The sequence below is a fragment of the Coprobacter tertius genome (assembly GCF_024330105.1).
GTDB lineage: Bacteria > Bacteroidota > Bacteroidia > Bacteroidales > Coprobacteraceae > Coprobacter > Coprobacter tertius.
Genome location: NZ_JANDHW010000006.1, coordinates 1 through 115,343, shown reverse-complemented (window position 1 = coordinate 115,343; position 115,343 = coordinate 1). Strand labels below are relative to the sequence as shown.

Genomic DNA, 115,343 nt, shown 5'->3' with positions numbered 1-115,343 from the left:
AGGAAAACATAGCAAAAGGAGAACGCATACGTAAATATAAAGTCGAAGTTTTAAAAGATGGAAATTGGCAGTGTGTATGTGTCGGTGAATCTGTAGGACACAAGCGTATTCAGCGTTTCGAACAGGTAAAAACGTCGGCGGTTCGTTTAACGGTTACGAGTTCGGTTGCATTGCCCGATATAAAAAATTTCAGCGTATTTAATGTTGTCGACCGATGAAATGAAAAGTTTTATTTATAGGCAAATATTTCTAATAATATTTTTATTATCAGGTGTTCATGTATTTTTAGCTCAAAACAAATATGTGTATGAAAAAGGAGTTTCATATAAAAATATAGAAGCGCAAAAAATAGATGATGCGATAGATTTATGTAGTGCCGTATCTTCGGTAGTATATGAAAAATCTGTTCCGGTCGACCGACATACTCTATATTATGATGTTAAATTACCGGAATATGCCTGCGGAATTTTTTTTAGTCGTGATTATCGGCCGGGAGACTACCATTGGCCGAATAATACCAATCGGTTGCTCCCATGGAAATTTTCCCGGCTGAATGAAATTACTCGGCCTGATTATGCGGGTATCCCATCTAATTCGGCACCTTCGGTATTGGGAGACGTGGTTTTATTATGGCTGACAGACAATACATATTTGTTTTTAAAATCATTATGTGGCGATAATAGTCTCAGCTGGTTTCAGGTAAATGCCGACGGAACTTTAAGCCTGTATGTTTCTACTCTTGGAGATGATTATTTACAGAGAAAAATACCGTTGTTACTGTCAAGTCGTACCGGTGATATATATAAAACATTAAACGAGGCTTATGATACATTGATTAGAGACAAAAAAATATCGAAATTACGTAAGCGTACCGATAAGCATTATTTCGAGGCTTTTAATTATCTGGGGTGGTGTACATGGGAACATTATCATACGGATATAAATGAAACCCGTATATTGAATGATATCGACATTATCGAAAACTCGGGAATACCGGTTCGTTATGTCTTAATCGATGATGGTCATGTAGCAAATAAACGAAGGCAATTGACGGGATTTATCCCCGATAGCATATGTTTCCCGCATCAATGGGAACGTATTATCGGGCGGAAAACCGAAAACGGTATCCGCTGGATGGGGTTGTGGTTCGCCTTATCGGGTTATTGGCTTGGAATTTCTGAAAAAAATGATTTACCCGATAGAATAAATGATTGTCTTTATCAGTATAACGGAAGTTTGTTGCCGGGCAAAAGTGTGCGGAATATAAAGAATTTTTACAAGAGTTATGTGAAAACGTTGAAAGATTTTGGGTTCGATTTCCTTAAAATAGATAACCAGTCGTTTACGTTACCACTTTATATGGGAGGAAGAGAGGTTATACTCAGGTCTAAGGAATGTAACCTGGCTTTGGAAAAGGAAACTTACAGACAAAAAATAGGTTTGATGAATTGTATGGCGCAGAATACGATCAATACAGATCATACTTTGTACAGTGGCGTTACCCGGGTGAGTATCGATTATAAAAAATACGATAAAGATATGGCAAAATCACATCTTTATCAGTCTTATGCGAATACTTTACTTTTCGGACAAACCGTTTGGCCCGATCATGACATGTTTCATTCTTGTGATACTATTTGTGGTAGTCTCATGGCTCGTTCAAAAGCAATGTCGGGTGCTCCGGTTTATTTGTCAGACGCTCCCGATGAATTCAAGAGTGAGAATATCTTTCCACTGATCGATGAGGAAGGAAGGATATTTCGACCGTTGGCACCTGCCGTACCGACACCCGAATCGGTATTTATAAATCCATTAATAGATGGTAAAGCTTATCGAGTATTTGCTCCGGTAGGAACCGAATCCATGTCGATCATTTGCTATAATCTGAATACTCGGCCGGAATATGAAAAAGTGACCGCTTCGATTTCTAAAGAAGACTACGATTTGCTTAAAACGGTTACACATAACAATTTCCCGGATGTTGACAGTATTCTTTTATATGATTGGAATTTCCGGAAGGCAATCGTGTTGACCGATAATTATTCTGTAGAGTTAACAGGATTTAGCGATCGGTTATTTCACCTGTGCCCTATTCGCAAAGGTTGGGGAATAATCGGAATACAGGAAAAATATTTATCTCCCGCAACGATAAGGATCGTATCTGCTTCTCCCGAACGAATAATTCTTGATGTATTGTGTGCCGGTACGTTGGTAATATGGGCCGAAGCAGATGGTAAGCATGAATTGAGGAACATCCCGATAAATCCCGGAAGAATATCTATCGAAAAGTAATCATTAATTAATAATTTATCGAAATGAAGAAAAGTTTATTAATTCCGTTTGTATTGGCACCTATGGCGATTCCTTCGGTGCAGGGAAAAGAACAAGTGAGAAAAGATCAAACGGAAAAACGGCCGAATATTATTTTCTTTTTGGTCGACGATATGGGTTGGCAAGATACCTCATTGCCCTTTTGGACCCGGAAAACCCATTATAACGAAGAATTTGAAACGCCGAATATGGAGCGGCTTGCCGCTAAAGGTATGATGTTTACGCAAGCTTATGCCAGCAGTATAAGTTCTCCCTCACGCTGCAGTTTGCTTACAGGCGCGAATGCCGCAAGGCATTGCGTAACGAATTGGACTTACCCGAAGAATGAGCAGACAGATAGCCCGAGTAGTGTTTTCAAAGTAGCCGACTGGAATGTAAACGGTATATGTGAGGTTCCCGGTATAAGTCATACTTTTCAGGTAACTGCTCTCCCCGAGCTATTAAAAGAGAACGGTTATCATACCATACATTGTGGAAAGGCTCATTTCGGAGCTGTTGATACCCCGGGGGAAAGCCCGTATCATTTCGGTTTTGAAGTTAATATTGCCGGTCATGCGGGAGGTGGACTGGCCAGTTATTTGGGTGAAGATAATTATGGCAACCGTACCGATGGTAAGCCGAGTCCTGCCTTTGCGGTTCCGGGACTTGAAAAATATTGGGGAACACATACTTTTGTAACGGAAGCTTTGACACTTGAGGCAATAAAAGCGCTCGATCATGCTAAAGAATATAATCAGCCTTTTTTCCTTTATATGGCGCATTATGCCATTCATATACCTATCGACAAAGATGCTCGTTATTACCAAAAATATTTAGATAAGGGATTGTCTCCCAAAGAAGCCGCTTATGCGGGTCTGATTGAGGGAATGGATAAAAGTCTGGGAGATTTGATGGATTGGTTGGATAAAAATGGAGAAACGGAAAATACCATTATCATATTTATGAGCGATAACGGAGGTTTAGCGAGTCAGCCGGACTGGAGAGACGGTACTCCTTATACACAGAATTCACCCCTTAAAAGCGGTAAAGGTTCGGCTTATGAGGGAGGTATACGCGAGCCGATGATCGTTAGTTGGCCGGGTGTCGTGAAGCCCGACACAAAATGTGATAAATATATGATTATCGAAGATTTCTTCCCTACAATACTTGAAATGGCCGGAGTAAAACATTACAGTACAGTGCAGCAAGTCGACGGTAAAAGTATCGTTCCTTTGCTAACACAAGCGGGTGACCCGTCTAATGGCAGGAGTTTATACTGGAATTTTCCGAATAATTGGGGCAATACCGGTCCCGGTATCGGGCCTACATGTACAGTTCGTAAAGGGGATTGGAAGCTCATTTATTATTATGATACCGGAAAAAAGGAATTGTTCGATATTAAAGAAGATATAGGTGAGAAAAATGATTTGTCGTTGCAACACCCCGATATTGTAAAACGATTGTCTAAAGATTTGGGTCGTTATTTGAGAAAAGTAGGAGGACAGCGCCCTACGTTTAAAGCCACAGGCCTACCATGTCCGTGGCCCGATGAAATAGATCGTTGATTGGTGTTTTTATACTCCTGAGATTTATTGTGCTGTTTTCATTTCGATTTTTTAGTACATTTGTTTCACAAAATTTTAAAAAATCGTGGAATGAAGAGTATCATGTTGTTGATAGGGGTGATGTTATGTAATATGACATTATCGATGGAGGTATGTAATGGCAAAGGAAATGTAAGTGAACAAAGAATTTTGGAAACGAAGAATGAGCGAGAAAAAGAAATAGGATTGTATGATTGGGATCGCGCCGCAACGAAAGCCCGGTTGAATTTATCCGACTGGTGGGTTTCCGACCGGAATTATCTGAATCGTTATCGTCTCTCTGAAAATGAGACGAGGCGTACATTCGATTATTGGATAAATGCACAGGCTCTTGATGTCATGATAGATGTTTTCGAACGTGAAAAAACGTCTGAAAATAAAGATTGGATTTTGCGGTTGTATAAAGGAATCGCCGTAAATAATAACAATAGTTATATCAATAATTTTTATGATGATATGGCATGGCTTACTTTAGCATGCTTGAGGGCATATGAGGTTACCGGCGATACCGTATATAAATCTACGGCTGATCGTTTGTGGCGTGAAATAAAAATAGGATGGAACGATCTGAAAGGTGGCGGGATTCGTTGGAATAAAGAAAATCGACATGAGGGATCGAAGAATGCATGTATTAATAGTCCGGCTTGTATAATTGCCGCGCGGTTATACCGGATGTTCGGGAATGAAGATGACTTACGGTGGGCGCATAAAATATATAATTGGGAGAAACCTTTGATGGTGGATGATGCTACAGGACGGGTATGGGATGCAGTAGGTAATCATAACCCGGGGTGGGTATTTACCTATAATCAGGGAACATGGATAGGTGCAGCTCTCGAAATGTATGGAATTACTCACGAAAAGGTGTATCTTGATGATGCTTTGAAAACTATGAATTGGGTAGTAAGTCCTGAATATTCTAAAAATGGAATATTGCCCGGGGGACGTGATTCAGATGGCGGTATGTTCTCGGGAGTGTGTGTGCGTTATATGACAAATCTGATTCTTTTACCAGAACTCGATACTGATTTAAGGAAACGTTATGTGGAATTTTTGCAGGAAAATGCATTGGAACTTCGGAAAAATAGCCCCGATTTTTATTTTAACGGAATTTGGTCGAAAGGACCGGATTTAACTGATATGTTGTTATCATATCAGTTGAGCGGTGTAATGTTGATGAATATGATGTGTGTTATCGAAGACAATTATCCCGAGCTGCTGAAGAAATAATTGTTCCCTAAATAATATTATTCCTGAAAGACGGTGCTTAAAATCGCCTTTCAGGAATTTTTGTTTATAGAACATCAATCGGGCTTGAAATTTAGTTTATTGAAATTTTCTCATGGTGCCGAATTTTATCATCAGTATTTGCCCGTTTCTTGTTTTTATTTTATGTAACCATGTTCCAGTTATTTTTTGCATATATCGCGTCGAAAGCGGGTATTACATTATACAATGTTATCGGGACATGTCTGTTAGCATTTCCTTTTCGGATATTTCTATCTTTTTGATTACCCGTGCCGGATTTCCGGCTACGATTGCCAACGCCGGAACATTCTTAGTTACCACGCTGCCCGCTCCGACAATAGCACCATAGCCGATTTTTATACCCGGCAGTATCGTGGAATTAATGCCTATCCATACTTTGTCCTCGATTACGATCGGGCGTCCATAAGTGGCACTACGGTTCGCTGGGTCTGGGTCGTGGTTAATTGTAATCAGATTTACTTTCGGCCCGATAAATACTTCATTGCCAATTGTGATACCACCTCGTCCGAAAATGGTGCAACATTGTTGAATAAAACACCCTTTGCCTATATGTACGGGTATTCCATAGTCGATATATAGTGGGGGTAAGACAGTTGTAGATGCATCCAATTTTTTTCCGAGTATACGTTCCATATATTCATGTACCTCTTTAGGAGTTCGATACCCAGTGTTCATTTCAGCAGCGGTTTTCATTGTAGCGAAGATATCCGCAATCAGGTCACCGTAACCCGCTTCGTTGGGCGAAACCATTTCGCCGCTCAGATCTTTTCTAAAAATATCATTCATATGTTCTTTATTTTATCATTCTGATGCAAAAGTATACGGAACATAACACAAAAACTTTGCTGTACGGCTCAATAAGCTTTGTTGTGGAGACCATAAATTAAAAAGTCTTGTATCCGGGAAATGTCGCAAGGCTTTTTTGAATTATATTTTTATTTCAACTTTTTATTTTCTCTGTCGGAGTTACTCCGAACATTTCTTTATATATTTTCGAGAAATGAGAAAGGTTCTTGAAACCTACATCATAGCAAATTTCGGAAACTTTGCGGCCACCTTTATTAATTAATTCGTGCGCGGCTTCGAGGCGACGCTGTATCAGCCATTTCTGAGGAGAAAGAGAACTGTATTTTTTGAAATCCCGTTTGAATGTGGAAAGACTGCGGCCAGTGTAGTTGGCAATTTCTTCCATCGAGAGGTCATTCATGTAATTTTGTTCCAAAAATTCAAGAATATCGATCTTCCAAGGATCGGCAAAATCGAAAATAGAGGCATAAAGGCTTTTGCTGGTATGTAGAAGTACATATACGCCCTCGATCATTTTCAGTTGCAGTAATTCGTCAGTTGGTCGAATGTTAGAATCGAAATAAGGCTTCATAGATTCGAACAGACTAAGAATATCGGGACGGTTAGCCGGTAATTTGTAAAGACTTATTTTGTTTCGTTTTGCCTCTTTAGGTAATGTGGTTCGGTTTAATCTATTGTAAAAATCACGCAAAAATTTCGCGGTAAACATCAGGAATATAGCTTTGAACTGTTTCCCGTTGTGTGCCTTTTTGATCATCTGTACTCCGATATCCTTGCGGATAAAAGCACATTCGCCTCGACGCAAGCGGGTGATTTTGCCTCGTTCGTTAATTTCCAGTTCGCCCGAGTAAATATAAACCAATACGTGAGAGTGGTTCCGATGCAGGCAACTCATTTCTTCGTTGAAGTACATCGCCAGAAAGATATCCGAATAACGCAATGTATGGATTTTGTCTGTCATTTATTTTTTTATTTAATCGACTGTAATAATATTCCTATACAAAGGTACTCGATAGTAGGAATATTTGTTTTGTTGAGAAGTTCAAATATTGGGAGACGTAATCAAAGAACCCGACAACATATTATTCATCAGTTTGTTTGTCGTTTATGTATTTATTATATTTATGTAGCTCGACATCGTAGTTGTATGAGTGTCGGTAATATTGTTTTTTCGTTACATCTTATCGATCGTTCGATTTCGGTGTTGTGACTCGATTCACAACTTCATTCGTAACATTTTATATTTAAATAAAAATGATTATGTAATATAATATATGTATCATAATTTGCAATGTGCCGTTAAAATTACTTATCTTTAACCGGAGAAAAAATGAATCATATTCTTTTTTTTCTTTTTCAGAATAATTATTGACACTCTATTGTTTTATTATAACATAGCAAATTTGTATTTTAGAATATGATAAAATTTATTTTCGTATTGTTGTTTATTATATTTCCGGTTTTAACATCCTGTAAATATGAAGTAGATATTAATGATACTTCCCTTGGTGACAGCATACGTAAAGATACATTGGTACTGTTTATGCCGGTTTTTATATCTGATGATAATCCTGTAAGTGAAATTCCTATAGTAAAAGCTCTTTTATATGATCAGCATACGTTACCGGATACTTATACGTATCGTAAAGGAAAACGTGAGTTTCAATGGGAAAAAATGAAAAGGTATTTGGCCGAACTTGAAGAATGGCATCAGCGGAAACCGGTATGGGCTATATTGCAAAATTACAGGAACCGAAACGGTGAGGCTCCTTTGGTCGTTTCTTTTCGGAGGAACGAATATAAACGGGTAGCAGATACGCTGGGAGTAGAGCGTTATCAGTCGGTACCGTTATATATCCCCGGTGATACGGTAACTCCAGTTCGATATGGCAGAGACGGATCGTTAGTTATGTACCTTGGTTATGAAGGCCGATATGCGAAAATTGCTACCCTGAATAGGGACGAAATCAGGCAGGTTCCCTTAAAATATGTCAAAGTATTGCCCGATACATTGGTATTTAATAAAATAATATTTGTTGATGTGACCAACCAGAATGCTGCTGCTTTAGAAAAAGCGGAAAAAAAATGGTTGGTAAGAAGTATGAATCCCGTTACGACAGGTAAACACGGTCCGCCCTATATGCAGGAGACCCCGTTGGGTATTTTTGTGATACAAGAGCACAAACCTAAAATGATTTACCTGAAAGACGGGAAAGACGAACATGGCGGTTTCGCCCCTTTTGCCAGTCGCTTTACTAATGGCGGTTACATTCACGGAATTCCCGTAAATGAGCCGCATACCGATTTGATAGAGTTCAGTCCGTCATTAGGAACGGTTCCCCGTTCCCATATGTGTGTACGAAGCGCTACGTCCCATGCCCGTTTTATCTATGATTGGGCTGTACCGAAAGCAACTCTGGTAATCGTAATCAAATAAATTTAGGTTTAATGAGTCGTATAAAAAATATTTGAAATTAAATTTTCTTCTTTCATTTGCTAAATCGTTTAAATGAACTATATTTGTCTTTGAAAACAAGAATTTAGTTTGTATATAAGTAATACATGACTCGCGTATCTATAAAAAATATAGCCGACCGGTTAGGCGTTTCAAGTGCGACGGTATCTTTAGTCCTCAATGGTAAGGGCGAGAAGCTACGCATCAGTAAGGAAGTTGCCGAGAAAGTGAGGAAAATCGCCGACGAGTTAAATTACCGTCCGAACATGGCGGCCCGCAGTTTGAGAACGGGAAAAACAAGAACGCTGGGGCTGATAGTGGCTGATATTTCGAATCCTTTTTTTGCAAAATTAGCACGCTATATCGAAAATATTGCTGGTGAAAAGGGATATCAGGTCATGTTTGGAAGTTCAGACGAGTCAGCTGAAAAATTCGGACGTTTATTGGATCTTTTCATCGAAAAGAATGTAGATGGTATTATTATGGCTCCCCCTCAGAATAGTGAAGCCGTAGTCAAAGGATTAATGACTGAGAAAATCCCTTTTGTGCAGATAGATAGAGGAATAGAGGGTGTTCCTATTAGTTCGGTTCAAATTAATAATGAGCTGGCATCGTATGCTTTAACTGGATACCTGATAGAACAGGGATGTCGTAAAATTGCTTTTGTCGCATACAATATGGGGTTACCTAATATTTCGAAACGATGTACTGGCTATCGTAAGGCTTTACGCGATTATGGTATTGAGGTAAATGATTCTTTAGTCAGATCGGCGTCTTATGAACGGTTTGAGGAAGGGATAAATGATGCTATCGACGAATTGCTCGATGTTGGAATCGATTCGATCGTTTTTGCGACTAACCGCGTAGGAATACAATCTCTTATTCATTTGAAAGAGAGAAAAAAAATGACCGGATTACAGTTTGTGAGTATCGATTATACCGATGAATATGCACTATCTGATATTCCGATAACCTGTATAGAGCAACCCATTGGAGAATTAGGGGAAAGAGCATTGAATATTCTGTTTAGATATATCGACGATCCTTCTTATAATGTCATCGAACAAGTTATTTTACAAGCTAAAATATGTAAATGAATTTATATTATATAAGTTAATCGTATTAGCAAAAGAGTATTAATTTTTAAATTATCATCCATGAAACTGAAGTGCTTTGTTATTATGTGTGTATTTTTCCCTTTGTTGGTAAACGGGAAAACCCCTGTTAAAGAAAAGGGCGGGATTGTTATATCTAATGTAAAACCGATAGCTCGTCTTACTGGTAAATCTCTTCCTACCGATACGTTTCCGAATCCGAATAATACTGCCGGAGATTTTGATGTTTACGGGACCGATTTGGGTATAATGTGGAAAATGAAAGGGAACCGGATCGGCTTATTTTTTGGGGATACTAACGGAGAAGGTTTTGTTGCTGGTAAAGGCGGTGGAAATGGTTCTAATTGGCGTTCTAATGTACTGGCTTTTTCAAAAGATACACGGCTTGATGACGGTTTAACAATTGATGCTATGTTACTTGATGAAGAGGGTAAAGCCAGGGAAATCTGTGCAGGAGGTAAGTCAAATCCCGAGAAATACCAAACATCGATTCCTACATCAGCGATAAGGGCTGGGGGAATAGATTGTGTTCATTATATGAATATATATGATTGGGGTGCTCCGAACGGAAGATGGTTAACTAATTTTTCATCGGTATATGCTTCATCCGATGATGGGAAGACCTGGAACCGGCGATCGGAGGTAACATTTGGTCCCGACAGCCATTTTTCACAGGTCGCTTATGCTAAAAAAGATGGAATGATATATATGATAGGGACTCAGTCCGGACGGGGTGATGATGCTTATCTGGCTCGTTTTTCCGAAAAAGATATTTTGGATATGAGTAAATACGAGTATTGGAACGGTAAAAGAAAAGAATGGATAAAAGGGGATGAAAAAGCAGCAACACCTGTAATTCCCGGTCCTGTTGGAGAGGCATCTTTGATGTACCATAAAAAGTACGATAAGTGGATTATAACCTATAATTATGATTACGCTTATGATAAAGCGGCAAACCGTAAAGGACATGCAATTATGTACCGGGATGCCGATGATATTACAAAATGGGGGGAAATGAAAGTTTTGCTTTCTGATAAAGATTATAAAGGTTTGTATTGTGCGTTTATGCATCCTTTAAAAGATAAAGGGGATAAATTGTATTTTCTCATGTCATTGTGGGGACCTTATAATGTATTTCTTATGAGTGGCGATTTACATGAAAACCCATAAGGCACTTAAATGTATAAAAATTCTCATATTTAATATCAATGAAATATGTTGTCTTTAAAAAATAAATTATTGTTTTTATCTCTGTTCGTTTCTTTATCGTGTTTTTATGCTCAGGGAAAAGGGAAAAGCCCGGAAAAAAAAGTGGGAATAATTTCCGAGTTGGAACAAATGTATTTGTTAAAACAATTGCCCGCTTATCGTTCGGGGATTATTGAACAGGAGTCGAGTTACGATCGTACAGGAAAAAATGACGACGGTTTTTCGGGAAAATATTCTTATATCCGTAAAGAGGGAGATCAATTAGTACTGGCCGATTGGAAAGGACCGGGTGTTATCAATCGCATTTGGACGCCTACTCCTACGACCGATACGATTAAGTTTTACATAGATGGAGAAAAAAAACCTCGTATAAGTATCCCTTTTATCGATTTATTTTCCGGAAAAGTATATCCGTTTATAAATCCGATATGCGGTAACGAAGTCGGGGGATATTATTGTTATCTGCCTATACCTTACCAAAAATCGTGTAAGGTAGTATATACGGGTAAAAAAATGGAATTTTATCAGATACAAAGCCGTCTGCTACCTGAAAAAACTATAGTGAAGCCTTTTTCAATGATTCTCGATGACTCTGAAAATCGTGTTTTGGATAAAGTCTGTGAATATTGGCAAATACAAACTGATCCTTTACGGCAAACTGAAAAATTTGGGCCTATTGTTCGATCCGAATCGAAACAGTTTTTTATTTCTCCTGGAGAATCGGTACCTTTTTTTATCGATGATCGGGGAGGGCGTATAGTTGGGATAGAGATTGAGGCCGGTACCTCTTTTTATGGAGATAAAAAAGATATTTTGTTTCAGGCTTGTTGGGATGGCGATAACGTGATGGCTATAAATTGTCCGGTAGCCGATTATTTCGGGTATGCTTTCGGCAAACCATCTGTTAGGAGTATTTTGCTGGGAAGTTATAATGATGTAAATTATTCTTATTTGCCTATGCCTTACCGAAAGAAAGCTCAGCTGAAACTTACTTATGAAAAACGTAGTGAGGAACAACCGAAAATCGAGGTGAAGACTAAAGTATATTATTCAGATGATTCCCGTACAGAAGGAGAAGGTGCTCTATATACTATCTGGAGACGTGAAATCGATCCCGAAGAATACAAGCCTTATTTATTATCTCAAATTATGGGTAAAGGGCATCTTGTCGGTGTATTACATCAGGCTCAGGCACTGAAACCGGGAATGACCTTGTTTTTTGAAGGGGATGATATAACGGTTGCGGATAGAAAAATGAGGACTCACGGAACCGGTTCTGAAGATTTCTATAACGGGGGGTGGTATGCCTTGCTCGATCGTTGGGATAGGGGTGTTAGTTTGCCGATACACGGATCGATGGATTATTCGTTACCCATGGCTCGTACGGGAGGGTATCGATTTTTCCTTTCGGATAAGATGTCTTTCGAACAAGATTTTTTACAAACGATCGAGCACGGCCCCGAGGATAATAAATATCCGGTAGATTATACTTCTTTGACTTTTTATTATGGTGATCGGCCTGCGCCCCACTGTACAACCGATCCTGTTGAAGAGCTCCGAACAGTAAATCATCTGAAAGAACATATTTTTTATCCGCAGTTGATGAATATTACATTAGGGGGAAATACGCAAATCGAAAACAGAGGTAGATTTGTCGTTTCTGCTCAGGGGGAAGGAAGTGTACGTATTATGTTGGATGAATTGCCGGAAGGAATTTATAAAATTATGCTCACCTATTATGAAACACCCGAAGGGGGAGAATTTTCTGTATGGAATCGTCAGAAGATGATTTCTGATTGGAAAAGCGCCTATTCTCCTCAAGAAAAAGTATGTTTAAAACAATATATCGGAGAATTTAGCTTAACGAAGCATACCAATTCTGTTACGATAAAAATTCGTAATACGGATAAAGGGAAAAAATTTCATTTCGAAAACTTGTTTCTTGAAAAAATATAATACGATGAAGCGGGGCAGATAAGCCCCGCTTCATCGTATTATATTTCAGTTGTCGATGTCGGTGGTATCTTTATCTGCCATATTTTTATTTACGTCTATTTTAGCAATATAAAATCCACGGTCAGGAGTCCACTCAACACAAAATAAATCTTCGATATTATGATAACCTTTTCTTGACAGATTTTCTCTGAGCCATTTCTCTGATTTTCCAGCATTGTCTAATGATGTCATAATCAGTGAACCATTATTTACAAGAAGGTAAGATTCCGATTTAGAATTACGAGGCGATACGGTTACTTGACCATTCGTTTCAAAGCGTACATTATCGACATCTAACATCGAGAATATTCCTTTTTCACGGAGTAAAGTCCTGAATTGTTCCATTTCCAATCCATTACGTTTAAATTCCTTCATATTGATCTGTCCGTTGCGAACAATCATTACTGTATCTCCTTTAATTAGTCGTCGCATAAATTTAAATCGAAGCAGGTATCGTATACTCATATTAAAACACGTCCATACCGCTAATGAAAATACGAGTAGCCAGGCCGAAATATCCGGGCTGTAGATGACACCACCTACAAGAGCTCCTAAAACAAACGCATTTACCGAATCGAGAGGAGTAAGTTGGGCCATTTGTGTTTTCCCGGATATGCGCAGGAAGAAGAGTACCCCAATCATACCTACAACGATTTTAACGGCAATAGTGAAATAAATCATAGTGAATAAATTGAATTTTTGGACTTATAACGTTTATAAGGAGGTTTTGGTTGTTAATTATCTGGTATTTATTAAATGGTAGATGGTTGTTGTGATTGCAGAATATACTGCTAAATATATATAAATAATATATAACTTTATTAGTTAAATAATATGTGATTATTAAAATGTTTATTTTTATTGCTAAAAATAATTTTTTAAGTAATTCATAGTGCAATTGATAGGCTATTTTAATATTACCAGCAGGGGTAAAAAATGTACGATATTATATTTCAATAGTTTATTTATAATAGAATAAATATTTGTTTATAATGAGGAGTCGGATAAATCAAATTGATTATTTAAAATGTGTCTTTATCATTTTAATGGTAATTTTCCATTTGGTATATATCGGTGATAAATATCCTTATGCAAAACAGATAGTTTACACATTTCATATGCCTGCTTTTTTAGTAATATCGGGTTATTTAGTGAACGTACGTAAAAGTACAACACACTTTTTTAATACTATGTTATGGATATTTATTCCTTACACGGTTATGGAATTGGGGTATGTTTTAATGTCGGCAATACTTCCTGTTCGTGAAAGTGTAAGCGAAATAACTGTATATACTTTATTAAATAAAATCTTTATTTCTCCTTTAGGTCCATACTGGTACTTACATACACTGATCATTTGCAGTACGACTTATTATATTTTATTCCGCTTATTTTCATTTGTCAAACCGGTTTCATTGATCATTCTTTTAGGAATATGTCTATGGGGTATGGATCGGTTTATCGGTGTTTTATCTTTTGAAAATGCCATATATTTTATCATAGGAATTATATTTAGTTTGAGCGGACAGAATTTTCTCTCTTTTTTTAAACCTTCACTTTTTGCGTTGATACCGCTGGCAATCCTTTGTTATTATCCGATAAATTTAGACCGTTTTACTTTGTCTGGAATAATCATTGTTTGGTTGGTTATAAATGTTTTAATTTGGCTATACGATTATTTACCGCAAAAAATAAAGTCATCGAGTGTGTTTATCGGACGTAACACTTTAGTTATTCTACTATTTTCACCGATATTTACAATCTTATCTAAAATATTTTTGCCTTATCTCTCATTTGACAAAACCGGTATAATTTTTATGTGTATATCTTTAATTTTGGTATTCGGTGGTTGCTTTTTTATTGCATGGTGTATGGATAAAATGAATTTATCCCGTTTTTTTTGTGGTAAAACAAATATAATTCAGCTATAATAATTATTTTACCTGATATCGGATATAATACATCTTTTATGATTGTGTTAAATTTAAATGGTTGAAACTATGGAATTTCCTTTGAGATAGTAGTGTTTAAACCAGTGAATATCATTTTGTTAAAATATTAGTAGGTGATGAATTATGAGTAAAATCTCATTTATTTGACCACCAAAAATCCTCTAAAATTGTCTTTTTTGTCTATTTTTCGGACTTAGATTGGTGGTATCTTTTTAATCGAAGAGAAGAAAATTGGATAATATTTTGTGGTTTACAAATTACGTATTGATAATTAATTTATTTTGATTCCCTTTTTGGGGGTATAGTGTATTTCCAAAACTCCTCTTTATTGATTGCTCCAAGTAATATACCTAATTTCCCAACAATTAGTTTTTCATCTGGAAATGAAGCAAAATAATCATTAGCTTCGGGTTTGGCTATTAAAAAGAATCCTCCTTCTTTTAATATTTCAGGTTTAGCATGTAAAGAAGATGAACTAAAATAGTAATCATCACTTAACACGACTATCATATCAGACAAACCAAAAGTTCTGATTATTTTGTATGCATAAAAATCATCTAAATCAATAGGTTGAATTGAGTATACTTTATTATGACCTTTTAATGCATTCTCAATAAATGGTCTAATTGAATAATGTAAATCTTTTCCCATAATTACAATACTTTTTTAATAATATTTTTATCTACGAATGAGTTATACTCGGCGTTGTTTTTTGAATCGAAGAGTGTTACATGTAAATTCAATTTAAATTTAATCTTAAAATCAAATTTAAGCGCATTTACGCTATCAATCGATTTATTATCGTCTTTAGATAATAAGACGATATCAGCGTCTTTTGCCTCTTGTGGGTATAATAAAATAGAACCTATTAAGAATCCATTCTCAATATGTGATGATTTTATTTTTTTTGATAACCACCTTTGTATGTGCTTCAATCTTTTGTTGTCCTTTGCATAATTATAACACGTTCTTGTAATTATCTCTGATATATCTTTAGGAAATTGATGTTGAGTGTAATCGAAGTTAGGGTTTTTAACGTGCATATCAAACGCTTTTATATGCAAAATTAATTTATTAAAAATATCTTGATACTGATTTGGTATTAAATCTTTATTCTGCTCTATTAGGTTTTTAATAGCGTTGTTATTAGGTATGATCGAGTCTTTTTTTAGATTGTTCCAAACGGTTAAATCGGTCCTCAGTTCACCTACCTCTGTCGCATTTGAATTTGGTCCGCAATTTTTAAATATATATTCATTATCCCTTATAATAGGAAGTAGCTGCTGGCATAAAGCTCCAAAGTCATGAATATTATTTTGTTTAATTTTTTTATAAGCTGGTTCGTTAGGAGTTTCATACCTTAAAACTATATATTTGTGGACTGTATTATAAATCAATGCAATTATTATAACAGCGACACCAATTAACGAATCGTATCTCCCAATAATACCTATTTTAATTTCTCCTAAAATTATATTAACAATATCAATCCATAAAGGCGTTGTCAGCAAAGGTACTGCCGCTGTAATCAGAAGCCATGTGATTCGATTATAATATTGGGGCCGAAGTAGTTTAACTATATCGATAAAATTATTCCAATTCATAGGTTATATGCATTATCTTAATCCTTTATATTCATTTTCTTTGAAATAAGTTTCAATAGCTTTACGACTGTAAAAAATTGCTTTTTGACCGGGAATCTTAGTGTGTGAAATTTGTGATAAGTACGCATAAGGTACAACTTAGCTTTTGATTTACCCGTCTAATCAATCGTAAACATCTTTCTCTGTGATCAATCTTTGTCATTCGATACTTTACTAATTTGTCGGAGTATCGAGGTATTTATTTCTTGTTGTACTTCGGAGAGCTTTTCATGAATGACAAGTGTCGCTTTTATTAGTATTTTTGTTTTGAAAAAAGTCGCTTTCATTCATTTGATTCCGTTTGACCTCTATTTTGTTGTGAAGATACAAAAAATACGATTAATGAGTCGCATTATAAAATCTAATATCTACCTCAAAAATTACCTGCGAGGTGTTTTTGCTTTTGAATAGCAGAGATTTTTTTTGTCATTTATTTGTTTTTTGGAATTATTAAAATAGACTATTGAAAAGTTATCTTGAAGGTACTCAAGAGAGTTTTAACAGTTAGAATGTCCGTACCTGCTAAAATTCGAAGCGACCCATTTCCTTTCTACCTTAATCTGTATATAAATCGTTGTTCCATAGGTCGTTAATTGCAAAATTTATGATATTCTTCTATTTGTCTGTCAAAATACAGTTTGTTTAGATTACCTTCTTACCACACATATTTAACACAGTACACGGCTTTTTGCAAATCGAAGGTGTCATTTCCCGAAAGCATATCTTCCAATACGGTCTATAGTAAGTTTCGTTCGATTTTGCATTAGCAATTACTATAAAAAAGATCAGAAAACAAATTTGGATTCTTTTTCTATTGACGGATAAAACATTATTATCATTTGTCCCTATCGTCCTATATATAGTGATTTCCATTTTTATCATTTATTAGAGCCTCTATGTGACCCCATATCCAGAAGCTCCATCTTTTGCAATTAATATAGCCCACATGTCTGCCATCGGGATCAATGAACTTAATGGGATTATTCAAGCAATATACGCACGGCGAAATGGAATAATATTTCTCGCAATGCGGGCCGGGCTGCATCGCCACAATTTCGGGAGACCAATGGGGAGATCAACTTTACTTACGTGGATGAATAATGGAGTGACAAGAATTAGTATTCTGCCGATATATTATAATTAAGGTATAGAACAAAAACGGTGCAGCTCACAGTATGCGTATTGCACTGTGGGTTGCACCGTTGGTCTCTCAATCGGTATCAATCGGGAGACTATGCAAAAGTTATTTGGGTATTTCGTCAAGGCATGAGCATGGCGATTTGTTGGAAAAGACTATTTGCAGACAGGAATATAATTAAGAGGGTGGCTTGTTGGAAAACGCAATGTATCAGAATGCGTCACAGCGTGTTATTGGATTGGTTTCTCCGTTGAGATCCAAAAGAAAAATCCCTTGAAAATCAATTATTTTCAAGGGATTTGAATTGTTTTGGCGGTGCGGACGGAAGATGAACCTAAGTTTTAATCTTCACTGAACCAATATTTTAATAAGCTCGAAATTCTTTCTCCCACTAATAAACCCACGTGTGCAATACTTTGGCTTGCTCGGTGTTGCGATAGTTGTTTGAGTTGGTACAGATATAGTAATATTTAGAATGTATTTCTGTTTTTTAGGCAAACTAATCTTCAATAAGTTGTTCAGTTTCCTTTAACTTATTCTTGGTGATGTCTGCACACATTCTTAATATGCTTTCATTATCTTTCTTAATTTGCTGTTTTTGATGTTCACCAAGGGAATTATCTTCATCTACGCTAATATTAGACTGTTTAATTATACATTCAACAGCTTTATCTACTGTTGTAGATTTTATTTGAGATTTATATCCCATTACGTTAATAATAACAACATTTAAAAATTCAGCGCATTCAGGAATGCGAATGAAAACTTTTAAACAATTTACCATGTTTTGCGATTGTATATCTTTATTTTTAGACAGAATATCTATAAATAAATCTACTATGGTAACATTTTTATTTTCCATTTTATTACTATTATATGATATTTACTTATTGGACAAACCTAACCTTTGAGCAAAATTTACAGCCTCAATCGAATTATTAGCTTTTAGCTTTTGCAATATATTTTGTCTATGAGTATTCACCGTATTGATGCTAACTTTCAAAGTATTTGCTATCTCCTTACTTAACAAACCTTGCTTCATCAACCGCAAAACCTCCAACTCTCTATTTGTTAAAGGTTCATCCAATGTATCAGATAAATCTATAAAAATCTGCTCTCCCGTTTTTAAATTGTATAAATGACTTTTAATAATTTCTGATTCATGTCTTGCATCAACATCAATAACCGACAGCATAAGCCAAATATTGCCTGATTTATCCAACTCAATGACCTGTTCCTGCTCTATTATACGGATATATTCACCTCGTAGATTCCTTACCCGCATTTCATGAATGGCTTTATAGTTCATTTTTTCTTCATTGAAGAACGAACTTAATATCGAATAGATTTTCTTTCTTACAAGTAATCCGTAGTATATATCATCCGGATGTATAACCTCTACTACCGGCTGATGCCCGTCTATAAACAATCTATGGGAATCAAGCCCATATAATTCAGGAATGTTATCAGAAACAAATACAAATTTTTTAGTATAGCAATCAAACGCCAACACAATACTGTGCGTAACTTCCGAGAGTTTTTTCCAGTCCTTTTTCCTTTCTTCGAGAATGGAATAGTCTACCTCATCAAGTAGTATGTTTAATGTCGGGAGTAAGTTTATTATTTGCTTCTCAATTTCCTCAATTATCATATTTTAAAAATATCTGATTATTAGACATTTGCACGTTCTCTCATTATAAATGACTATTGCCTTTAGAGTCTATTGCTTCTATCTTTGCACAAAGATAATGAAATCAGTATAAGTATAAGATAAATAGATGTTTAATATTTTAATTCATGTAGTATGATAAAGAAAATTTGTTTAATGACACGTAGCGGAAAAGAGGTTGTAGGAGGTCGAGTAGTTGTTACTTCTGAGTTTGAAGCTAACAGGGAAAGTATTTGGTGTAAAATTCAGGATATTGATACCTTAAGAAAAATTTGCAAGCCAAAAGCCAGTTTTATATCTTATGATAATATTTCTCCTACTTGGAAAGAAGGGAAAAAATTTTGCTTTAAAATGTTCCTACATGGATTTATTCCTGTAGGAAAACATACAATAAACGTAATCAAAATGGATAAAAGTACAGGAGAGATAGTAACAAATGAGTATAATAAAAAAGTAACTATATGGAATCATTATATCAAAATGGAAGAAATTTCTCCTAATGTAACAAGATATACAGATATGGTCGATTTATATGCAGGTGGTTTAACAGCTCTTGTCGCTTGGTGGACGCTTAAATTTTATAAACATAGGCAGAAAAAATGGCAGAAGATAGCAAAAAACTTATAAAACAATTACACTTTGTCTTCTAAGAAAGATTATGCCAAAATGGGATTTAACAGAAAAACAAATATATAAATTGCTAAAGCATCCTTGCCAAAAGGAAAAATCTGTGATAGAAGAAATAACTTCTGCATATCTTGAATTTGTTGAAGATTTATTCGATTATCTCAATAAAGAGCATGATAATAAAATACTTATCAGGCAATTAAATATGAGTTATATAGATTTCGGAACAATAAAAGCATTAGAAGAAACTTCTCCTACTGAAAATAATAAACTGAAAATTATATATCTTGATAAACTCTTTTCTTTGATAAATATGGAAGAAGAACTAATCTATCGCCAAATGGAATATCCAAAATTTTTCATCAATATAGAATCTGATTGGAAATCTCCATTCTACTTAAACAATGAGGTTATTAAAATCGTAGATATAATGGAATTGGTTTGTGTTATTTTTTATATCAGAGATGGAATAGTTCGGATTGATAACAAAGACATCTTTTTAAGTGATGTTGCCCGGATTTTTGAAAAGATGTTCAACATTAATTTTAGAGATATATACAAAAAAGAAATTGCGGTTATCAAAAGAAAACCTACTAAAATAACAGAATTTTTAGATAGCTTGAAAGTCGCTATTATAAAAAAGAGCAGAGATAATGGTTATAACCATTTGTAAAAATGATTTTTCTTGTTATATTGATATTCAACGTGCTACGAATTATTTATGGGGGATTAGGTGTACCATTCCCCCATTTTCTTTGCTTCCCTTTTCCGAACTTTGCTTCATCAATTGATTGGTAATCATTTATGTATAACCTGAAAAATGAAGTAATATGTATGTAGATAATTACGATTTCAAAGACTGGATGCTAAAGCTACTTGATAAACTGGAAGAAGTAGGTAAAGATGTAAAGAGTTTGCAAACCAATCCCGAAGTAATGCCCGGTGATAAGCTACTGGATAATCAAGACTTATGTCTGTTGTTCAAAGTCAGCACCCGGACATTACAGAGATTGAGAAGCAAGAAACTGCTGCCCTTTATGATGATTAGCGGAAAAGCCTATTACCGGGCTTCCGATGTACGAGAGTTCATAAAGGAACGGTTCGATGTGGGCACGCTTCAAAAGTTCGAAAAAGAACATGGAGCAAATAAGTAAGGCTGAAAAACATCCCGGATCTGTACACGTGGCAGTTCCGGGATGTTTTTTCTTTTGGGCAAGTTTTTGTTGTTCTTCCGCCGATATTTACTTTCTATTTAAAATAAAAGTCTTATTGCCTTTGCTTAGAATAATGAGCTTCAAGGTTATGCAATTGCTGTATAAATAGATTAGTCTGCTTACTGTTTTCTACCTTATCGTATAAACTAACCATTATATATTCTTGCAATAAATCCTTGTTTGTTATGCAGTGACTGAAATCATATACTTTTGTATCGGGATCTAACTTTGTTGTATCTTGAACATTAATATGGTCGGGAATATATCCGTATACATTGGTATAATATGTGGTTTTATTCCATTTCCATGTATAAGTACGAGATCCTCCAAAACTATCAGAATTATATGTTTTAATAAAATATAAAATTCGTAGCTTTTTATATAAATATGATGCAAAAATGATAAATCCAACGACTAAAACTATTATCCACAATGATATTCTATAGTTTAGATATGAAGATGGAATACTAAAAAGTATTTCCAAAATTCCTATTAGAGACAAGATTCCTCCAATAATCGGATTTGTAAAAAATAGTATCAACTTTTTCATATGCTCAATTTTTTGTTTTCACTTGTATACTTAGATTTAAACCAGTTTTTTGCTATCCAAAAATTAGTGAGAGAAAGCTGATTCGCTTTGCGCTTTTGTTCTTCCTCAACTATATAACCTTTTTTTCAAAAAAGGACGAGCGGTTAAACTCACTTCAGATGTGATCCGCATAATCCCAACAGTGTTTGCATATCGTTCTATTTCTTCTAAAAGTATCGTAGCAATACCTTCACCCTGAAAATCTTTATGAATAAACATAGAGTGTAAATAACCTTGAAGAGTGATAGATGAAAAACCTACGATTTCTGACCGTTGATTAATAGCTACAATAAAATAGTGAGTTTTTATCATATCTTCTATTTCAGAGAGATTATCTCCGCACGTTGCCCAGTCTTCAACTTTCTCTTGTGAATAATTGCGCCTGTTTATTGCAAGAACAGTATTTTGAAATAAGTTTTTTAGCTCAATGACATCCGATTGCTGAGCTACTCTGATTATAAAATCTGCTTTCATATTCTGTTTTATATAAAGTATATTTTTTTATGGGGAAATTACCTATTTTTTTATTATTCGTTTAGTAATGTAGTATAATTTAATTTACATGCTAATCCTTTTCTTAAATAATCCCTTTAGGTAGTTCTTTAAATCTATTAGTTTTATGTTATGTTTTAACTCTATTTTCATTGCACTTAGACAAAATAATATTACAAAACTATTAATATCAATATCTTTCAGGTCGAAAATAAAATTACCAAGCAATTTGATATGTAGAAAATCAAGTATACCTCTTTTCCATACTAAAATACCTAAATACGAGCAAATTACAACAGCTGTGAAAAGTATATTGATACATCAAGAATCTTGTTACGAGAATCAAAGCTTTTGAAGAAATTATATCCTATAAATTGAATAAGACAAACTATAGATAATATCATGACGAGAAACTACGCATACGGTACAGTCTGTTATAAACACGTTAAATTTTAAAGGTTAAAACTACGAAGTTACCCAGAATAGAATAGTGTGTAAAGTATTGTAATTCAGTGAATTGTATACCTAAAAGGTGACAAAAATTCGACGACAAAAAATGTCACCTATCGGGACACCGGATACCCCCTAAAACTGCCTTATTTTGCCTGTTTGCTTAAAAACAGAAAACCCTGAAAGTCATTAACTTTCAGGGTTTTGCATCTTTTTTCTTAAGGTTTTGGCGGTGCGGACGGGACTCGAACCCGCGACCCCATGCGTGACAGGCATGTATTCTAACCAGCTGAACTACCGCACCATTTCTGAATAGCGGTTGCAAAGGTAATTGTTTTTTTGATTCCGGCAAGAGTTATCTTAGAATTTTAAAGTAATGCGCATCGATAATAAGAATTCCCAGTACCTAAACTAATTGGGTGTGAACGAAAAACAGGGCGAAAAGAGTAAAATATAAAAAATGTAAAATTATGTACCCGGTGTATTTTTGCGAAAAAAATAAAAATTACGTTCATCCGGATATATATTTAATGAAGCAGTTTTTGGCCTTCGGTTATTTTTTTTATTTTTGTCTCTCTTATTTTAAAAAGGCATTATGCTGAATATATTGATCATATTACTTAATTTGTTTACGGTTTTACCACGGGAAACCGTAATTATTACCCATAACCCGGTTACAATAGAGCAACCTCTTAAAATACCTTTATTATTAAGTGGTAATTTTGGAGAATTGCGTAATAATCATTTTCATTCGGGACTCGATTTTAAAACGCAAGGAAGAACCGGACTACCTGTTTATTGTGCCGACGACGGATATGTTTCGAGAATAAGCGTATCGCCTTATGGATATGGTTATGCATTGTATGTAGACCATCCGAGCGGTATTACGACTGTTTACGGGCATCTCTCTCGGTTTGCTCCGTTTATTGCCGGGATTGTGGAACGTAAGCAATATGAAGCTGAAAGTTTTACGGTAAATCTTTATTTTAAGAAAGATGAAATAAAGGTACACCGGGGACAAATAATTGCATATAGTGGTAATACGGGTAGTTCAGGCGGTCCTCATTTGCATTTTGAAATGCGTGAAACACAATCGGAATTTCCTATAAATCCTGCATTATATTTTAAAGATAAGTTGACGGATACTCGTGCGCCCGAGGTGCGATTGGTATCTGTTTTTCCGGTACCGGGGGAAGGGGTCGTTGCCGGTAAAGGTCGTCGTTTCGACCTAAAACCTGTAACTCAAGGAGGAACGTCTTATACAACGTCGATCGAACCGTCGGTATGGGGGAATATTTATTTCGGAGTGAAAGCTTATGATCGTATGAATAATACGGGAAATATTTATGGAATATATTCGTTGCGTGTATGGGTAGATGAAAAACCTGTTTTTTCTTTTTTTATCGATCGTTTTTCTTTTGATGTAACTCGCTCGGTAAACTCATTGATCGATTATGCCGATTGGCGTAAAAATCGTTCGTTTGTTATGCGTTGTCTGGTAGATCCGGGAAATCCCCTTCCTATTTATTCGGGAGTCGTTAACGGGGGAGTCGTTACAATCGATGAGGAACGGGACTATCATATCCGATATCAACTTTCAGATATTTTCGGTAATACGAGTAATGTTTCATTTACGGTAAAAGGGAGAAAACAACCGATTCCTTCGTTAATTCCTAAACAAGGTGAACGGCTATTCAGATATGATACCGAGTATTTTGTGAAACGGGATGGCTTGGAATGGACATTGCCGAAAGGAACGTTATTCGAAAATTTTATATTCGGGTATTCTTGTGTAAGCAGTCCTGCATATGTATCGGCTATACATAACATCGGTGATGAGTATATTCCTTTGAAGGGATATACGACACTCCGCATTAGAGTCGATAAAGATACTATTGCCGATAAGAGACAGTACTATATGGTGCGAATTACCGGTGCGGGGCAAGAAACTTCGTGCGGAGGGAAATACGAAAACGGTTATCTTACGGCAAAGGTTCGCGATATGGGACGTTATGCAATTAAAATCGATACCGAGGCTCCTGTTTTACTCCCTTTAAAGGAAGCAACGTGGGGAAAAACGGGATTGATTCGTATACGTATAAAAGAACAGGGGAGCGGTTTGTCTTCTTTCAGGGGAGAAATCGATGGAAAATTTATTTTATTCTCTATGGACGGAAAAACAAATATTGCAGAATGCCGTCTTTCAACAAAACATGTTGTGAAAGGGAAAATGCATAAAGTCATATTTTTTGCGACCGATGGTTGCGGTAATACCCGTAAATACGAAACGAAATTTTATTGGTAAATATATAGAAACTAAAACTAAATAACACACGATGAAAAAATTATCATTTTTGTTGACGGCATCGCTGATTTTCAGTTTTGCACAAGTAGAAGCCTGTACCAGTTTGCTGGCGGGCCGTAATGCGACGACCGACGGTTCTACCTTTATAACTTATTCGGCCGATTCTCATACTTTATACGGAGCTTTACCATATTTCCCTGCGGCGACTTATCCGAAAGGGACCTTACTGGATATCACCGATTGGGATACCGGTAAGCCGTTGGGCAGTATTGCTCAGGTAGAACGTACTTATGCTGTGATAGGACATATGAACGAATATCAAGTATCGGTAACAGAGTCGACTTGGGGCGGCCGTCCGGAATTACAGGATACTACAGGTGTTGTCGATTATGGAAGCCTTATGTATATTGCTTTACAGCGTTCCCGTACAGCCAGAGAAGCGATAAAGGTAATGACCGATTTGGTGAAGAAATACGGCTATAACAGTACGGGAGAATCTTTTTCGATTGCCGACCCCAACGAAGTGTGGATAATGGAAATGATAGGGAAAGGACCTCATAATAAGGGGGCGGTATGGGTAGCCGTACGTATTCCTGACGATTGTATTTCGGCCCACGCTAATCATTCACGTATACATACCTTCCCGTTGGATGATAAGGAGAACTGCATGTATTCACCCGACGTTATTTCTTTTGCTCGAGAAAAGGGTTATTTCAACGGTTTAAATAAAGATTTTAGTTTTTCGAATGCATATGCCCCCGCCGATTTCGGTGCATTGCGTGCCTGTGAAGCTCGTGTTTGGTCTTTTTTCCGTAAGTATAATAAGAACATGGACAGTTATTTGTCTTATATAAAAGGTGAATCGAAGACGCCGATACCTTTGTATATAAAGCCCGATAGAAAGTTATCGGTACAGGATATGAAAAACGGTATGCGCGATCATTTCGAAGGGACTCCGTTTGATATGACACAGGATATTGGAGCCGGTCCTTTTAAAAGTCCGTATCGTTTTCGTCCGATGACGTTTAAAGTCGATGGTCAGGAATATGTTATGGAACGGGCTATCGCTACCCAACAAACCGGTTTTACTCTTGTCGCTCAAATGAGATCGTGGTTGCCTGATGCGATCGGAGGAGTACTTTGGTTTGGAGTGGATGATGCAAATACTTGTATATATGTGCCTATCTATTGTTGTACGACTGAGGTTCCCGAATGTTTTAGCCCCGATAACGGCAGCCTTTTGAAATTATCCTGGACTTCTGCATTTTGGGTACACAACTGGGTCGCTAATATGGCTTATGACCGATATAATTTGATGATAGAAGATATAAGGCCTGTACAGGAACAGATCGAAACGGACTTTAATACCATGCAACCTATAATCGATAAAGCGGCGACAGAAATGTATAAAAATGATAAAACGGCTGCTATACGTTTTCTTACGGCATATAGTGTCGCACAGGCTCAACAAACGACAGCCCGCTGGAAAGATTTAGGTGAATATCTGCTTGTAAAGTATCTCGACGGTAATCGAAAAAAAGAGAAAGATGGAAAATTTATGTTGAATCCTTATGGAAAACCCGAATCTCCTGATTTCCCCGGTTATTCCGAAGAATATTATAGGGCAGTGGCAAAAGATGCCGGCGATCGTCTGAAAGTTACGTTCTAAAATATGACTTTTATATTCGGAATTGATAAAATTTTTACGTAAGTTTGTATAATTACAGTAAGTAATTAATCTATAACTTTATAATGATATGGAAAACGAAACCCTTTTGAAAGAAGTGACTGCGAAGGCACAAACCTGGTTAGGCGATGGTTATGATGAAAAGACCAGAGCCGAAGTACGCAGAATGCTCGAGAATGAAGATAAAACTGAATTAATAGAATCGTTTTACAAAGATTTGGAATTCGGTACCGGAGGTTTGCGTGGTATTATGGGAGCCGGAAGTAATCGTATGAATATATATACGGTTGGTGCTGCGACTCAAGGGTTATCTAATTATTTGAAAAAAGAGTTTGCCGATTTGCCTCAGATAAAGGTCGTTGTGGGTCATGATTGCCGTAACAACAGTCGTTTGTTTGCAGAAATTTCGGCCGATATATTTTCTGCAAATGGAATTAAAGTTTATTTGTTCGAATCTTTACGCCCTACTCCTGAAATGTCGTTTGCTATTCGTGAATTAGGTTGTCAGAGTGGTATCATCATTACAGCATCTCATAATCCGAAAGAATATAACGGTTATAAAGCATATTGGAATGATGGGGCTCAAATGATTTCCCCGCACGATAAAAATACAATTGCCGAAGTGAATAAAATACGTTCGGCTAAAGACATTAAGTTTAAAGGGAATCCCGAGTTGATAGAAATAATCGGGGAAGAAATGGATAAATTGTTTATCGAACGCATTAAAACTCTTTCGTTAAGTCCGGAAGCTATCGAACGGAATAAAGATTTGAAGATTGTTTATACTCCCATACATGGGACTGGTGTAAAATTGGTTCCCATGTCATTGCATGCTTTCGGATTTACTAATGTTATACATGTCCCAGAGCAAGATGTGGTAAGTGGTGATTTCCCTACTGTTGTATCACCGAATCCCGAAGAACCTGCAGCTCTCGATTTAGCGATTAAGAAAGGAATAGAGGTGGATGCGGATATCGTTATGGCATCAGATCCCGACGCCGACCGTATCGGTATCGCTATTAAAAACGATAAGGGAGAGTTTATTCTTGTAAACGGAAATCAGATATGTATGATATTCCTTAATTATCTGATTACCCGTTATAAAGAATTAGGATTGCTTACAGGTAATGAGTTTATCGTTAAAACGATTGTAACGACTGAACTTATAAAGGACATTGCCGAAGCGAATAATGTACCTTATTACGATTGTTATACCGGATTTAAATGGATTGCTGCCGTAATTCGTGAAAATGAAGGAAAGAAAAAATATATCGGTGGGGGAGAAGAAAGTTACGGTTTCTTGGTAGAGGATTTCGTACGTGATAAGGATTCGGTTTCAGCGATTTCTATCATGGCCGAGATTGCAGCATGGGCAAAAGATAACGGCAAAACGATGTACGAAATGTTGCAGGATATATACCTGAAATACGGATATTCTAAGCAACAGGGTATTTCGGTTGTACGTAAAGGAAAATCGGGAGCTGAAGAGATCGAAGCCATGATGAAAAATTATCGGGAACATCCGATGAGTGAAATTGCAGGATCTAAAGTAGTACTTATTAAAGATTATGTTTCTCTTGTTGCCAACGATTTGGTGGAAAATGAAAAATATACTCTCGATATGCCTACTACATCTAATGTTCTTCAGTATTTTACCGAAGATGGTACGAAAGTATCGATCAGGCCTTCGGGTACCGAACCGAAGATTAAATTCTATATTGAGGTAAGAGGTGAGCTCAAGTCGAGAGATGATTATGATAGAGCAAATGCCGAAGCCGATAAGAAGATCGAGGCGGTAAAGGCTTCCTTGGGAATCTGACAGAAGTATAAGTTTCTATAAAAAAAGGTGTTGTGGTAACCCTCAACACCTTTTTTATAGTCACATGTTTTTGTTTTATACAAAAAGAAAAAGACGGAAACTCCGTCTTTTTCTTTATAATATTTATTGATAATTTTTATTCGATGGCGGCTTGTGCTGCTGCTACGCGTGCGATGGGAACGCGATAGGGACTGCAACTTACATAGTCCATACCCAAAGATGCGCAGAACTTAACCGATGAGGGTTCTCCGCCGTGTTCCCCACAGATGCCGACTTTTAGTTCGGGTTTGGTCGAACGGCCTTTTTCGGTTCCCATACGAACAAGTTGCCCTACACCCTGTTGATCGAGGATAGCAAATGGATCATTTTTAAGGATACCCTTTTCTTGATATATCTTTAGGAATTTACCTGCATCGTCGCGTGAGTAGCCGAAAGTCATTTGTGTAAGGTCATTTGTTCCGAATGAGAAGAAATCGGCGACTGTGGCGATTTGGTCGGCAGTAACAGCAGCTCTCGGAACTTCGATCATCGTACCTACTTTGTATTCGATAGAGTCGTTTCGTTCTGCAAATACCTGTTTTGCAACATTGTGAATGATCTCTGCCTGCATCTTCAGTTCTTCTACCACCCCTACCAGAGGAACCATAATTTCAGGTGTAACTTTAGCCCCTCGTGCTTTGGCGTTGAGAGCAGCTTCTATAATAGCTCTGGCCTGCATTTCAGTGATTTCGGGATAGGTACATCCCAAGCGGCAACCTCGATGTCCTAACATTGGATTAAACTCCTCCAATGCATCGCAGGCAAGTTTTACTTCTTCTATGGTCATTCCCATTTCTTCAGCCAGTTCTTTTTGTGTAGCTAACTGATGAGGGACGAATTCGTGTAAGGGAGGGTCGAGAAGGCGGATTGTGACACCGAGTCCATCCATTACCATAAATAATTCTTCAAAGTCTTGACGTTGCATCGGGAGTAATTTTTTCAATGCTTCACGACGACCTTCTTCGTCTTTTGAAAGAATCATTTCGCGCATGGCTTTAATTCGATCACCTTCGAAGAACATATGTTCCGTACGGCAGAGGCCAATACCTTTTGCACCAAATTTCCGGGCAACCATCGCATCACGGGGAGTGTCGGCATTGGTACGAACATACATTTTTGAATATTTCTCAGAAAGATCCATAATACTGGCGAAGTCTCCGCTCATTTCAGCATCTACGGTATTTACCTGGCCGTCATATACTTCACCGGTCGATCCGTTTAGAGAAATCCAGTCTCCTTCTTTATAAACTTTACCGCTCATTTCCAAAGTGCGGGCTTTGTAATCGACTTTTATTTCACCGGCACCCGATACACAGCATTTTCCCATACCGCGGGCAACGACTGCAGCATGCGAAGTCATACCACCACGTGCGGTAAGGATTCCTTGCGCCACATTCATTCCTCTTAAATCTTCGGGAGAAGTTTCTATACGTACCAAAATGACTTTTTTCCGTTTTTCAGCCCAAACTTCGGCATCGTCTGCAAAAAATATGATTTGTCCTGTAGCAGCACCGGGAGAGGCAGGTAGCCCCTTTGCCATAACTTTCGCATTTTTCAATACAGCTTTATCGAATACGGGATGCAGCAACTCGTCGAGTTTTTGCGGTTCCATCCGTTTCAAAACGGTTTTTTCATCGATAATTCCGTCTTTTAGCATATCCATGGCGATTTTTACCATGGCAGCACCGGTACGTTTTCCGTTACGTGTTTGCAGTAACCATAATTTGCCGTCTTGAATAGTAAATTCAAGGTCCTGCATATCTTTAAAATAATCTTCGAGCTTCTGTTGAGTTTCGATGAGGTCTTTAGCGCATTTGGGCATTGCTTCTTCGAGAGAAGGATATTTAGAAGCACGAACGCTTTCTTCTATGCCCTGTAATGTTGCCCAACGGCGAGAACCTTCGAGGGTAATTTGTTGAGGAGTACGGATACCGGCTACAACATCTTCTCCCTGTGCGTTGATTAGGTATTCTCCGTTGAAAATATCTTCTCCGGTTGCAGCATCGCGAGTGAAAGCAACACCGGTTGCCGATGTTTCTCCCATATTCCCGAATACCATGGCTTGTACATTTACAGCCGTACCCCATTCTTCAGGAATCTGGTTCATGCGGCGATAGTAAATAGCGCGTTCGTTCATCCAGCTATCGAATACGGCGCATATTGCTCCCCAAAGTTGTTCCCAAGGATCGTCGGGAAAATCTTTCCCGGTACGTTCTTTGACTGCAGCTTTAAAACGTTTTACTAAAAGTTTCAGATCGTCTACTGAGAGTTCGGTATCGAGTTTAACTCCTTTTTGCTCTTTTACTTCTTCCATGACCTCTTCGAAGGGATCGATGTCTTCTTTAGTTTTGGGTTTCATTCCCAAAACTACATCGCCATACATCTGAACAAAACGGCGGTAAGAATCCCATGCAAAACGGGGATTCCCTGATTTTTTGGCGATACCTTCTACTGCTTCATCAGTCATTCCTAAATTTAATACAGTATCCATCATGCCCGGCATCGAAACCCGAGCACCCGAGCGTACAGAAACCAATAACGGATTTTGAGCGTCTCCGAATTTGGTTCCCATCAATTTTTCAACATGTTCGATTGCGCTCTCTACTTCATCTTTTAATAAAGCGACAACTGCATCTTTACCCAATTTGTTATATTCTGTACAAACTTCAGTGGTAATTGTAAAACCGGGAGGTACGGGAACTCCGATGAGATTCATTTCCGCCAAGTTAGCACCTTTACCTCCTAACAGATTTTTCATGTCGGAACGGCCTTCTGCTTTTCCGTTCCCAAAAGTATAAACTCTTTTCATTTTAAAAAAATTATGTTTTTCAGGGTGAAAACATTATCTTCCGGTCATTGCCAGAAAATGACATTTATGTAATAATTCGCAAAAATATGCTTTATGGTTGAACTTGCAAGTATTCTCGCGAATATTTTGCATGTCGATATTTTTTTCTCCGAGGCCTAAGGGTAGTTTAAGAAATATGTTTAACTTTGAACGAATTTGTTTTTATTTTAAAAGTATTGTTTTGGCACGAAAAAAGAAAGAACTACCGGTTGTCGAACAGGTAGAAATAACTGATGTAGCAGCAGAAGGTAAAGCCATAGCTCGTATCGATGAACTGGTCGTATTTGTCCCATTTGTAGCGCCGGGAGATATAGTTGATTTGCAACTGTACCGTAAAAAACATAAATATGCAGAAGGACGAGTGCTGAGAATTCATAAGTATTCAGAAGATCGTGTCGAGCCGTTTTGCTCTCATTTCAGTGTTTGTGGAGGATGCAAATGGCAGCATCTACCTTATGAAAAGCAATTATTTTATAAGCAGAAACAAGTAACCGATAATCTTATCCGTATCGGTAAAATACCTTTACCTGAAATATCGCCTATCAAAGCATCAACTAAAACACGGTTTTACCGGAATAAACTCGAATTTACATTTTCTAATAAATCATGGCTTACCCATGAAGAAATGCAGTCTCGGGATACATTTGAGTGTCGCAATGCGTTGGGTTTTCATATTCCGGGCATGTTCGATAAAGTACTCGACATAAAAAAATGTTGGTTACAGGATGAAATTTCTAATGATATACGACTTTCGATAAGACGTTTTTCTCTCGAAAATGATTATCCTTTTTTTGATTTAAGAGAACAAACAGGTTTAATGCGTAACATTATCATACGTACTTCATCTACAGGTGAGATCATGCTTATTGTTGTTTTTTATGAAAATGACCATGAGAAAATAAATGCATTGATGTCGCATTTAGCTGGAGAATTTCCTCAGATTACTTCTTTATTATATATCGTAAATCAAAAGGCTAACGATACGATTACCGATCAGACCGTACATGTATTCCGAGGCAGAGACCATATATTCGAATCGATGGAAGGGTTAAGGTTTAAGATCGGTCCTAAGTCATTTTATCAAACCAATTCGGAACAGGCGTATGAGTTATATAAAGTTGCCCGTGATTTTGCCGGTTTAACGGGAAATGAACTGGTATATGATCTTTATACGGGTACTGGTACGATTGCAAATTTTGTTTCAGGTAATGCCCGAAAAGTAATAGGAATCGAGTATGTTCCTGAAGCAATCGAGGATGCTAAGGAAAATTCGGCAATTAACGGGATCGATAATACTTTATTTTTTGCTGGAGATATGAAAGATATTCTTACTCAGAAATTTATTAATGAATATGGTCGTCCTGATGTAATTATAACCGATCCTCCTCGCGCCGGTATGCATGACGATGTGATAAAGACCATACTTTTTGCTTCACCCGATCGCATCGTATATGTAAGTTGTAATCCGGCTACACAGGCTCGTGATTTGTCGTTACTCGATGAAAAATATAAGGTTATGAAGGTGCAACCTGTAGATATGTTTCCTCATACTCACCATGTAGAGAATGTGGTTTTGTTAGGGAAAAAAAATTAGCATAATGTGCATTATCCCATACGGATAATGCTTTTTTATTTTATATAGGAATAAAGTTTCCTATTATATTCAGATATCAAAAGCAAATAACGTAAATATGAAAAAACAAGAAAATCTGAGGAATTCGGTGGCTGTCCGTTGGTCTGCTTTAGGGATTGTTTCCTTTACGATGATGGCTGCCTACTTTGTTAATGACATTATGGCTCCGTTGAAGTCGATGCTCGAAGCGAATTTGGGTTGGACCAGTATCGATTTTGGTTTTTTTACCGGGGCATATAGTTTCCTGAATGTATTTTTATTAATGCTTATATGGGGCGGACTTATGCTCGATAAATTCGGGATACGTCTTACCGGAAAGCTTGCGACTATACTTATGGTTGTGGGTGTTAGTTTGCAATATTACGGAATGACAGCCCATTTTTCCGAAGGTGCAATGATAATAGGGCATAAAGCCGGGGTATTTATAGCTGCCGCCGGATATTCTATCTTCGGGGTAGGGGCGGAAGTAGCCGGTATTACTGTTACTAAAATTATTGCAAAATGGTTTCGGGGAAAAGAGTTAGGTACTGCAATGGGGATACAGGTTGCTTTAGCCCGTATCGGTTCTCAAGCTGCTTATTCGGTTGCTATTCCTGTCGCAAAACATTTTTCGGTATCTACACCTGTTGTAATCGGGGGTGGATTGCTTATGGTGGGTATGCTGGCATTTTTTATTTATTCTGTAATGGATAAAAGACTCGACAGGCAGGATGATTATGAAGAAGAAAAAGAAGAGAGCCAGTTTAGTTTTAAAGATGTAAAAGAGATTCTTGTTAACCCGGGGTTTTGGCTGATTGCCTTATTGTGCGTATTGTTCTATTCATGTGTATTCCCGTTCCAGAAATTTGCGTCCGAACTTATGACTAATAAATATGGTATTAGCGACGATCTTGCCGGTACTTTTGTCGGTTTACCGGCTTTAGGGGCTCTTATCCTGACTCCGGTTTTCGGGAATGTTCTCGATCGGAAAGGTAAAGGTGCCAGTATTATGATGTTGGGAGCAGCCATGCTGATATTCGTACATTTCTTATATTCTCTACCGTGGGTAACCCATTGGTTTGTGGCTATTTTCCTTATGTTGGTTCTGGGAATCGCTTTTTCTTTGGTACCTTCTGCTATGTGGCCGAGTGTCGCTAAAATATTTCCTACACGTCAGTTGGGTACAGCTTATGCGTTGATTTTTTTTATTCAGAATATAGGATTGTGGGGAGTACCTAATCTTATCGGCTGGATACTTGATAAATATTGTGTTATAGGACATACCGGTGAAAATAATTTATATGATTATACGGTACCGATGGTCGTATTTACCGGTTTTGCCACGTTATCGTTAATTGTGGCTTATTTATTGAAAGTTGCCGATAAACGTTATGGCTACGGTCTTGAAAAACCGAATATAGTAAAAGTATAATTGAGAAATATATTCATGGAAAACGGGGTTCGATACCGATAGAGTACGAACCCCGTTTTTATTTGTTTTTAAAATATCTGTTTTTAGAAATATAAACCGAATCCAATTTTAAATCCGTATTCGTTAAGTCTGTCGGCAAAACTATGTTTCCAGTAGAGTGCTGGTTCTATTGAGAAATTACGCGTAATAAAAATCGCATATCCCAAATCAGCAGCAAAAAATACGTAATTGTTTTTTCGGGTATAAGATGCGTCATAATCGCGATACCATTTTCTTTCATAGCCGAATTCTCCTCCTAAAAAAAGTCGCGAAAGAATGTAGTATTTCATTCCGGCGCTAAATTGTAAGTTATTATTTTTATAAGAATCTTGCTTATCGACCTGAAATCCTATACCTATATTCAGAAGCAGGTTATCATATACAAAAGAACCGCCGTTAAAGGCCAGCCCCATTTTAAATTTGTTGTTTTTCCCGTGGCCGTTATCGGATCCCCCGACATTGAATGCTGTTATTTGAGGGTCGAATTTCCATCGTCCACGTTCAGTTTGGGGCAATTGGGCCATTATGTACGACGATAGGGCAAGAAACATCAGAATAAATATGTGTTTTTTCATACCTTTTATTGTTTAGATAATTCTTAACTCGATTTATTTGTCCTTATCTTTTTCATTGTCGGAGTAATGTGCGTAATTTTTTATTTCTTCTTGATGTTTTTTACGCAATTTTGATTTTTTAATAAGTACGTACCGTAAAATAAAAATGATAACCAGCGTACCGAAAAGAATTCCGGCATACTCGAGATACCGGCCTTGTCCGATAAAATTAGGCCATCCGATATAGGCCATAACTGCCAGATAAACGAGTAGGCATCCTGTAATGATATTCGCTTTTTTCATAATTATATTATATTTGTTCGGTTTATATCAGAGATATTAGGTACCGGAATAGAGTCTGATTTTAGTTTTTTATAAATCTGTATGCAGGCCCACGCATCGGTCGCTGCGTATTTTTGTTGTCCCGGCGTGAGATTTTCGGCTTCCCAATTAGAAAGCCGCTGTGATTTAGATATTTTTTTCCCGAATATAATGGCATATATTTTTTGTAAGCTCATATCGCAAATATTATATTGTTTCACAAAACTTTGTAATTCGATAAAATTGCGAGGCTCGAAAGAACTTACCCGATTGAGCATTGTGAAATCATCATGAATAGATAAGCCGATTTTTGTTATTTTGTCATTGTTAAGTAACCCTTTTAATGATTCGGTAAATCCTATTATATTTATTCTGAAAAGAAAGCAAGTATCTTCGGTAGAAATCTGTATGAGAGCGACCCGATGGGTATGACCTTTTTTAAATGACGGACGCGTTTCGGTATCGAATCCCAATACCTTGAATCCCGACAGATAATCTACGGCTTTGTCTGCTTCATTGAGAGTTTGAATGACAATAATACGGCCTTGGAACATTTCCTGTTCCATACCTGAAATTTCTTCTTTGGTTATCGATATAGAGTTTGTTTTATTCATTATTCCACTTATCCCATTCATCAAGACCATTTTCTTCTTTCCAGAGCATTTGACGTTGTTCGAAGATAGAGTTATTCTGCATGTAATTTTCATCTTCCGTTTCATCGAAATTTTCTTCGGTGTCGGCTGAGAACCGGAGGTTATGAAGCGCTCTCAGAACGTTGACTAATTTCTGCCCCCAGTATGAAATGAAATTTTCTTTACAAATAGCCAACGCAATTCCCGATGAGTGTTCGTTTCCGAGACTGTAGGTAGAAACAAAATCTTTTATATCCTGATAAATATCGGTCAGTTCTTCAGAAATACTGGCCGCAATTGGTGTGTCGCTATACTGCATATCCGATTGAAATACTTCGAGATAAGAGTCGTGAGTTCTCAATAGGCGTTCTATATTTCCGCGGATATATTCATAGATTTCTTCTGTTACAAAATGCTCAGTTATCTGATCGTTATCGTTTTCTGTTTCAGAAAGTAAAACTGCTTTCAGGTAGAGTAAAGGTAGTATTTTTATCGAAGTGTCGATAAAATCGTTACGGTTTAACTCTGGAGCCCGCTCGATAAATGAACAGAATTCTACGCCTACAGTTACAAATTCTACTGTATTTTTTGAATATATACTTTCATCCATATCAGTTTACTTTTTACAATATAAGTTGTTTCCGACAATGTAATCATATACAGATTCGGGAACAAAATAGTTCATGTTTTTACCCTCCTTTATTCCGTTACGAATAAGAGTAGATGAAATCTCGATTACCGGGGCTTGTGTCAACTTAATATTTTTTTGTAGAATATCTTCTTTTTTAATGACGTGTCCGGGACGGGGATAAATAAGGATGTCGTATTCTTTTTTTATACGTTGATAATCTCTCCATTTGTCGAAAACAAGCCAGTTATCTGAACCGATGATCAGATAAAGATCACGTTCGGGATATTTCTCCTTTAAAAAATCGAGGGTATTTATTGTATATGACGGTTTCGGCAGCGAGAATTCGATATCACTGAATTTAAATTTTTCGTTTCTTACAATAGCTCGTTTTACCATCTCGGCCCGATGAATATCATCGGATAGTTCATTTGAATTTTTCAGTGGATTATGAGGAGATACGATAAACCATATTTCATCAAGTTCTTCATACTCGCATAGATAATCTGCAATTATCAAATGCCCTGTATGTATGGGATCGAAAGAACCTGAAAATATGCCTGTTTTTATTTTCCTCACTGTTTTGTTATTTTTGTCCGATAAAATTCTTTATTGTTTTGTACGCATTTTCCTGGGCGCGCTTAAGATCGTCATTAATTATAACCGTATCGAATTGCGGGGCAAAAGATAGTTCGTATTCGGCTTTTGCCAATCGGCATTCTATTACATCAGGAGCGTCGGTACCGCGGCATATAAGACGATCTTTCAATGCCTCTATTCCAGGAGGCTGTATAAATATAGATAAAGCTCTTTTTCCGTAAAAATTTTTTATGTTGATGGCCCCTTTTACATCTACATCAAAGATAACATTTTTGCCCGAGAGGGTAAGTCTTTCTACTTCTTCTTTTAAAGTACCGTAATATTTATCAGTGTAAACTTCTTCATATTCGAGAAATTCATTGTTCGCTATTTTTTTACGAAACTCGTCGGGTGTAAGAAAGTAATATTCTTTCCCATTCTTTTCGTTTCCTCGGGGAGGTCGTGAAGTTGCTGATATCGAGAATTCGAGGTCGAGATCTTTGTCCAACAAATAATTTATGATAGTAGATTTTCCTGATCCCGAAGGCGCGGAGAATATGATGAGTTTTCCTTCCATATTTTCTTGTTTTTGTACGTGCTGCCGGTATTTTCAGAATAATTACATAACGTTAAGTACCTGTTCTTTTATTTGTTCGAGTTCGTCTTTCATGCGAACGACGATTTTCTGTAATTCGACATGGTTCGATTTCGAACCTAAAGTATTTATTTCTCGGCCGATTTCTTGGCTGATAAATCCCAGTTTTTTACCTTGGCCTTTCCCGTTTTCCATGGTTTCAATAAAATACTTTAAATGATTGTCGAGACGATGTTTTTCCTCATTTATATCCAGTTTTTCGATATAAAAGATCATTTCTTGCTCGAAACGGTTTTTGTCATAATCGAAGTTTTCTATTTTGCTGAGTGCATCATGAATGCGGGCTTTTATTTTTTCGATCCTTTCTTTTTCAAAAGGTGTCGTTTCTTTTAATAAGGCGGCAATGTTCCCGATTTTTTCGTAAAAGAGTTTTTGCAGCATTTCTCCTTCTTGAATGCGGAATTCCTGTAATTGGTCGATTGCTTTTTTTACGGTCTGTAAAAGTGTATCTGTTTCTTCTTTGTCTAATTCTACTATTTCCGTTTTTACGGCATCGGGCATACGCAATAATACCTGAAACCAGTCGGATGGTAAGGCAATACCTAAATTTTCGGATACATCTTTTATTTGTCGATAATATCCTTCTACTACTGGTTTGTTGATTTGTGAATTCGATTCTTTACCGATACTCTCGACATAAATATTGAAATCGATTTTACCCCGTTCGAGCCGACGGGCGATTTCACTTCTTATTTCCATTTCTTTTTCCCGGTAAATCGACGGAATACGGGTCGATAGATCGAGTTGTTTACTGTTGAGAGATTTTATTTCGACAGTAATTTTTCTATTCGGTAATTCGGCAACCGCTTTGCCGAAACCAGTCATCGATTGTATCATTGCATTAAATGTTTTTGCAAAATTAATTTTTATTCCCTTTTTAAAGACAATAAATTCGGAAAAAAACAGCTATTTTTGCCGCTGTTATATTAATTAATTAGAAATTAAAGATGCCCTGTATATTAAATATCGAAACTTCTACATCGGTTTGTTCGGTGGCACTTACTTGTGACGGACAGGTTGCATTCCATAAAGAGGCGTTTGAAGGGCCTTCCCATGCTGTATGTTTGGGAGGTTTTGTACAAGAGGCACTCGATAAGGCTAAAGAGTACGGTATACGTCCCGAAGCTGTTGCCGTTAGTTGTGGGCCGGGTTCATATACTGGTTTGAGAATCGGAGTTTCCGAAGCGAAAGGGCTTTGCTTTGGTCTGGATATCCCTTTAATAGCTGTAAATACTCTCGAGATAATGACATGTGCGGTTATGTTCAAAGGGATAATGCCGGAGGATGCATTATTTTGTCCGATGATAGATGCTCGTAGAATGGAGGTATATTCGGCCATTTATGATTCAGCGCTTACACCGGTAAAACCGATATCGGCCGATATTATCGATGAAACTTCGTATTTTCCTTTTCTGGAAAAACAAAAGGTATATTTTTTCGGAAATGGTGCCGAAAAATGTAAAAATGTAATTACTCATCATCATGCGGTATTTATTGATGATATAGTACCTTTGGCGTCCGATATGCTCGCACTGGCAGAACGTTCGTTCCGTAAGGGCGATTTTAAAGACGTTGCATATTTCGAGCCTTTTTATTTGAAAGAGTTCGTTGCAACAAAACCTCGTAATAAAGTGTTTTAATATTAAAAAAGAAACTATGTTAGATTATAATACCCGGCTCAAAAAACTTGTAATGCCCGAATACGGTCGTAATGTACAGCAAATGGTCGATCATTGTGTTTCTCTCGAAGATAAGACTGAACGTGCGCGTTGTGCAAATACGATCATAAATATTATGGGAAATTTATTTCCTCATTTACGGGATGTAGATGATTTTAAACATAAACTGTGGGATCATTTGGCTATTATGTCTGATTTTAAATTGGATATAGATTATCCTTATGAAATCATCCGGAAGGAAAATTTATTTACCCATCCCGATAGAGTTTCTTACGAACTTACCCCTATTCGTTACCGTCATTATGGGAAAAATCTCGAGAAGATGATTAAAAAAGCTGAAGAGATGCCCGAAGGACCAGAGCGTGATCAATTAGTTTCTTTGTTGGCAAACCATATGAAAAAATCGTTTCTTACTTGGAATAAAGAGGTTGTTGAAGACGATAAAATCTTTCAGGATTTGAGAGAATATACGCATGGGAAAATACATCTCGATCAGGATAATTATAAATTAAAAGAATCGAAAGATTTTTTGCAACAGCCACGAAAAGGAAAAAATAATTCGAGAAAAGCGGGAAGATAACCGCTTTTTTTATATCTTTCTGCCATTCATTAACCAAATCTTGAAATAGTATGGCTTCATTTGTTATCGAAGGTGGGCATTGTCTCCATGGAGAACTTGTCCCACAGGGAGCGAAAAACGAAGCGTTGCAAATTATTTGTGCGACATTATTAACTCCCGAAGAAGTAAAAATATATAATATTCCTGATATTCTGGATGTCAATAACCTTATACAATTACTTCGCGATATGGGAGTAGAAGTAAATCATATCGGAGTAAATGCATACAGTTTTAAGGCTGAGAACGTAAATCTCGATTATTTGCATTCGGAAGATTTTATGAAACGTAGTGCATCGTTGCGCGGATCGGTTATGATTGTGGGGCCACTTGTGGCTCGATACGGTTTTGCGGTGATACCCAAACCTGGGGGGGATAAAATCGGGCGCCGTCGTCTCGATACTCATTTTATCGGTATTCAAAAGTTGGGTGCTGATTTTACCTATTCTTCTTCGCAACATATTTATGAAATAACAGCAAAAGAGTTAAAGGGATCTTATATGTTGCTCGATGAGGCCTCGGTAACAGGAACGGCAAATATACTGATGGCGGCTGTACTAGCTAAAGGATCTACTACTATTTATAATGCGGCTTGTGAACCTTATTTGCAGCAGTTATCGAAAATGCTGAATAAAATGGGGGCGAAAATATCCGGAATAGGATCTAATTTGCTGACGATTGAAGGGGTAGATTCTTTGAAGGGTTGCAAGCATACGATATTACCCGATATGATTGAAGTCGGTTCTTTTATCGGAATGGCTGCGATGACCGGTTCTGATATTACTCTGAAAAATGTATCCTATAAAGATCTCGGCATTATACCCGACAGTTTTAGGAGAATGGGTGTTTGTGTGGAACAAATAGGAGACGATATACATATTCCTCGTCACGATACGTATGAGATAGAAACATTTATAGATGGTTCTATCATGACATTTTCCGATGCTCCCTGGCCGGGACTTACCCCCGACTTGTTGAGTGTTTTTTTGGTAGTGGCGACACAAGCTAAAGGGAGTGTGCTTATTCATCAAAAAATGTTCGAAAGTCGTTTGTTCTTCGTCGATAAACTCATCGACATGGGAGCACAAATTATTTTATGTGATCCGCACCGGGCTGCGGTAATAGGACAAGGTCGTGCGCGTACTTTGAAATCGTCGGTTATGGTTTCTCCCGATATCAGAGCCGGTATCGCATTGCTTATAGCAGCTATGTCGGCAGAGGGTACGAGTACGATCCATAATATCGATCAGATCGACAGAGGATATCAGGAAATAGATAAACGTTTGAATGCTATCGGAGCCCGTATTACCCGTTTATAATTATATAAAATGATTAAAAGAGACGAGCTGATAAAAATAGGAACATTCAATAAACCGCACGGGATACATGGTGAGGTTTCTTTTATTTTTACCGATGATATTTTCGATCGCACCGAATGTCCTTATCTTGTTTGTGAAATAGACGGAATTTTCGTGCCGTTTTTTATCGAAGAATATCGTTTTAAAAGCGATACGTCGGCATTGATAAAGTTCGAAGATATAGATACTGAAGAAGAGGCGCGTCTCTTTACCAATTTAACGGTATATTTCCCGAAAACGTATCTTGGCGATGAGGAAGAGATTGAAGAGGCTCAAGTGGATTATTTTATCGGATATACTATCTCCGATGCAACTCTCGGTTCTTTGGGAAAAATAATTGATATCGACGATGCTACGATAAACATACTTTTTGTTGTAGAACATGAGGGAAAAGAAGTGCTGATTCCGGCCAATGATGATTTTGTTGTATCGGTCGATGAGGAAAATAAAATAATTTACATGTCTATCCCTCCCGAACTTCTTACTTTATAATGATGAAAATAAGATTAAAAAGACGATCCGGAATCACGAAGATCCCGGATCGTCTTTTTATCTTTTTCGATTTGTGAATACGCCGGTATAAACAAATGTAAGAGGCAAGACGTTTAAAGCAAAAATATGATGATATGACTTTTATATCTATTCTTTTGCTTTTAGGTAGTGGAATACTGTGCGGTATTGTAAATGTGATCGGAGGGGGAGGGTCGTTATTGGCACTTCCGGTATTATTGTCGCTGGGTTTACCGGCTGGTGTGGCTAACGGAACAAATCGTATAGCTATTATATTCCAGGATGTAAGTTCCTTACTTATGTTCCGTAAAAAGCGGCAACTCGATCTGAAAGAAGGATTACGATTAACATTACCCGTACTTTTCGGAGCGATCGCAGGAGCTTGGCTTGCTGCTTTTTATCTTACCGAGAATCTGATGAATATTGTTATTCTCGTACTTTCATTATTGATGATTGCTGCCTTGTTTTTTCAACCTGATAAATGGACGCGAGCTATTTCAGGCAATGAAAAACACAAACTTACATTGACGAATGTTTTACTTTTCTTTATTATCGGTTTGTATGGCGGATTTATACAGGCCGGATTTACATACTTGATATTGGCCGTTTTGGTATTGAAGTGTGGATACACTATGGTGAAAGGAGATGCTTTAAAATTATTTCTTAATCTGATGATTTTGCCGGTCGCATTGGTAATTTTTATTTGGCAAGGTCAAGTACAGTGGTTATACGGAATTGTAATGGGTATAGGAAGTGCTTTAGGGGGATATTTAGGAGTCCGGTTTGTAAATGCATGGTCTCCGAAACTTATCCGGAGTATTATGTTGATTTTATTGGTTATGGCGGTTTTATATATCATTTTTGTTAGAATGTAAATTATGGGACAGTTACGAAACAATCGGCAAAATTCTCAGATAAAGCCGTTTATGGTGATGTTATTAATGTATTTTATTGTGGGAGTTTTTACTGTGATCAACCAACAATTCCAGGTACCTTTACAGTCTGCAATGTTGCCAAAGGAAAGCCCTTTTACTAATGCTTTGGTTACGTTACTGAATTTTTCTTGGTTTTTGGCATATCCTTTTTCAGAAGGATATGCGACGCGTATGCTCGAACGTTTGGGTTACCGTAAAACTACTGTTGTTGCATTAGGAGTGTTAGTATCTGGGCTAGCTATATATGAGTTTGCCGTTCTTTTACATCGTTACGATCCTACTTATCTTCATTTGGGTGGAACACCTGTTTCGTTCGGTTTTTTTATTTTTCTACTCGGTTCTTTTGTAATCGGAGTATCGGCTGCAATGTTGCAAGTAGTTCTCAATTTATATCTCGATGTTTGTCAGGTCGGAAATACCACCTCTCTTCAACGGCAGATGATAGGGGGAACCATTAATTCTATAGGAATGGCAATAGCCCCTTTGATAGTCAGTTATTTCATTTTTCACGGAATATCATTACCTCAGGTTCAATCTTCGGAGTTTATAAAGCCGGTAATCGTCATAATTATTATGATGGTGATCGTGACCTGGGGAACTTCACGAGTACGAATGCCGGCTTTGCCTTCTGTGATAAATGAGATTCCTCAAGGTAAACAAAAGAGTATTTGGTCGTTCAGGCAAACTCGTTTAGGTTTATGGGGATTGTTCTTTTATGTAGGTATCGAAGTAGCGGTGGGTGCTAATATAAATATGTATGCCTTACAATTAGGACATGGTTTTGCATCGCAAGCTACCCACATGGCAGCTACTTATTGGACTCTGTTGCTTATAGGACGTCTGGTCGGTTCGTTTTTGAAGAAAATACCTTCAGAAACGCAGTTGTTGGTTTCTACCATTGCTTCTGCTGTTTTGCTTTTATTGGCTATTCTGCTTTCGAATCCTTGGATACTTACGATTATCGGGCTATTTCATTCGGTAATGTGGCCAGCTATTATAACGCTTGCTACCGACGGGCTGGGAGCTTATACAGCAAAAGCTTCCGGTGCATTGATGATAGGAGTTGTCGGCGGAGGTATCATTCCGTTACTCCAGGGAATTGCAGCAGACGCCTTTGGCGGCGATTGGCGTTGGACATGGTTTATCGTACTTATCGGTGAGTTGTATATTTTGTATTATGGCGTCTCAGGATATAAACCGAAGGACTCGGATAAGCTCGAACGGTCTTAAACTTTTCGATTTTGACATTGTTATACATCTTGAAACCAAGTTTGGAGTTAGTTTTACTTATCTTCCGATATATCGGAAGTAAAAAATATAAATATGGGGAAAAAAGTTGCAGAACAATTAGTCGGGATGTTGGCTGATGCTGGAGTAAAGAGAATTTATGCTGTAACGGGCGATAGCCTGAACGAAGTAAACGATGCCGTACGTAAAAATGGGGAAATAGAGTGGGTACACGTACGTCATGAAGAAACCGGGGCTTTTGCTGCCGGAGCAGAAGCTCAGTTAACTGGACGATTGGCTTGTTGTGCGGGAAGCAGCGGTCCGGGACATGTACATCTTATCAATGGTGTGTATGATGCACACCGTTCGGGTGCCCCTGTGTTGGTAATCGCATCAGCATGTCCTTCGACCGAATTCGGGACAGAATATTTTCAGGAAACCGATACGATTAAGTTGTTTGATGATTGTAGCTACTATAATGAAATGGCGGTTACACCCAAACAATTGCCTCGTATGTTACAAGGAGCTATGCAAGCGGCCATTTCTGAAAAAGGAGTGGGTGTGATCGGATTGCCGGGCGATTTAGCCGCCAAGGAGGCAGTAGAGATTGAAACGGCTATGAATCCGTTTAAAACAGCACCTGAAACGAAACCAGATAGACAAGTTCTCGAAAAACTCGCTTCTTTTCTCAATAGGGCACAAAAGGTGACATTATATTGTGGTATAGGCGCAAAAGATGCTCACACCGAGTTGGTTGAACTGTCGAAAAAGCTGAACGCTCCTGTTGCTTACACGTTCAAAAGTAAAATGGAGATACAATATGACAATCCCAATGAAGTGGGACTTACCGGACTGTTGGGAATGCCTTCTGGATATTTCAGTATGCAGGAGGCGGAAATATTGTTATTATTGGGAACCGATTTCCCGTATGCCAATTTTATGCCCGAAAATAATATCATTGTTCAGATAGATACTAAGGCCGAGCGCATAGGGAGACGGGCAAAAGTAGATATGGGTATTTGTGGAGATGTAAAAGATACATTGGAAGCACTTTTGCCTCTTATTGAACAGAAAAAAGACAATTCATTCTTGAAAGAACAACTTTCGAGATATAAAAGCGTGAAAAAAAATCTCGAATCTTATATTAAAGAACAGGGAAGTATTGATAGAATACATCCCGAATATGTTGCGGCTGTAATTGATTCGTTAGCAGCAGATGATGCCATTTTTACTGTCGATACAGGAATGAGTTGTGTATGGGGCGCGCGTTATTTGCATGCCACCGGAAAAAGGAAAATGCTGGGATCGTTTAATCATGGTTCTATGGCAAATGCGATGCCGCAGGCTATAGGAGCTGCATTTGCTTACCCGGGGAGGGAAGTTATCGCGATTTGCGGGGATGGAGGAATTTCTATGCTGTTAGGAGATTTGGCGACTATCGTACAATATAAATTACCTATAAAAATAATTGTTTTCAATAACCGTGCATTAGGTATGGTAAAACTCGAAATGGAAGTTGCCGGATTACCCGATTGGCAAACCGATATGTATAACCCTGATTTTTTTCTGATAGCAAAAGCAATGGGGATGGAGGGTTTTACCATTTCACATCCCGATGAAGTGGTTTCGGTTTTACCTAAAGCCTTGGCATCGGAAGGTCCTGTTTTAGTAAATGTGATGACTGATCCTAACGCGTTGGCGATGCCACCCAAAATAGAACTGGGACAAATGATCGGGTTTGCGCAATCAATGTTTAAACTTATGATAAACGGACGTACAAAAGAGGTAATCGATACTATAAATTCAAACTTCCATCACTGGAAAGAAGTATTGTAATAAACGATATGAAAAGGTCTGTTTTGTATAAATTGTTTCTTTTGGTTGTGACCGACTTATGTTACTGTAGGTTAGAAAACGGTATTATAACTAATCTCAAAACTGTGATATGATAAAGCCAGAGATTACAGGGTTGGTTCTGGCTGGAGGAAAAAGTTCCCGATTCGGGTCTAATAAAGCTTTGGCTACGCTACAAGGAAAAACATTCCTTCATAAGGCCTTTACATTGATCCAGCCGTTTTGTTACGAAGTGTATGTAAGCGGAAACGGAGAATGGTACGACATTTCTAAATATCCGATAATACCTGATATCATTCCCGGTATGGGTCCTTTAGGAGGAATTTGGTCGGTTATGCAGCAAGTAAATGCAAAATATTTATTGGTGCACACCTGTGATATGCCCTTAATGACTCCGTGGATGATACGTCGATTGATCGAGGAAGGGGGAGGATATGAAGCTGTATTTTGGAAACAGGAAGATGGGAAAATACAATTGTTTCCATCTTTATTTTCAATCGATTTTTTCCCTGTTATAAACCGGATGATCTCTCAACACGAATTTTCATTAAATAAATTATTACCGGCTTACGGGGTGAAGATGCTTGAGGCTAAGGATACCGAATGTAAGTCATTTTTTAATATGAATTATTTTTCAGATTATAAATTACTGGAGAATAATATGCCGGTGGATTGGTAATTATTTCTTAGTTCAATTTAGTAGGAATATAGAGTGGTGAGGTGTTGCCTTTGCCGGTAGGAAAAGGATAAACGGATATATTTATATTGGTTTTTATTTTCGAATTGACGAAAATAGATGATTATATATTAGGGCATGAGTGTAAAATCGGATTTGGTAGTTATGTCTCGATGAATGGAACCGGTTTTTATCCTTTGGGAGCTTCCTGCAATTGTCATTGGAAATCACTTCTATCAGGTTGAAAGTCGTTTTAGAATTTTGCTCAGTCGTATCTAATCTTAACACTCATCAGAAAAAAGTAGAAAATAATAATATTTATAGCTTATATATTTTATTTATGTTAAAGTAATGAAATTGAGCATCTTGTAGAAACAATTTTAACTTTAAAAAATTTGATTCGTTGTGTATCTTTGTAAGTGTATTTAAAAAAATATAGTTTCCATGTTTAAAGAACATCTTTACGGAAATTTTGTTTAAAGTGTATGGTTTAAAAATAAGAGATTATGCCTTATATCGATTATTATAAAATATTGGGTGTGAATAAAACGGCAACGACCGAAGAAATAAAAAAAGCTTATAAAAAGCTTGCCCGAAAGTATCATCCTGACGTAAATCCGAATGATGATTCGGCTCATCGCCGTTTTCAAGAAATAAATGAGGCGAACGAAGTATTGAGCGATCCTGAAAAAAGGAAGAAATATGATCAATACGGAGAGAACTGGAAACATGCTGATGAATTTGAGGCTCAGAAACAGCGTTACGGGCAATCATCCGGTGGTTTTGGAGGTGATTTCGGTGGCGGATATTGGTCTTCAGATGAAGGTTTCGGTGGTGGAAGCGGATTTTCTGATTTTTTCGAACAAATGTTTGGTGGAGGACGTCAGCATGGTGGAGGACGTACTGCAGGATATCGCGGACAGGATTATACGGCTGAACTACATCTCTCCTTAAAGGATGCTTCTGTCGCCCATAAACAAGTTCTTACGGTAAATGGTAAAAATATTCGGATAACGGTTCCGGCAGGTGTAGCTGACGGGCAAACGATTAAACTGAAAGGACAGGGAGGACCCGGAGCTAACGGTGGACCTGCAGGTGATTTGTATATAACTTTCGTAATTGCGGAAGATGCCAATTTTAAAAGGCTCGGAGACGATTTATATACAAATGCCGATCTCGACCTATATACAGCAATTTTAGGCGGAGAACAAATCGTAAATACTTTTGATAGCAAAGTTAAGCTGAAGGTAAAACCGGGAACGCAACCGGGATCTAAAGTACGGTTGAAAGGTAAAGGATTTCCGGTATATAAAAAAGAAGGTAGTTTTGGCGACTTGATTGTTACCTGGCAAGTGAAATTACCGGAAAATCTTACAGCTAAGCAGACAGAATTATTTGAAGAATTACGGAAGACGGACACAAAATTTTAAATCATGCAGACAGATCTTATTATAATCAGTGAATATTGCCGCGTGTGCCATGTCGATCCCGACTTTATCGGTATGCTCGAAGAGGAAGGCCTTATAGAATTGCAAGTGATAGGTAAAGACAAGTATATAACCGGTTCGCAACTAAAAGATTTAGAAAAGTTTACGCGTATGTATTATGATTTGTCGATAAATATTGAAGGAATTGATACGATAAATCATCTTCTGAACCGTATAAATTCGTTGCAGCAGGAAATTATGGAACTTCGGTCTCGCTTGCATCTTTATCGTCCACAGTTTTCGATACAGGGAGAAGAACAGCTGTTGAGGCTGAAATAATTTTCTTGCGAAAAGCCCTGAAAACATAGATTTTACATTGTTTTTGTTTTGAAAACCGTGTAACTCGATGTCACCTTCTCACTATTTGTATTAAATTTGCACGAGATTTATAAAGTTGAGGAAAAGAGAAATGAAAAGAGTTCATATTGTTTCTGAGGGTGATTCGTATATGTACCGTTTGGCTGTTGCGTTAAAAGAAAAGGGATATGAAGTAAGCTGTTCGGGTACAACTGGAAGTGATTCCGAAGAATTACTAAAGAAAGATATATTACTCGAAGATCTCTCTCACTTTTCGGATACGTTACGGGACAAGATCGATTATGTGGTGCCGGCGGTACGAATAAAAGCAGACCATCCTGAGATTATCAAGGCCAAGGAATTGGGTTTTCTTGTTATTGCTTTTCCTGATTTTATTCTTCGTATGGCTAAAGATAAGAGTCGGTTGGTAATTAGTGATGCAAAATATCCCACTCGTATTTTGTCGATGGTTTACCAGGCAATACGAAAACAAAATATGCGGTGCGATTATGTCGTAATGAATCAGATGAAGGGGCTGGAAAAGAGAATTACGCTCAGTTATGATGCTCGTATGATCTTGCTTGAAGGGGATGAGTATGATACGTTTATGTTCGAAAAACGTCCTACACATCATCTTTATCGTCCGCATATATTATTAATGCCTGATTTGAAATGGAAGGCTTCCGAATCTTTCCCGACGCTGGAGTCTTATCAGAAACTGTTAAAAGAAATGGTTGTTTCTATAGAACGGGATGGGAAATTTATATACAATGAAAGTATTCCTTATTTGCAGGAACTTGCTCAGTCGGTTCGGGAAGACATTACCGCTATACCGTATAATGTGCATCGTACTGTAACGGATGAAAACGGTGAAGTTTATCTTGATACGCGTTTCGGTAATGTTCCTGTGCTACGTTACGATACCGATTTTTTGAGTGATATTAATGCTGCCCGGCTTGCTTGCCGTCAACTGGGAGTTAACGATAAGGAGTTTTATAATACGGTACCCGAATTCGAATTTAACGATTAAATAGAATAAAATGCTGATTGCAAGCCTGAAAAAAAAAGAAAATATTGCCGAGTATTTGCTTTATATGTGGCAAATAGAAGATCTGATACGGGCTTATAATTTAAATATCGATCTGATTCGAGGGGAGATTATCGATCGCTATGATCTTCCTGAAGAACAAAAAAAACAGATGCAGGAATGGTATGAGAGTTTGATCGATATGATGCGTAGTGAAGGAGTTGTAGAGAAAGGGCATTTGCAATTAAATAAAAATATAATTATCGATCTTACCGATTTACATCAAGCTTTATTGAAATCGTCGAAACAGCCCCAGTATGGAGCCGCTTTTTTTAAAACACTTCCTTATATTGTAGAATTGAGGGGAAAATCGGGCGAAAATCAGGTGGGAGAGATTGAAACCTGTTTTAATGCATTGTATGGTGTATTATTGTTGAAACTACAGAAAAAAGAAATTTCGGAAGACACAGAGAAAGCGATAAAACAAATTACATCATTTTTAGCATTACTTTCCGAGAAGTATAAACAGGAGAAAGATGGAGTGTTAAAACTCTGATACGGATATTGATAAATTAATAAAGGTCTTATCGACCTGAAAACAAGAAAGAAATGAGTACAATATTAATTACGGGGGCTAACGGTCAGTTAGGATACGAAATACGTTTACAGTCTGTAAATAAAACTTCTCATAAATTTATATTTACGGATATCGAAGATCTCGATATTACCGATGCTATTGCCGTTTCTCGTTTTGTTACCGATAAAAGTATCGATTTTATTGTAAATTGTGCTGCTTATACTGCTGTTGATAAAGCTGAAGATGATCTTGAACTTTGTCATAGGATAAATGCTTTTGCCGTAAAAAATTTAGCTCAGGCAGCACGGCAGATCGGAGCGAAAATGATACATATTTCTACCGATTATGTATATAGTGGAACAAATTATAAACCTTATTTGGAAGAGGATCTTACAGGTCCCCGTTCGGTATATGGAAAAACAAAACTTGAAGGGGAGAAACTCTTGTTTGAAACATGTGAAGATTCTCTTGTTCTGCGTACCTCTTGGTTATATTCTCCTTATGGTAATAATTTTGTAAAAACGATGATGAGGCTTGGAGCGGAACGAAATGAACTGTCTGTTGTAGCAGACCAGATCGGTTCTCCTACTTATGCAGCTGATCTTGCCGGTGTTATTCTGAGCATCATTGATAGTCGAAAATTTGTACCCGGTATTTATAATTATTCCAATGAAGGAATATGCAGTTGGTATGATTTTGCTAAGACGATTCATCGTATGTCAGGTATCGATACGTGTAATGTTGTGCCTATTGCGGGGGCTGATTATAAAGCTAAAGCGGAGCGCCCGTTTTACAGTGTAATGAATAAGAAAAAAATAAAAAATATTTATGGAGTGGAGATTCCCTGGTGGGAAGATAGTCTCTTAAAATGTATCCGAATTTTAATGAAATAACCCTATATATACAGTGAGTACTTTAACTGAAGAAATTAACAAAAGAAGAACATTTGCGATTATCAGTCATCCTGATGCGGGAAAAACGACCTTGACGGAAAAATTGTTGCTTTTCGGAGGAGCTATACATGTTGCTGGAGCTGTAAAGTCGAATAAGATTAAAAAAACGGCTACATCTGACTGGATGGAAATCGAAAAACAAAGAGGAATTTCGGTTGCTACATCAGTCATGGGATTTAATTATGGCGATTATAAGATAAATATCTTGGATACCCCCGGGCATCAGGATTTTGCCGAAGATACTTACCGTACTCTTACAGCGGTAGATAGTGTTATCATTGTTATAGATGCGGCGAAAGGCGTAGAGATGCAAACCCGAAAACTCATGGAAGTTTGTCGTATGCGGAAAACTCCCGTTATTGTGTTTATCAATAAGATGGACCGTGAAGGAAAAGATCCGTTCGATCTTCTCGATGAGGTAGAGGCCGAGCTTCAGATATCTGTGCGTCCTTTAAGTTGGCCTATAAATATAGGACAACGATTTAAAGGGGTATATAATATTTTTGAGGAAAATCTTAATTTATACACTCCCAGTAAACAGGTTGTAACCGAATCGGTAGAATTTAAGGATATAAATAATCCAGAACTCGAACGTTATATAGGAGAAGATGATGCTAAGAAATTAAGGAACGATTTGGAATTGATCGAAGGAGTTTATTCCGATTTTAGTGTCGATGATTATTTACAGGGTAATTTAGCTCCGGTATTTTTCGGATCGGCGTTAAATAATTTCGGGGTAAAAGAATTACTCGATTGTTTTGTGCAGATTGCACCTGTTCCACGCCCGGTACAAGCTTTGGAAAGGGTTGTTAAGCCCGAAGAAGAGAACTTTTCGGGATTTGTATTCAAGATACATGCCAATATGGATCCTAACCATCGTAGTTGTATCGCATTTGTTAAGATATGTTCGGGGAAATTCGAACGGAATGCCAATTATAAACACGTGCGGAATGGTAAAATGATGCGATTTTCCAGTCCGACGGCTTTTATGGCACAAAAAAAATCGACGGTGGACGAAGCATATCCCGGAGATATCGTCGGATTACCTGATACGGGTAATTTTAAAATTGGAGATACGCTAACGGGTGGGGAAGAATTGCATTTTAAAGGATTACCGAGTTTTTCTCCCGAGATGTTTAAATATATTGAGAATACCGATCCTATGAAAACAAAACAGTTGAATAAGGGCCTCGACCAGTTGATGGATGAGGGGGTAGCCCAATTGTTTTCGCATCAGTTTAACGGTCGCAAGATCGTTGGTACGGTAGGCCAGTTACAGTTCGAAGTAATACAATACAGACTATTGCATGAATATGGTGCTCAGTGTCGATGGGAACCGATAAGTCTTTATAAGGCCTGTTGGATTGAAAGTGACGATACAGAAGCGCTGGAGAATTTCAAACGGAGGAAATTTCAGTTTATGGCTAAAGATAAAGAAAATCGGGATGTATTTTTAGCTGATTCTAATTATGTATTGCAAATGGCGCAAAGTGATTTCCCCAAAATAAAATTCCATTTTACGTCGGAATTCTAAACTAATGTATATATCACGGTCGGAAACTCCGGCCGTATGTTTTTTCAATATTGGCAGATGATATGGAGAATCTTAATCCCCTGATATCGGATCTGGCGTTAATTTTAATCTTAGCCGGAATAATTTCTTTACTATTTAAGTGGTTAAAACAACCAGTAGTTTTGGGGTATATAGTCGCCGGATTTTTAGCAGGTCCCCATTTCGTTTTTTTTCCTACGATAACCGATGCTGCCGATATCGATATATGGGCGAATATCGGGATAATCATTTTGCTTTTTTCATTGGGTTTGGAATTTAGTTTCCGTAAATTGTTGAATGTGGGAGGTTCGGCTTTTATAACGGCTTCAGTAATTGTGTGCGGAATGATGATGTTAGGATATGCGACAGGACGTTTGTTGCATTTTTCATATCTCGATAGTTTATTTTTAGGAGGTATGCTTTCGATGTCATCGACGACCATTATTATAAAGGCATTTACCGATCTGAATATGAGAAAACAGAAATTTACTTCTCTTGTATTCGGAGTACTTATCGTAGAAGATATGTTTGCCGTTTTGATGATGGTATTGTTATCATCTATAGCCGTAAATCATGATCTTGAAGGAAAGGAATTGATATACAGTGTTTTTAAATTGGCTTTTTTTCTTATTATGTGGTTTCTTATCGGAATATTTATGTTACCGACAATTTTGAAAAAAGCCAGGAAATTTCTGAATTCCGAAACATTGCTTATCGTATCTATGGGACTATGTTTAGGAATGGTCGTTTTAGCTTCTTATGTGGGGTTCTCAGCTGCTTTAGGAGCCTTTGTCATGGGATCGATATTAGCGGGTACGAATGAGGCGGAACGCATTTCTAAAGTCGTTCAACCGGTTAAGGATTTATTTGGTGCAGTGTTTTTTATATCAGTGGGAATGCTGGTTAGCCCTGAAGCATTGGTAGAGTATGCAGTTCCTATTGTCATTTTGTCGGCAGTCGTAATAGTCGGCCAGATATTTTTCGGAACAAGCGGTATGCTTATTTCAGGACAATCGTTGCAAGTAGCTGTTAAATCAGGTTTTAGCCTTGCACAAATCGGGGAATTTGCTTTTATTATCGCCACCTTGGGGATGACACTGAAGGTGATCGATAGTTTTTTATATCCGATTGTCGTTGCGGTTTCGGTTGTAACGACTTTTACAACTCCGTATTTTATAAAAATGGCCGACCCTGTATATCGTTGGCTCGAGAGACATTTACCCGAACGGATGAATTTGATACTTTCGCGCTATAGTGCGAATGCTATGGCTATACAGCCCGAAAATACATGGAAAAAGGTATTGGGTATGTATGTGGGTAAGATTGCCTTGTATTCTACGATTCTGATCGCATTGATAATATTGTCAAAAAAATGGTTTATTCCTATGGTAAATGATCATTTACCGACTTTTTGGGGAACTCTTTTAGCTACTGTTATATCTTTAATGACGATGTCGCCGTTTTTATGGGGCCTTTCGATGAAAAGGGTAAAACGAGACCTGTTGGATCAATTAAAAAGAGAAGACAGGGGAAATCAGATGCCATTGATAATTATGATTATCTTCCGTATTATATTGGGAGTCGGATTTGTTGCCTATTTCCTGAGTGGTATATATTCTCAGCGATTGGGTATTATAATCGTCGTATCGGTGTTTATATTGTTGTTTATTATATTTTCCAAAAAAGTGCAGAGACAGGTGTCGCGTATGGAAGATATGTTTATGAATAACTTGAACGAACGTGAATTGAGGCGTACGGGTAAAAAAAATAGTCTGATACGGAATATGCATCTGGCTCATATGGAAGTATCCGGAGATTGCAAATTTGTAGGAAAACGGCTTCGGGATGCCAATATTAGAAAAGAATACGGGGTGAATGTCGTAAGTATCAAACGGGGAAATAAACGGATGAATATACCCGATGGTGAAAGTCGTATTTTCCCGGGGGATGTGGTAAGTGTCATTGGAACTGACGACCAGATACAAAAGTTCCTTACGGTTGTAGAACCTCCTGTTCCTGAAGATGAACCGGAAGCAGAATCGGTAAAAGTATCTTTTGAAAGTTTTGCAATAGCTTCTGATTCTTATCTGATCGGTAAAACAGTAAGTGAGTCTGGAATTCGAGATAAGGAATCTTGTCTTTTAGTAGGGATAGAACGTAAAGACGGAACTTTTATTCAACCTACCGGACAAACGGTTTTTGAAGCAGGAGATCTTTTATGGATTGTCGGAGAGGATGCTAAAATTGATAAGATAATGAATGGTCCTGACTTGGCAGATTGATTCATTATGATTATTTTTGTCCAAAATAAAAACCAATAAACATATATAACCTGATGCAGGAAAAGATTATCATTCTTGATTTCGGTTCACAATATACGCAGTTGATTGCTCGTAGAGTACGAGAGTTGAACACGTATTGTGAAATAGTTCCTTTTAATAAGTTTCCTGAGGATAGAGATGGCATTAAAGGCGTGATTTTGTCCGGAAGCCCTTTCTCGGTGAATGATCCGAACGCTCTTTATACCGATCTTTCGGGTATAAGAGGAAAATATCCGGTACTGGGAGTTTGTTATGGTGCTCAATTTCTGGCACATACTTCCGGGGGTAAAGTCGAATCGGCCGATAGCCGGGAGTATGGTCGTGCCCAACTTAAATGGCATGACGAGGACGACACTCTTTTTAAAGGAGTAAGGAACAACTCTACCGTATGGATGTCGCACGGCGATACGATTACTTCAGTACCCGATTCTTTTAAATTGGTTGCCAGTACCGATGAGGTACGTGTCGCGGGTTTTAAGATAGAAGGGGAAAAAACTTGGGGAGTGCAATTTCATCCGGAAGTATATCACAGCGAAGACGGGAAGATATTACTTAATAATTTTGTTAAAGATGTATGTGGTTGTGCACAGGATTGGACTCCGGCTTCTTTTATCGAAAGTACCGTAGCTATGTTGAAAGAAAAAATAGGTAATGATAAAGTCGTACTTGCATTATCGGGTGGAGTAGATTCTACGGTAGCTGCCGTTTTGTTGAATAAAGCGATCGGTCGTAACCTTGTTTGTATATTTGTAGATAATGGCCTTTTACGTAAAAATGAATTTGAAAATGTGCTGAAAAATTATGAGCACATGGGATTAAACGTACTAGGAATAGATGCTAAGGATAAATTTTATAAAGCTCTTGCCGGAGTTACCGAACCTGAGAAAAAACGTAAGATCATAGGAAAAGGATTTATTGAGGTTTTCGATGAGGAAGCGCGTAAACTCAAAGATATAAAATGGCTGGCTCAGGGTACGATATACCCTGATGTAATAGAGTCTCTGTCGATTACCGGTATGGTGATAAAATCGCATCACAATGTCGGTGGTTTACCGCAGAAGATGAATTTGAAACTGGTAGAACCTTTGCGACTGTTATTTAAAGATGAGGTACGTCGTGTAGGTAGAGAATTGAAAATTACTGAAGACCTTATCGGACGACATCCCTTCCCGGGACCTGGTTTGGGTGTACGTATTTTAGGCGATATTACTCCCGAAAAAGTGCGTGTTTTGCAAGAAGCCGACCATATTTTTATACAAGGGCTTATAGATACGGGTCTTTACAAGGAGGTATGGCAGGCGGGTGCTATCTTACTTCCGGTACAATCGGTTGGAGTGATGGGGGATGAGCGTACTTATGAAAATGCAGTCGCATTGCGAGCTGTCCTTTCTACCGATGGTATGACGGCCGACTGGGCCAAATTACCTTATGATTTTTTGGGTAAGGTTTCTAACGATATAATCAACAAAGTGCGGGGGGTAAATCGCGTTGTGTATGATATCAGTTCTAAACCCCCTGCCACGATCGAGTGGGAATAATGTCGATACGTAAATATGACGGCTGCTTTTTATGAGGCAGCCGTTTTTATGTATAAATAGGAAAATACTGATAAATAAAAGGCACGGGAGTGTCTTTTTTTGTGAAAGCATTAAACTATTCTTCTTTTTGGGATGTTATTTCGAAACTATAATAAGTTATAGTTCGAGATGTATGTTTAACCGAAAAGATGAAAAGATGAAAAAACGTGTTTTGATATTAATGCTTCTTATGGGAAGTTTGTATCCTGGTTTTACAAAAGCACAAGAGGATACGACGGTTGAAAAAGGAGCATTTATTTGTATTCTGGGAAAAGACCATAAAGGAAATGATGAAATTATCGGCTTGTTTAAAGAAACGCAGCTTCCTCATTTTCAGGATCCTCGTGCTCCCCGTTTTTTATTAATAGACCAGAAAAGAAAAGTGGCTCTCGGTATTGGAGGATATGTGAAAATGACGGTTTCTTCTGATTTTAAAGGCATCTCTGACGATCTTGACTTTATTCCTTACGATATTTCGGTTCCCAATAATCACCGAGATAACGGACAATATCAGATGGACGTATTTACTTCTCGTTTATTTTTAAAATTGGTAGGGAATAATCATGCATTAGGTAAATACACGGCTTACTTAGAAACTGATTTCCGCGGTCCTCATCATACCCTCCGTCTCAGGCAGGCATATGTTTCGATGAAGGGATTTTTGTTGGGAATGTCGTGGAGTACTTTTTCCGATCTGGCAGCTTTGCCTCCTACGATAGACTTTAATGGGCCGAATGGCAATACGGATCTTAGGAATGTACAGCTCAGATATGAATTTTCGATGGGAAAACATTGGAAAGCGGCTGTTGCAGCTGAAGCTCCTGATGTAACCGGTACATTTTCTGATGAAACGTCTCAAATACATCAACGTATGCCTGATATACCTATGTGGATTCAATTTAATTGGGGGAAAAACAGTCATATAAGAGCTTCAGGGTTATTACGTGGATTGTCGTATCGGAATGATCTGTTGGAGAAAAATAAGATGAAAATGGGTTGGGGTGTGCAATTAAGTGGATTAGCCGGCTTAGGACCTTTGACATTTTTTTATCAGGGAACCTATGGAAAGGGAATCGCACAATATATAAGCGATGTTTCCGGAAATAATTTAGATCTTGTTCCTAATACTGAAAGGCCCGGGCAATTACAGCCGATGCCTGTTTTGGGTGTGGTAGGGGGGCTTCAGTGGACTATTTCTCCCAAATTCTTTGTTTCTGCAAACTATAGCCTTGCTCACGCCTATTATGAAAAAGGGTTTACCGTACCCGATGGCTATAGGCAAGGACAGTACATATGTACGAATGCTTTTATGAACTTGACTAAAGAATGTATGCTGGGAGTCGAATATCTGCATGGTATTCGTGAAGATTTAAATAAAGAAAAAGGTCATGCTAATCGTATACAGGCTATGATACAGTATAACTTTTAAATAAAGGTTATTTTATCCCTGGTTCTTGTTATTAACTTATAACCCCGATTGTCTTATTTCAACTTTTTGTGATCGGTGGTGTTATATAGAATAAAGCTTATTATAAAACTTAATTAATGAGAGAATCTATGAAACGTAAATTTTTATTATTGTTTGCTGTCCTCTTTTTGAGTGCAGCGGCTGTATCGGCTCAAGAAAACAGAATGTACTGGGGGCCGAAAATAGGGTTGAATATTGCTTCGATCACAAAATCGAGTTTTTCATCTTGGAGAGGCGGTGCTAATGTCGGGCTTTTTGCGATGTACCGTTATAACGATTTCTGGGGAGCAGAAGTAGATTTGATGTTTTCGCAGATGGGTGCGAATTACGCTGATGGAAATATGAGGGTAAACTACCTTACGTTGCCCATCATGGGTAAAGTATATTTGTACCGTAATCTCAATTTGCAGTTAGGGCCGCAAATAGGGGTGAAAGTGTATGATAATGTACATGTATATGGAGAAGGAAATAATCGGGATACAAAAGCCTTCAATAGTTTCGAAGTTGGTTTTGTGGTCGGTTTGGGTTATGAATTTAATTTTGGTCTTGTAACCGATATCCGATATGGAATAGGATTTACGAATTCTCTGAAAAACAGTTATGCGATGGGAGATAATTGTAAGAACCAGATGTTCCAACTTTCGGTGGGGTGGAAATTCTGATATGGGATTTAGGATTGTCGGCCACAGGATATATATTCTGTGGCCGACAATTTTTTTATATAGGTACAACATAATCTTTTTGCTTCTCCGATTATCGGTTTTCTTCACTATATTTTGTAACTTTGCGACAGTAAAAAATAAAACCTATGCCAGATACCGTTACACAATTCGAGCATGTTATAGGCCTTTGTCGCGACTTGTATGCTAAAAAATTGCAAGATTATGGGCCTTCGTGGCGTATTATGCGTCCGAGATCGGTTACAGATCAGATATTTATAAAAACTAATCGGATAAGATGTCTTGAGACCAAAGGTGAATCGAAAATAGATGAAGGAATACGTTCCGAATTTATTGCTATCGTTAATTATGGCATTATAGGTCTTATACAGCTTGAAAAAGGATATTCCGATTGTGAGGATATTACGATAGAAGAAGCTCTCGATCTGTATGATAAATATATGACGATTACAAAAGAATTGATGTATGCCAAAAACCATGATTATGACGAGGCATGGCGCAGTATGCGTATCAGTTCTTATACCGATCTCATTTTAATGAAAATTTACCGGACCAAACAAATTGAGAATAATCAAGGTAAAACCATTGTTTCAGAGGGCATCGATGCCAATTATATGGATATGATAAACTATTCGCTTTTCGGATTGATTAAAATCGAATATGGAGAATAAAACCGAACAGACCGTTAAAACGACGGATAAAAATAATAAATGGTGGCTTACGTTACTTATTGTCTTGGCAAGGATGACGGTAGGTGCTACGTTTGTCTTTTCCGGGTTTGTGAAGGCCATCGATCCGATGGGAACGGTTTATAAATTCGAGGATTATTTTTCGGCTTTCGGATGGGAGTTTTTGGCTCCACTCGCACTTTTATTCGCTGTCGTACTGGCTGCTTTCGAATTTTTGCTTGGAGTAAATATGTTCCTGGGTTCTTATCGTAAACTTACCTCGTGGTTGATATTACTTGTTATGTCATTTATGACACCGTTTACCCTTTATCTTGCCATAAAGAATCCGGTAAGCGATTGCGGATGTTTCGGAGATGCTTTAGTGATAACGAACTGGGAGACTTTTTTTAAAAATATCGTTCTACTCTTGTTATCGGTATTTTTATTCCGTTTCAATGAGCGGGTACGTGGTATATACAATAAACCGGTACAATGGGTAACCGTTATATTCATTCTTGCATTTGTTTTGTCGGTAACTTGGGTCGGTTATAATCGGTTGCCGTTACTCGATTTCAGGCCTTATAAAAATGGTGTGAATATTCCGAAAGAAATGGTGACGGCAGGTAAGTCTCATACAGGTGAAGATAATTTCGTTTTTATATATGAGAAAGATGGAATAAAAAAAGAATTTTCGATTGATGATTATCCTTCCGATGACTCGACTTGGACATTTGTTGACCGTGTGGAAAAAGTATCGGTTGAAAATTTAGAACCGAAAATTAAAGATTTTAATATATCGTCGCCCGAAGGAGATATGACAACCGATATTCTGGCCGATACGAATTATGTTTTTCTAATGTTTTCTGCTGATATTAATAAGGCGGATGATAGTGAAATAGATCGAATTAACGATATATATGATTATGCGCAGGCTCATGGATACGGTTTTTATTGTGTAACTTCATCTTCGATGAAAGATATAAAACGCTGGCAAGATGATACCGGAGCCGAATATCCGTTCCTTTATATGGATGAAATCGCTATAAAAACCATTATAAGGGCAAATCCCGGAATGCTGTTGTTGAAGGACGGTACTATATATTGGAAACTTAGTGAAACGGAATTACCGGATGAGTCGGATCTTACTGCACCGTTAAATGAATTGGTGTGGGGAAAACAGAGAACTTATAATGCCGAATTACGTATTTGGTATATTTCATTGGCTTTTTTGGTTCCTATGTTATTGTTATTGCTGACTGAAAAAACGGTTGCGGCGATTATTATTAATTTAAAAAATTGGCGGGCACGAAGACGGGCACGGAGAGAAGCCAAGAAAGCATTCCGGAAATTAGAATCTGAGGATGACAGCTTGCGTACGGGTGAACAAAACGATAAATAACTATTTTTATAACACATATAATATTAATTATGAGAAAGAACATTGTTGCAGGAAACTGGAAAATGAACAAGACACTTCAGGAAGGTCTTGAATTGGCAAAAGGAATCGATAAAGCTTTGGCCGGGAAAAATCCCAATTGTGATGTGATTATCGGTACTCCGTTTATTCATCTTGCCAGTGTCGTAGAAGCTATAGATACGAAAAAAATAGGTGTAGCCGCTGAAAACTGTGCCGATAAGGCATCAGGGGCTTATACCGGAGAAGTTTCTGCCGAAATGGTTGCTTCTACAGGTGCAAAATATGTGATATTAGGTCATTCGGAACGTCGGGCTTATTATCATGAAACTCCCGAAATACTGAAAGAGAAAGTAAAATTGGCTTTAGCAAATGGTCTTACTCCTATTTTTTGTATTGGTGAGGTTTTGGAAGAAAGAGAATCCGGAAAACATTTTGAGGTTGTAAAATCACAAATCGAGCATTCTTTATTCGATCTTTCAGCTGAAGATTTCGGTAAAATTATTCTTGCATACGAGCCTGTTTGGGCAATCGGTACCGGCAAAACAGCTACGGCCGAACAAGCTCAGGAAATGCATGCGTTTATTCGTAAAACACTTGCTGATAAATACGGTAAAGAAGTTGCGGATAACTGCTCTATACTTTATGGTGGAAGTTGCAATCCTTCAAATGCTAAAGAATTATTCTCGAATACCGATGTTGACGGCGGTCTCATTGGCGGTGCATCACTGAAAGTAGATACTTTCACTGCTATCATCGATGCATTTTAATGAATTAAAATAAAGATAAAAGGCTGCAAAAGTAAGAGAGTTTTCTTATTTTTGCAGCCTTACTGATTAATATGAGCGAATAATGAAAAAGGCCGTATTTTTAATTCCGATATTTTGCGGATTATTTATCCCATCCGTATTTTCGATGCAAACAGCAGTTGCCGATACGTCTATCGTGCAACATCTTACCCGAATAGGAGAAGAGGGGAGGGTACGCATTTTTCAGGATGCGCGTCTGGCAAGTAAACTCAGCCGTAACGCTACTGCGTTTAAGTCTTCGGGAACATTTGTGGGGGAGAATGGTTTACCTTCGTCTTATGTAACAGTAAGTGGTTATCGTATTCAAGTATTTTCAGATAACAACCAGCGTAAATCAAAAGATGAAGCAACTCGTAAAGCAAGTCTTATTCGTAGTTCGGTTCCTGATATAGAGACATATGTGACTTATACTTCTCCTTTTTGGCGTTTGCGGGTTGGAGATTTCAGAACATTTGAAGAAGCGAATGCGAGGATGCGGGATCTAAAAACTGCATTTCCTGAGTTTGCAAAAGAGATGCGTATTGTACGAGAAACTGTACGTATTCCACAGTATGAACCTCTTGATTAAAATATAACGTTATGGAAGAAAGCAATGATAGTCTCACTCCCGAGAAATTGAAAATACGGGAACAATTGGCTTATCATTATAAATGTATATTATCGCTTTTGGGAGAAGATGTCGATCGTGAAGGGCTGATTAAAACTCCCGAACGAGTAGCGAAAGCGATGCAGTTTTTGACTAAAGGGTATGAGCAATCTCCTCAGCAGATTATTTCTTCGGCAATGTTTCGCGAAGATTACCGTCAGATGGTTATTGTGAAAGATATCGATTTTTATTCTTTGTGTGAACATCATATGTTGCCTTTTTTCGGGAAAGCTCATGTTGCCTATATTCCCGATAAATATATTACAGGATTAAGTAAGATTGCACGTATTGTCGAAGTTTATGCCCGTCGTCTTCAGGTGCAGGAACGTATGACGTTGCAAATTAAAGAATGTTTACAGCAAACCTTAAATCCGCTTGGAGTTATGGTTGTAATCGAAGCTCAACATATGTGTATGCAGATGCGTGGTGTCGAAAAACAGCATTCTACAACTACGACGTCTGATTTTACCGGAGCATTTAGGGATCTTAAAACGCGGGAAGAATTTATTTCTCTGATAAAAAAAGGTTCTTTATAAGGGGGCTGTAAAAATTTTGTTCTGTTAAATTATTAACAGCCAAAACATAAGAAAACAATGGTTTGCAAAGGTGAAAAAAATTAGGTAAAGCATTTGCACAACTCAAAATATCGGTTTATATTTGCACTCGCAAATGCGAAAGTAGCTCAGTTGGTAGAGCATAACCTTGCCAAGGTTAGGGTCGCGGGTTCGAGTCCCGTCTTTCGCTCAAAACTTTTTCAGAGGAGGGGTTTTATTTTGTAACGTACTGTGAAATGCGAAAGTAGCTCAGTTGGTAGAGCATAACCTTGCCAAGGTTAGGGTCGCGGGTTCGAGTCCCGTCTTTCGCTCTACGATATCTATTTTGGATAGATGGGCCCAAATGGCGGAATTGGTAGACGCGCTAGTTTCAGGGACTAGTGTTCATTACGAACGTGCAGGTTCGAGTCCTGTTTTGGGCACGCTTCAAAAACAAAGATGTCCGGGTGGTGAAATTGGTAGACACGCTACTTTGAGGGGGTAGTGATCATTACGATCGTGTGAGTTCGAATCTCATCCCGGACACAACTAAAAGGGGACTGTAAGATATTACAGTCCCCTTTTTAATATAATTTTGTTAAAGAAACACCTGTTTTATAATAGTAACAGGTGTTTTTTTATAAGATCATCGGGTTATTTTTTATTGGTAGATTCTGGTTTTAGCCAATGATCGAGCCAACGGAAAAATACACGTTGCCATAAAACTGCATTTTGAGGTTGGGCGACCCAATGGTTTTCGTCTGGGAAGATGAGCAGCTCGGCCGGAATACCGCGTAGCATAGCGGCATCATACGCAGCCATACCTTGAGATGCGAGTATACGGTAATCGCGTTCGCCATGGCTAACCAGAATAGGAGTATCCCATTTATCGACGAATTTATGTGGCGAATTGGCATATGAGCGTTGAGCGACGGGATTATTTTTGTCCCAAAACGGACCTCCTAAATCCCAGTTGGCAAACCACATTTCTTCCGTTTCTACGTATTGTTGTTCGGTATTGAAAATTCCGGCGTGGGCGATAAAAGCTTTAAATCTTTTATTATGATGTCCTGCCAGCCAGTAAACCGAATATCCGCCGAAACTGGCTCCGACGGCTCCCAGGTGGTCGGCATCTACGTAACGTTCTTGTTTTACGGTATCTATGGCCGAGAAATAATCGAGCATGCATTGTCCTCCGTAATCACCGCTGATTTGTTCGAGCCATTCCTGTCCGAATCCATATAATCCTCTACGATTGGGAGCTACTACGATATATCCGTTAGCTGCCATAATTTGCAGGTTCCATCGGTACGACCAAAATTGAGTTACGGGACTTTGAGGTCCTCCTTGGCAATAAAGCAAAGTAGGATATTTTTTATTAGGATCGAAATGAGGTGGGTAAACGATCCAGGTAAGCATTTTTTTGTTATCGGTTGTTCCTATCCATCTTCCTTCTACTTTACCCATATTCAGCTTTTCAAGAATCTCTTTATTCTCGAATGATAATTCACTGACTTTTTTTTCGGGAATATTTATCGAATAAATTTCGTCAGGCATCGATAAAGAGTGGCGCTGGGTAATCAGGAGATCATTTGAAACCGGACAAATAGAGGCATAGTCATAATCACCCTCGGTAACAAGGGTAATTTGTTTTGTTATACGGTCGATACGGAAGATTTGTTCGGTTCCTTTATAAGCACAGATAAAAAACAGGGTATTATTATCTGTTCCCCATTGTAATACATCGAGACTATAATCGAATTTATCGGTGAGATATTGTTTTTCTCCCGTAGTAAGATTCATTACAAACAGCCGGTTTTTATCTGATTCGTATCCATCGCGTTCCATACTCATCCATGCCATATAGCGGCCATCGGGAGATATCCTCGGATTAGTATCGTATCCCATCATTCCTTCGGTAAGATTTTTATCGGTTTTAGATTCGATGTCGTATAAATAAATATCGGAATTTGTAGATAATGCATAAGCTTTTCCGGTTTTTTTACGACAAGTATATGCTATTTTTTTGCTATCGCTTGTCCAGGCGAAATCTTCTATTCCTCCGAAAGGTTTCATCGGGGCTTCATAAGGTTGTCCCTCGAGAATATCCGAAATATTCATAATTTCTTTTCCATTGAAATCGGCTATGAAAGGATGTGGAATTTCTTCTACCCATTCATCCCAGTGTTTATACATCAGATCGTCGATGATACGTCCTGTTGCTTTGGGAAGATCGGGATAAACATCTACAGATCTTTTGCCATATTTGACATTTTGTATAAATACGATCTTTTTGCCATCTGGAGATACAGAGAACCCGTCGATCCCTTTTCCCATATCGGTTATTTGTTTGCGATTACTTCCATCGGCGTTCATAATCCAGATTTGAGAGCTTCCGCTTTCCGATGTCAGAAATGCAATTTGTTCTCCTCCATTCAACCATACGGCATTTTGTTCCGATTTTGATGTGTGCGTGATTTGTTGTTTGTCGCTTCCATCGACATTCATAACAAATAATTCACGATTGCTTTTGTTTTCGGGAACACTTACGTACGTAACACCGAAAAGTATTTTCTGCTTGTCGGGAGATAATTCTGCACCGCTCACTCGTCCGAAGCTCATTAAGACTTCGGGAGTCATGAGTCCGTTTATAATTTCGGGATTATTTTTCCCGATTATCTCATCGGTTCCTTTTCCGGGTGTCTGGCAGGCAGACAATGCAATAACTCCGGCCATAATACATTTGTTTATTAATTGTTTCATTCTGGTATGATAAATTATGATTTATGTGTCCTTTTTTTCTTGCTTTTAGGATTATCAGGTACAAAATCTTTTATCGGATGAGCATTCCCGTACAGACATTGAAGTAAGTCTCGTCGACCCATATTCGACAAGATTTTCTGTATTTCTTTTCTTGATTCGGGTTTGTACCAAAAGAAAAATTGTCTTTGTTTCAGTTTTTCATCACGCGTATGGGCTGTGTATAGTTTTTCTCCGGTATAAGGGTGATATCCGCTATAATAAATTTCGGTTGCCAGTGTCATGGGAGTCGGTGTGAAATCTTGAACTTGTTCGAGGTGAAAATTCATATTTTTAGTAATGGCCGCCAGCTCAGCCATATCTTCTTCTTGGCAGCCGGGGTGACTCGAAATAAAATAGGGAATCAGTTGTTGGCGTAGTCCATTTTCGTTATTTATTCGGTCAAAAGTCTTTTTAAACGATTCGAATTGTTTGAAAGAGGGTTTCCGCATTACCGATAAAACATTATCTGATGTATGTTCTGGAGCTACTTTAAGTCGTCCCGAAACATGGTTGCATATCAATTCTCGTGTATATTGGCTACTGGCATTGTTTATATTTTCATCTTTATTCCGATGTTGTAGTAAGTCATACCGTACACCACTGCCGATAAATGATTTTTTAATGCCTTTTATCGAATCAACCGATCGGTATATATCGAGTAAGGGACGGTGGTCGTTATCGAGATTGGAACAGATTGCGGGATGAATGCAGGACGGCCGTTTGCATTTACGGCAAATATCAGTGTTATGTCCTTTCATTTTGTACATGTTGGCCGATGGTCCACCTAAATCGCTTAGATAGCCTTTAAAGTCGGGCATTTCGATAATTTGTTTTACCTCGTTAAGAATCGACCTTTTCGAACGTGAAGCAATAAATTTCCCTTGATGTGCGGAAATTGTACAAAATGCACATCCCCCGAAACAACCTCGGTGTAAATTTACCGAAAATTTAATCATTTCGTAAGCCGGGATAGTTTTGCCTTTATATCTGGGATGAGGTAAGCGAGTGTACGGTAAATCGAATGAGGCATCGATTTCCGTTTCGTCCATAGGTGGAAAAGGTGGATTAACCAGTAATACTTTATTTCCGCATACTTGCCAAAGTCGGCGTGCTTCGTATTTATTAGATTCTTCCTCAATATATTTGAAATTTTCCGATTGCAGACGTTTATTTTTTAGGCATTCTTCGTGTGAAGCCAGTAATACGTCCGTGTCCGATTCTTTTTCTTTCGGTATTCGGTCTTTTTCTGTTAATACGACAGTCTGTTTTACATCTGTAATTGAGTGGAATTGATCTCCTTTTTGTAATCGGTTTATCAGTTCTTTTATCGGTTTTTCTCCCATGCCGTAAATTAGCATGTCCGCTCCGCTTTCTGTGAGTATGCCTGGCCGCAGACGGTCTTCCCAATAATCATAATGGGTAAGTCTTCGTAATGAGGCCTCTATACCACCGATAACAACAGGTATATGAGGATATATTTTTTTCAGAATCTGGCTATAAACGATAGTCGGGTAATCGGGTCGCATGCCGGGGCGACCATCTGGGGTATAAGCATCGTCGGAACGTAGTCTTTTGTTCGCAGTATAATGGTTGACCATGGAATCCATAGCGCCGGCTGAAATTCCAAAAAAAAGACGGGGTTCTCCCAACTTTCGGAAGTCACGTAAATCATCGCGCCAATTAGGTTGTGGCACGATTGCGACGCGTAACCCTTGGGCTTCGAGTACACGCCCGATAACCGCAGATCCGAAAGAAGGGTGGTCGATGTAAGCGTCTCCTGAAAACAGAATTACATCGGGTCGGTCCCACCCGCGTAGTTCGATCTCTTTTTTAGTTGTTGGTAGCCAATCCTGTAATTTGTATTCTCTCATTTGTCGTTTATTAGCTCAGACCGGTAATTTCGCCGTTTACCACATCGATGTGGTTTGCCGAAGGATTTTTGGGTAATCCCGGCATTCTCATGATATCACCTCCCATTGCGACAAGAAATTCGGCTCCGTTATTAATGATAATGTCATTGATAACAAAGTCGAAATTTTCTTCTAAACCTGTTTTTTTAGGGTCGTTGGTAAATGAAAATTGTGTTTTTGCGATACAAATAGGATAGTGAGTCAGTCCGAGTTTCTCGACAAGTGCCAGCTTTTTCTTGGCCTTATCACTAAAGATGACTTCACCCGCTCCGTATATGTTACGAGCGATTTTTTCTATTTTTATTTTTGGAGCATCTTCGTTAGTATAGGTAAACTGCAGTATCTCCGAGGGATTGTTTTCGATGCATTTCACAGCTTCTTCTGCCAGTTTACGGGCTCCTTCACCGCCTTTGGCAAAAGCGTTGTTCACAGCAAAATGCACATTTTCTTTTCGACAAAAATCTTTTATTATTTCGAGTTCTTCTTCGGTATCATTTGCAAAACGATTTATAGCCACTAATAAAGTTTGCCCGAAAGATTGAAGATTTTTCAGGTGTTTTTTCAAGTTACCTAATCCTCGTTTTACACCTTCGGTGTTAGGCATTTCAATTTCTTTGTCGGGAACTTCTCCGTGGAGTTTTAATCCTTGTAGGGTTGCTACAACTACTGTAAGATCGGGATTTAGGCCTGATTGACGGCATTTTATATTAAAGAATTTTTCGGCTCCGAGGTCAGCTCCAAAACCGGCTTCAGTAATAACATATTCACCGAATGTAAGAGCCATTTTCGTAGCATTTATCGAATTACAGCCATGAGCGATGTTAGCGAATGGACCTCCATGCACAAAAGCAGCTGTATTTTCGGTTGTTTGTACCAGATTGGGGTTTATTGCGTTCTTTAATAGTGCGACAATAGAACCGCCTGTTCCCAGCTCTTTAACAGTGAAAGGGGTATCATCGAAACGATATCCTAATATTATATTGTCGATTCTGCGACGTAGATCATTCAGATCTTTTGCTAAACAAAGGATGGCCATTAGTTCAGAGGCTGGTGTAATATCGAAACCGGCCTCGGCAGGAATCCCGTTTGAATTACCTCCCAATCCGGTTATGATTTGACGAAGGGAACGATCGTTTACATCGAGCACACGTCTCCAGACAATGTTTTTAAGAATATGACCTTGTTCCCGGTTTTGATAAAGGTAATTGTCGAGTAAAGCTGCTATCATATTATGTGCAGAAGTAATCGCATGAAAATCTCCTGTAAAATGCAGGTTGATATCTTCCATGGGAAGTACTTGTGCATACCCTCCTCCTGCAGCCCCCCCCTTTACACCGAAACAGGGACCTAAAGAAGGCTCTCGTAATGCTACAATCGCTTTTTTACCGATTTTATTCAACCCAAGAGCTAAGCCGATACTTACAGTTGTTTTCCCAATTCCTTTCCGTGTAGGAGAAATTGACGTAACCAGTATGAGATGATTTTTTTTTACTTTATTTTCATCGATTAGCTCGGTAGGGACTTTTGCAATATATTTTCCGTAATTGATTACGTCGTCTTCTGAGATTCCTACAGATAAAGCGACCTTTTTAATTTTGCTGAGCTTAGTCTCGCGGGCGATTTCAATGTCAGTTTTCATAATTTTACTTTAATTTTTTGCGGCAAATCTTTCTTCGAGAATGACCAGTTCGTCACGAAGGCGAGCAGCTTCGATAAATTCCATTTTTTTTGCTGCATCAACCATCGCTTTTCGGGTTTTCTCAATCGTTTTCCTCAATTGTTCTTGTGTCATATACTGAATCACGGGATCAGCAGCAATGCTGATGTCGGGATTGAAATCATCGGTGTATAGAGCTTTGTTTTCGGAAATCGATTCACCTGTTTCCCGGTTTAAAACCGAGGTTTTGGCTTTTTGTATTGCCTGTGGTATAATATGATGAGTTTCGTTATAGGCTAATTGTTTTTCTCTTCTGCGATTTGTTTCGTCGATTGTTTTCTGCATGCTTTCTGTTATTTTATCGGCATACATGATAACCATTCCATTAAGGTTACGGGCGGCACGTCCCGCTGTTTGGGTAAGGGACCTGTGCGAACGCAAAAATCCCTCTTTATCAGCATCGAGAATGGCAACGAGGGAAACTTCGGGAAGATCGAGCCCTTCGCGTAATAGGTTTACCCCCACTAAAACGTCATAAAATCCGTTTCGTAATTCGTCTATTATCTTTATTCGTTCGAGAGTATCTACATCAGAATGGATGTAGTTGCAACGTATATCGAGACGCAAAAGATAGGTGTTTAATTCTTCTGCCATTCGTTTGGTGAGAGTGGTGACCAATACTCTTTCGTCTTTTTCGATACGTAATTGTATTTCCTCCAGTAAATCGTCAATCTGATTTAAGCTGGGGCGAACTTCTATTACCGGATCGAGTAATCCGGTGGGGCGTATCACCTGTTCTACGATAATCCCTTCGCTCTTTTCGAGTTCATAATCAGCTGGTGTTGCGCTTACGTAAATGACTTGTCGGGCCATTTCTTCGAATTCGGGAAACTTCAGAGGTCGATTATCTATTGCTGCCGGCAACCTGAAACCATATTCTACGAGATTCGATTTTCGGGAGAAATCCCCTCCGTACATAGCTCGTATCTGAGGAATCGTTACATGGCTTTCGTCAATGATGACAAGAAAATCTTTCGGAAAATAATCCATTAGGCAAAAGGGGCGTGTGCCGGCTAATCTTCCGTCGAAATAGCGGGAATAATTTTCTATTCCCGAGCAATGCCCTACTTCCCGTATCATTTCGAGGTCATAAGTGACTCTTTCCTGTAACCGTTTTGCTTCGAGTTGTTTACCGATAGAATTAAAATATTCTACCTGTTTCCCCAAATCGATCTCGATTTCACCGATAGCTCTGTCGATACGTTCTTTAGTCGTTACGAAAAGATTTGCCGGATATATTTTATATTCGTTAAATATCGAAAGAGTATGACCGCTTATCGGGTCTACACTTTCGATCGATTCGATTTCTTCTCCCCAGAATATGACCCGGATAATCGTATCGGCATAGGCGAGAAATATATCTACCGTATCGCCTTTTACTCTAAAATTACCCCGGTCGAGTTGTATTTCATTGCGAGAGTAGAGACTATCTACCAACATCCTGAGAAACCGATTACGTTCTATGCTCATGCCTGTTTTCAATTCTATGACGTTGCTGTGAAAATCTTCTGGATTTCCGATACCGTACAGACACGATACTGAAGATACTACAACGACATCTTTTCTTCCCGAAAGTAACGAAGACGTAGTGGAAAGACGTAGTTTTTCTATTTCGTCATTAATAGCAAGGTCTTTTTCGATATAAGTATCGGTCGTAGGAATGTATGCCTCAGGCTGATAATAATCGTAATACGAGACGAAATACTCGACAGCATTATCTGGAAAGAAATTTTTAAATTCTCCGTAAAGTTGTGCTGCTAAGGTTTTGTTGTGGCTTAATATCAAGGTCGGTTTTTGTACTTTCTCGATCACATTGGCCATCGTAAATGTCTTCCCCGAACCCGTAACACCGAGTAGGGTTTGGTACGGAATACCGTCATTTATGCCCCGGCTGAGTTCTTCTATGGCTTCAGGCTGGTCTCCGGTAGGTTTGTATGGTGATACGATCTTAAATTCCATTCGTGACAATCAGCGTTTGGAGTCGGGAATAATAAAAATGGAGATGATGTAAGTTAATGTTAACGGAATGATACCGGTAATAAAAGCAATCAGTATAGTAACCAACCGTACTACAGTCGGGTCTACATTGAGGTATTCGGCAATGCCGCCGCAAATACCGGCTATCATCCTATTCGACGATCGGGTTAATTTTTTTTCGCTCATAATTTTTCTATTTATTTAAATGCGAATATACTAAAAAAAGAAGATACCGGAGTTCTTTTTTAAGTGATTTAAGAAGAAAGGGAAAAAGATAAAAATCAGATTTTGTAGATTAGTATTTTTTATATCATTTTCCTTATATATTATAACTTTTTGATGGCTAAATGCCGGTAATACGGCCTTTTTTTATTTCCTTTGTGCAAAATAGGAATTTAAATCATAAAATAAACAGGAATAGAGAATACCATGATCTGGAATGAAACGATGGAGTGCATGAAGCGTGACGACATGCGTAAATTGCAAGGAATAAGACTGAAAAAGACCGTTGAACGTGTATATCATAATACTCCTTTTTATCGAAAAAAAATGCAGGAAGTCGGATTGACTCCCAACGACATAAATAGTATCGACGATATCGTTAAACTCCCATTTACTACAAAACAGGATTTACGGGATAATTATCCTTTTGGGTTATTTGCAGTCCCTATGTCAGAAATCGTTCGTTTGCATGCATCTTCTGGGACGACAGGAAGACCGACAGTAGTCGGTTATACTCGGCAAGATCTTGTAACTTGGGCCGAAGCAGTGGCAAGGTGTCTTTCGGCTTATGGTACCGATAAGAATGATATATTTCATGTTTCGTATGGATATGGTTTATTTACAGGCGGTTTGGGACTTCATTATGGAGTTGAGAATCTGGGAGCGACTGTGATTCCGATGTCGAGTGGTAATACGGCGAAGCAGATACAATTGATGCATGATTTTGGCCCTACAGCTATAGCCTGTACCCCTTCGTATGCTTTATATTTGGCTGATGCAATACGGGATTCGGGTATACCGAGAGAAGAGTTTAAGCTGCGTGTAGGTATGTTCGGTGCAGAACCCTGGACCGAAAATATGCGAAAAGAAATAGAGACAAAACTCGGAATTAAAGCATACGATATATATGGCTTAAGTGAAGTGATGGGGCCTGGAGTTTCACATGAATGTGAATGCCAGAATGGTGCCCATATCAGTGAAGACCATTTTTATCCCGAGATAATCGATCCTGATACTTTCGATCCTGTAGCCCCCGGTCAACAGGGAGAATTGGTTTTTACAACGATTACAAAGGAAGGTTTGCCTTTATTGAGATATCGAACAAAAGATCTTTGTTCTTTGATCTATGATAAATGCGAATGCGGTCGGACAACTGTGCGAATGACTCGTATCAAAGGTCGAAGTGACGACATGCTAATAATACGCGGTGTGAATGTATTCCCTTCTCAAGTTGAAAGTGTAATTCTCGAATTAGAGGAATTCGAGCCTCATTATATGTTAGTCGTAGACCGTAAAAATAACCTCGATACGTTAGAGGTGCAGGTAGAAGTACGGGAAAATTATTATTCTGATGAGATAAGCCAAATGATGGAATTAAAAAAGAAAATCGGCCACCGTTTACAAAGCGTATTGGGTTTGGCTGCTACGATAAAGCTGGTAGAACCGCGTAGTTTGGCTCGGAGTGAGGGTAAGTCGAAACGGGTTATCGACAATCGTAAGATGGAATAAAGCGTTCTTCCGGTTGATGAGCCATGATATAAATATGTCTTATTAAAAATATACAGATATGATTATAAAACAGTTATCGGTATTCCTCGAAAATAAGGCGGGGCGTATAAATGAAGTGACTACGGTGCTTGGTGAGGCGGGTATAAATTTATCGGCGTTCAGTATGGCTGAAAATGCTGAATTCGGTATTTTGAGGGTTATCGTATCCGATCCTGATAAAGCGTATAAGATATTAAAGGAAAATCATTTTGCCGTAACCCTTACCGATGTGGTTTGCCTGAATTGTCCGAATACTCCGGGTGCCCTTTCTAAAGCATTGGGATACCTTTCTGAGGCAGGTGTTTTTATCGAGTATATGTACGCATTTGCGTCGGGAGATGTGGCACACATCGTTATACGGCCTAATAATATTGAAAATTGTATAGAAGTGTTGCATAGCCATAGTCTCGAATTAATGGCTGCACATCAATTATATCGGTTATGAAAAGCGACGGTGAAAAACCGTATTGTTAATGTTGTGCAAGGTGAGAGCCGTAATTCCGTTAAAATTCATTTTTTTGTTTTTGTTATTCAAACGTATTTCCTACATTTGCACAATTATTAAAGCATATGATGAAAAAAACTCTGTATTTACTGGTTCTGGTTCTGTGCATTACATCGTGCGGAGAGTATAATAAAATACTCAAAAGTACAGATAATGATCTGAAATACGAATACGCAAAAAAATATTTCGACCAGAAAAAGTATTCGAGAGCATATACCTTATTATCTGATTTGGTTACACCTTTTAAAGGAACCGATAAAGCAGAAGAATCGTTGTATCTTTTGGCACGCAGTTATTTCTTAGCTAAAGATTATGTTACTTCTGGAGAATATTTTACTACATACTATAAAAGTTATCCGAGAGGGCAATATGCCGAGTTGGCTCGTTTTTATGCCGGCTACGGTTATTATCTCGATTCTCCCGAGGCTCGTCTCGATCAATCGGGGACTTATAAAGCGATCGATGAATTACAGATGTTTCTCGAATACTATCCCAATAGTGAAAAAGCAAAAGAAGCACAGGATATAATCATAGAACTTCAGGAGAAACTGGCCGAAAAAGAACTTTATAGTGTACAGCTATATTATAATTTGGGATTCCTGATGGGGAAAAACAATTATGAGGCTGCCGTTATAACGGCTCAGAATGCTCTCAAGGATTATCCGTACTCGAAATATAGTCAGGATTTCTCTTTTCTGATTTTAAAATCGAAATACGAAGAGGCCCTGCATAGTATCGATGCAAAGAAGGAAGATCGTTTTAGAGAAGTAATAGATGAATATTACGGTTTTGTAAATGATTATCCCGACTCTCCCAATATGAAGGAGGCGAAGAAGATATTCAGTGTAGCGAATAAATATGTTAAAGATTAATCGAATATAATAATGGATTACAAAAAGACCAATGCGCCAACTAACACCGTAACACGTGATATGATGGCTTTGTCCAGTGATACGGGCAATGTATACGAAACGGTGGCAATTATCGGTAAGAGAGCTAATCAAATAGCTGTCGAAATGAAAGCTGATCTCGAGAAAAAATTACAGGAGTTCGCTTCTTTTAATGATAACCTCGAAGAGGTATTTGAAAATCGTGAGCAGATCGAAATTTCGAGGTATTATGAAAAACTTCCTAAACCGACGTTGATCGCAACTCAAGAGTACATAGAGGGACGGGTATATCATAAGAATCCTGCAAAAGAAAAGGAAAATCTTTAATTATAGTCTGTTTTCTCGTAATGATATTTTCAAAGGCTGCATTTTTATGCGGCCTTTGTTTTTTCCAGAAGGTAGAATCGGTTTTGTAAAAAGGCATATTTGAAAATCTCGTTTAGAAATTGTAGATTTGTATAATCGTATTAAAATGCATATATAAATATTTAACCATGTCCGATTTCAGACTGAAGGTTTTTATCAGTGTAGCGAAAAATTTGAGCTTTACAAAAGCTTCGAAAGAACTTTTTGTTAGTCAACCTGCGATAACGAAACATATACAGGAATTGGAAACCCAATATCAGGTTTCTTTATTCGAAAGATTAGGGAATCGGATAAAATTGACTAAAGCGGGGGAAATATTGCTCGAACATAGTGAGCGTATTATTGATGATTACAAACGACTCGAATATGAGTTGAATTTGTTGCATAACACTCATTCGGGAGAGTTGCGTTTAGGAGCAAGTACTACAATTTCACAATATGTAATTCCGGCATTATTAGCATGTTTTCTTGAAAAATTTCCAAATGTCAGACTTTCTTTATTGAGTGGTAATACCCGAGAAATAGAGTCCGCTCTTGCCGAACATCGTATCGATTTGGGAGTAGTTGAGGGAATTCAGCGTACAACCGGAATGAAATATATGCCCTTTATGGAAGACGAACTGGTACTCATAACCAGTACTCGAAGCCGATTATCACGGTTCGATGAAATTAGTTTGTATGATTTGCCCGGAATTCCATTGGTTCTTCGGGAGAGAGGTTCGGGAACGCTCGATGTTTTTGAATCTGTTTTACAGCAATATGCGATAAAGCTTTCCTCATTAAACGTACAAATGTTTTTGGGAAGTACCGAAAGTATAAAGAATTATCTCGAATATTCAGACTGTATGGGTGTTGTTTCGATCAGGGCATTGCAGCAAGAACTTACAGCTGGAAAATTTAAAATTATCGAACTGAAAGAGGCACGTATCAATAGACAATTTTGTTTTGTACAACATTATGGGCAGGAGGCCGGACTTGCTTCTGCATTTATGCAGTTTGCATCTCATAATAAAAAGTTGTAAATTTATTCATATTTGAATTTCAATAGAGGTTCAGAAACCGTTTCTTTGAGTGTTGTACCTTGCATATTGGCTACAAGTTGCGATATGTTGATAATAGGGAGAGGATGATTTTCGTAGTAGCTACCTTGCGTACGTAAAGCGAGCATGCCTCTTAACGATCCGATCGAAACTCCGGCCATAATGGTAAGCAGTTCGGGGCTTATAACCAGCCATTCGTGTTTTACGCGGGTAAGTTCGTCGAGATTGGCGACATCGAACAAAGTCGCGATCTTATAATCCAATACAGGATGAGGATTTCTTTTATTGCCTGTATAATAGAAGAGGCCCAGTTCGAGGGTAATGGTGTGATTGTCGAGCTCGGGGATCGGTTTTATCGAAAGCCTTACATTTATTTCTCCTACGGGTTTTTCATTTTTTTCTTTAAGAAAATCGATAAATGATATTTCTCTGATATTCAATATTCTTATGTGCATTGCTATCCTGTCCATACGATAATATGTTTATTTAAGAGAAACAACTGAATTGGAAATATGTTTGTTCGGTTTTTATATATATAAATTGAATTTTGCAAAGTATTTCATTGATGAAAGCGATAATTAAGATATAAGTATGTTAAAAATCTGCGGTAAATTTGGCAAAATGGCCTGTCATACAAAAGTGGAATAAATAAAGGCTATATAGTGGATGTTTTGGAGTATAAACTTATTTTCTCCTCATTTTAATTTCATTACAAAATCTAATGTATAAATTTGTTACATGAAAATTCTTATTGTAGAAGACGAGCCCTCTTTAAGAGAGATAATGCAACGGGCTCTTATTCAGGAACGGTATGTAGTAGAAGCTGTCGGCACATTTTCCGAAGCTGATGCTAAAATTGCGGGATACAGCTATGATTGCATCTTGCTCGATATAATGTTGCCCGATGGCAATGGTCTTAAATTACTCGAACGTATAAAGGAATTACGTAAACGTGAAAATGTAATTATAATTTCGGCTCGCGATTCTCTTGAAGATAAAGTTTTGGGATTGGAGCAAGGGGCCGACGATTATCTTCCCAAGCCATTTCATACAGCTGAACTCAAAGCTCGTATTAAAAGTGTTTTACGTCGTGGACGAAGTGGGGGAGAACTTGTACTTTCGCAAGGAAATGTTTCTCTCGAACCGGAAAGTCGGCGGGTGACGATAGACGGGAAAGATCTTCCTTTACTTAAAAAAGAATTCGATATTCTTTTTTATTTCATGCAACGTCCCAATCATTTGGTAGATAAGTCGGTGTTAGCAGAAGCTGTATGGGGAGATCATGCCGACCAGGCAGACAGTTTTCATTTTGTGTATTCCCAAATGAAAAACTTACGACATAAACTTATCGAAGCCCGGGCAACGGTTGAAATAAAAGCTATATACGGATTTGGGTACAAACTTGTTTCTTCGGAATCTTAAATAATTCTATGTCTTTATGAAACTAATCTATCGTGTCGCTTTACGTCTTTCGGTAGTCTTGTTGCCTCTTATCGCATTATGGGCTGTATTATTTTATTTTACAATGATAGAGGAAATTAACGACGAAGCCGATGATTCTCTCGAAGATTATTCGGAACTGATTATTATACGAATGCTTGCCGGACGAGAATTACCCTCACTTAATAATGGTTCGAACAATAGCTATTCGATTACTCCGGTAAATAAAGCATATGCCGATTCCCATCCTCATATCGATTATTATGATGCTGAAGTATATATCCCTGAGAAAGAAGAAACAGAGCCGGCTCGTATTCTTACTACTATTTTTATGGATAATCAGGGAGTTTATTATGAATTGAAAGTAGCGACCCCTACTTTCGAAAAAGATGATCTTCTCCGGGCAATTCTGTATTGGATAGTAATTCTTTATTTTTTGCTACTGATAGTGATAATCGGAGTAACCTTATGGGTATTCCACAGGAGTATGCGTCCGTTATATGATTTGTTGCATTGGCTCGATAGTTATATGCCGGGAAAGAAAAATACACTCATACCCGATAATACACGTATACCCGAATTTCGAAAGTTGAATGCAGCCGCTCAACAGGCGGTCGACCGTTCTGAAGAACTTTTTGAACAGCAGAAACAATTTATCGGGAATGCATCTCATGAATTGCAGACTCCGTTGGCTGTTTTAGGTAATCGTCTCGAGTGGTTATTGGATAATACAGAGCTTACCGAGGAGCAAATGAATGAACTTTTTAAAATGCAACGCACATTATCTCATATTATAAAGCTTAATAAAACTTTATTGTTTCTTTCGAAGATAGAGAATGGCCAATTTCCTGAAAATGATGATATCGATATTGCTTCGATGATAGGTAACCAGATTGAAGTGTATGATGAGATTTATGCATCGCGTAAAATTGTATGTGAAACCGATATTTCGGGATCTTTTATAGTAAAGATGAATGAATCTCTGGGAACTACTCTGGTTACGAATTTGATAAAAAATGCATATGTACATACACCGGAAGGCGGTAATATAAAAATAACTGTAAACAACAGGACATTAAGTATCGAAAATGATGGAAATTATGCACTCGATGCTGAACGTATTTTCGATCGTTTTTATCAGGGAAATAAAAAAGAAGGTTCTACCGGGTTAGGTTTATCTCTGGTCAACTCGGTCGTCAGGTATTACGGGCTACATATCGAATATCGTTTTTCTCGGGGGCGACATTGTTTCACTGTAGTTTGGCCATGATTTAAATATAAAAAAAGTTAATTTATTGAGGCGATCCGAAAATTACAAATTCATTTTAAAATCATGTTTCAATTTTGTTCCAGTAATTAAAAACAGAGTTTAATAAATAAAATTTGAAATGTTATGAAAAAGATCATGTTTATTTCAGTTGTCTTATTGATGTTCGGTATTACATTCGCTCATGCAGATAATGACAAACCCATAACTGTAGATCAGTTACCTCAGAAGTCCCAACAATTTATAAAACAACATTTCCCGAAAGAAAAGGTGGCTTTTGCGAAATTGGAACGCGATTTTCTCGAAACGAAATATGAAGTGGTATTCACTAATAGTTCCAAAGTGGAATTCCTGAAAAATGGCGATTGGAAAGAAGTCGACTGTAAATATTCTACAGTACCTGTTGCGATTATACCTTCTCAAATAATGAAATATATCAAGCAAAATTATCCGGATGTATCTGTTGTTCAAATCGACCGCGATAAACGGGATTATGAAGTAAAACTTACAAACGGACTCGAATTGACCTTCGATCTTAAATTCAATCTGATTGATATCGACGATTAATTGCTTAAAATTATAAAAACATCCCGTGGAATATTTCCACGGGATGTTTTTATTTAGACATAGTCTTGTGTATATATAAATAGGTCGGATTTTATGGGGAAAAATAAGATAATTTTTTGTCTTTGGATATCGGTCTTATTTTTCGGTTTTTATATTTATCTTTGGTTGTAAATAAGAAGATTATTTTATGCGGTTAGATTGTAATATTTGGAAAGTCTCGACATTGGTATTGCTTTTCTTTTTTATATTGGTAGGAGGCTTGTATATATATAAATATAATGTATGGAGTACCCCTTTTGAAATTGTCGATGAATTGGGTGGAAATATTTTTCCGTCGGCGGTTTTATCGGTAGCCGTTACCGATACGGTGATCGTAATGCCTGCAGATACTCCATATCTGGGAAATCCGAAATCTTGCATAGCGATAAAAGTAAAATCGGGGAAAGTGAATAGTAAATTACGTATTAAGGTATCTGAAACGCCTTTTTTTAGCGAATCGGTGTCGGAGTTTATTTTACCGAAGTCGAAAACCGAATATTTGGTTTATCCCGATATCGTGTGGAAGTATCAGGCTTTAAAAGATAATATACAACCGACTCCGGTAAGTGTGGCGATAGGAGCCGAACTGAATTCTGAGAATTTAGGTCAGAAAGTACGCACGTTTTCGGTGAGGAGTATTAATGAGTGTCTTTTAGGGTATAACGATTCGAAACAGCATTTTCACGAAACCGGTATATTTTTTGCAGCATATGTAAATGAAGATCATCCGATGATCGATGTCATATTGAGAGAGGCTCTGAATACCCGTATTGTAAATCGCTTTTTAGGTTATCAACTCGGAAAAGACAGTTCGGTCGATCGGCAGGTTTATGCAATTTGGAATGCGTTGCAAAAAAGAAATTTTAAATATAGTTCGGTATCGATTTCGAGTCTCTCTTCAAATGTGATTTATTCGCAGAGGGTACGTTTATTCGATGATGCGATAAAGTCTTCCCAAATAAATTGTGTCGATGGCAGTGTGTTATTCGCTTCTTTATTGAGAGCGATAAATATAGATCCTATATTAGTGCGCATGCCTGGGCATATGTTTGTAGGGTATTATCTTGATAAAAAACATACTCGTAAAAATTTTCTCGAAACGACTATGATCGGGGATGTAAATCTCGATGAATTTTTTCCCGATGAACAAATCGATTCTACAATGGTCGGTAAATCTCAGAATCAGATATCCCGGCTTACTTTCGATAAATCGAAGGAGTATGCCAACCAAAAATATGAACAAAACAAGAAAAATATAGAAGCTCGTAAAAAATTTTATATGTATCTCGAAATATCAAAGGCGGTGAGACGAGATATTCAACCTATAGCCAGATGATATTCGAGTATGTTTTTAACTGTTTATTTATTTCGTGCCGGTTAGTGTTTTGCATTTATCAGAATCCGAGTTCTATTTGGAAACGCAGCATCCAGCGGCTATATTGGGGGTCGATGGCCTGTTTCTTATAGTTAAAGGAGGCGTCGGCTTGTATTTTTAGGCTGTGACCGATCAGATAGCGGGTAACACCGAATGTACTTTGATTATAAAAATTATATCCCACTAAGTTTTTTACATCGTCGTCGGGTAACAATGTAGAATTTCGCAATGCGATTTCCCAGTTTTTTGGGAAGAGATAACTGGTTTGTATGTTTACCCCTTTACCGGCATAAATATATTGATTTTCTACATTATGTAATACGGGGCTTTTGCATAATCGACCCATTAGGTCGGTATAAAAGGCAAAGCCGTTGTATTTAAAAATGAAATCGAAAAAGTAAGAAGAAATATTGCGTGACATGTTGTTTTCGATCAGTGCCCCGTTTTGACCTTGAACCCGTTTTGCACGATCGTTATAGCTAAAGGCTCCGGCAAGAAGTATCTTAGGAGTCTGTTCTCGTTCGAAATCACCTTCAGCGATATCACCCATCGATTTGAATCGGCCAAGAGGGAATAGCTCGAGACGCCCCGTATAGGCAAGACCGCTTTTTGAAGAAGATACCCAATTACGGCCTTCACCTAAAGTAACCGAGCCTCTTATGCCGATATTAAAATCGGAAAAGAGCCGTTTGTTATATTCTCCGAAGATACCGAAATCCCGGTCGAGATTAAACTCGGAATTGACGATAGACCGATCAACGAATTGCAATGCGCTCGATGAGTTGATTCGGGCTCTGTTTGCTTTTATTTTTGTTTGTCCGAAACCTATGTTCCATGTAGGTGACGGTATATAATAAATCATGGCGTCACGTACGAAATTCATATTTCCGTTGGGGAGAGATTTCGTGTCGTAAGGAGTAAAACCTAATTGTATCGAGTAGGTTAGTTTAGGAGAATATACATACCCATCGAATCTCAATCTGAGTCGTTTTACTTGTGCTTCGATATCGGTGTTGGAAAATTTTTTGTCGAAAGTAGCGCTTACCATATTTTGCATTCGGATACGCATGGTTATCTTGTAACTTTCGTTTTTAGGCTGAAAGGTAATCCCTTTACCGACTTCGATATTAGGCATATTTCTGATTTTATCTACCAACGACTCTTTCTCTTTCGGGTCGATAAGAAGACTGTCATTGTCGTAATTAACAGAAGCTGTCGCATTTATACTACAGATTAAATAAAATAAGAGAAGGAGATTGCATTTTGAATGTGCCTGCATGTAAAACTGTTTTAAAGGTTTTTATCTGTTGCGCAAAATTATGTCTTAGGTATTATAAAGATGTTTAATATATATTACATTTATGTTACGGTATATTTTAGGTAAACCTATTTGCAAGGTTATTGTTTATTTTGTAAAAGAAATAAATATATTTGGCATTTAAAAATATTTTGTAATGGATAATAAAAAAATAAAGATCGTTATTTCTGGAATAGGTGCGGTAGGTGGTTATTACGGAGGAATGCTGGCTGCATTTTATAAAAATTCGGAAGATGTGGAAATTATATTTATTTCGAGAGGAGCCAATCTTGATAAAATACGGAAAGAGGGATTGATGATTGAAATGTCCGATAAAAAGATTGTTGCTGTTCCTATGTTAGTAACCGATAAACCGGAGTCTGCCGGTGTTGCCGATTATTTGATTTGTTGTACGAAATCGTATGATCTCGATGATAATCTGAAAGAACTCGAGCCGGTTATAGGTCAACAGACAATTATATTGCCTTTATTGAACGGAGTGAATATCTCAGAGCATATACGGACTCTTCTCCCTGGAAATGATGTTTGGGAAGGTTGTGTCTACATTGGTGCACGATTAAGAGAGCCGGGTGTCGTTTCATTATTTTCAAATAAAGAAATGTTGTTTTTCGGAGGAAAAGAGGATCATGATCGACAAAAACAGTTCGTAAAGATATTGACAGATGCCGGTATAAATGCGGTAAATCCCGAGGATATTACAGTACGTATCTGGAAGAAATTTTTTATGATATCGATAGCGGCTACTATAACCGCTTATTATGATGATAATATTGGGAATGTGTTAAAGAATCATTCCGATGATTTCGATTCTTTGGGCAGAGAATTGTTGAATGTTGCCCGGGCAAAAGGGATAGATCTGCCGGCTGATATCATAGATAAATCTGTAAAAGCACAATCGATGATGCCGGTGGGGGCTACGACATCGATGCATACCGATTTTAAGAAAGGGGGGCGTAACGAATTGGAAACCTTAACCGGGTATGTCGTGCATTCTGCTGCCGATATGGGAATTTCTGCCCCGTTATATACTGCTATGTATCAGGCCCTGAAAAAGAAATTGTAATTATTTGTTTGTTTCCTGTGAAATAATCTCTCGGTGGCTTAGTATTTTATAAATTTCTTGTTGTGCCCGTATGCGTTTGGGATTATCGTTTTGAACATATATATTATTCAAGTGTTCGTCTATATGACAGGCTTGAACATTGTCTTGTAATTGAATAGACAGGATTTCGATAATTTCTTTTTTCCAACGGGAAGAAAGTATGGGAAATGCTGTCTCGATACGTCTCGATAAATTCCTTTTCATCCAGTCGGCTGAGGTAAGATATATTTCTTCTTTACCTCCGGCATAAAAATACCAGACGCGTGCGTGTTCGAGGAACTCGTCGATAATACGTGTTATCGTAATGTTTCGGCTATATGGCTGATTAGGGATGAGACAGCAAATACCTCTTACAATGAGGTCTATTTTCACACCTGCTTCACTGGCATCATATAATTTATTAATCATCTCCTGATCTTGTAAGGCATTCATTTTAAGTATAATGTATGCTTTTTTCCCTTCCTTTGCAGCCTTAATTTCCCGGTCTATTTTGGCATTCAGTTCAGGTAACATATTATATTGGGCTACTAATAGCGTTGAAAATTCGGCCGGTACATTTTTCCCTTCGAGAATTTCAAACAAGCGGTTTAGTTCACGAATGATATTCGTATCGTAAGTAAAAAGCCCCATGTCGGAATAAATTTTGGCCGTTTTTTCATTGAAATTTCCGGTACTTAAGAAAGCAAAACTTTTTTCTATATTGTTTCCGCCGTCTGTTCTCCGAAGGACGAGTGCTACTTTGGCATGTACTTTTAATCCGGTCATGCCGTAAATGATATTTATGCCGGCCTGTTTCATCAGTTCGGCAGTAGCAATATTGTTTTCTTCATCGAAACGGGCTTTCAGCTCTACATAAACAGTTACTTTTTTCCCGTTTCTCGCCGCTGTGATAAGAGAATTTATAACGTCGGAGTTTTCGGCGACCCGGTACTGAGTAAGTTTTATTTCTTCTACTTTGGGATCATAGGCCGATTCCATAAGAAAACGTATCAGGTAATCGAACGATTGATATGGGAAATGCAATAGCATATCATGATTTTTGATGACCTTGAATATAGAACCTGACCGATCGAATTCAGGAACACGCAGTGGAGTGGGAGATTTACGAGTAAGTTCTTTTTCGGTCGGATTGGGTAGTTTTATCAAGTCTTCGAGTGTCAGATATCTTCCTGCGGGGATGCATTGTTCCATGGGTATGTTATAAGCCTCACAAAGATACCTGAGCATATCTTCCGGCATCATGGCGTTATAAACCATACGGTTGGTACTTCCTGTTTTTCTTTTTTTTACCCTTTTCTTTATTTCTTCTACGACTTGTTCTTTTTTGACGGATTCGATCGAGAAATCGGCATCTCTCGACACGCGGATACTGAAATACGAGTCGACCTTGAATCCTGGAAAAATAATATCTAAATGCATTCCGATAGCATCGTCGATAAATATCAGATAATGATTTGCATTATAAGGAGGAAGAGTAATAAATCTGGGAACCTTAGAAAATGGAATCTTAATAAGGGCGTATTGTGGATCTTTTTCGACAGAACCATTTTTTTTGCGCTTAAAAAGTTTTATGGCGAGATAAAGCCGATTGTCTCTAAGAAACGATCTGATATCGTCTTTTTCAATTAAGACCGGCTGTAAAAAAGGGAAGATTTCATCCAAAAAATATTGCTGTATAGCGTTTTTATGATTTTCTATAACCGGTTGTCCCTGATATAATATGATATTGTTATGTTCGAGATCGGGAAGTATTTCTTCTGCAAATATTTTTGAGAATTCTGCAACCTGGCGGCTTACTTCCGAATTTATTTCATTCAGTGTTTGACGGGCTTTTTTTCGGTCTTCTTCACATATTTCCTGGTCATATGCGTTGAGGCGATGCTCTGAAATACGGATACGATAGAATTCTTCGAGATTCGACGAATAGATAGATAAGAATTTAATACGCTCGAATAACGGTATCTCCTTATTTCGAGATTCTAGCAAGACTCTTCTGTTAAAAGAAAGCCAACTGATATCACGTTTAAAGTATCTACGCAATGTTTCCATGATCCGAAGGGGTTTATCATCGTAACGTAAATATAGCCATTTTTTATTTTTTTAGTATCAAAAAGATAAATATTTCTCGGTATTATAATGTAAAGTTCTCTTTTTTAACGTTTCACGAACCTTTATTTTGAATATTCGGAAAAAAATCGTAATATAGCATCGTTTATTAAAAGAAACGAAGGTGGAACACAAACAATTTATCGAAGAGTTACAAAAGCGTCTGGGGATGTCTCGAAAAGATGTCGATGGCCTTTTATCCGATACATTACAAATTATAAAAGAACGTAGTGTAGTAATGGACTCTTTTGCGATTCAGGGTTTCGGTACTTTTGAACCTCGCAAACGGGCCGAACGGGTATCCGTAAATCCTGCTACCGGGAAAAGAATGCTTATTCCCCCTAAAATCGTGCTTACGTTTAAGCCGGGCACATTGATTAAAAACAAATTAAAAGAAAGTACAGATAATGAACAGTAAAATATCCTTACCGGAGTTGGTCGATTTGTTATCGCAAAAGTCGGGCCGTACTAAAAAAGATTCGGAATCGTTTCTGAGGGAACTGTTCGGATTGGCATTGGATGTGTTGTTGTCTGAAGATTTTTTGAAAATAAATGGCTTGGGTATATTTAAGCGGGTGTGGGTGGAAAAACGCAGTAGCATAAATGTGCAGACAGGTTTGCCTTATGAAATTCCGGGACATTATAAATTGTCTTTTGTTCCTGATAAGAGTATGCGTGATGCTGTAAATGCACCGTTTGCTTTTTTTGAGTCGGAAATATTACCGGATGATTCACCTTTGAATGTGACCGGAACGGTACAGGAAGAAGCTGAAGTTTCAGCAGAAAACGATTCTCCTGTTGAAGTACGAATAACTGAGAATGAAAAGGAGGTTATTGAAGAAGAATTTAAGTTTGAGACCGTTAAAAATATAGAGCCGGAAAAGATCGAAAGTTCAAATATGGAAGTTCCTGAAGAAGATCTGGAAATAAAGGAAGATGAAGTTGTGAAATCGGTGGAAGGGAGAGAAGCTGTCTTTACCGAAAGAGAAGACGAAATTTCTGAAGATGAAAAAGAAATGGAAGAAGAATATTCTGCCGTTTCTTCGCGATATAAAGGCCGGGTTAATTTTTGGGCCGGATTTCTTACGGCCTCTGTTATAATTATTGCCTGTATTTTGTTGTTTATATATTTTCAGGGATATGAAAATGAGCGAAAAGTAAATGTTGCTATTGATCCTGTAACGGTGACTATTAAAAAACAAAATGAAGATGCCGACAAAAACAAAGATACCGTTTCACTTGTTGGTACTTTAGTAACAGATTCGATAAAAACAACAGCGGTTGTAAAAGATAGGAATGTGGTAGTTGCCGGTAAAGGGCAAGATATTGGTGCAACGGCAATACAGGAAAGTGAGACTGAAAAAGCCGGACTAATGAATGTTGATAAACGGCAGACGACTGAAAGTAAAATTAGACAAGATGTAGTTACCGAGGTTGTGCGTCCTGGAGTATTCCTGACGACGATTGCATTAAAACATTATGGGAATAAGGCTTTTTGGGTATATATTTATCGTGAAAATAAGTCGGTTATACCCAACCCCAATCACGTTCCGGTGGGAACAAAGTTGATAATTCCCGAAAAATCGAAATACGGGATAAATGCTGATGATAAAAATGCGATAGAAAAAGCGAAAGCATTAGCTACGGAAATACTGTCGGAATATGAGTAGAATTGCAATAAATAAGTCGTCTAACCATTTTAAGGCGGCTTATTTTTTAATAATAACTTAGCCTTTTTTAACTCTTGAAGTGTTAAAAGTAAAGACTTCGTGGCTAATTTTGCATTCTATCTTCAAGGTCTGAATTAAATACGATAATAACTTATTTTTAAAACTAAAATAATATGGGTCAAACAGTAGATATTCGGGAACTTAATGAGTTGATTGCTAGTAAGAGTTCTTTTGTGAATATGATTACACAAGGTATGGATCAGGTAATCGTTGGTCAGAAACATTTGGTAGATTCTCTGATGATAGGCCTTCTTTCTAATGGACATATCTTGCTCGAAGGGGTTCCGGGTCTGGCAAAGACTCTCGCTATTAAAACATTGGCGTCTTTAGTCGATGCAAAATATAACCGAATACAATTTACCCCCGACTTGCTTCCTGCCGATGTGGTAGGTACGATGGTGTACAGTCAGGCGAAAGAAGAATTTGTGGTAAAAAAAGGACCTATTTTTGCTAACTTCGTATTGGCGGATGAAATAAACCGTGCACCGGCAAAAGTACAAAGTGCTTTACTCGAAGCAATGCAGGAACGTCAGGTGACGATCGGCGAAACTACATACAAGTTAGATGATCCTTTTCTCGTGATGGCGACGCAGAACCCGATCGAGCAGGAAGGTACTTATCCGTTACCTGAAGCTCAGGTCGATCGTTTTATGCTGAAGGTCGTAATCGGGTATCCGAAGAAAGAGGAAGAAAAAATGATCATAAGACAGAATATTTCGGGAGATCGTCCTTCGATACAGCCGGTTATAAAATCTGAAGAAATTATTGAAACACGAGATATCGTGCGTAAGGTTTATATCGATGAAAAGATAGAAAAATATATTGTAGATATAGTTTTTGCTACTCGTTTCCCACAGGATCATGGGTTAAATGAGCTGAAAGAAATGATCTCATTCGGAGCATCTCCTCGTGCTTCTATTAATTTGGCTTTAGCTTCGCGTTCGTATGCATTCCTCAAACAAAGAGGTTATGTTATTCCCGAAGATGTTCGTGCCGTATGTTACGACGTTATGCGCCATCGTATCGGACTGAGTTATGAGGCTGAAGCGAATAATATGACCGCTGAAGAAATTATCAGCGAAATCTTGAATAAAGTTGAAGTACCTTGATGCTTTACACTGTATAAAACGAGTGTATGGAAACAAGTGAGTTATTAAAGAAAGTACGTCACATCGAGATAAAAACCCGGGGGCTTTCCCGTAATATTTTTGCGGGGCAATATCATTCGGCTTTTAAGGGTCGGGGTATGGCTTTTTCTGAAGTAAGAGAATATCAGTACGGGGACGATGTGAGGGATATCGACTGGAATGTAACGGCCCGGCACAATAAACCGTATATTAAGGTTTTTGAAGAGGAACGTGAACTGACAGTCATGCTGCTTGTCGATGTATCGGCCAGTCGTAATTTTGGTGCGGTAGGTGAAATGAAAAAGTCTATCATGACCGAAATTGCCGCTACTTTAGCTTTTTCAGCGATACAGAATAACGATAAAATCGGCGTTATTTTCTTTTCAGACCGGATTGAAAAGTTTATTCCTCCTAAAAAAGGAAGAAAGCATATACTATATATTATTCGTGAATTAATCGATTTCCAACCGGAAAGCAAGGGTACCGATCTTAGTCTCGTACTGGAGTATATGACCAATGCGATAAAGAAACGGTGTACGGCTTTTTTGATCTCTGATTTTATTACGAATGATAATTTTAAAAATGCGTTATCGATTGCCAATCGTAAACATGATATGGTGGGTATTCAGGTATATGATAAAAGAGAAACAGTGTTGCCCGATGTCGGTTTAATAAAAATGTGCGATGCCGAGCGAAATGTAGAGAATTGGGTCGATTCTTCTTCTCAAAAAGTGCGTAAGGCATATTCGGCCTGGTGGAATGACCGTCAGGGGAGAATGCTCGATTATATGCGTAAGAGCCGGGTAGATGTCGCTTCTGTTTCTACCGATGAAGACTATGTAATCGCATTAATGAATTTGTTTAAACGTCGTAGCTGAATGACACATGCTTTTCGATAAATTGTGAAAAAATTAATTATGGATGTGAAACATAACAAATCGATATTGAAAACGGCTTTATTGGGAATTTGCGTTTGTATTGCTCTTCCGACATTTGCCGACAATGTTGTCGTTAGTGCGAAGATGGATTCTACTGCGATTTGGATGGGTGAGCAAACTTTTATACATCTTGAAGTTGCTCAGGATAAAGGAAAGATCGTACAATTTCCACTATTTTCCGACTCGTTGGTTACCGGTGTCGAAATACTGAATATATCTAAACCTGATACTACCGAGTTATCTGATTCCCGTATTCAGATAAATCAGAATATTCTGGTGACTTCATTCGATTCGGGATTTTATTATATTCCGCCATTTAAATATGTATTGAATAAAGATACTTTCAGTACCGGTACATTAAGTCTCAAAGTTGTTCCGCTCGAAGTAGATACGACAGCCGCTCCTTTCGATATAAAAGGAGTACAGGCTCCTCCGTTCGTATTGAGAGATTTTATCTCAGATGCGGCACTAATTATTATCGGTCTGATATTGTTTTTGGGAGCAGCAGGTTTACTTTTCTGGTTTTGGTGGAGTAAACGAAAACGAACCGAAGAAGAAGAGTCTTCCGAATCTAAATTGCCACCGTATGAAAAGGCTTTGCAGGCTCTTGATAAACTGAAAGAAAGCAAGTTGTGGCAAAATGGGCAGGAAAAAGAATATTATACACAAGTGACCGATATTCTTAGAACTTATATCGACGACCGTTTTCAAATAAATGCGATGGAAATGACTTCGTCTCAGATTATGTCTGTTTTGCATCGTAACGAAGAAACACGTCTTGTTAATAAACATCTGAAGAGTATTCTTGAAGTAGCAGATTTCGTGAAATTTGCAAAAATGAGACCATTACCCGAAGATAATGAGGCGGTTATGCGTAATGCGATTCGTTTTATCGAAGAAACAAAACCGCAGGAAGTAGCACAGGAAGGTACGACCGGGAAAGAAGAGAATGATTCGGACTCTGTTGTGAATTAAAAATTTAAAAAGATACGTAATAGTCTGCGATCGGGCGGACTGTTTGTTCTTACAAAGAAAAAATATAAAAAGATGGTATTTGCTAATCCTCTATATCTGTTTTTGTTACTTTTGCTTATACCGGCAATCGCATGGTATATTTTTAAGCAAAAGAAGGCTCAGGCAGCATTGCAGGTTTCTACTACGCAGCCGTTTGACAAATTGCCGCGTTCTTGGAAATTTTATTTGCGTCACTTTCTTTTTTTTCTGCGTATGGTGGTTATTGCCAGTATTATTATTGTACTTGCGCGTCCGCAATCGACCGACAGTTGGGAAAATCAGACAAGAGAAGGTGTCGATATCGTTGTTACACTCGATATTTCTACCAGTATGTTAGCCCGGGATTTCAAGCCCGACCGTATACAGGCTGCTAAAGATGTGGCTGCACAGTTTATTACGGGACGTCCCAATGATAATATCGGGTTGGTGATATTTGCCGGAGAAAGTTTTACTATGTGTCCTATGACTACCGATCATGCAGCTTTACTTAATCTACTGAGGGAAGTAAATCCCGGAATGATCGAGGATATGACTGCAATCGGAGACGGCTTGGCTACGGCTATTAACCGTATAAAAGACGGACCCGCAAAATCGAAAACGATTATATTGTTGACCGATGGAACGAATAACGCGGGAGATATCTCTCCTTTAACAGCAGCGGAAATAGCAAAACAATTCGGTATTAGAGTATATACTATCGGGGTAGGAACGCAGGGCATGGCAGAATATCCGGTGCAGACACCTTATGGAGTGATGTACGAAAAAGCTGAAGTGAAAATAGATGAAACGACATTGAGGCAGATTGCTGCCGAAACAGACGGAAAATATTTTAGAGCAACGAATAAGAGCGTGCTGAAAGATATTTTTCAGGAAATAGATAAATTGGAAAAGACCAAACTTTCAGTAAAAGAGTATAGTCGCAGAGAAGAAAATTATATGCCTTGGGCTTTATTGGCATTCATATTATTGGGTGCTGAAATCCTTTTGCGAAATACGGTTTTGAGGAATATCCCATAAAAATTGTTGATTATGTTTCGATTTGCACAACCCGAATATTTATATCTGTTGTTCATCGTACCTCTTTTATGGGCGGTGTATATTTATAGCGTGTACCGTAATAAGAAAAATCTTAAAAAATACGGAAATCCTTCGATTTTGGACGATTTATCCCCCGATGTATCGAAATATAAACCGGGAGCAAAATTTTTTCTTCAACAACTGGCGTTTATTGTATTGATTTTTATCCTTGCACGGCCTCAGATGGGAGCAAAAGTGGAAACTGTAAAGAAACAGGGTGTTGAGATAGTTGTGGCGCTCGATGTATCTAATTCGATGTTGGCCCGTGATATACAGCCGAGCCGACTCGAAAAAGCAAAACAAATGCTTTCGAAGTTGGTAGATGGGTTGGATAACGATAAAGTCGGGTTGATCGTATTTGCCGGAGATGCTTATACACAGCTTCCTATTACCTCCGATTTCGTATCGGCGAAAATGTTTCTTTCGAGTATAAGCCCTGAGATGGTTCCCACTCAGGGGACGGCTATAGGAAAAGCAATAGATGTGGCAATGAGCTCATTTACAACAGATAAGAGTGCGGATAAAGCGATTATTGTAATTACCGATGCCGAAAATCATGAAGACGATGCGGTGCAAGCAGCCAAGGAGGCAGCCAAGAAAGGTATTATGGTCGACGTTATCGGAATCGGTTCTACGCAGGGTGCTCCTATACCGATGGGTAAAAATAGTAATACACTACGAAAAGACGATCAGGGTAATGTCGTGATTACAAAATTAAATGAGACTTTGGGCCGTGAAATAGCACAGGCCGGAGGAGGAATATACATTGGAGCCGATAATACAGGTAGTGCCTTGAGAGCTTTGATGTCGGAAGTAAAGAAAATGAAGAAATCGGATATCGAAAGTAAAGTGTATTCGGAATATGACGAACAATTTCAGGGACTTGCCTGGATCGCACTTTTATTATTGTTAGCCGATGTATTTATTCTCGATCGAAAGAATAAATTGATGAAGAAAATTAATTTTTTCTCTTGAAGAATGTTTTATTATGTAAAAATAATAACGTTTTGAATTATGTTTAAGAGTTATGATTGGTAACCTGAAAATGAAAGATAAAATAATTATATTACTGGCATGCGTCTCATCGGTGACTTTTGCTCAGGAAAATGCTGCACCGGTGGATAAAAAGGCAAATCCGAAATTAGAACGGAATAGTATAAGAAGCGGAAACAATTTATATAAAGATAAAAAATATACCGAAGCAGAAATCGATTATAGAAAATCGCTCGATGCTAATCCCGATTCATGGATGGGAACATATAATTTGGGAAATGCTTTATATAAACAGGAAAAATTCGATGCGGCACTCGAGGAGTATAAAAAAGTGGTCGTTAATGAGAAAGATTCTCGGAAACTTGCTGAAACATGGCATAATATCGGAAATATATTTATGCATAACAAGCAATATGCCGAGAGTATCGAGGCTTATAAAAATTCTTTAAGATTGAATCCTTCCGATAATGAGACGCGTTATAATTTAAGAATGGCTCAATTATTGTTGAAGCAACAGCAGCAACAGCAAGATAAGGACAAACAGCAAGATAAGGATAAAGATAAAAATAATAAAGATCAGCAGGAAAAAGATAAGAAAAACGATCAGGGAAAGCAAAATCCTCAAGATAACAAAAATAATAAAGACCAAGAAGATAAGAAAGATCAACAGCAGCAACAGTCGTCTTCCCAAATGTCGAAAGAGAATGCGCAGCAAATACTAGATGCTATACAACAGGATGAGCGTAATACTCAAGAAAAGGTGAAAAAAGCATTGATGCAGCAACAAAAGAAAAAGAAAACCGATAAAGAATGGTAAAATAATTTATAATGAAACGGTTTCTTATATTAGTATTATTAATAACCGGATTGATGCCGGTTTTTGCAGGAGGATCTGATATTGGGTTCGAGGTGGAGGTACCAGCCAGAGTTCTTCCCGGGAGCCGGTTTCGGGTAAATTATATTTTGTCTAATGCCCGTGGGTATGATTTTAAATTATCGGGTATAAAAAATGCCGAGGTCGTATATAATTATTCCGATTATGTAGTGAAATCGGGAATATTTTCCAGTATATATACAATTATATTACAGGCAGGAAACGAAGGTACGATAAAGATACCGTCGGCTACGGTTTATGCCGATGGTAAAGTTTGGAAAAGTGCCTCGAAAAAAGTAAAAATAAAGACAAATAGAAAAGATAATCCCTCGGTTAAAGTTGCCCTTACGGTACCCGATAATGTAGAACCCGGTGAGGTATTCAAGATTGTGTATGTTCAGTATAATGGATATGAAGCGGATATTGAACTGCCTGAAATAAAAAATGCCGAAATCATATCTAAATATCAACCTTATCATACGCGTCAGTTAGTAAAAGATAAAAATGGCGTCCAAAAAGTTGAGGAAGTATGGAGTTATGTTTATGTTCTGAAAGCTGGGGATAAAGGTCGTATAAAAATATCGGCAACCAGTTTGAAAACAGGAAATAAGAAATATAAAGTAAAAGGGACAGAAATAAATGTGGAGCCTGACATGCAAAAAATTCGAAAGAGAATGCCCTTTTATGAAGTGTAAGATGATAAAATAAAATATATAATGATGGTGAAAAAGCTGTTTTTCATATTTTCGATTTTATTGTTCTTTGTTTCGGGAGTATGGGCCGACGAAACGAAGTTCGAAGCTTCTATCCCGAAACAGGTTATTAAAGGACAGTCTTTTCAAGTAACTTATACCGTGATAAACGGTTCGGGACAGGATCTTAGAGTGCCTGATTTTCAGGGTTGTAAGCTATTGTACGGGCCTGGAGTGACTCAGGGCAGTCAGATTGTGTCTGTGAATGGACGAACGACATCTCAAACCGAAGAATCTTACACTTATACATTAAGGGCGATTCAGGAAGGTACGTTTCGTATAGGCGCAGCTACGATAAAAATTAATGGAAAGCAATATTCGACATCTCCGGTTTCTTTACAGATATTACCTCCCGATAAGCAAGCAGGAAATACCGGCAATAATCCCGACGTAGCTGCGACATCATCTTCGGATCCGGAAGTTTTTGCGCGTCTTATTTTATCAAATACTCATGTTTACGAACAACAGGCAATCGTTGCATCGATAAAACTGTATTCACGCACTCAGATTTCAGGATCCGGCAACTATCAGGATCCTACTTTCGAGGGATTTGCAGTACAAGAGATAGATTTAAAAAATATTTCGGTAGACCTGGAAAACTATCAGGGTAAAAATTATCAGGTGGCTGTAGTTAGAAAATACCTGTTATTTCCACAACATGCTGGAAACTTAAAGATTACTTCAGGAAAATACGACCTTATTATACCGGTTCCCAGAAAAGTACAAGGAATTTTTGGTCCTACAGTTATTTACTCCGATGTGACAAAAACGGTGTCTACACAAGCCGCAACTATTAATGTAATGCCATTACCGGCTGGAAAGCCTGCTACTTATATGGGGGCTGTAGGAGAATTTTCTCTTACTTCGACAATTAACCGGGAAAAATTGAAAACGAATGACGCTGTCACAATAAAATTGGTTTTGAAAGGAAAAGGAAATGTAAAATTTACGAAGACTCCTGAAGTTAAATTCCCGGAAGATTTTGAAGTTTATGATCCTAAAATAGATGTACAAATTAGTGGATTGGAGGGTACGAAAACAATAGAATATACGGCTATAGCACGGCATGCCGGGGATTTTACAATCGCACCGGTCGAGTTTTCTTATTTCGATCCTGAAAGTAAATCATATAAAACAACGTCTACTCCGGTTTACCATTTGAAAGTCGAAAAAGGTACCGGTGGCGGAAATGCCGCTATTTCGGATTATACCGATAAGGAGGCCCTGAAGCTACTCAACCAAGATATACATTTTATAAAACTCGGTAAACAGAATCTGAAAAAAGATCAGTCTGCGTTTTATGGTGGTATTGGATATTGGTTATGGTATATTGTACCGGCATTATTGTTTATTATATTTATTATAGTGAACAGGAAACAAGCCCGTGAAAATGCCAATATTGCGTTGATGAAGACCAAAAAAGCAAATAAGGTGGCTTCGAGACGACTTAAGCAAGCCGGTAAATATTTAAAAGAACACAATACGGGAATGTTCTATGAAGAAGTCTTGAAGGCAGTATGGGGATATCTTAGCGATAAACTGAGTTTGCCTTTATCGGAACTTACCAGAGAAAACGTGGCTTCAGAACTGAATAAATACGGAGCAGGGGACGAGTTAACGGATCGTTTCATGAATATTCTCGATACATGTGAATTTGCCCGTTATGCACCTTCTCAGTCGGATGAGGCTATGGATAAACTATATGAAGAAACGATCGATGCGATAGGTAAAATGGAAAATACCGTAAAAAAGAGATAAAGCTATGAAGATAAAAGTAATATATATATATCTAATTTTGTGTTTATCGAGCTTCCAGGCTGTATTTTCACAAGATATTTTGCAGGAAGCCAATGATGCTTATAGCAAGCAGGAGTATCAGAAAGCGATAATGTTATACGAAAAAGTATTGAAAGAGAAAGGTAGTTCACCCGATTTGTACTATAATCTCGGAAATGCATATTATAAAAATAAAGAATATCCCCGGGCGATACTTAATTATGAGAGATCATTATTACTTTCTCCCGGTGATGCTGACACTCGTTTCAATCTTGAATTGGCAAAAACAAAGATTACCGATAAGATCGAGCCTGTGGGGAAATTTTTTCTTACGATATGGATAGAAACCGTGCGTGATGGATTGTCTTCCAATAGCTGGGCCGTAATCGGTATTATAAGTTTTATTCTTTTTATTGCTGGAGCTTATCTTTATTTCTTTACCCGTCGTGTCGTGATTAAAAAACTCGGATTTTTTCTGGGATTATTTTTATTATTCGTATCGGCAGTTTCTAATTGTTTTGCTTTCGAACAAAAAGATAAAATGATCGATAGGAATAAAGCAATTGTTTTTGCACCTACTATAACTGTTAAAAGTTCTCCGGCAGAAAGCGGGACCAACCTATTTGTCCTTCATGAAGGAACTAAGGTTTCGGTACTTAGTAAAGTTGCAGGTTGGTCTGAGATTTTACTGGAAGATGGAAATCGAGGATGGATGCCTTCGGATAAACTGGAAATAATATAAGCGAAAATTTTGATTTCACGGAATAAAGGAATTGTAGATACGAAGATATATATATTTATGATAAAAATCTTTATATTTACAGCCGTTATTCCGTGAAATTTTTTTTGCAGAAATGCAAATCATTAAATATTTAGGCATGTTTGAAAACCTGATTTCTCTCGATCGCTCTGTTTTTTTGTTCTTTAACCGTCATCATAGTCTTTATTGGGATCAGGTAATGTGGGTTTATACCGGTCGTATCATATGGATACCATTGGTATTGATGTTGGCATATGTTCTTTTTAAAAAGAATTGGAAAGAAGGCTTATTTGCCGCTGTGATGATCGGGTTGGCGGTAACACTGAGCGACCAAACTGCTTCGGCCGTATTTAAGCCGTTGTTCGAACGTTTGAGACCGGCTTGGGATCCTGATTTTTCGCCTTATGTAACGATTGTGAATGGTTATACGGGAGGACGTTACGGATTTGCTTCGAGCCATGCGGCTAATGGAATCGCTTTAGCTTTATTTACCTCGTTGTTGTTTCGTAGAAAATGGTATACGTTTACTGCTTTTTTGTGGGCTGCGATTTCGTGCTATTCACGTATGTATGTAGGCGTACATTATCCTGGAGACATCCTTGGCGGCCTTATCATCGGCACTGTAATGGCGCTTTTCGTATATTATTGTCTATATTTACCGTTACACCGGATATTTTTTGTCAAAGGTATTTTTCCCTCTGCACGACCTGTATATGAAAGATCTAATGATTCTATTTATGTAATGGGTATGATCTACTTTATATTTATTTTCATTTTAATTGCGTCACCTCTTATAAATTTTGCGATTAAGTAATTAGTTGTCAAATTAAGATAAAAGACGAACGTTTCGCCTCCTTTTATTGTTTTATAAAGAAATAATAAAAGGTTTTATCTATGAAAGCTAAACAGATAATATTGCGATCTCGTCCGCAGGGAATGCCCGTAAAAGATAATTTCGCATTTGAGGATATACATTTAAGAGAGATAAAAGACGGTGAGGTTCTACTGAAAGCAAAGTTTATATCGGTCGATGCTTATATGAGAGGGCGTATGAATGAATCGAATACGTTTATATGGCCGTATGAAGTAGGAAAACCCATTGATGGTGGTATGGTAGCTACAGTGGTAGAAAGCAAAAGCGATGCTTTAATTAAAGGAGACCGCGTGGTGGGAATGTTACCTTGGGCAACCTATTCTATTGATTCGGTAGAGCGTTTAAGAAAAATATATACCGATGAATTTCCCGATGGCTATTATCTTGGTGTTTTAGGTATGCCGGGTTTAACGGCTTATTTCGGAATGGTTGAAATTTGTCGCCCTAAACCTCGTGAAGCGGTTCTTGTTTCTGCCGCTGCCGGATCTGTCGGATTAGTTGCCGGACAGATTGCCCGTATAATGAACTGTCGGGTAATAGGTATTACAGGCTCTGATGAAAAAGTCGATATTTTGAGGAAAGAGTTTGGATTCGATGATGTAATTAATTATAAAACGACAAAAGATCTATCGGGTGCTATTTCGGAATTATGCCCGAAAGGAGTCGATTGTTATTTCGATAATGTTGGAGGTGAGATATCCGAAGCTGTAATTGCACATCTTAATTATCATGGGAGGGTAGCGTTCAGCGGTAGTATTGCTTATTATAATGAAACCGGTGATAAGGAAAAACCTGGGCTTACGGCGATGGTGCTGGAAAAAGGAGGACATTTTAAAGAGTTTATCGTCGGAGATTACCAGCGTCGGTATCTTGAAGGATTGTCTCATTTGATGACCTGGTTAAAAGAAGGAAAGATGCATTATACCGAAACGATTATAGATGGTTTCGAAGAATTGCCCCGGGCTTTTTTAGATCTTTTCGAAGGGCGTAATATCGGAAAAATGCTTGTGCGTGTAAATGAATAAAAACGTATCTTTATCCCGGCCAAACGGTCGGGATATTTTAAAATGTAATGAAGGAATGAAAATAACATATATATATCATAGCGGTTTTACGATAGAAACAGAAACAGTGCTGGTTGTCATCGATTTTTATAAAGATCCTGCCAGTATCGTGCCGGGCTTATTGAGCAGTGCCTTTAAACCGGTATATGTTTTGTCTACTCATTTTCACTCAGATCATTTCAATCCTGAGATATTCGAATGGAAAGAATTGCGGCCCGATATTCATTATATTTTATCCCATGATATCAAAAAACATCGCAGGATTGTTTCCGATGGAATTACATTTTTGAAAAAAGGAGATATTTATTCCGATGATTTAATCGATATAAAGGCTTTTGGCTCTACCGATTCGGGAGATTCTTTTTGGATTCGGAACGGTCAACAGTCTGTTTTTCATGCAGGCGATCTTAACGATTGGCACTGGAATGAAGAATCTTCTCTTCAGGAGGTAAAGGAAGCTCGTAATGCATTTAAGGCGGAGTTGGCAGATATTGTTAAAGATGTTCAGGCTTTTGATGTCGCTTTTTTTCCGGTCGATCCGAGAATGGGGAAAGATTATGCACTTGGTGCTGAGGAATTTTTGGATACAATAAAAGTAGGTGTTTTCATTCCGATGCATTTCTGGGATGATTATGATGCAGCAGCTGCTTTTCAGCTGATTGCTGAAAAACATGGATCGCAATTCGTCAAATGGGAGAAACCGGGCCAGATTTATTATCTATAAAATTTATTAACGTTTTTAATAGCAATCCCAACTATATAAAACATTGTCAAAGTCGAGGCGCTTAAAATCATCAGGAGTAATAAAAAAATTAGCGATACCGCAATCACCCCACATCAATCCCGATGATTCTTCAGAGACCAATTGTAAAAGTAAGATAGAGTAGTCTTTGTATTCATAACGGGGGTCTTCTTGGGTAAATGAAGGGTATCCACCGATTTTGCTTTCTACAGTCGGGTGAAGATTTTCTTCTATAAATTCTATAACTTTTTCGGGAACCGTATCTACATTGGACCCGGTTACCTGCTGGTAAACCGGCAAGAGTTTTTCTCTAAAGTTCCATATCCAATGGCTGATATAGTCGGTGGTAATACGGCCTTCTATTTTACAAGTTTTGTGTACCGGAAACATTTCTTTGTCATAAGTCTTTACAGGTGATGAATAGGTCGTTTCATTTCCAGTTATTCCCGGGTGGAAACAGACACGAAAAGAATTTTGATTTATTCTGTTATCAAAATCCATCCCGTAAAACATTTTGTCTTTTATATAGAATTGCAGGATACCGTTTGCCGGGAATCCTTCGATACGAGGAAGTTCCGAGAAATTTATCTGGGCCAGAAATACGAGTGGTTCTCCCGATGATTTATCGACAGGATAAATAAATCCTTCCGGTAAAAATGGTTCTCCGGCAATTTTGCTATTAAATACAGAGGTTTCTTCATCCTTGAAAATTAGTGATATACAGGGTTTCGATATTTGATGCTTTATTTCGATTAATACTTTTTCAGCAACATTCTCCGGCAATTTTTTTGTATTCTTTTTATCGGATAGGAAGTCGAATAATCCCATGGTTTTTATAATATTTATAGTGTAAATTTGTTATTTAATAGTTAGAGAGTTTTTGTGGGGAGCCACTCCAGGAACATCCCATACAATAAACAGTATCGGTGTCCGATCCTTCGGGTAATACATTTCCATTACGCGATATGACTTTACCTTCTGCGGTAACATATACCGGGATGCGTTCACCTGCAGTATTTTTAATATACAGTGAAGGAATTTTACACTGCGGACAAATTTTTTTTCTCATTATATCGAGTTTATATGCAAATATACCTTTTTATAGGGTAATGTACTATCTTTTATGTAACTTATCTTTATTTTTGCAACAAATTAATTCGACGACATAGATGAAAAAAACTATCATAGATTTATTTGAAGAATCGGTAAATAAATATGCGAATAATATATTTTTACTCGAAAAAACAGCTGATCGGTTCGAACCTACTACTTACTCTCAGGTAAAGGAAAAAGTTTATGTCTTAGGGGCGGGTCTTCAGGCACTCGGTGTAAAAAAAGGAGATAATATGGCATTATTATCCGAGGGTCGCAATATGTGGATTATCGGAGAATTGGCTATGTTTTATGCTGGAGCGGTAAATGTCCCTCTTTCGGTAAAGCTCGAAGAAAATAATGATTTATTGTTTAGATTGAAACATTCGGATACAAAGTTTATCATGACATCCGGAACACAAATAAAGAAAATAAGGGCGATTGTGAAAGATTTACCGGATGTTGAAAAAGTAATTATATTTGATGAAATTGATCATTATGAAGAAAAAGAGGTTTCACTTTCTGAAATAATGTGTATGGGAAACGAATTTCTGAGTGCGCATACGCAGGATGAATTTCTAAGCATAAGCAAAAGTATTAAGAATGAAGATTACGCGACAATTACTTATACCTCGGGAACGACTGCCGATCCGAAAGGTGTTATACTCACACATCGTAATTATACTGCAAATGTAGAACAAGCCTTGACCTTAGTCGATATAGATGAGAATTGGCGTACGTTAATTATTTTACCACTCGACCATTGTTTTGCACATGTCGTCGGTTTTTATATTTTTATGTCTCAGGGAGCGTCTGTAGCAACTGTACAGAATGGACGTACACCTCTCGATACATTAAAAAATATACCGGTAAATATTAAAGAAGTAAAACCTTATTTGATACTGAGCGTGCCGGCTTTAGCTAAAAATTTCAAAAAAAATATCGAGAATGGTATCCGTTCTCAGGGGAAATTTGCATATAAATTATTTAAGGCGGGGATAAAGGTTTCCGAAGTATATAATGCCGAAGGGGATAATAAAGGGAAGGGTGCCCGTATATTTTTAAAACCATTGGTTTCACTTTTCGATAAAATATTATTTTCTAAAATTCGTGAAAATTTCGGAGGAGAATTACGTTTTTTTATAGGGGGTGGGGCGTTACTCGATAGAGATCTCCAAAAGTTTTATTATGCGATAGGTATTCCTATGTATCAGGGATATGGGTTGAGTGAGGCGACACCTATTATTTCTTCTAACGGGCCTCGTCGTCATACATTTGGTTCCAGTGGTGTGTTAGTGAAACCATTAGATATTAAAATATGTGATTCTGACGGAAAAATGCTGCCTCCGGGAGAAAAAGGAGAAATTGTAGTAAAAGGTGAAAATGTTATGGCCGGATACTGGAAAAATGCGGAGGCCACGGCTTCTACTGTAAAAAACGGTTGGTTATATACTGGTGATTTGGGTTATATAGGTACCGACGGATTATTATATGTTTTAGGCCGTTTCAAAAGTTTGCTTATTGGAAATGATGGAGAAAAGTATAGTCCTGAAGGTATCGAGGAAGCCATTGTAGAACATTCATCCTGTATTAGTCAGGTTATGTTGTATAATAATCAGAATGCTTATACAGTGGCTCTTATCGTGCCGAACCGGGAAATGTTAAGAAAAAAATGGGTAACACACAAAGTTAAACAGGGTACTCCTGAAGCTGCTTCAGAAGCGATACGTATTATCGAAACTCAGATAAATCGTTTTAAAGCGGGAGGCCCTTACAGTGCGTTATTCCCGGGAAGATGGCTACCAGCTGCTTTTGCCGTATTACCAGAACCATTTAGTGAACAAAACCAAATGATTAACAGCACGATGAAAATGGTACGGGGAAAGATAGAGAAGTCATATCGTGATCGAATTGATTTTTTGTATACGGCAGAAGGTAAAAATCCTCGCAATGAAGCTAATTACAGGTCGTTATATAATTATTGAAGAAGCAGCTCTGTGGTATTAAACCAATAGATGCCTGTATTTGTTAAAATAAGGATTATAATCGATTGTAATAATGGATATAGTATTGTTGATTGCAGGTTTAGGCCTGGTTCTTTTAGGGGCAAATATGCTTACAGACTGGTCGGCTGCATTGGCCAAACGTTTCGGTTTATCTGAATTTGTTATTGGTCTTACTATCGTAGCAATAGGTACATCTGCTCCCGAACTGGTTGTAAGTGTTATATCTGCAGTGCAGGGAAACGGAGATGTAGCCGTGGGGAATATCTTAGGCTCTAATATGTTCAATACTCTTGTTATTATAGGCATTACGGCAATAATTATCCCGGTTCCTTTTACTGCTGACAATATTCGAAAAGATATTCCTTTTGCTTTATTGGCTTCGTTTATTCTATTGGTTGTGGTTTCTGATGTTTATTTAAAAGATAGTACTGAAGGTGTGATTAGCCGGGGAGAAGGAATATTGATGCTTTTTTTCTGGATTGTATTTATGGTTTATACTTTGTTTTCAGCCAAGAATGGAGTTTCTCCCGAAACCTCTAAAGAAAATACGGTTTCTAAAAGTATATGGTTGATGCTATTAATGATCGGGTTGGGTTTAGTCGGTTTGATTTATGGTGGAAAATTGTTTCTTGATAGCGGGATATCTCTTGCTCGTTCTATAGGAATCAGCGAATCTGTTATTGCTATTACTCTTATGGCCGGAGGGACATCCTTGCCCGAATTAGCGGCATGTGTAGTATCTGCTTTAAAAGGTAAGCCTCAGATGGCGCTGGGCAATGTAATCGGATCTAATATCTCTAATATTTTTCTAATACTTGGTTTAAGTGCATCTATTCATCCTTTGAAATTAGGGAATATACTCCCTGCCGATATGGTAGTACTTACAATAAGTTCGTTGTTGATTTTTTTAACGGCTTACACATTTAAAAAGCGGGCGGCTGACCGTATAGAAGGAATTGTTTTTTTACTTTTGTATGTAGCTTATATAATATGGCTGATAATGCGTTAGTTTTTTTGTAAAAATATAATTATGGAATATCTTTTTTTGCAGTATCCCACATGTGATACCTGTCGTAAAGCTGGTAAATGGCTCGATGAACGAAATGTACTTTATAAGAAACGTCATATAACCGAACAAAATCCGACGTATGAGGAACTTAAAAAATGGATTAAAAGCAGTGGCTTACCGGTTAAGAGTTTTTTTAATACGAGCGGTCAGGTATATAAAGAACTAAATTTGAAAGATAAATTATCTTCGATGTCCGAAGAGGAACAAATACGTTTACTATCTTCAAATGGGAAACTAATTAAAAGACCGTTAATTGTGGGGGATAACAAAGTATTGGTCGGCTTTAAACCGACAGACTGGGAATGTTTGAAATAAGAATGTTTGATATCATAAAGTACAAGAATTTTATAAAACACTGAACAAGATCGATAATAAGGGTAATATTTACTTTTATTTTGTTATATTTGCTTCGCAAAAACAGGAAGATACAGTCGTTCCGAAAGTCTTTTTATAAAAATGGTATTCGGAGTTTTTATCGGCAGTAATCGTCACAATGGATTTTTTTAGATGAAAATGGTAAAAAAATCTTGTATTTATTTAATTATTTGCCATTCTTTATTAAAGTAATAACTAACAAAATGCAGGTTGCGATAATAAAATATAATGCCGGAAATATCTATTCGGTAGATTGTGCGCTAAAACGAGTCGGAGTAGAAGCTGTAATTACCGATGATGAGAAAATATTGCGTTCGGCCGATAAAATAATTTTTCCCGGTGTAGGTGAGGCTGCCTCGACTATGGCCTATTTGAGAGAAACAGGGTTAGATCGGTTGATAAAATCGTTAAAACAACCGGTTTTGGGTATTTGCATCGGTTTGCAACTTATGTGCAGGCATTCTGAAGAAGGGGATGTCGATGGACTCGGAATTTTCGATATTGATGTAAAACGGTTTAAACCTGTATCGGGAGAAAAAATTCCACATATGGGATGGAATACGATAACCAGAGTCGATACAAGGATGTTTCCGTCTGGTCTTGAAAATGAATTTGTATATTTTGTGCATAGTTATTATGTCCCTTTATGTGAATATACGTCGGCGAAAACTGAGTATATTTTGCCTTTCAGTGCGGCATTGCACAAAGATAATTTCTATGCGACTCAATTTCATATCGAAAAGAGCGGTAGTGCGGGAGAAAAAATATTTACTCATTTTTTAAATTTATAATTTATGATAGAGATCGTACCGGCTATAGATATTATCGGCGGTAAATGTGTACGGCTCGTACAAGGAGATTATGACCGTAAAACGATCTATAATGAAGATCCGTTAGAGGTTGCCAAAACATTTGAAGATAATGGGATAACTCGTTTGCATGTTGTCGATCTTGATGGTGCTAAAGCCAGTCATATTGTAAATTATAAAGTTTTGGAACGTATTGCTGCAAAAACGTCGCTTACGATCGATTTTGGCGGAGGACTTAAAACCGATGAGGATGTAAAAATTGCATTCGAAAGTGGGGCCACAATGGTAACAGGAGGCAGTATTGCTGTTAAAAGCAGGGAGATATTTATGTCGTGGATCGATAAATATGGCCCTGACCGTATAATATTAGGGGCCGATGTAAAAGATAAAAAAATTGCGGTTTCGGGGTGGCAGGAATCGTCTGAATATGAATTATTCCCTTTTGTATCCGAATACCTTAAGGCCGGAATTACAAAGGTAATTACTACCGATATAAGTAGAGACGGTATGTTACAAGGGCCTTCACTCGATCTTTATCGAGAAATGCTTGTATCGTTAGAGGGCTTATATCTTATTGCCAGTGGAGGCGTGAGTTCTGTGTCTGATATAGAAATATTACAGGAGAACGGCATACAATCGGTAATCTTTGGTAGAGCTATTTATGAAGGATGTATCGATTTAAAAGATTTACGCCGTTTTTTATAAAAAGAGAATTATATGTTAGCTAAAAGAATTATACCTTGCCTCGATGTAAAAGATGGTAAAACAGTAAAAGGAGTGAACTTTGTCAATTTCAGGGATGCCGGAGATCCGGTAGAACTGGGGCGTGCATATAGTGAGCAAGGTGCCGACGAACTGGTTTATCTCGATATAACAGCGTCTTTTGAAGGACGAAAAACATTTACGGAGTTAGTGAGAAAAGTCGCCGCAAAAGTAAGTATACCGTTTACTGTTGGTGGTGGAATAAATGAATTATCGGATGTCGATCGTTTATTAAATGCCGGAGCCGATAAAGTTTCGGTTAATTCTTCCGTTTTAAGACGTCCGGAGTTGATTGACGAAATTGCGAAAAATTTTGGGAATCAGGTTTGTGTTGTCGCTATTGATGCTAACTTTGAAAGCGGATTATGGAAATGTTATCTCAATGGTGGCAGGGTACCTACTGGCAAGGATATGTTCGAATGGGCATTGGAAGCTCAGAATAGGGGAGCCGGTGAGATACTCTTTACCAGTATGACACATGACGGGGTAAAAGAAGGCTATGCAAATGAGGCGTTGGCCCGATTGAACGAATTATTACAAATACCTGTTATCGCATCGGGAGGTGCTGGTAAAAAAGAACATTTCAGAGATGCTTTTATTATTGGAAAAGCCGATGCTGCTTTGGCCGCCAGTGTTTTTCATTTTGGAGAAATACCTATCGGAGAATTAAAAGATTATTTGGATAAAGAAAATATTTGTGTACGAAAATAAAAGGATAAAATGAATATAGATTTTGAAAAGATGGGCGGTTTGGTGCCGGCTATTATACAGGACAGTTTTACTTCTAAAGTACTTATGTTAGGTTTTATGAATGCTGAAGCCTTGCAAAAAACAAAAGAATTGGGGAAAGTTACTTTCTTTAGCCGCACGAAAAATCGCTTGTGGACAAAAGGTGAGGTAAGCGGTAATTTTCTTATGGTAGATTCTATAACCGAAGATTGCGATAAGGATACGCTTCTGATTAAAGTGCGTCCGGTCGGTCCGGTATGTCACACCGGCAGCGATACTTGTTTCGGAGAATCTAATACAGAAGATATAATGTTCCTTAAGTATTTACAGGATTTTATCGACCGGCGTAAAAAAGAAATGCCGGAAGGATCTTATACGACATCTCTTTTTAAAAAAGGTATTAACCGTATGGCACAAAAGGTAGGCGAAGAAGCTGTAGAAACGGTTATTGAAGCTACAAACGGGACCGATGACCGGTTGATATACGAGGCATCCGATCTTATTTATCATCTTATCGTATTGCTTACTTCTAAAGGTTACCGGCTCGAAGATCTTGCCTGTGAACTGAAAAAAAGACATAAAGAATAAAAAACTTCAGATGGAACAGAAACTATTGGTGCAGTATGATAAAGTAGAAATTTGCCGGCAGGAACTTATTATCCTTAAAGATGTGGATTTTAAATTATATACCGGTGAGTTTGTCTATTTTATAGGTCGTGTGGGGACTGGGAAAAGTAGCCTTCTGAAGACGATGTATGCCGAGATACCGGTTTCGGGTGGGGAGGCATCGGTATTAGGATACGATATGAACGCTTTACGCCGTAAAGATGTTCCCATGCTTCGCCGTCAGATAGGCATCGTATTTCAGGATTTCCAATTACTTACCGACCGCTCCGTGAATGATAATTTGTCGTTTGTTCTAAAAGCTACCGGTTGGAAAAATAAAGCAGAGATAGCAGAGCGCGTCGAAGAAGTACTGGTGCAAGTCGGTATGCAGAATAAGGCGTATAAAATGCCTCACGAACTGTCGGGTGGTGAGCAGCAACGCATTGTAATCGCCAGAGCACTATTAAATTCTCCTAAAATAATTATGGCCGATGAGCCTACCGGAAATCTTGATCCGCAAACTGGGAAACAGATTGTTTCGCTTTTGCATGATATATGTCGTAAGGATACGGCTGTAATTATGACGACTCATAATCATCACTTGGTAGAGGAGTTTCCCGGACGTATTCTTAAATGTGAGAATAAGCGTTTCGTTGAGGTTAGCGATGTAAAAGAGTAAAAACAAGATTGGTTATTCGGTAGAAAAAATGTAACTTTGTGCCCATTATGGGCAATTGCCTTTTGTAATTTAGAACGTAACAACAACAGTAATAATTAATTAAAACGGAAATGAAAGTTTTAAAATTTGGTGGAACGTCTGTAGGTTCGGCTCAACGAATTAAAGATGTTGCTAAACTGATCTGCGATGGTGAGCGTAAAATCGTAGTGCTTTCTGCAATGTCGGGTACGACCAACACACTCGTTGAGATATCGGATTATTTATACAAAAAAAATCCGGTAGGTGCCAATGAAGTAATCAATGCCCTCGAGAAAAAATATATGGGGGTAATTGACGAACTGTATACGGCCGACAGTTATAAAAAGCAAGCTGCTGAAATTATAAAGTCTCATTTCGATTATATACGTACGTTTACAAAAGACCTTTTCACGATGTTTGAGGAAAAGGTGGTTCTTGCGCAGGGAGAACTTATGTCTACTGCTATGATGGATCTCTATTTGAAAGAGCAAGGGGTGAAATCGGTGTTGTTACCGGCCCTCGAATATATGCGAACCGATAAAAACGCGGAACCTGATCCTGTTTATGTAAAAAATAAACTGAGTGATATGCTGGAAGCGAATAAGAACGTAGATATTTATATCACACAAGGTTATATTTGCCGCAATGCATACGGAGAAGTGGATAATTTACAGCGTGGCGGAAGCGATTATTCTGCATCTCTCGTAGGAGCGGCTATAAATGCTGAAGAAATACAGATATGGACAGATATCGATGGTATGCACAATAACGATCCCCGCTATGTTGAACATACATCACCTATACGGCAATTGCATTTCGAAGAAGCTGCTGAACTGGCTTATTTCGGTGCGAAAATATTGCATCCTACTTGTATATTGCCGGCTAAACTGGGAAATATACCTGTAAGATTACTGAATACAATGGAGCCCGACGCTCCCGGAACACTGATTTATAATAATTCAGAAAGGGGAAAAATAAAAGCGGTTGCTGCCAAAGACGGTATTACGGCTATAAAAATAAAATCGAGCCGGATGTTGCTGGCATACGGTTTCCTCCGTAAGGTATTCGAAATATTTGAAAGTTATCAGACAGCCATCGATATGGTGACGACATCTGAAGTAGGAGTATCGGTAACTATCGATAATACGAAGCATTTGACTGAAATTCTCGATGATTTGAAAAAATTCGGGACCGTTACGGTGGATAAAGATATGGTAATTATCTGCGTTGTCGGCGATCTTGAGTGGAATAACATCGGGTTTGAATCGAATGCGATGGAGGCGATGAGAAAAATTCCGGTACGAATGGTTTCTTATGGTGGAAGCAATTATAATATATCGTTCCTTATAAAGGCGGAAGATAAGAAAGCTGCCCTACAATCATTGAGCGATTCGCTTTTTAATAATAAATGATAATAATGAGAAGACACGGGCTGAATTTTCAGTTCGTGTTTTTTTCTAATATATGATCGAATAAACCCAAAAAATTGAAGCGATGAAAGGAAATTTCCCTGTAACTGCATTAGAGAATATCGAGACTCCGTTTTATTATTATAATATACCCTTATTGAGGGAAACTCTCGGTGTTGTGACTCATGAGGCGGGAAAATATAATTATCATGTGCATTATGCTGTAAAAGCCAATGCTAATTCACGTATTTTATCGGTGATTTGTGAGAATGGTATAGGGGCCGATTGTGTAAGCGGAGGAGAAATAAAAGCTGCGTTGAAAGCGGGTTTCTCAGCCGACAAAATTGTTTATGCCGGGGTCGGAAAATCGGATTGGGAAATTGATTTAGGACTTGATACCGATATTTTTTGCTTTAATGTTGAATCGATTCCTGAATTGAACGTAATTAATGAGAGAGCTTCTATAAAGAATAAAATTGCACCGGTTGCGCTTCGACTCAATCCGAATGTAGATGCTCATACTCACCATTATATTACTACGGGATTAAATGAAAATAAATTCGGCATTAATCTGATTCATCTCGAAGGTGTTCTCGATCATTTATCCGGATTGAAAAATGTAAAATTGGTGGGATTGCATTTTCATATAGGTTCGCAAATTACCGATATGGATGCTTTTAAAAGCCTTTGTGTGCGTATAAACGAAATACAAGAGACACTATATCGTCGCCATATTATCGTAGATATAATCAATGTAGGAGGTGGTTTAGGAGTTGATTACGAAAACCCTGATCGCCAACCGATTCCAGAATTTAAAAGCTATTTCGAAGTATTTTATCGTCATCTTAAGTTAAGACCTAAACAGCAGCTTCATTTTGAATTGGGCCGTTCTTTGGTATGTCAATGCGGGAGTCTTATGACCAAGGTGTTGTATGTAAAAGAAGGAGTAAATAAAAAATTTGTTATTGTTGATGCGGGGATGACCGATCTTATACGCCCGGCTTTATATCAGGCTTATCATAAAATTGAAAATCTTTCTTCTGAAGGTCCGGTTAGGGAATATGATGTAGTAGGCCCTATTTGCGAGTCGAGCGATTGTTTCGGCAAATGTGTTTCTTTGAATGAAACAAAGCGAGGTGATCTTATAGCTTTACGTTCGGCTGGTGCTTATGGTGAAATTATGGCATCGAGATATAATTGTCGTGAATTGCCGAAAGTAAGGTATTCCGATGATATTTAAAATATAGAATTGTATAATAAATCAGGCGTTTTCAGTATTGAAAACGCTTTTTTTTAATTTTATGTTTTTGATATATAGAAATTTTATGAATATCTACAACTTAATATTATCTTAAAATATGTGTTAAATTTACAATGTTTTTTTGCTCGATAATTCGAAAATTATTATTTTTGTATCAAATTTAAAATTGTAATAATTACAATTATGTATCAAAGACAAGTTGCAGAACATTTAATACATCATCAGATAAAACCATCGTTACAGAGAATAGCCATTATGGAATATTTGATGAACCATGCGACGCATCCTTCTGTTGATACGATTTTTAACGATTTATATTCTGCTATCCCGACTTTATCGAAAACGACTGTTTATAATACACTAAAATTATTTGTAGAAAATGGTGCAGCTCAAATGCTTACTATTGATGAGAGAAATATACGCTATGATGCGGATATAACACCTCATGCGCATTTTAGATGTATTACTTGTGGAGAAATCTACGATATACTTCTTAATAAGGGAGCTTTGGTAGATTTAATGCATCCGATCGATTTTAAAATAGAGGATATTCAAATTTATTATAAAGGATATTGTAAAAAATGTTTGGGGCTTGCCCCGGATAATATATCAAAAACTTAATTAGAAGTATTATTATGAAAAAGAAGTTTATTTGTACCGTATGTGGTTATGTTCATGAAGGAGAAGAAGCTCCTGATTTTTGTCCTCAGTGTAAACAGCCTAAAAGTAAATTTAAGGAAGTTGTTGAGACGGAAGGTGCATTGACTTTTGCAGACGAACATCGCATAGGCGTTGCTAAGGGAGTGGATGCTGAAGTTTTGGAAGGACTAAAAGCTCATTTTAACGGGGAGTGTACCGAAGTTGGAATGTATCTTGCTATGAGTCGTCAGGCCGATCGTGAAGGGTATCCTGAAGTGGCAGAAGCATATAAACGTATTGCTTGGGAGGAAGCCGAACATGCCGCTAAATTTGCTGAATTGCTGGGTGAAGTAGTATGGGATACCAAAACGAATTTGAAGGCACGTATGGATGCTGAAAGTGGGGCTTGTGAAGATAAGAAACGCATTGCAACTCGTGCAAAAGAATTGGGCCTCGATGCTATCCATGATACAGTACACGAAATGTGTAAAGACGAAGCTCGTCATGGAAAAGCTTTCGAGGGACTCTATAATCGCTTTTTCAAGAAATAATTTTTTAAGGTAATAGGTTAAATATGCTTTATGTCCGATATGTAATTACATATCGGACATCTTTTTTTATATGTGGTTTCGGACGTTATTTTTTCCTTTTGGAATCGAACGTTCGTTTAAAGATTTTTTTAGATCGAGTCGTATATAATGAATTTTACTCTTTACGTTCCTATAGGAATATTCATTTCTTCTGCGATTTCTTCGTATTTATACTGGGAAATATACATGCCAAAAAGTAATCGGCTTTGTTTATCTAGTTTCGAGATCATGGTATTCATCAGTTTATAATCGTATAGTTCATCAAAGGTACCTTCTGAAATAAAGTCTGTTGCTTCTTCGTTTATTTCTATTGTTATTCTGTTTTTATGTTTTCGATAGTCGTTTATAAAGATATTTTTCATAATAGTGAAAATCCAAGCTTTGAAATTTGTGTTTTCTCTGAACTTTTCTTTGTTCTCAATTGTTTTAACTATTGTATCTTGAAATAAATCTTCTGCATCTTCTTTATTTGAAGTTAGAAAATAAGCAAAATGCATTAGCGGTTTATGTAAATCGACCAGATTGCTATTGATATTAAGAAGGTTCATTTTATTTTTGCAAATTATATAATAAAAAAAGCCTCCGCTGAATAAAGTCGTCTCACTTACTTTTTAAAACACACAATCGTTGTGTGCACAGCGGAGGCTTATAATACCTCTTGCTCGCATACAGCGATTAATATGCTTCTTAAGTAAGTGAGACATTACAAATGTAGTATAAATATCGCATCCCTCACAATAAATTTTCCCATATTTAAAGGTTAATGATAAAATGTCCGAATCAGACTAAAATACAGGTAAAATAGTCGAATTTTGTCCTATTTTTTTAATATGTATTGTTGATTTCGACTACTTTTTTCATGAATGTTTTTTTATATCATAATATTATATTGGCTTATTCTTATTAATGTATTAACTTTGACAACCAGTTTACATGATAAAGAAATAGATGCGATCTGCCGTATCTGATTAATTTGATTAGAATCTAAGAATATTTTAAAGTGTGATAAAATGAATATGAAAAAAATTATTTTTTTGTCCTGTGTACTTATCCCCGGCTTGGGATGGGCGCAGCAAATAAAAACTGAAACTCCTTTGATCGATGGGGCTTTTGCTGTAGCTGTGAAAACGATTGACGATAATACCGAATCGAATTTGATAGAGGCGGGGGCTGATTATGGTGGAGAGTGGACTCGGGATATATCTATCAATTCATGGAATGCCTGTAGTCTTTTACGGCCGGTAGCAGCCGAATATTCAATGTGGAGCGTTACTCGTGATAATCGTTCGAAGATAGGTCATCAGTATTGGGATCAGATTATTTGGGTGCCGGCAGCATATAATCATTATTTGATTAATGGAGACAAAGAATTTCTGAAAGAGGCTTTTATATGTTCCGCTAATACGATGGATGAGCTTGAAAACAAGGCTTTCGATTCGATTTATGGCCTATTTACAGGACCGTCGGTTTTTAATGATGGGATTGCCGGTTATGAAGAGCCTATTTTCGATCCGAAAAATAACTCTTCTTATGTACTCGATTTTCCTGCGGCTAAAAAGATAAAATGTTTGAGTACGAATTGTATATATTATGAAGCTTACTTGAGGTTGGCCGATATGGCTGAATTATTGGGGAATGAATCTGCAGAAAAAATTTATAAAAAGAAAGCGGCAGCATTGAAAGATAATATACGCAAATATTTGTATGACAAAAAGAATAATAAACTGAATTATTTGATAGATGCCGATGGAAATGTACATCATTTTCAGGAAGGACTTGGGCTGTCTTTTGCTATATTGTCGGGAGTCGTTTCAAAAAAGGAAGCCAGATCGATTATCGAAAAGGCTCATATAAGCAATTACGGTATACCTTCTGTATATCCCGATTTCAAAAGATATTCGACAGAGAAACCGGGACGGCATAATAATTTAGTATGGCCTTTTGTAAACGCATTTTGGGCGGATGCTTGTTTTAAGAGCGGAAAGTCGGAAGGTTTTATGAAAGAATTTGTTAGCCTCACCGAATTAGCTATGATAAAAAGTAAACATTCATTTTGGGAAATATACAATCCTGTGACGGGTAACCCGGATGGCGGTTGGCAGGTAGGCAGACATTGGCCTTCGTGTCGTGAGCAGACCTGGTCGGCTACCGGATATCTTCGTATGGTTTTCAACGATTTGCTGGGGATGAGTTTTTCCGAAGAAGGATTAGGTATTTCTCCTGCATTCGATTTGCTAAATCAGATAGGATTTAAAGAGCTTACAGGGATTCCTTATCGTAACAATACTATTTCTGTTATTTTTAATGGTTGTGGCGATAAACCTAAGGGTGTTTATGTAAACGGTAAAAAAATGAAAAAGGCATTTATTCCTGCAGATATATCAAAGCCGGTTACAGTGACTTATGAGTTCTGATAAATAATATTATATTTTTATATTTATTAAAGGCTTTATTCCCAATGCGGGGAATAAAGCCTTTAATGGTAATGTATGGATATGTCAGGGGTTTTTAAACGGATATTTTAACCTATGGGATTTTTTGATTATGTTTGTACACATATCCTAAACAAGATAGATAAATATGAAGTACATCACTTTGGGCGCTATGACATTTTCGATTCTCATAGCTTGTAATCCATTAAAAAAATCAGAAAATAGTAATAACTTTGTCCAGTATGTGAATCCCATGATAGGTACCGATTTTACGGGCAATACTTATCCGGGAGCCCAGGCTCCATTCGGAATGGTCCAGTTGAGCCCCGATAACGGTCTTCCCGGTTGGGATCGTATATCCGGGTATTTTTATCCCGATTCTACAATAGCGGGATTCAGTCATACTCATTTATCGGGAACCGGTGCCGGAGATTTATATGATATATCTTTTATGCCTGTGACCAAGCCTTATAAAGAAGCGCCCGCTCCTTTGGGTATTTATTCATCTTTTTCCCATGAAGATGAAAAAGCTTCGGCCGGCTATTATCGTGTCTTTCTCAAAGATTATGGTATAAATGTTGAACTTACCGCAACCGAACGTTGCGGTATACAACGATATACTTTTCCTGAAGCGGAAGCTGTGGTATTTCTGAATCTGAAAAAAGCAATGAACTGGGATTTTACACTCGATTCATATGTCGAGGTAATCGATTCGGTTACTATCCGGGGATATCGTTTTTCACGAGGATGGTCTCCAGACCAGAGAGTATATTTTGAGACCCGTTTTTCAAAACCGTTTGTCGATTATAGTTTGGATACTACAAGTATAGTGGAAAATGGTAAACATATCGGTACAGCGTATATTGCCCGTTTTGATTTCGATACGAAGGATCGGGAACAAATTGTCGTGTTTACCGGGATTTCGGGGGTAAGTATAGAAGGTGCTTCAAAAAATCTGAATGTTGAAGCTCCAAAGAACGATTTCGACTTATATCATGACCAGGTTGTTACAGATTGGAATAAGCAATTGTCTGTTATCGAAGTTAAAGGAGGAAGTGTCGATGATAGGACGAAATTTTATACTGCTTTATATCATACGATGATAGCTCCTACGATATACAGTGATGTAGACGGTTCTTATTTCGGACCCGACAAACAAATTCATAAAACCGACGGATGGGTGAATTATTCGACATTCTCTTTATGGGATACATATCGGGCATCGCACCCGTTGTTTACCTATACCGAACCAGAAAAGACCAACGATATGGTAAAATCCTTTCTTGCATTTTACGATCAGTACGGTAGTTTACCTCTTTGGAATTTATATGGAAATGAGACCGACATGATGATCGGTTATCATGCAGTACCTGTTATTGTGGATGCATATCTTAAAGGCATTGGAGATTTCGATTCTGAAAAGGCATTACAAGCCTGTATCGCTTCTTCTGATCGCAACGATTACCGAGGAATAGGTTTGTATAAAAAATACGGATATATCCCTTATAATCTCGAAAGCGAATCGCTCTCTAAGACACTTGAATATGCTTATGATGATTACTGTATCGCCAAAATGGCTGAAAAGATGGGCAAGAAAGAAATTGCCGATAGATATTATAAGAGATCCCAGTCATACCGTAATTTATATAATCCGGCTACATCATTTATACAACCTAAAGATGACAAAGGGAAATTTATCCCGGAATTCGACGCGAAAGATTATTCTGCACATATTACTGAAAGTAACGGATGGCAGTACTTCTGGTATGTACCTCAGGATATAGACGGGCTTATCGGTTTATTAGGAAGCAAGGATCGGTTTGCCCAAAAGCTCGACAGTATGTTTACTTATGCTCCCGATGCAAAAGACGACCTGCCTATTTTCAGTACAGGAATGATAGGACAATATGCACATGGAAACGAGCCGAGTCACCATGTTATATATTTATATAATAAGATTGGGCAACCCTGGAAAACTCAAAAATATGTAGCTGAAGTTTTACACCAACTTTACTTAAATACGCCTGCAGGTCTTTGCGGGAATGAAGATTGTGGACAGATGTCGGCATGGTTCGTATTCAGTGCGATGGGCTTTTATCCTGTTGATCCTGTTAGTGGACAATATGAGATCGGTACACCTCTTTTCCCAGAAATTAAAATGAGAGTGGCAAATGGAAAAGTATTTACGGTTTTAGCACCTAAAGTTGATGCAAAAAATATATATATCCAATCTGTTAAATTAAATGGTAAACCGTATGATAAGAGTTATATTACGCATGAGCAGATTATGCACGGAGATACCATTGAATTTGAAATGGGGGATCATCCCGGTCCTGTGTGGTATAAAAGTTAATATAAAATATAAAAAACGGAAGAATTTAAATTCTTCCGTTTTTTATATTT

The 115,343-nt window shown here is 37.8% G+C and carries 106 protein-coding genes, 5 tRNA genes and 1 pseudogene (1 of these 112 running past the window's edge); 82 read left to right on the top strand and 30 right to left on the bottom strand.

The window, feature by feature from the left end:
• From NMU02_RS07665 to NMU02_RS07650, 4 genes are all read left to right on the top strand, one after another.
• Positions 1-218, top strand: the 3' end of a protein-coding gene (locus tag NMU02_RS07665) for an alpha-L-fucosidase (RefSeq protein WP_255027131.1). Its footprint begins 1,171 nt before the window's first position; only the last 218 of its 1,389 coding nucleotides appear in the window; its start codon lies beyond the left edge, outside the window; its stop codon occupies positions 216-218.
• A gap of 1 nt (position 219) precedes the next feature.
• Positions 220-2,292, top strand: coding sequence for a Sip1-related alpha-galactosidase (locus NMU02_RS07660; RefSeq protein WP_255027129.1), 2,073 nt, complete (start codon positions 220-222; stop codon positions 2,290-2,292).
• A 23-nt stretch (positions 2,293-2,315) separates the two neighbouring features.
• Positions 2,316-3,875: a sulfatase gene (locus NMU02_RS07655; RefSeq protein ID WP_255027127.1), complete on the top strand. Its 1,560-nt coding sequence runs from the start codon at positions 2,316-2,318 to the stop codon at positions 3,873-3,875.
• A gap of 90 nt (positions 3,876-3,965) precedes the next feature.
• Entirely contained in the window at positions 3,966-5,144 is a 1,179-nt protein-coding gene (locus NMU02_RS07650) for a glycoside hydrolase family 76 protein (RefSeq protein WP_255027125.1), read from the top strand.
• A 228-nt stretch (positions 5,145-5,372) separates the two neighbouring features.
• On the opposite strand, the gene NMU02_RS07645 is transcribed toward NMU02_RS07650, so the two are convergent.
• On the bottom strand, positions 5,373-5,969 hold the full coding sequence (locus tag NMU02_RS07645; protein WP_255027124.1) for a DapH/DapD/GlmU-related protein: 597 nt from the start codon (positions 5,967-5,969) through the stop codon (positions 5,373-5,375).
• A 154-nt stretch (positions 5,970-6,123) separates the two neighbouring features.
• On the bottom strand, positions 6,124-6,951 hold the full coding sequence (locus NMU02_RS07640; protein WP_255027122.1) for an AraC family transcriptional regulator: 828 nt from the start codon (positions 6,949-6,951) through the stop codon (positions 6,124-6,126).
• Positions 6,952-7,407: 456 nt separating this feature from the next.
• Between NMU02_RS07640 and NMU02_RS07635 the strand changes: the two genes are divergently transcribed.
• From NMU02_RS07635 to NMU02_RS07620, 4 genes are all read left to right on the top strand, one after another.
• Positions 7,408-8,427: a L,D-transpeptidase gene (locus tag NMU02_RS07635; RefSeq protein ID WP_255027120.1), complete on the top strand. Its 1,020-nt coding sequence runs from the start codon at positions 7,408-7,410 to the stop codon at positions 8,425-8,427.
• 125 nt (positions 8,428-8,552) lie between these two features.
• Positions 8,553-9,542 carry a LacI family DNA-binding transcriptional regulator gene (locus NMU02_RS07630; protein ID WP_255027118.1) on the top strand — a complete coding sequence of 330 codons (990 nt, stop codon included), beginning with the start codon at positions 8,553-8,555 and terminating at the stop codon, positions 9,540-9,542.
• A gap of 60 nt (positions 9,543-9,602) precedes the next feature.
• Positions 9,603-10,730, top strand: a complete 1,128-nt coding sequence (locus tag NMU02_RS07625) for a glycoside hydrolase family 183 protein (RefSeq protein WP_255027116.1) — start codon at positions 9,603-9,605, stop codon at positions 10,728-10,730.
• A 45-nt stretch (positions 10,731-10,775) separates the two neighbouring features.
• Entirely contained in the window at positions 10,776-12,725 is a 1,950-nt protein-coding gene (locus tag NMU02_RS07620) for a DUF2961 domain-containing protein (protein ID WP_255027115.1), read from the top strand.
• A 45-nt stretch (positions 12,726-12,770) separates the two neighbouring features.
• Here the strand turns inward: NMU02_RS07620 and NMU02_RS07615 are convergent, their stop codons facing one another.
• On the bottom strand, positions 12,771-13,445 hold the full coding sequence (locus NMU02_RS07615; RefSeq protein WP_255027113.1) for a DUF421 domain-containing protein: 675 nt from the start codon (positions 13,443-13,445) through the stop codon (positions 12,771-12,773).
• A 311-nt stretch (positions 13,446-13,756) separates the two neighbouring features.
• Here NMU02_RS07615 and NMU02_RS07610 point away from each other — a divergent pair, with 311 nt between their 5' ends.
• On the top strand, positions 13,757-14,695 hold the full coding sequence (locus NMU02_RS07610) for an acyltransferase family protein (RefSeq protein WP_255027112.1): 939 nt from the start codon (positions 13,757-13,759) through the stop codon (positions 14,693-14,695).
• 297 nt (positions 14,696-14,992) lie between these two features.
• Here the strand turns inward: NMU02_RS07610 and NMU02_RS07605 are convergent, their stop codons facing one another.
• From NMU02_RS07605 to NMU02_RS07585, 5 genes are all read right to left on the bottom strand, one after another.
• Positions 14,993-15,367, bottom strand: a complete 375-nt coding sequence (locus NMU02_RS07605) for a hypothetical protein (RefSeq protein ID WP_255027111.1) — start codon at positions 15,365-15,367, stop codon at positions 14,993-14,995.
• A gap of 2 nt (positions 15,368-15,369) precedes the next feature.
• Positions 15,370-16,320 carry a hypothetical protein gene (locus NMU02_RS07600; RefSeq protein ID WP_255027109.1) on the bottom strand — a complete coding sequence of 317 codons (951 nt, stop codon included), beginning with the start codon at positions 16,318-16,320 and terminating at the stop codon, positions 15,370-15,372.
• A gap of 188 nt (positions 16,321-16,508) precedes the next feature.
• Positions 16,509-16,646 carry a hypothetical protein gene (locus tag NMU02_RS07595; protein ID WP_255027107.1) on the bottom strand — a complete coding sequence of 46 codons (138 nt, stop codon included), beginning with the start codon at positions 16,644-16,646 and terminating at the stop codon, positions 16,509-16,511.
• A gap of 1,350 nt (positions 16,647-17,996) precedes the next feature.
• A complete protein-coding gene (locus tag NMU02_RS07590) occupies positions 17,997-18,359 on the bottom strand; it encodes a hypothetical protein (protein ID WP_255027106.1) in 363 nt (120 codons plus the stop codon).
• A 21-nt stretch (positions 18,360-18,380) separates the two neighbouring features.
• Positions 18,381-19,148, bottom strand: a complete 768-nt coding sequence (locus NMU02_RS07585; protein ID WP_255027103.1) for a LuxR C-terminal-related transcriptional regulator — start codon at positions 19,146-19,148, stop codon at positions 18,381-18,383.
• A 153-nt stretch (positions 19,149-19,301) separates the two neighbouring features.
• On the opposite strand from NMU02_RS07585, the gene NMU02_RS07580 reads away from it, so the two are divergent.
• The 3 genes from NMU02_RS07580 to NMU02_RS07570 all read left to right on the top strand — a co-directional run bounded on the left by NMU02_RS07580 (position 19,302) and on the right by NMU02_RS07570 (position 20,947).
• Positions 19,302-19,793, top strand: coding sequence for a hypothetical protein (locus NMU02_RS07580; protein ID WP_255027101.1), 492 nt, complete (start codon positions 19,302-19,304; stop codon positions 19,791-19,793).
• Between the two features lie 31 nt (positions 19,794-19,824).
• Positions 19,825-20,466 (top strand): RteC domain-containing protein, encoded by a 642-nt coding sequence (locus tag NMU02_RS07575; protein ID WP_255027099.1) that lies wholly within the window; start codon positions 19,825-19,827, stop codon positions 20,464-20,466.
• A 157-nt stretch (positions 20,467-20,623) separates the two neighbouring features.
• Positions 20,624-20,947: a helix-turn-helix domain-containing protein gene (locus NMU02_RS07570; RefSeq protein ID WP_255027097.1), complete on the top strand. Its 324-nt coding sequence runs from the start codon at positions 20,624-20,626 to the stop codon at positions 20,945-20,947.
• A gap of 112 nt (positions 20,948-21,059) precedes the next feature.
• On the opposite strand, the gene NMU02_RS07565 is transcribed toward NMU02_RS07570, so the two are convergent.
• From NMU02_RS07565 to NMU02_RS07555, 3 genes and pseudogenes are all read right to left on the bottom strand, one after another.
• Positions 21,060-21,557 (bottom strand): hypothetical protein, encoded by a 498-nt coding sequence (locus NMU02_RS07565; protein WP_255027096.1) that lies wholly within the window; start codon positions 21,555-21,557, stop codon positions 21,060-21,062.
• A pseudogene (locus tag NMU02_RS07560) lies at positions 21,554-22,070 on the bottom strand (GNAT family N-acetyltransferase). The gene NMU02_RS07565 and the pseudogene NMU02_RS07560 overlap by 4 nt, the downstream one beginning before the upstream one ends.
• Positions 22,071-22,765: 695 nt before the next feature.
• Positions 22,766-22,842, bottom strand: a tRNA-Asp gene (locus tag NMU02_RS07555).
• Between the two features lie 291 nt (positions 22,843-23,133).
• Between NMU02_RS07555 and NMU02_RS07550 the strand changes: the two genes are divergently transcribed.
• The 3 genes from NMU02_RS07550 to NMU02_RS07540 all read left to right on the top strand — a co-directional run bounded on the left by NMU02_RS07550 (position 23,134) and on the right by NMU02_RS07540 (position 28,349).
• Complete coding sequence (locus NMU02_RS07550; RefSeq protein ID WP_255027095.1) at positions 23,134-24,843, top strand: M23 family metallopeptidase; 1,710 nt, start codon at positions 23,134-23,136, stop codon at positions 24,841-24,843.
• A 31-nt stretch (positions 24,844-24,874) separates the two neighbouring features.
• Entirely contained in the window at positions 24,875-26,512 is a 1,638-nt protein-coding gene (locus tag NMU02_RS07545; protein WP_255027093.1) for a C69 family dipeptidase, read from the top strand.
• Between the two features lie 88 nt (positions 26,513-26,600).
• Positions 26,601-28,349 (top strand): phospho-sugar mutase, encoded by a 1,749-nt coding sequence (locus tag NMU02_RS07540; RefSeq protein ID WP_255027092.1) that lies wholly within the window; start codon positions 26,601-26,603, stop codon positions 28,347-28,349.
• 136 nt (positions 28,350-28,485) lie between these two features.
• On the opposite strand, the gene ppdK is transcribed toward NMU02_RS07540, so the two are convergent.
• Entirely contained in the window at positions 28,486-31,197 is a 2,712-nt protein-coding gene (gene ppdK / locus NMU02_RS07535) for a pyruvate, phosphate dikinase (protein WP_255027090.1), read from the bottom strand.
• Positions 31,198-31,417: 220 nt separating this feature from the next.
• Between ppdK and rlmD the strand changes: the two genes are divergently transcribed.
• Positions 31,418-32,830, top strand: a complete 1,413-nt coding sequence (rlmD, locus tag NMU02_RS07530; protein ID WP_255027085.1) for a 23S rRNA (uracil(1939)-C(5))-methyltransferase RlmD — start codon at positions 31,418-31,420, stop codon at positions 32,828-32,830.
• A 97-nt stretch (positions 32,831-32,927) separates the two neighbouring features.
• Complete coding sequence (locus tag NMU02_RS07525; protein WP_255027084.1) at positions 32,928-34,280, top strand: MFS transporter; 1,353 nt, start codon at positions 32,928-32,930, stop codon at positions 34,278-34,280.
• Positions 34,281-34,363: 83 nt separating this feature from the next.
• Here NMU02_RS07525 and NMU02_RS07520 read toward each other — a convergent pair whose 3' ends face one another.
• From NMU02_RS07520 to NMU02_RS07490, 7 genes are read right to left on the bottom strand one after another with little or no spacing between them, the layout of a single operon-like run.
• Positions 34,364-34,894 carry an outer membrane beta-barrel protein gene (locus NMU02_RS07520; RefSeq protein WP_255027082.1) on the bottom strand — a complete coding sequence of 177 codons (531 nt, stop codon included), beginning with the start codon at positions 34,892-34,894 and terminating at the stop codon, positions 34,364-34,366.
• Between the two features lie 33 nt (positions 34,895-34,927).
• Positions 34,928-35,176, bottom strand: coding sequence for a hypothetical protein (locus NMU02_RS07515; protein WP_255027072.1), 249 nt, complete (start codon positions 35,174-35,176; stop codon positions 34,928-34,930).
• A 2-nt stretch (positions 35,177-35,178) separates the two neighbouring features.
• The gene (locus NMU02_RS07510; RefSeq protein WP_255027296.1) at positions 35,179-35,808 is read right to left on the bottom strand and encodes a 3'-5' exonuclease; all 630 of its coding nucleotides are present in this window, start codon (positions 35,806-35,808) and stop codon (positions 35,179-35,181) included.
• Positions 35,801-36,436: a DUF5063 domain-containing protein gene (locus NMU02_RS07505; protein WP_255027071.1), complete on the bottom strand. Its 636-nt coding sequence runs from the start codon at positions 36,434-36,436 to the stop codon at positions 35,801-35,803. The genes NMU02_RS07510 and NMU02_RS07505 overlap by 8 nt, the downstream gene beginning before the upstream one ends.
• 6 nt (positions 36,437-36,442) lie before the next feature.
• A complete protein-coding gene (gene nadD / locus NMU02_RS07500) occupies positions 36,443-37,033 on the bottom strand; it encodes a nicotinate (nicotinamide) nucleotide adenylyltransferase (RefSeq protein WP_354003110.1) in 591 nt (196 codons plus the stop codon).
• A 7-nt stretch (positions 37,034-37,040) separates the two neighbouring features.
• Positions 37,041-37,610 (bottom strand): guanylate kinase, encoded by a 570-nt coding sequence (gene gmk, locus NMU02_RS07495; RefSeq protein ID WP_255027069.1) that lies wholly within the window; start codon positions 37,608-37,610, stop codon positions 37,041-37,043.
• A 42-nt stretch (positions 37,611-37,652) separates the two neighbouring features.
• Positions 37,653-38,525, bottom strand: coding sequence for a YicC/YloC family endoribonuclease (locus tag NMU02_RS07490; RefSeq protein WP_255027068.1), 873 nt, complete (start codon positions 38,523-38,525; stop codon positions 37,653-37,655).
• Between the two features lie 110 nt (positions 38,526-38,635).
• Here NMU02_RS07490 and tsaB point away from each other — a divergent pair, with 110 nt between their 5' ends.
• The 27 genes from tsaB (at position 38,636) to NMU02_RS07355 (ending at position 63,098) form a co-directional block, all read left to right on the top strand.
• Positions 38,636-39,328, top strand: coding sequence for a tRNA (adenosine(37)-N6)-threonylcarbamoyltransferase complex dimerization subunit type 1 TsaB (tsaB, locus tag NMU02_RS07485; protein WP_255027067.1), 693 nt, complete (start codon positions 38,636-38,638; stop codon positions 39,326-39,328).
• Positions 39,329-39,344: 16 nt separating this feature from the next.
• Positions 39,345-39,947, top strand: coding sequence for a DUF4290 domain-containing protein (locus NMU02_RS07480; RefSeq protein ID WP_255027066.1), 603 nt, complete (start codon positions 39,345-39,347; stop codon positions 39,945-39,947).
• A gap of 50 nt (positions 39,948-39,997) precedes the next feature.
• Positions 39,998-41,302: a UDP-N-acetylglucosamine 1-carboxyvinyltransferase gene (gene murA, locus NMU02_RS07475; protein ID WP_255027064.1), complete on the top strand. Its 1,305-nt coding sequence runs from the start codon at positions 39,998-40,000 to the stop codon at positions 41,300-41,302.
• A gap of 9 nt (positions 41,303-41,311) precedes the next feature.
• Complete coding sequence (gene rimM, locus NMU02_RS07470; RefSeq protein ID WP_255027054.1) at positions 41,312-41,833, top strand: ribosome maturation factor RimM; 522 nt, start codon at positions 41,312-41,314, stop codon at positions 41,831-41,833.
• Positions 41,834-41,967: 134 nt separating this feature from the next.
• A complete protein-coding gene (locus NMU02_RS07465) occupies positions 41,968-42,726 on the top strand; it encodes a sulfite exporter TauE/SafE family protein (RefSeq protein WP_255027052.1) in 759 nt (252 codons plus the stop codon).
• Between the two features lie 3 nt (positions 42,727-42,729).
• On the top strand, positions 42,730-44,016 hold the full coding sequence (locus NMU02_RS07460; RefSeq protein WP_255027051.1) for an MFS transporter: 1,287 nt from the start codon (positions 42,730-42,732) through the stop codon (positions 44,014-44,016).
• Positions 44,017-44,109: 93 nt separating this feature from the next.
• On the top strand, positions 44,110-45,849 hold the full coding sequence (locus NMU02_RS07455; protein WP_255027050.1) for a thiamine pyrophosphate-dependent enzyme: 1,740 nt from the start codon (positions 44,110-44,112) through the stop codon (positions 45,847-45,849).
• Between the two features lie 109 nt (positions 45,850-45,958).
• Positions 45,959-46,546 carry a molybdenum cofactor guanylyltransferase gene (locus NMU02_RS07450; protein WP_255027049.1) on the top strand — a complete coding sequence of 196 codons (588 nt, stop codon included), beginning with the start codon at positions 45,959-45,961 and terminating at the stop codon, positions 46,544-46,546.
• 503 nt (positions 46,547-47,049) lie between these two features.
• Positions 47,050-47,973, top strand: a complete 924-nt coding sequence (locus NMU02_RS07445) for a DnaJ C-terminal domain-containing protein (RefSeq protein WP_255027048.1) — start codon at positions 47,050-47,052, stop codon at positions 47,971-47,973.
• A 3-nt stretch (positions 47,974-47,976) separates the two neighbouring features.
• Positions 47,977-48,309 (top strand): chaperone modulator CbpM, encoded by a 333-nt coding sequence (locus tag NMU02_RS07440; RefSeq protein WP_255027047.1) that lies wholly within the window; start codon positions 47,977-47,979, stop codon positions 48,307-48,309.
• A gap of 130 nt (positions 48,310-48,439) precedes the next feature.
• Positions 48,440-49,357 (top strand): Mur ligase domain-containing protein, encoded by a 918-nt coding sequence (locus NMU02_RS07435; protein ID WP_255027044.1) that lies wholly within the window; start codon positions 48,440-48,442, stop codon positions 49,355-49,357.
• A 10-nt stretch (positions 49,358-49,367) separates the two neighbouring features.
• A complete protein-coding gene (locus NMU02_RS07430) occupies positions 49,368-49,910 on the top strand; it encodes a DUF4924 family protein (protein ID WP_255027043.1) in 543 nt (180 codons plus the stop codon).
• A gap of 53 nt (positions 49,911-49,963) precedes the next feature.
• Entirely contained in the window at positions 49,964-50,824 is an 861-nt protein-coding gene (rfbD, locus tag NMU02_RS07425) for a dTDP-4-dehydrorhamnose reductase (RefSeq protein ID WP_255027042.1), read from the top strand.
• A 13-nt stretch (positions 50,825-50,837) separates the two neighbouring features.
• Positions 50,838-52,418, top strand: coding sequence for a peptide chain release factor 3 (locus tag NMU02_RS07420; RefSeq protein WP_255027041.1), 1,581 nt, complete (start codon positions 50,838-50,840; stop codon positions 52,416-52,418).
• Positions 52,419-52,480: 62 nt separating this feature from the next.
• Positions 52,481-54,718 (top strand): monovalent cation:proton antiporter family protein, encoded by a 2,238-nt coding sequence (locus NMU02_RS07415; protein WP_255027040.1) that lies wholly within the window; start codon positions 52,481-52,483, stop codon positions 54,716-54,718.
• Between the two features lie 53 nt (positions 54,719-54,771).
• Entirely contained in the window at positions 54,772-56,295 is a 1,524-nt protein-coding gene (gene guaA / locus NMU02_RS07410) for a glutamine-hydrolyzing GMP synthase (protein ID WP_255027039.1), read from the top strand.
• Positions 56,296-56,491: 196 nt separating this feature from the next.
• Positions 56,492-57,763, top strand: a complete 1,272-nt coding sequence (locus NMU02_RS07405) for a DcaP family trimeric outer membrane transporter (RefSeq protein WP_255027033.1) — start codon at positions 56,492-56,494, stop codon at positions 57,761-57,763.
• Between the two features lie 128 nt (positions 57,764-57,891).
• Positions 57,892-58,464, top strand: a complete 573-nt coding sequence (locus tag NMU02_RS07400) for a porin family protein (RefSeq protein WP_255027031.1) — start codon at positions 57,892-57,894, stop codon at positions 58,462-58,464.
• Between the two features lie 146 nt (positions 58,465-58,610).
• On the top strand, positions 58,611-59,153 hold the full coding sequence (locus tag NMU02_RS07395) for a DUF1599 domain-containing protein (RefSeq protein WP_255027030.1): 543 nt from the start codon (positions 58,611-58,613) through the stop codon (positions 59,151-59,153).
• Positions 59,143-60,549 carry a BT_3928 family protein gene (locus NMU02_RS07390; RefSeq protein ID WP_255027028.1) on the top strand — a complete coding sequence of 469 codons (1,407 nt, stop codon included), beginning with the start codon at positions 59,143-59,145 and terminating at the stop codon, positions 60,547-60,549. The genes NMU02_RS07395 and NMU02_RS07390 overlap by 11 nt, the downstream gene beginning before the upstream one ends.
• A gap of 29 nt (positions 60,550-60,578) precedes the next feature.
• On the top strand, positions 60,579-61,334 hold the full coding sequence (gene tpiA, locus NMU02_RS07385) for a triose-phosphate isomerase (RefSeq protein ID WP_255027025.1): 756 nt from the start codon (positions 60,579-60,581) through the stop codon (positions 61,332-61,334).
• An 82-nt stretch (positions 61,335-61,416) separates the two neighbouring features.
• Positions 61,417-61,941 (top strand): SPOR domain-containing protein, encoded by a 525-nt coding sequence (locus NMU02_RS07380; RefSeq protein WP_255027024.1) that lies wholly within the window; start codon positions 61,417-61,419, stop codon positions 61,939-61,941.
• A gap of 11 nt (positions 61,942-61,952) precedes the next feature.
• The gene (folE, locus tag NMU02_RS07375) at positions 61,953-62,555 is read left to right on the top strand and encodes a GTP cyclohydrolase I FolE (RefSeq protein ID WP_255027023.1); all 603 of its coding nucleotides are present in this window, start codon (positions 61,953-61,955) and stop codon (positions 62,553-62,555) included.
• A 135-nt stretch (positions 62,556-62,690) separates the two neighbouring features.
• Positions 62,691-62,763 (top strand) — tRNA-Gly (locus NMU02_RS07370).
• A gap of 48 nt (positions 62,764-62,811) precedes the next feature.
• A tRNA-Gly gene (locus NMU02_RS07365) sits at positions 62,812-62,884 on the top strand.
• A gap of 26 nt (positions 62,885-62,910) precedes the next feature.
• Positions 62,911-62,995, top strand: a tRNA-Leu gene (locus NMU02_RS07360).
• A gap of 18 nt (positions 62,996-63,013) precedes the next feature.
• Positions 63,014-63,098 (top strand) — tRNA-Leu (locus NMU02_RS07355).
• A 108-nt stretch (positions 63,099-63,206) separates the two neighbouring features.
• On the opposite strand, the gene dpp5 is transcribed toward NMU02_RS07355, so the two are convergent.
• From dpp5 to NMU02_RS07330, 5 genes are read right to left on the bottom strand one after another with little or no spacing between them, the layout of a single operon-like run.
• Positions 63,207-65,315, bottom strand: coding sequence for a dipeptidyl-peptidase Dpp5 (gene dpp5, locus NMU02_RS07350; RefSeq protein ID WP_435522026.1), 2,109 nt, complete (start codon positions 65,313-65,315; stop codon positions 63,207-63,209).
• A 14-nt stretch (positions 65,316-65,329) separates the two neighbouring features.
• Complete coding sequence (locus tag NMU02_RS07345; protein ID WP_255027022.1) at positions 65,330-67,225, bottom strand: YgiQ family radical SAM protein; 1,896 nt, start codon at positions 67,223-67,225, stop codon at positions 65,330-65,332.
• A gap of 10 nt (positions 67,226-67,235) precedes the next feature.
• The gene (locus tag NMU02_RS07340) at positions 67,236-68,903 is read right to left on the bottom strand and encodes a formate--tetrahydrofolate ligase (protein WP_255027021.1); all 1,668 of its coding nucleotides are present in this window, start codon (positions 68,901-68,903) and stop codon (positions 67,236-67,238) included.
• A gap of 9 nt (positions 68,904-68,912) precedes the next feature.
• Positions 68,913-70,940 carry an excinuclease ABC subunit UvrB gene (uvrB, locus tag NMU02_RS07335; RefSeq protein ID WP_255027019.1) on the bottom strand — a complete coding sequence of 676 codons (2,028 nt, stop codon included), beginning with the start codon at positions 70,938-70,940 and terminating at the stop codon, positions 68,913-68,915.
• Between the two features lie 9 nt (positions 70,941-70,949).
• Positions 70,950-71,144 (bottom strand): PspC domain-containing protein, encoded by a 195-nt coding sequence (locus NMU02_RS07330; protein ID WP_255027018.1) that lies wholly within the window; start codon positions 71,142-71,144, stop codon positions 70,950-70,952.
• 243 nt (positions 71,145-71,387) lie between these two features.
• Between NMU02_RS07330 and NMU02_RS07325 the strand changes: the two genes are divergently transcribed.
• From NMU02_RS07325 to NMU02_RS07305, 5 genes are all read left to right on the top strand, one after another.
• Positions 71,388-72,689: a phenylacetate--CoA ligase family protein gene (locus NMU02_RS07325; protein ID WP_255027017.1), complete on the top strand. Its 1,302-nt coding sequence runs from the start codon at positions 71,388-71,390 to the stop codon at positions 72,687-72,689.
• Positions 72,690-72,747: 58 nt separating this feature from the next.
• Positions 72,748-73,173, top strand: a complete 426-nt coding sequence (locus NMU02_RS07320; RefSeq protein ID WP_255027015.1) for an ACT domain-containing protein — start codon at positions 72,748-72,750, stop codon at positions 73,171-73,173.
• A gap of 125 nt (positions 73,174-73,298) precedes the next feature.
• Positions 73,299-74,105, top strand: coding sequence for an outer membrane protein assembly factor BamD (locus NMU02_RS07315; RefSeq protein ID WP_435522025.1), 807 nt, complete (start codon positions 73,299-73,301; stop codon positions 74,103-74,105).
• Positions 74,106-74,117: 12 nt separating this feature from the next.
• Entirely contained in the window at positions 74,118-74,450 is a 333-nt protein-coding gene (locus NMU02_RS07310; RefSeq protein WP_255027014.1) for a DNA-directed RNA polymerase subunit omega, read from the top strand.
• Positions 74,451-74,617: 167 nt separating this feature from the next.
• Positions 74,618-75,511 carry a LysR family transcriptional regulator gene (locus tag NMU02_RS07305; protein WP_255027013.1) on the top strand — a complete coding sequence of 298 codons (894 nt, stop codon included), beginning with the start codon at positions 74,618-74,620 and terminating at the stop codon, positions 75,509-75,511.
• A 2-nt stretch (positions 75,512-75,513) separates the two neighbouring features.
• Here NMU02_RS07305 and NMU02_RS07300 read toward each other — a convergent pair whose 3' ends face one another.
• Entirely contained in the window at positions 75,514-75,999 is a 486-nt protein-coding gene (locus NMU02_RS07300; protein WP_255027011.1) for a hypothetical protein, read from the bottom strand.
• A gap of 268 nt (positions 76,000-76,267) precedes the next feature.
• On the opposite strand from NMU02_RS07300, the gene NMU02_RS07295 reads away from it, so the two are divergent.
• From NMU02_RS07295 to NMU02_RS07280, 4 genes are all read left to right on the top strand, one after another.
• Complete coding sequence (locus NMU02_RS07295) at positions 76,268-76,951, top strand: response regulator transcription factor (protein ID WP_255027010.1); 684 nt, start codon at positions 76,268-76,270, stop codon at positions 76,949-76,951.
• A gap of 16 nt (positions 76,952-76,967) precedes the next feature.
• Positions 76,968-78,239 (top strand): sensor histidine kinase, encoded by a 1,272-nt coding sequence (locus tag NMU02_RS07290; protein WP_255027008.1) that lies wholly within the window; start codon positions 76,968-76,970, stop codon positions 78,237-78,239.
• A 123-nt stretch (positions 78,240-78,362) separates the two neighbouring features.
• Positions 78,363-78,803, top strand: a complete 441-nt coding sequence (locus tag NMU02_RS07285; protein ID WP_255027006.1) for a PepSY-like domain-containing protein — start codon at positions 78,363-78,365, stop codon at positions 78,801-78,803.
• 187 nt (positions 78,804-78,990) lie between these two features.
• Complete coding sequence (locus NMU02_RS07280) at positions 78,991-80,178, top strand: hypothetical protein (RefSeq protein ID WP_255027005.1); 1,188 nt, start codon at positions 78,991-78,993, stop codon at positions 80,176-80,178.
• A 58-nt stretch (positions 80,179-80,236) separates the two neighbouring features.
• Here the strand turns inward: NMU02_RS07280 and NMU02_RS07275 are convergent, their stop codons facing one another.
• A complete protein-coding gene (locus NMU02_RS07275) occupies positions 80,237-81,496 on the bottom strand; it encodes a porin (protein ID WP_255027003.1) in 1,260 nt (419 codons plus the stop codon).
• Between the two features lie 175 nt (positions 81,497-81,671).
• Between NMU02_RS07275 and NMU02_RS07270 the strand changes: the two genes are divergently transcribed.
• On the top strand, positions 81,672-82,598 hold the full coding sequence (locus NMU02_RS07270) for a ketopantoate reductase family protein (protein WP_255027002.1): 927 nt from the start codon (positions 81,672-81,674) through the stop codon (positions 82,596-82,598).
• Here the strand turns inward: NMU02_RS07270 and ppk1 are convergent, their stop codons facing one another.
• A complete protein-coding gene (ppk1, locus tag NMU02_RS07265) occupies positions 82,599-84,686 on the bottom strand; it encodes a polyphosphate kinase 1 (RefSeq protein ID WP_255027000.1) in 2,088 nt (695 codons plus the stop codon).
• Between the two features lie 181 nt (positions 84,687-84,867).
• Here ppk1 and NMU02_RS07260 point away from each other — a divergent pair, with 181 nt between their 5' ends.
• The 14 genes from NMU02_RS07260 to NMU02_RS07195 all read left to right on the top strand — a co-directional run bounded on the left by NMU02_RS07260 (position 84,868) and on the right by NMU02_RS07195 (position 98,446).
• Positions 84,868-85,161 carry an HU family DNA-binding protein gene (locus NMU02_RS07260; protein ID WP_255026999.1) on the top strand — a complete coding sequence of 98 codons (294 nt, stop codon included), beginning with the start codon at positions 84,868-84,870 and terminating at the stop codon, positions 85,159-85,161.
• A complete protein-coding gene (locus NMU02_RS07255; RefSeq protein WP_255026998.1) occupies positions 85,151-86,413 on the top strand; it encodes an HU family DNA-binding protein in 1,263 nt (420 codons plus the stop codon). The genes NMU02_RS07260 and NMU02_RS07255 overlap by 11 nt, the downstream gene beginning before the upstream one ends.
• A 173-nt stretch (positions 86,414-86,586) precedes the next feature.
• Entirely contained in the window at positions 86,587-87,582 is a 996-nt protein-coding gene (locus NMU02_RS07250; protein WP_255026997.1) for an AAA family ATPase, read from the top strand.
• Between the two features lie 26 nt (positions 87,583-87,608).
• Entirely contained in the window at positions 87,609-88,478 is an 870-nt protein-coding gene (locus NMU02_RS07245) for a DUF58 domain-containing protein (protein WP_255026996.1), read from the top strand.
• A 39-nt stretch (positions 88,479-88,517) separates the two neighbouring features.
• Positions 88,518-89,513: a cell wall anchor protein gene (locus tag NMU02_RS07240; RefSeq protein WP_255026994.1), complete on the top strand. Its 996-nt coding sequence runs from the start codon at positions 88,518-88,520 to the stop codon at positions 89,511-89,513.
• Positions 89,514-89,585: 72 nt separating this feature from the next.
• Complete coding sequence (locus tag NMU02_RS07235; protein WP_255026992.1) at positions 89,586-90,569, top strand: vWA domain-containing protein; 984 nt, start codon at positions 89,586-89,588, stop codon at positions 90,567-90,569.
• A gap of 12 nt (positions 90,570-90,581) precedes the next feature.
• Positions 90,582-91,604 (top strand): vWA domain-containing protein, encoded by a 1,023-nt coding sequence (locus NMU02_RS07230; RefSeq protein ID WP_255026991.1) that lies wholly within the window; start codon positions 90,582-90,584, stop codon positions 91,602-91,604.
• Positions 91,605-91,674: 70 nt separating this feature from the next.
• On the top strand, positions 91,675-92,439 hold the full coding sequence (locus NMU02_RS07225) for a tetratricopeptide repeat protein (protein WP_255026986.1): 765 nt from the start codon (positions 91,675-91,677) through the stop codon (positions 92,437-92,439).
• An 11-nt stretch (positions 92,440-92,450) separates the two neighbouring features.
• Positions 92,451-93,191, top strand: coding sequence for a BatD family protein (locus NMU02_RS07220; protein WP_255026985.1), 741 nt, complete (start codon positions 92,451-92,453; stop codon positions 93,189-93,191).
• A gap of 21 nt (positions 93,192-93,212) precedes the next feature.
• Complete coding sequence (locus NMU02_RS07215) at positions 93,213-95,006, top strand: BatD family protein (protein ID WP_255026983.1); 1,794 nt, start codon at positions 93,213-93,215, stop codon at positions 95,004-95,006.
• Between the two features lie 4 nt (positions 95,007-95,010).
• The gene (locus tag NMU02_RS07210) at positions 95,011-95,766 is read left to right on the top strand and encodes a tetratricopeptide repeat protein (protein WP_255026982.1); all 756 of its coding nucleotides are present in this window, start codon (positions 95,011-95,013) and stop codon (positions 95,764-95,766) included.
• A 136-nt stretch (positions 95,767-95,902) separates the two neighbouring features.
• Positions 95,903-96,598 (top strand): phosphatase PAP2 family protein, encoded by a 696-nt coding sequence (locus NMU02_RS07205; RefSeq protein WP_255026981.1) that lies wholly within the window; start codon positions 95,903-95,905, stop codon positions 96,596-96,598.
• Between the two features lie 80 nt (positions 96,599-96,678).
• Positions 96,679-97,683, top strand: coding sequence for an NADP-dependent oxidoreductase (locus NMU02_RS07200; RefSeq protein ID WP_255026979.1), 1,005 nt, complete (start codon positions 96,679-96,681; stop codon positions 97,681-97,683).
• Positions 97,684-97,738: 55 nt separating this feature from the next.
• Entirely contained in the window at positions 97,739-98,446 is a 708-nt protein-coding gene (locus NMU02_RS07195) for an MBL fold metallo-hydrolase (RefSeq protein WP_255026978.1), read from the top strand.
• Between the two features lie 15 nt (positions 98,447-98,461).
• On the opposite strand, the gene NMU02_RS07190 is transcribed toward NMU02_RS07195, so the two are convergent.
• Positions 98,462-99,292 carry a YwqG family protein gene (locus tag NMU02_RS07190; RefSeq protein WP_255026976.1) on the bottom strand — a complete coding sequence of 277 codons (831 nt, stop codon included), beginning with the start codon at positions 99,290-99,292 and terminating at the stop codon, positions 98,462-98,464.
• A 34-nt stretch (positions 99,293-99,326) separates the two neighbouring features.
• Entirely contained in the window at positions 99,327-99,533 is a 207-nt protein-coding gene (locus NMU02_RS07185) for a hypothetical protein (RefSeq protein ID WP_255026975.1), read from the bottom strand.
• 100 nt (positions 99,534-99,633) lie between these two features.
• Here NMU02_RS07185 and NMU02_RS07180 point away from each other — a divergent pair, with 100 nt between their 5' ends.
• The 12 genes from NMU02_RS07180 to NMU02_RS07125 all read left to right on the top strand — a co-directional run bounded on the left by NMU02_RS07180 (position 99,634) and on the right by NMU02_RS07125 (position 110,469).
• Entirely contained in the window at positions 99,634-101,541 is a 1,908-nt protein-coding gene (locus NMU02_RS07180; RefSeq protein WP_255026973.1) for an AMP-dependent synthetase/ligase, read from the top strand.
• Positions 101,542-101,614: 73 nt separating this feature from the next.
• Positions 101,615-102,571: a calcium/sodium antiporter gene (locus tag NMU02_RS07175; protein ID WP_255026972.1), complete on the top strand. Its 957-nt coding sequence runs from the start codon at positions 101,615-101,617 to the stop codon at positions 102,569-102,571.
• 21 nt (positions 102,572-102,592) lie between these two features.
• Entirely contained in the window at positions 102,593-102,946 is a 354-nt protein-coding gene (locus NMU02_RS07170; RefSeq protein ID WP_255026970.1) for an arsenate reductase family protein, read from the top strand.
• 263 nt (positions 102,947-103,209) lie between these two features.
• The gene (gene hisH / locus NMU02_RS07165) at positions 103,210-103,797 is read left to right on the top strand and encodes an imidazole glycerol phosphate synthase subunit HisH (RefSeq protein ID WP_255026968.1); all 588 of its coding nucleotides are present in this window, start codon (positions 103,210-103,212) and stop codon (positions 103,795-103,797) included.
• Positions 103,798-103,800: 3 nt separating this feature from the next.
• Positions 103,801-104,520 (top strand): 1-(5-phosphoribosyl)-5-[(5-phosphoribosylamino)methylideneamino]imidazole-4-carboxamide isomerase, encoded by a 720-nt coding sequence (gene hisA / locus NMU02_RS07160; protein WP_255026967.1) that lies wholly within the window; start codon positions 103,801-103,803, stop codon positions 104,518-104,520.
• A gap of 12 nt (positions 104,521-104,532) precedes the next feature.
• The gene (hisF, locus tag NMU02_RS07155) at positions 104,533-105,288 is read left to right on the top strand and encodes an imidazole glycerol phosphate synthase subunit HisF (RefSeq protein WP_255026966.1); all 756 of its coding nucleotides are present in this window, start codon (positions 104,533-104,535) and stop codon (positions 105,286-105,288) included.
• Between the two features lie 9 nt (positions 105,289-105,297).
• On the top strand, positions 105,298-105,894 hold the full coding sequence (hisIE, locus tag NMU02_RS07150) for a bifunctional phosphoribosyl-AMP cyclohydrolase/phosphoribosyl-ATP diphosphatase HisIE (protein ID WP_255026959.1): 597 nt from the start codon (positions 105,298-105,300) through the stop codon (positions 105,892-105,894).
• Positions 105,895-105,904: 10 nt separating this feature from the next.
• Entirely contained in the window at positions 105,905-106,591 is a 687-nt protein-coding gene (locus NMU02_RS07145) for a cell division ATP-binding protein FtsE (RefSeq protein WP_255026957.1), read from the top strand.
• Between the two features lie 110 nt (positions 106,592-106,701).
• Positions 106,702-108,021 carry an aspartate kinase gene (locus NMU02_RS07140; protein WP_255026956.1) on the top strand — a complete coding sequence of 440 codons (1,320 nt, stop codon included), beginning with the start codon at positions 106,702-106,704 and terminating at the stop codon, positions 108,019-108,021.
• A gap of 82 nt (positions 108,022-108,103) precedes the next feature.
• Positions 108,104-109,258 carry a diaminopimelate decarboxylase gene (lysA, locus tag NMU02_RS07135; RefSeq protein ID WP_255026954.1) on the top strand — a complete coding sequence of 385 codons (1,155 nt, stop codon included), beginning with the start codon at positions 108,104-108,106 and terminating at the stop codon, positions 109,256-109,258.
• 204 nt (positions 109,259-109,462) lie between these two features.
• Positions 109,463-109,900, top strand: coding sequence for a Fur family transcriptional regulator (locus NMU02_RS07130; RefSeq protein WP_255026953.1), 438 nt, complete (start codon positions 109,463-109,465; stop codon positions 109,898-109,900).
• Positions 109,901-109,914: 14 nt separating this feature from the next.
• Complete coding sequence (locus tag NMU02_RS07125) at positions 109,915-110,469, top strand: NADH peroxidase (protein WP_255026952.1); 555 nt, start codon at positions 109,915-109,917, stop codon at positions 110,467-110,469.
• Between the two features lie 161 nt (positions 110,470-110,630).
• Here NMU02_RS07125 and NMU02_RS07120 read toward each other — a convergent pair whose 3' ends face one another.
• A complete protein-coding gene (locus NMU02_RS07120) occupies positions 110,631-111,056 on the bottom strand; it encodes an RNA polymerase sigma factor (RefSeq protein WP_255026950.1) in 426 nt (141 codons plus the stop codon).
• A gap of 468 nt (positions 111,057-111,524) precedes the next feature.
• On the opposite strand from NMU02_RS07120, the gene NMU02_RS07115 reads away from it, so the two are divergent.
• Together NMU02_RS07115 and NMU02_RS07110 are read left to right on the top strand one after the other, a co-directional pair.
• Complete coding sequence (locus NMU02_RS07115) at positions 111,525-112,922, top strand: MGH1-like glycoside hydrolase domain-containing protein (RefSeq protein ID WP_255026948.1); 1,398 nt, start codon at positions 111,525-111,527, stop codon at positions 112,920-112,922.
• Positions 112,923-113,088: 166 nt separating this feature from the next.
• Positions 113,089-115,293, top strand: a complete 2,205-nt coding sequence (locus NMU02_RS07110; protein ID WP_255026945.1) for a GH92 family glycosyl hydrolase — start codon at positions 113,089-113,091, stop codon at positions 115,291-115,293.
• The last annotated feature ends 50 nt before the right edge of the window (positions 115,294-115,343 follow it).

Excerpts from the sequence above, each read along its gene's own strand:
- NMU02_RS07275 (WP_255027003.1), bottom strand. The coding sequence starts at position 81,496 with ATGCAGGCACATTCAAAATGCAATCTCCTTCTCTTATTTTATTTAATC.
- NMU02_RS07315 (WP_435522025.1), top strand. The coding sequence starts at position 73,299 with ATGATGAAAAAAACTCTGTATTTACTGGTTCTGGTTCTGTGCATTACA.
- NMU02_RS07595 (WP_255027107.1), bottom strand. The coding sequence starts at position 16,646 with ATGAAAGCGACTTTTTTCAAAACAAAAATACTAATAAAAGCGACACTT.
- NMU02_RS07345 (WP_255027022.1), bottom strand. The coding sequence starts at position 67,225 with ATGAGAGAATACAAATTACAGGATTGGCTACCAACAACTAAAAAAGAG.
- NMU02_RS07215 (WP_255026983.1), top strand. The coding sequence starts at position 93,213 with ATGATGGTGAAAAAGCTGTTTTTCATATTTTCGATTTTATTGTTCTTT.
- lysA (WP_255026954.1), top strand. The coding sequence starts at position 108,104 with ATGAAAGGAAATTTCCCTGTAACTGCATTAGAGAATATCGAGACTCCG.
- NMU02_RS07210 (WP_255026982.1), top strand. The coding sequence starts at position 95,011 with ATGAAGATAAAAGTAATATATATATATCTAATTTTGTGTTTATCGAGC.
- tpiA (WP_255027025.1), top strand. The coding sequence starts at position 60,579 with ATGAGAAAGAACATTGTTGCAGGAAACTGGAAAATGAACAAGACACTT.
- NMU02_RS07395 (WP_255027030.1), top strand. The coding sequence starts at position 58,611 with ATGCCAGATACCGTTACACAATTCGAGCATGTTATAGGCCTTTGTCGC.
- ppk1 (WP_255027000.1), bottom strand. The coding sequence starts at position 84,686 with ATGGAAACATTGCGTAGATACTTTAAACGTGATATCAGTTGGCTTTCT.
- NMU02_RS07605 (WP_255027111.1), bottom strand. The coding sequence starts at position 15,367 with ATGGGAAAAGATTTACATTATTCAATTAGACCATTTATTGAGAATGCA.
- NMU02_RS07400 (WP_255027031.1), top strand. The coding sequence starts at position 57,892 with ATGAAACGTAAATTTTTATTATTGTTTGCTGTCCTCTTTTTGAGTGCA.
- NMU02_RS07520 (WP_255027082.1), bottom strand. The coding sequence starts at position 34,894 with ATGAAAAAACACATATTTATTCTGATGTTTCTTGCCCTATCGTCGTAC.
- NMU02_RS07240 (WP_255026994.1), top strand. The coding sequence starts at position 88,518 with ATGGATGTGAAACATAACAAATCGATATTGAAAACGGCTTTATTGGGA.
- NMU02_RS07300 (WP_255027011.1), bottom strand. The coding sequence starts at position 75,999 with ATGGACAGGATAGCAATGCACATAAGAATATTGAATATCAGAGAAATA.
- NMU02_RS07295 (WP_255027010.1), top strand. The coding sequence starts at position 76,268 with ATGAAAATTCTTATTGTAGAAGACGAGCCCTCTTTAAGAGAGATAATG.
- NMU02_RS07290 (WP_255027008.1), top strand. The coding sequence starts at position 76,968 with ATGAAACTAATCTATCGTGTCGCTTTACGTCTTTCGGTAGTCTTGTTG.
- NMU02_RS07645 (WP_255027124.1), bottom strand. The coding sequence starts at position 5,969 with ATGAATGATATTTTTAGAAAAGATCTGAGCGGCGAAATGGTTTCGCCC.
- NMU02_RS07205 (WP_255026981.1), top strand. The coding sequence starts at position 95,903 with ATGTTTGAAAACCTGATTTCTCTCGATCGCTCTGTTTTTTTGTTCTTT.
- NMU02_RS07175 (WP_255026972.1), top strand. The coding sequence starts at position 101,615 with ATGGATATAGTATTGTTGATTGCAGGTTTAGGCCTGGTTCTTTTAGGG.
- NMU02_RS07585 (WP_255027103.1), bottom strand. The coding sequence starts at position 19,148 with ATGATAATTGAGGAAATTGAGAAGCAAATAATAAACTTACTCCCGACA.
- folE (WP_255027023.1), top strand. The coding sequence starts at position 61,953 with ATGGAAGAAAGCAATGATAGTCTCACTCCCGAGAAATTGAAAATACGG.
- NMU02_RS07320 (WP_255027015.1), top strand. The coding sequence starts at position 72,748 with ATGATTATAAAACAGTTATCGGTATTCCTCGAAAATAAGGCGGGGCGT.
- NMU02_RS07460 (WP_255027051.1), top strand. The coding sequence starts at position 42,730 with ATGGGACAGTTACGAAACAATCGGCAAAATTCTCAGATAAAGCCGTTT.
- guaA (WP_255027039.1), top strand. The coding sequence starts at position 54,772 with ATGCAGGAAAAGATTATCATTCTTGATTTCGGTTCACAATATACGCAG.
- NMU02_RS07545 (WP_255027093.1), top strand. The coding sequence starts at position 24,875 with ATGAAAAAATTATCATTTTTGTTGACGGCATCGCTGATTTTCAGTTTT.
- NMU02_RS07405 (WP_255027033.1), top strand. The coding sequence starts at position 56,492 with ATGAAAAAACGTGTTTTGATATTAATGCTTCTTATGGGAAGTTTGTAT.
- NMU02_RS07515 (WP_255027072.1), bottom strand. The coding sequence starts at position 35,176 with ATGAAAAAAGCGAATATCATTACAGGATGCCTACTCGTTTATCTGGCA.
- NMU02_RS07480 (WP_255027066.1), top strand. The coding sequence starts at position 39,345 with ATGTTAGATTATAATACCCGGCTCAAAAAACTTGTAATGCCCGAATAC.
- ppdK (WP_255027090.1), bottom strand. The coding sequence starts at position 31,197 with ATGAAAAGAGTTTATACTTTTGGGAACGGAAAAGCAGAAGGCCGTTCC.
- NMU02_RS07575 (WP_255027099.1), top strand. The coding sequence starts at position 19,825 with ATGCCAAAATGGGATTTAACAGAAAAACAAATATATAAATTGCTAAAG.
- NMU02_RS07570 (WP_255027097.1), top strand. The coding sequence starts at position 20,624 with ATGTATGTAGATAATTACGATTTCAAAGACTGGATGCTAAAGCTACTT.
- murA (WP_255027064.1), top strand. The coding sequence starts at position 39,998 with ATGGCTTCATTTGTTATCGAAGGTGGGCATTGTCTCCATGGAGAACTT.
- NMU02_RS07580 (WP_255027101.1), top strand. The coding sequence starts at position 19,302 with ATGATAAAGAAAATTTGTTTAATGACACGTAGCGGAAAAGAGGTTGTA.
- NMU02_RS07630 (WP_255027118.1), top strand. The coding sequence starts at position 8,553 with ATGACTCGCGTATCTATAAAAAATATAGCCGACCGGTTAGGCGTTTCA.
- NMU02_RS07180 (WP_255026973.1), top strand. The coding sequence starts at position 99,634 with ATGAAAAAAACTATCATAGATTTATTTGAAGAATCGGTAAATAAATAT.
- hisIE (WP_255026959.1), top strand. The coding sequence starts at position 105,298 with ATGAATATAGATTTTGAAAAGATGGGCGGTTTGGTGCCGGCTATTATA.
- NMU02_RS07145 (WP_255026957.1), top strand. The coding sequence starts at position 105,905 with ATGGAACAGAAACTATTGGTGCAGTATGATAAAGTAGAAATTTGCCGG.
- NMU02_RS07650 (WP_255027125.1), top strand. The coding sequence starts at position 3,966 with ATGAAGAGTATCATGTTGTTGATAGGGGTGATGTTATGTAATATGACA.
- NMU02_RS07550 (WP_255027095.1), top strand. The coding sequence starts at position 23,134 with ATGCTGAATATATTGATCATATTACTTAATTTGTTTACGGTTTTACCA.
- NMU02_RS07170 (WP_255026970.1), top strand. The coding sequence starts at position 102,593 with ATGGAATATCTTTTTTTGCAGTATCCCACATGTGATACCTGTCGTAAA.
- NMU02_RS07110 (WP_255026945.1), top strand. The coding sequence starts at position 113,089 with ATGAAGTACATCACTTTGGGCGCTATGACATTTTCGATTCTCATAGCT.
- NMU02_RS07620 (WP_255027115.1), top strand. The coding sequence starts at position 10,776 with ATGTTGTCTTTAAAAAATAAATTATTGTTTTTATCTCTGTTCGTTTCT.
- NMU02_RS07510 (WP_255027296.1), bottom strand. The coding sequence starts at position 35,808 with ATGAATAAAACAAACTCTATATCGATAACCAAAGAAGAAATTTCAGGT.
- NMU02_RS07505 (WP_255027071.1), bottom strand. The coding sequence starts at position 36,436 with ATGGATGAAAGTATATATTCAAAAAATACAGTAGAATTTGTAACTGTA.
- NMU02_RS07125 (WP_255026952.1), top strand. The coding sequence starts at position 109,915 with ATGAAAAAGAAGTTTATTTGTACCGTATGTGGTTATGTTCATGAAGGA.
- hisH (WP_255026968.1), top strand. The coding sequence starts at position 103,210 with ATGCAGGTTGCGATAATAAAATATAATGCCGGAAATATCTATTCGGTA.
- hisA (WP_255026967.1), top strand. The coding sequence starts at position 103,801 with ATGATAGAGATCGTACCGGCTATAGATATTATCGGCGGTAAATGTGTA.
- NMU02_RS07660 (WP_255027129.1), top strand. The coding sequence starts at position 220 with ATGAAAAGTTTTATTTATAGGCAAATATTTCTAATAATATTTTTATTA.
- NMU02_RS07310 (WP_255027014.1), top strand. The coding sequence starts at position 74,118 with ATGGATTACAAAAAGACCAATGCGCCAACTAACACCGTAACACGTGAT.
- NMU02_RS07285 (WP_255027006.1), top strand. The coding sequence starts at position 78,363 with ATGAAAAAGATCATGTTTATTTCAGTTGTCTTATTGATGTTCGGTATT.
- NMU02_RS07140 (WP_255026956.1), top strand. The coding sequence starts at position 106,702 with ATGAAAGTTTTAAAATTTGGTGGAACGTCTGTAGGTTCGGCTCAACGA.
- NMU02_RS07600 (WP_255027109.1), bottom strand. The coding sequence starts at position 16,320 with ATGAATTGGAATAATTTTATCGATATAGTTAAACTACTTCGGCCCCAA.
- rfbD (WP_255027042.1), top strand. The coding sequence starts at position 49,964 with ATGAGTACAATATTAATTACGGGGGCTAACGGTCAGTTAGGATACGAA.
- NMU02_RS07115 (WP_255026948.1), top strand. The coding sequence starts at position 111,525 with ATGAAAAAAATTATTTTTTTGTCCTGTGTACTTATCCCCGGCTTGGGA.
- rimM (WP_255027054.1), top strand. The coding sequence starts at position 41,312 with ATGATTAAAAGAGACGAGCTGATAAAAATAGGAACATTCAATAAACCG.
- NMU02_RS07255 (WP_255026998.1), top strand. The coding sequence starts at position 85,151 with ATGAACAGTAAAATATCCTTACCGGAGTTGGTCGATTTGTTATCGCAA.
- NMU02_RS07625 (WP_255027116.1), top strand. The coding sequence starts at position 9,603 with ATGAAACTGAAGTGCTTTGTTATTATGTGTGTATTTTTCCCTTTGTTG.
- NMU02_RS07380 (WP_255027024.1), top strand. The coding sequence starts at position 61,417 with ATGAAAAAGGCCGTATTTTTAATTCCGATATTTTGCGGATTATTTATC.
- NMU02_RS07455 (WP_255027050.1), top strand. The coding sequence starts at position 44,110 with ATGGGGAAAAAAGTTGCAGAACAATTAGTCGGGATGTTGGCTGATGCT.
- hisF (WP_255026966.1), top strand. The coding sequence starts at position 104,533 with ATGTTAGCTAAAAGAATTATACCTTGCCTCGATGTAAAAGATGGTAAA.
- NMU02_RS07640 (WP_255027122.1), bottom strand. The coding sequence starts at position 6,951 with ATGACAGACAAAATCCATACATTGCGTTATTCGGATATCTTTCTGGCG.
- NMU02_RS07490 (WP_255027068.1), bottom strand. The coding sequence starts at position 38,525 with ATGATACAATCGATGACTGGTTTCGGCAAAGCGGTTGCCGAATTACCG.
- NMU02_RS07270 (WP_255027002.1), top strand. The coding sequence starts at position 81,672 with ATGGATAATAAAAAAATAAAGATCGTTATTTCTGGAATAGGTGCGGTA.
- NMU02_RS07120 (WP_255026950.1), bottom strand. The coding sequence starts at position 111,056 with ATGAACCTTCTTAATATCAATAGCAATCTGGTCGATTTACATAAACCG.
- NMU02_RS07330 (WP_255027018.1), bottom strand. The coding sequence starts at position 71,144 with ATGAGCGAAAAAAAATTAACCCGATCGTCGAATAGGATGATAGCCGGT.
- uvrB (WP_255027019.1), bottom strand. The coding sequence starts at position 70,940 with ATGGAATTTAAGATCGTATCACCATACAAACCTACCGGAGACCAGCCT.
- gmk (WP_255027069.1), bottom strand. The coding sequence starts at position 37,610 with ATGGAAGGAAAACTCATCATATTCTCCGCGCCTTCGGGATCAGGAAAA.
- NMU02_RS07220 (WP_255026985.1), top strand. The coding sequence starts at position 92,451 with ATGAAACGGTTTCTTATATTAGTATTATTAATAACCGGATTGATGCCG.
- NMU02_RS07415 (WP_255027040.1), top strand. The coding sequence starts at position 52,481 with ATGGAGAATCTTAATCCCCTGATATCGGATCTGGCGTTAATTTTAATC.
- NMU02_RS07465 (WP_255027052.1), top strand. The coding sequence starts at position 41,968 with ATGACTTTTATATCTATTCTTTTGCTTTTAGGTAGTGGAATACTGTGC.
- NMU02_RS07230 (WP_255026991.1), top strand. The coding sequence starts at position 90,582 with ATGTTTCGATTTGCACAACCCGAATATTTATATCTGTTGTTCATCGTA.
- NMU02_RS07655 (WP_255027127.1), top strand. The coding sequence starts at position 2,316 with ATGAAGAAAAGTTTATTAATTCCGTTTGTATTGGCACCTATGGCGATT.
- NMU02_RS07615 (WP_255027113.1), bottom strand. The coding sequence starts at position 13,445 with ATGATTTATTTCACTATTGCCGTTAAAATCGTTGTAGGTATGATTGGG.
- NMU02_RS07190 (WP_255026976.1), bottom strand. The coding sequence starts at position 99,292 with ATGGGATTATTCGACTTCCTATCCGATAAAAAGAATACAAAAAAATTG.
- NMU02_RS07130 (WP_255026953.1), top strand. The coding sequence starts at position 109,463 with ATGTATCAAAGACAAGTTGCAGAACATTTAATACATCATCAGATAAAA.
- NMU02_RS07540 (WP_255027092.1), top strand. The coding sequence starts at position 26,601 with ATGGAAAACGAAACCCTTTTGAAAGAAGTGACTGCGAAGGCACAAACC.
- NMU02_RS07525 (WP_255027084.1), top strand. The coding sequence starts at position 32,928 with ATGAAAAAACAAGAAAATCTGAGGAATTCGGTGGCTGTCCGTTGGTCT.
- NMU02_RS07280 (WP_255027005.1), top strand. The coding sequence starts at position 78,991 with ATGCGGTTAGATTGTAATATTTGGAAAGTCTCGACATTGGTATTGCTT.
- NMU02_RS07225 (WP_255026986.1), top strand. The coding sequence starts at position 91,675 with ATGAAAGATAAAATAATTATATTACTGGCATGCGTCTCATCGGTGACT.
- tsaB (WP_255027067.1), top strand. The coding sequence starts at position 38,636 with ATGCCCTGTATATTAAATATCGAAACTTCTACATCGGTTTGTTCGGTG.
- NMU02_RS07445 (WP_255027048.1), top strand. The coding sequence starts at position 47,050 with ATGCCTTATATCGATTATTATAAAATATTGGGTGTGAATAAAACGGCA.
- NMU02_RS07245 (WP_255026996.1), top strand. The coding sequence starts at position 87,609 with ATGGAAACAAGTGAGTTATTAAAGAAAGTACGTCACATCGAGATAAAA.
- NMU02_RS07590 (WP_255027106.1), bottom strand. The coding sequence starts at position 18,359 with ATGGAAAATAAAAATGTTACCATAGTAGATTTATTTATAGATATTCTG.
- NMU02_RS07390 (WP_255027028.1), top strand. The coding sequence starts at position 59,143 with ATGGAGAATAAAACCGAACAGACCGTTAAAACGACGGATAAAAATAAT.
- NMU02_RS07435 (WP_255027044.1), top strand. The coding sequence starts at position 48,440 with ATGAAAAGAGTTCATATTGTTTCTGAGGGTGATTCGTATATGTACCGT.
- dpp5 (WP_435522026.1), bottom strand. The coding sequence starts at position 65,315 with ATGAAACAATTAATAAACAAATGTATTATGGCCGGAGTTATTGCATTG.
- NMU02_RS07565 (WP_255027096.1), bottom strand. The coding sequence starts at position 21,557 with ATGAAAAAGTTGATACTATTTTTTACAAATCCGATTATTGGAGGAATC.
- NMU02_RS07200 (WP_255026979.1), top strand. The coding sequence starts at position 96,679 with ATGAAAGCTAAACAGATAATATTGCGATCTCGTCCGCAGGGAATGCCC.
- NMU02_RS07450 (WP_255027049.1), top strand. The coding sequence starts at position 45,959 with ATGATAAAGCCAGAGATTACAGGGTTGGTTCTGGCTGGAGGAAAAAGT.
- NMU02_RS07250 (WP_255026997.1), top strand. The coding sequence starts at position 86,587 with ATGGGTCAAACAGTAGATATTCGGGAACTTAATGAGTTGATTGCTAGT.
- NMU02_RS07430 (WP_255027043.1), top strand. The coding sequence starts at position 49,368 with ATGCTGATTGCAAGCCTGAAAAAAAAAGAAAATATTGCCGAGTATTTG.
- NMU02_RS07610 (WP_255027112.1), top strand. The coding sequence starts at position 13,757 with ATGAGGAGTCGGATAAATCAAATTGATTATTTAAAATGTGTCTTTATC.
- NMU02_RS07185 (WP_255026975.1), bottom strand. The coding sequence starts at position 99,533 with ATGAGAAAAAAAATTTGTCCGCAGTGTAAAATTCCTTCACTGTATATT.
- NMU02_RS07340 (WP_255027021.1), bottom strand. The coding sequence starts at position 68,903 with ATGAAAACTGACATTGAAATCGCCCGCGAGACTAAGCTCAGCAAAATT.
- NMU02_RS07440 (WP_255027047.1), top strand. The coding sequence starts at position 47,977 with ATGCAGACAGATCTTATTATAATCAGTGAATATTGCCGCGTGTGCCAT.
- NMU02_RS07235 (WP_255026992.1), top strand. The coding sequence starts at position 89,586 with ATGGTATTTGCTAATCCTCTATATCTGTTTTTGTTACTTTTGCTTATA.
- NMU02_RS07325 (WP_255027017.1), top strand. The coding sequence starts at position 71,388 with ATGATCTGGAATGAAACGATGGAGTGCATGAAGCGTGACGACATGCGT.
- NMU02_RS07635 (WP_255027120.1), top strand. The coding sequence starts at position 7,408 with ATGATAAAATTTATTTTCGTATTGTTGTTTATTATATTTCCGGTTTTA.
- NMU02_RS07305 (WP_255027013.1), top strand. The coding sequence starts at position 74,618 with ATGTCCGATTTCAGACTGAAGGTTTTTATCAGTGTAGCGAAAAATTTG.
- NMU02_RS07195 (WP_255026978.1), top strand. The coding sequence starts at position 97,739 with ATGAAAATAACATATATATATCATAGCGGTTTTACGATAGAAACAGAA.